Below are 111,331 nucleotides of genomic sequence, written 5' to 3' on the forward strand. Positions count from 1 at the left end.
AAGCGGACACGCTTTTCGTCCGCTTGACACCCCTTCTCCCATGTGGCCCGCTCTTGGTGCGGCTCGTGACGGGACCCCACCGCCAACGCACCCAGCAACGCAACAGGTAGCCGCCCGAAGCAACAGGCGTGCCATCAACCCGCGCACGGCGCCACCCCCCGATCAGATTGCCGGGGGTCTGGGGGCAGAGCCCCCAGGGGAAGCACGCAACGCCAGGTCGCCGCCCGCAAGGCGACCACCCGCCAGGTCGCGGCACACAAAGGTGACCACCCCTCCACCCCCACCCCGGCCCACCCCCAGGTAAGCCCCCCGTAACCCCCAACCGGGGAACACCCCCACCCCAAAAATGGTTGGATCCACACGTGAGGCACTTCGACCTGGTCATCATCGGCACCGGCTCCGGCAACAGCATCCCGACGGAAGCCATGGCAGGCTGGCAGATCGCCATCCTGGAAAAGGGCACCTTCGGCGGCACCTGCCTCAACGTGGGCTGCATCCCCACCAAGATGTTCGTCCACACCGCGGACCAGGCCGCAGCCCCGGCCAACGCGAAGAAACTGGGCGTGGACGCCACCCTCGACGCAGTCCACTGGCCAGAGATCCGGGACCGGATCTTCAACAGGATCGACCCGATCGCCGAGGGCGGCCGCAACTGGCGCGCCAACGAGAACGCGAACGTGACGGTCTACGAGGGCACCGCGCACTTCATCGACGCGCACACGATCGACACCGGCACCGGCGAGACCATCACCGCCGACCGGATCGTCGTGGCCGCGGGCAGCCGTCCGACCGTCCCGGACATCGCGGACCTGGACACCACGGGTTTCCACACCAGCGACACCGTCATGCGCCTCGACGAACTGCCCGAGAGCCTGATCATCGTCGGCAGCGGCTTCATCGCCTCGGAGTTCGCGCACGTCTTCAGCAGCTTCGGCGTCGAGGTCACCGTGATCGCCCGGTCGAACCTCCTCCTCCGGCACGAGGACCTGGAGATCGCCCAGCGCTTCACCGAGGTCGCCAAGGGCAAGTGGAACGTCCTGCTCAACCGCAAGACCACCCGCGCCGAGAAGACCGCGACCGGTGTGAAGCTCCACCTGGAAGGCCCCAACGGCGAGGAAACCGTTGAGGCGCAACAGCTCCTCATCGCAACGGGCAGGCAGCCCAACAGCGACCTGCTGCAGGTCCAGAACGCCGGCCTCGACCAGCACCCGGACGGTCGCGTCAAGGTCGACGAGTACCAGCGCACGAGCCAGCCGCACATCTACGCCCTGGGCGACATCAGCTCGGACTACCAGCTCAAGCACGTCGCCAACCACGAGTCCAAGGTCGTCCAGCACAACCTGCTGAACCCCGACGACCAGATCAAGAGCGACCACCGGTTCGTGCCGGCCGCCGTCTTCTCCAGCCCGCAGATCGCGAGCGTCGGCCTGACCGAGGAACAGGCCAAGGAGAAGGGCATCCGCTACGTCACCGCCAGCCAGGCCTACGCCTCCATCGCGTACGGCTGGGCCATGGAGGACACGACCGGCTTCGCGAAGCTGATCGCGGACCCGGCCACCGGTCAGCTCCTCGGCGCGCACATCATCGGCCCGCAGGCCTCGTCGGTGATCCAGCCGCTGATCCAGGCGATGAGCTTCGGACTGGACGCCAAGTCCATGGCGCGTGGCCAGTACTGGATCCACCCGGCGATGCCCGAACTGGTCGAGAACGCGCTCCTGAACCTGCCGCTGGACTGAAGAGCCCGGAAAGACAGGGACTTCCGCCGCTGCCCAAAAGCAGCGGCACCAACGACGATGCAGCGATGACAGACAAGGTCCTCGTCGCCCACACGTCGAAAATCGCCGCCACGGACGAAATAGCCGAGATCATCGGCACCGAACTCGCGGGTTGCGGGCTGAGAGTCACCGTGCTCCCGGTCGCCGCGGCCGAATCGCTCTACGGGTTCGGTGCCGTGATCCTGGGTGACGCGGCAGCCCGTGACGCGCACCGGTTCGTGAAGCGGCACAGGGTTTCCCTCAAGCACACGCCGATCTGGTTGTTCCACCGCGGCACGCCACCCGTGCCGAACGACGTCACGCGCATGGTCCGCAGGCTGGGTGCCGGCGCGCCGATCAGCTTCGGCGGCGGGGCACCGGACTGGGACCGCGCCCAGGCCTGGGCCCGCTACCTCGCCGACCAGCTCGCGGTGTTGCACCGCGGTTTCGTCTCCAACTAGGGCCTGTGTCGAAGTCTGGTTCGATGAGAGTCGCGCTTGAGGTGGTTTCTGGTGGTGCGGCCGGACGGCCCGCATACCGGTGTTGTACGTGGGTCGTCCGGCCGTGCCGCCAGGGGCCGCCTCGGGCCCGGCTGTCGCGGATCAGACTTCGACACAGGCCCTAGCTAGGCCTGCTGGATGCGGACGGTGTTGCCGGCGGGATCGCGGAACACGCAGTCCCGCACGCCCCACGGCTGGACGGCCGGCTCCTGCACGACGTCCGCGCCACCGGCCTGAAGCTTCTCGAACGCGCCTTCGAGATCCGGCGTGGCCAGGTTGATGAACGCGTACGACCCGTTCTCGATCATCTCGGCGATCGCAGTGCGCTGACCGTCCGTGAGCCCGTCAGCCATGGCAGGCGGTTCCAGGACCACGGCAGGGCCTCCACCGGCAGGCGCGACGGTGATCCAGCGCATCGTGCCCTGACCGACGTCGGCGCGGACCTCCCAGCCGAGCAGGTCGCGGTAGAACGCGAGCGAAGCGTCGGGGTCGGTGTGCGGCAGGAACGTGGCGTGAATGGTGATGTCCATGCCGGCAACGCTAGGACCAGCACGAACGCGAAGCTTCTCGATTCCTGACCGACTGGCCGGGACAGGGCCTAGACGTAGCGGGGACGCCCGGCGATCATGCCGAGCACGGTCAGCGCGGCCAGCAACACGAGTTGCAGCGTCAGCGACGTGGTCCACGTCCCGGTGGCCTCGCGCAGCACGCCGAACGCGAACGGCCCGGAGGCCGCGATCAGGTAGCCGATGCTCTGCGCCATCGCCGACAGCCGGGCGGTGTCCGAAGTGGACTTGGTGCGCAGCGACATCATCAGCAGCGCCAGCGGGAACATGCCCATGCCGAACCCGATCAGCACCACCCAGAGGCCGGGTGCGGCCGCAGGCGCCACCAGTACGCCCAAGATCCCGGCGAACGACAGCACGCCCAACGCCAGGACCATCGGCGCCTGACTGGAGAACCGGGCGGCGATCGGCGGCACGAACAGGCTCACCGGAACGCTCAGCAGCATCGAGACCGCGAGCAGCATGCCGGCGGTGTTCCGCTCGACGCCGGAGTCGACGAGCATCGCGGGCAGCCAGCCCATGACGGTGTAGGCGAACAACGACTGCAGCCCGAAGAACACGGTGATCACCCACGCCAGCGGGCTGCGCAGCAACGACCGCTTCTCCACCGGCGCGACCGAGCGCACCACGGTCGACGCGGCCCCGTGCCGCGCACCGGCGAACCACACGACCAGAGCACCGGCCGACAGCAGCGCCCACGCGCCGACGGCCAGGCGCCACGAGCCGAGCCAGTCCTCCAGCCGAGGCGTCAACGCGGCGGCCAGCGCCGCACCCGCGGCGAGCGTTCCCGTGTACACGCCGGTGAGCAGGCCCACCTTGTCCGGGAAGGACGCCTTCACCACCACCGGGATCAGCACGTTGGACACCGCGATGCCCCCGCACGCGATGAAGGTGCCGCCCAGCACGACCCACGGACCGTCGATCACGCGCAGCACCAGGCCGAGCGTGAGCACCCCCAGTGAAAGTCCGATCGCGCGAGCCATGCCGAGGCGGCGACCCAGCCAGGGGGCCGCGAACGCCGCGAAGCCGAAACAAAGCGCCGGAACGGCCGTCAGCGCACTGGTCCATGCGGCCGAAACCCCAAGGGCGGCGCGGACATCACCGAGGACCGAGGCCAGACTGGTCACCGCAGGGCGGAGATTCGCGGCAGCGAGGGCGACCCCGATCGCGAGCAACGTGGACCCGACCAGCGGAACGTGACGATTCATGACGACCGTCACCCTGCGACCTGGATCGGTGGCAGTCTGTGCGGCAAGAGTCGTCTGCTTCATCGTCACGCGCACCACTATCGCAGACGTAGGATGTTCGGATGAAAGGATGACGCTGTGCCGTTGGCCACTACCCGACGGGCGGGCCTCGTCGACCAGGTGATCGAGCAGATGCGCGGCGCGATCACGACTGGTGAATGGCCCGTCGGGCAGCGCATCCCGCCCGAACCCGAGCTGGTCACCGCGCTCGGGGTGGGGCGGAACACGGTCAGAGAGGCCGTGCGCGCCCTCTCCCACGCCGGACTGCTGGAGGTGCGGCAGGGCGACGGCACGTTCGTCCGCGCGACCAGCGAGATCTCCGGCGCGGTCCGCCGCATGTGCGGGACCGAACTGAAGGAAGTGCTCCAGGTCCGCCGCACCCTCGAGATGGAGGGCGCGCGCCTGGCCGCGAAGCACCGCACGGACGCCGAACTGGCGCGCCTCACCGAGTTGCTGCACAAGCGCGACGCGGCGATGGAGAGCGAGCAGTGGGCCGAGGTGATCGAGCACGACACCGCGTTCCACGTGCTGCTCGTGCAGTGCTCGCACAACACGCTTCTAGCCGAGCTCTACCAGGGCTTGACCGAGGCGGTCAAAGCTTCGGTGGCGGCTTCTGTCGACACCAGCCAGCCCGGCCAGGACCAGGTGTCGCACACCGGGCTGCTGCACGCGGTCCGGGACGGTGACCAGGAGAAGGCGGCGATCGAGGCGGGCGGGTTCTTCGAGGAGCTGATCGAGAAGTTCTGCTAATCGCGGACAAGGGCTGTCCGCATGAGCTCATAGCGTGGGGGCCATGGAGATCACGCCGTTCCGCATCGAGATCCCGCAGGCGGAGATCGACGACCTCCGCTCCCGCCTGGCCGGCACGCGCTGGCCGGAGGAGGACCTGCCGGGCGTCGGCTGGTCCTACGGCATCCCGCTGAGCTATCTGCGCCCGCTGGCCGAGTACTGGCGCGACGGGTTCGACTGGCGCGCGCAGGAGGAGCGGCTCAACTCCTACCCCCAGTTCACGACCGAGATCAGCGGGCAGCGCATCCACTTCCTGCACGTCCGCTCGAAGAACCCGGACGCGACACCGCTGCTGCTCGTCCACGGCTGGCCCGGCTCGTTCGTCGAGTTCCTCAACGTGATCGAGCCGCTGTCCGAGGACTTCCACCTCGTCATCCCGTCGATCCCCGGCTTCGGCTTCTCCGGCCCGGTCCGCAAGCCCGGCTGGAACGTCCTGCGCGTCTCGTGGGCGTTCGCGAAGCTGATGGAGGGCCTGGGCTACGACCGCTACGGCACGCAGGGCGGCGACTGGGGTTCGGGCATCGCGCAGGAGATCGGCCGGGTGTTCCCCGAGCAGGTCATCGGCGTGCACGTGAACATGTTGCAGACCTTCCGGCCGCAGGGCGTCAACGACCTGTCGGACGAAGAGCTGCGCGCACTGGAATCGCTCGACCACTACCAGAAGGAACTCTCCGGCTACATGCACCTGCAGCGCAGCCGGCCGCGCACGCTGTCGTACGCGCTGACGGACTCGGCCGTCGGGCAGCTCGCGTGGATCGCGGAGAAGTTCCACGACTGGACGGACAACGAGGGCGTGCCCGAGGACGCGGTGGACCGCGACCAGATGCTGACCAACGTGTCCGTCTACTGGTTCACCGGCACGGCGGGTTCCTCGGCGGCGCTGTACAAGGAGCAGTCGGCGTCCTGGGGTCAGCAACAGCCTTCGACGGTGCCGACGGGCGTCGCGATCTTCCCGCACGACCTGAGCCTGCCGGTGCGGTCTCTGGCGGAGAAGATGATCCCGTCGATCGTGCACTGGACCGAGTTCGACCGCGGCGGTCACTTCGCCGCGATGGAGGAGCCGGACCTGCTGGTCCAAGACATCAGGAAGTTCTTCGAATCACTGTGAGCACAACACTTTCGAACCGCACCCTCAACCGGACCCTCCTGGCGCGGCAGCTGCTCCTGGAGCGGACGTCCATGCCGATCGTCGAGGCCGTCGAACACCTCGGCGGCCTTCAGGCCCAGGCGCCGATCCCGCCGTACCTCGCGCTGTGGACGCGGCTCAAGCCGTACGAGGTCGACGCGCTGAGCAAGCTCATCATCGACCGTTCGCTGGTGCGGATGACGTTGTGGCGCGGCACTTTGCACCTGATCTCGGCCGAAGACGTGTACCTGATGCGCACGGCGTTGCAGCCGGAGCTCAACAAGTGGGCGAAGATCGTGATGCCGCCCGCCACCCGCGTCGAGATCGACCTGGACAAGCTGGCGCGGATCACCCGCGAGTACATCGACGCCGAACCGCGCACGGTCGCGGAGATCGGCGCGCACCTGGAGGAGCACTTCCCCGAGGCCAAGGCGCGCGAGATGTCCACGCAGGCGCAGATGCTGGTGCCCATGATCCAGGTGCCGCCGCGCGGGATCTGGGGCGTGGGCGGCGTTCCGCAGAACGTCGCGATGGCGTCGTGGCTCGGGCGCGAACTTCCCGAGCGGGCCGCGGTGCCGGAGCTGATCAAGCGGTACCTGCGGGCGTTCGGTCCGGCGACGCTCGCGGACATGCAGGCCTGGTCGCGGTTGATCGGGCTCAAGGCGCACGCGGCGGACCTCGACCTCGTGGAGTACAGGAACGAGGAAGGCAAGGTGCTGCTGGACGTGCCGGACGGCGTGATCGTGTCCGAGGACGTGCCGGCACCCGCACGGCTGCTGCCCGCGTTCGACAACGTGTTGCTGGGGCACGCGGACCGCAAGCGGATCATGAGCGAGGACGCGCGGTCGCGCTGGGGCGCGGTGCGCAACGGCGTGTTCCCGCCGACGTTCCTGGTGGACGGGTTCCTGCGCGGCACCTGGAACGTGGTGGAGAACAAGGACGCGGCGACGCTGACGATCGAGCCGTACTTCAGAACCACCAAGAAGGACATGGCCGGGGTGATCCGCGAGGCCAAGGCGGTGCTCAAGGTGATGGCGCCCAAGAAGCCGCACGTGATCGTCGCTCCTTAGAGGGCCATCTGCTTGATGACTTCGAGAGTCGCGGTGATGGCGGGCCTGCGCGAGGCCTGCGTCCGCCACACCGCGTACAGCCGCCGGGTGGGCGTGGGTCGCAACGGCACGGCCTTGACGCTGTCCGGCACCTCTCCCCTGCCCAGCCGCGGGATCAGGGCCACCCCGATCCCCTTGGCCAGCAACGCGATCTGCGTCCGGTACTCGCTGATCCGGTACGCCACCACCGGTTCGATGCCGGCGCCGTGGAACGTCCGCTCCAGCCAGTCGAAGCAGATCGACCCTTCCGTCTGGCAGATCCACCGCTCTCCGGCGAGGTCGACGGGTTCGAGGAACTCCCTGCGCGACAACGGGTTCGTGACCGGGATCAGCACCTCCGCGACGTCGTTGACGATGAACGCGCGCGACAGCGACTCCGGCACCGGGAGTGGCGTGTTCGCCCAGTCGTGCACGATCGCCAGGTCGAGCTCGCCGCGTGCGACGGCCTCGGTGGCATACGGCGGGTCGATCTCCGTGAGCCGCACGTCCAGGGCCGGGTGCTGCTCGGCCAGGCTCACCAGGACGTCGGGCAGCAGGCCGCGCGAGGCCGTGGCGAAGGCGCCGATGCACAGGCGGCCGATCGCGGCACCTCGCTGTTCCTCCAGCGCGACCTCGGCCTCCTCGACGAGCTTGAGGACCTCGGCGGCGGTGTCGGCGAGCAGGCGGGCGGCGTCGGTGAGGCGGACGCCGCGGCCACTGCGTTCCAGCAGCGTGGTGCGGGTCTCGCGTTCGAGCTTGGCGATCTGCTGCGACACCGCGGACGGCGTGTAGCCGAGCACGTCGGCCGCCGCGCCGACCGTGCCGTGCACGGCGATGGCGTGCAGAGCCTTCAGCCTTCCCAGATCGAGCATGTAGTGATGCTAAACCCAAGACCTTAGCAATCGGAACTAGTGCTAAATAGTTGTCGAGCGCAAGCTTGGGGCATGAGTCCCCGTCACGTCCTGCTCGCTGTGCTGGTCGCCGCCATCTGGGGCTTCAACTTCGTCGTGCTCAAGGTCGGCCTGGACGAGTTCCCGCCGATCCTGTTCTCGGCGCTGCGGTTCCTCGCGGCGGCGGTGCCCGCGGTCTTCTTCATCGGCCGGCCGTCGGTGGCGTGGCGCTGGGTCATCTCGGTCGGGCTGGTGCTGGGCGTCGCGAAGTTCAGCTTCCTGTTCATCGGCCTCCAGGCGGGCATGCCGGCGGGGCTGTCGAGCCTGGTGCTGCAGAGCCAGGTCATCTTCACGGCGGTGTTCGCGGCGGTCGTGCTGCGCGAACGGCCGAAGCCCGTGCAGATCACCGGCATCGCCCTGGCCCTCGCCGGGATCGGGGTGATCGCGTGGGACTACGGCCTCTCGTCGCCGCTGCTGGGGTTCGCGCTGCTCATCGCGGCGGCGGCCTGCTGGGGCGTGTCGAACGTCCTGATGCGGTACGCGCGGCCGGCGGACACGTTGCGGTTCATGGTGTGGGTGAGTGCCGTCGCGGTGCTTCCGCTGTTCGCCCTGTCGGCGCTGACCGAGGACATGAGCGCGCTCGGCCGCCTCGACTGGGCCGGTGCGGGCGCGGTCGGGTACGTCGCGTGGATCTCGACGTTGCTCGGGTTCGGCATCTGGGGATTCCTGCTGCGCCAGTACGAGTCGTCCGTCGTGGCGCCGTTCTCGTTGCTGGTGCCGGTGTTCGGGATGTTCTCGGCGTGGGCGTTCCTCGGCGAGAACCTGAGCGGGCCGCAGGCCGTCGCCGGTGGCCTGGTGCTGGTCGGGCTGGCTATTCCGCAGCTGATGGGGCGCCGGGCGGCACGAACGGCAGTCCTGCCGGAGCCCCTCGTTCCAGCAGGTCGATGACGGCCTTGGTGTCGAGGTGATCGGCGACCAGGTCGCCCAGCAGGTCCAGCTGGGCCTCGCGGGCGGCCTGGAAGCTCACCTCGCCCGGTTCGAAGTCGCGGCCCGCGCGGTCGGCCGCCCAGCGCAGGAACCGGCGGCGGAACGCGTCGTTCTCCAGCAGGCCGTGCCAGTGGGTGCCGAGCACTCGGTCGGTCTGGGCACCTTCGTCACCGATGAGCGGGTTCTCGCCGCTGCGGACGACCTGGCCGTGGTGGATCTCGTAGCCGGTGACGGGCTCGTCCCACGCGGTGCCCGACGGCGTGGCGAGCGTCTTGCGCGGCTGGAAGCGGATGTCGACGTCGAGCAGGCCGAGGCCGTCGACCGTGCCGCGTCCCGATTCGACCTCGTCCTCGATGCGCCTGGACAACATCTGGAACCCGCCGCAGATGCCGAGCACCGGGCCGTCGAAGCGCTGGATCGCCTGCGCCAGGCCGGTTTCCCGCAGCCAGGCGAGGTCGGAGACGGTCGCCTTCGATCCGGGCAGCACGACCAGGTCGGCGTCGGCCAGCCGGGACGGCTCCGTCACGAACCGCACCGAGACGCCGGGCTCGCAGGCCAGCGCCTCGACGTCGGTGGCGTTCGACACGCGCGGCAACCGGATCACGGCGACCCGCAGCCAGTCGCGCTTCGGCGGCGACGGCCTGCCGATCACGCCGTCGGCGTTGTAGGACAACGAGTCCTCGGCGTCGAGCCAGAGCTCTTCGCTCCACGGCAGCACACCGAGCACCGGCCGGCCGGTGAGCTGCTTCAGCTGCCTCAGGCCCGGTTCGAGCAGGCGCGGGTCGCCGCGGAACTTGTTGACGACGAAGCCGGAGATCAACGCCTGGTCCGCGGCGTCCAGCACCGCGACCGTGCCGAAGAGGTGCGCGAACACACCGCCGCGGTCGATGTCGCCGACGACGAGCACCGGCAGGTTCGCGTTGACGGCCAGGCCCATGTTCGCGATGTCGTTGGCGCGCAGGTTGATCTCGGCCGGCGAGCCCGCGCCCTCGCAGATCACGACCTCGTGGTCCCGCCTCAGGTCGTCCAAAGTGGACAGCACGGTGCCGAGCAGCTGCTGCTTGCGGTCGCGGTAGCTCAGCGCGGAGACCTCGCCGACCGCCTGGCCGAGCACGACGACCTGGGACGTGCGGTCGCTGCCGGGCTTGAGCAGCACCGGGTTGAACCTGACGCTGGGCTCCTTGAACGCCGCCCGCGCCTGCACGGCCTGGGCGCGCCCGATCTCCCCGCCGTCGAGTGTGACGAACGAGTTGTTCGACATGTTCTGCGCCTTGAACGGCACGACGTCGACGCCCTGGCGTGCCAGAAAGCGGCACAGACCGGCCACCAGGACGCTCTTGCCCGCGTCGGAGGTCGTCCCACAGATCAACATCGCGCCCCGCATGGACGCCAATGCTGCCATCATCACCCCCATGCTCACCGTCGTGCTCATGCACAGCCCGTTCCTCGGCCCGTCGAGCATGCGCCCGCTCGCCGACGAACTGGCCTCCGACGGGGTGGCGGTCCTGCTGGTCGACCTGCAGATGAGGATCAACGAGGCGCCCGTGCACCAGCGGCTGATCGGCGCGTTCGCCGACGCCCTGGAGGACGCCGGCGTCGGCGGCCCGCTGGTGCTGGTGGGCCACAGCGGCGCGGGCCCGTTGCTGCCGTGCTTCGCCGACGCCCTCGAAATGGACGTGGCGGGCCTGGTGTTCCTCGACTCGGACCTGCCGACGCCGGGCAGGTCGTGGCGCGAGACCGTCGACCCGGCCCTCGTGGACAAGGTCAAGGCGTCGGTGCGGGACGGCAAGCTGCCGCGCTGGGACCGCTGGTTCGACTCGGACCCGCTGAAGCTCGTGCCCGCCGGCCTGCGCGAGGAGATGCGCGACGAGGCACCCGAGGTGCCGTGGGACTTCCTGAAGGAGCAGCGCCCGAGCGTCGAGTGGTCCGGGGCGTGCGGGTACGTGCTGCTGTCCCCGGTCTACGAGGACGCCGCGGTCAAAGCCGCCGAACTCGGCTGGCCCGTGGAGCGCCTCGAGTCGCACCACCTGGCGGCCGCGACGTCGCCGTCGGCTGTCGCGGCCGCGCTGAAGTCCGTCATCAGCAGACTGTGAGGATCTCCGAGCCGGTCTCGGTCACGACGATCGTGTGCTCGAACTGAGCGGTCCAGCTCTTGTCCTTCGTGGTGACGGTCCAGCCGTCGTCCCACATCTCGCCCTCGTAGTTCCCGAGCGTGATCATCGGCTCGATCGTGAACGTCATGCCGGGCTCCAGCACCGTCTTCACCGACGGCTCGTCGTAGTGCAGGACCACGAGCCCGCTGTGGAACGTGCGGCCGATGCCGTGGCCGGTGAAGTCGCGCACGACGCCGTAGCCGAACCGGTTCGCGTACGCCTCGATGACCCGGCCGACGACGTTGAGCTCACGGCCGGGCTTCACGGCCTTGATGGCGCGCATGGTCGCCTCGTGCGTGCGCTCGACGAGGAGCTTGGCCTCCTCGGAGACGTTGCCCGCGAGGAAGGTGGCGTTCGTGTCGCCGTGCACGCCACCGATGAACGCGGTGACGTCGATGTTCACGATGTCGCCGTCCTCGACGACGGTGCTGTCCGGGATGCCGTGGCAGATGACCTCGTTGAGCGAGGTGCAGCACGACTTCGGGAAGCCGCGGTAGCCCAGCGTCGACGGGTACGCGCCGTTGTCGCACAGGAACTCGTGCGCCACCGCGTCGATCTCGTCCGTCGTCACGCCGGGCACGACGACCTTGCCGGCCTCCTGCAGCGCCTGGGCGGCGAGGCGCCCGGCGATCCGCATGGCTTCGATGATCTCCGGCGTCTGCACCCACGGGTCGGTGCCGCGCGTCGGCGCGGGCTTGCCCACGTACTCGGGACGCACGATGCGCGAGGGGACCTGACGCCGCGGAGATTGCACACCGGGTTGCAGCGGAGCACGAACAGACATGCTCTCCAGATTAGCCTTGTGCTCGTCGCACGCCCTGAACCTGGTCCTCCGCCCTCGGCTCGGGCAGCCTGGGCACCGGCAGCAGGACACCTGCCCGGATCAGGCGTTCACGCGTCGTCAGGTCCTTGGTCTTGCTCATCACGGCACCGCCTTGAGGAAACTCGCCGCCACCTCCACGGCTGGTGTCGAGGTTTCCCCGCTGAGCACCAGGGTCGCGAACGCGAGATCGCCCCGGTAGCCCATGAACCACCCGTGTGAGTGCACGCCGTCACCGAACTGCGCCGTACCAGTCTTGCCCCGCACGTCTCCGTACGGCTTGAGTTGCGGTGCAGTGCCCGATTCGACGACCTCGCGCATCATGGCGCGCACCGGGTCCAGTGCGGCCACGGGCGGCGCGGCGGGCTGTTTGTCCGCTTTGGTCTCCTTGCCCCGCACCAGCTGCGGCACCGGCACCGAGCCCTTGACGATCGACGCCGAGACGAGCGCCATGCCGAAGGGCGAGGCCAGCACCTTGCCCTGGCCGAACGCGTCCTCGGCCCGTTCCACGACGTCGGTCGCGGGAGGCACGGACCCGGTGATCGTGGTGAGGCCCGCGATGTCGAAGTCGACGCCCAGGCCCAGCGACAGCGCGGCGCCCGGCAGCAGGTCCGGCGGCATGTCGACGGCGAGTTGCGCGAACGAGGTGTTGCAGGAGAACGCGAACGCCGAGCGCAGCGGGATCGTGCCCTTGTCGAACTCGCCTGAGTTCGGCACGATCCGCCGGCCGTCGATGGTGGTCTTGCCGGGGCACGGCACCGGGGTGTCGGCGGTGACCTTGCCGGACTGGATCGCGGCCAGCGCCGAGACCGCCTTCATCGTGGAGCCGGGCGGGAAGCGGCCGGTCAGCGCGAGCGCGCCCTGGGCGTCGGCCGGGTCGTTCTGCGCGACGGCCAGGATGTCGCCGGTGGACGGCTGGATGGCCACCAGGATCGTGGGCTGCTTGAGCGGCTCGACGGCGTCCTCGGCAGCGGCCTGGACGGCCCGCGACAACGCGATGTTCACGGCCTTGGCGGGCTCGGGGGCCTTCGAGTGCAGTTCCTCGACCTCGGTGCCCTGCGCGTCGACCGTGCTGACGCGGAACCCCGCGTTGCCGGCGATGTCGTTCTCGACGAGCTTGCGCACCGCGGGCAGCACCTGCGAGCCGAAGTTGCGGCTCGGCGCCAGCAACGACGTCTGCGAGCTGAACCGCACGCCGGGCAGTTCGTAGATCTTCGGCTTCACCGACTGGTAGTCCGCGTCCCGCAGCGCCGCCACCTGGTAGGCCTGGCCCTCCGGGGTCTTGCCCACGCCGTCGGTGATCGTCTGCTGGGTGATGGCCTTGTCGAGCGGGTTCAGCGCGTCGGCGAGGGACTTCGAGACGGCCGCGACGTCGCCGGCCTCCTTGCCGACGAGCAGCACCGAGACGACGCGTTCGGGGGCGAGCAACGGCGTGCCGTCGCGGTCGAGCACCGGCGCCGGGTCCGGCGTGAGCTCGGTGAGCTTGATCGTCTGCTGCGGTGCGAGCTTCGGATGCGCCACCGACGACGCCCAGTGCACCTTCCACGTGTCGCCGTCCTGGCGCACCTCGAACTTGGTCGGGTACGTCCAGTGGCGGTTCTTGCCGAGGTTCCAGTCGAGCGTGACGGACGCTTCGGACGCCAGCTCGCCGTTCTTGCGGATCTGGTCGACCTTGCTGCTCAGGCCCTCCGGCTTGAGCGCTCCCCTGAACTTCTCGAGCGTGTCCTTGGCGTCGTCCGGGTCGTCCGTCATCCCGGCGGCACCCTGCACGTCACCGGACGCGAGCTTCGCCAGGAAGTCGTTGGTGATCTCCGGTGCTCCTGGTTCGGATTCGAACAGCCCACAGCCGCTCACCGTCAGCAGGACCACCGTGATCGTCGCGAGAAGGCGCACTTGCGCGAGTATGCCCGTTCAGAAGAGGACAGTGGCGTACTGCCCGACTTGTTCGAACCCGATTCGCCGGTAGGCGGCCTGCGCCACGTGGTTGTAGCCGTTGACGTAGAGGCTCGCGGTCCTGTTGAGAACCCTGGTCAGCCGGTCGGCCACCGCCGCCGTGCCCGCGGTGCCGATGCCCTCGCCCCGGCGGTCCGGGCGCACCCAGACGCCCTGGATCTGGCCGACCTTGCTGGACATGGCGCCGATCTCGGCCTTGAAGACCACCTCGCCGTGCTCGAACCTGGCGAAGGCCCTGCCCGCGGCGATCAGCTCGGACACCCGTGCCCGGTAGCCCGCGCCGCCGTCCTCGGCGCACGGGTCGATGCCCACCTCTTCGATGAACATCGAGATGGCGGCGGGCAGGTAGCGGTTCAGCTCGCTCGGGCGGACCTGGCGGACCTGCGGGTCCGGGGTGATCTTCGGCGTCGTCGAGATGGCCATCAGCGGCTGGTCCCCGCGGACCTCCCTCGCCGGGCCCCAGTCGGGCTGCAGCTCGTCCCAGAGGGTCAGGACCTGCTCGGCCGGGCCGACGAGGCTGGAGCACATGCGGCCCCGGCGCCGGGCGCGGTCGGCGAACATGCGCATGGCCGTCGCACCGCCCTTGAGCGGGATCAGGTTCGGGCCGGAGAAGCAGAGACCCTCCACCTTGCCCCTGATCGGCTTGGAGTCGGAGCCCCACATCTCGCCGCCCAGACGCCACGGGTCGAGGCCCGCCACTTCCACCCGTGCCGCGACCATGCACGCCGCCACGGGGTCGTCGTCGAAGACCCCGCGCACGTCGGTCAGGTCGCGCTCGTCGAGAACGCGAGCTCCGGCAAGCCTCAGCACGTCACCTAGCGTGCCAGATTCGGCGTGTCCGTGACATCAGCCAACAGTGCCTACTGTCAGTGACCGCAGGCACTTTTCACACGCACGCGGGGCCCTTTCGTACTCTCATGCAGTACGAAAGGGCCCCGCGTGGCGTTCTCAGCCGACGGTGACGGCCGGGGTGCCGCCCTCGACCGGTTCCATCTCCTCGGCGAGGCGCATGGCCTCTTCGATGAGGGTCTCCACGATCGCGTGCTCGGGCACGGTCTTGATGACCTTGCCCTTGACGAAGATCTGGCCCTTGCCGTTGCCGGAGGCGACACCCAGGTCGGCCTCGCGGGCCTCACCGGGGCCGTTCACGACGCAGCCCATGACCGCGACGCGCAGCGGCACCTCCATGCCCTCCAGGCCGGCCGTGACCTGCTCGGCGAGCGTGTACACGTCCACCTGGGCGCGACCGCACGACGGGCAGGACACGATCTCCAGCTTGCGCGGGCGCAGGTTGAGCGACTGGAGGATCTGGTGGCCGACCTTGATCTCCTCGACCGGCGGGGCGGACAGCGACACCCGGATGGTGTCGCCGATGCCCTGGCGCAGGAGCGCGCCGAACGCCACGGCCGACTTGATGGTGCCCTGGAAGGCGGGGCCGGCCTCCGTGACGCCCAGGTGCAGCGGGTAGTCGCACTGCTCGGCCAGCAGTTCGTACGCGCGCACCATGACCACGGGGTCGTTGTGCTTGACGGAGATCTTGATGTCGTGGAAGTCGTGCTCCGCGAAGAGGGACGCCTCCCACATCGCCGACTCGGCCAGTGCCTCGGGCGTGGCCTTGCCGTACTTCTTGAGCAGGCGGGGGTCGAGCGAACCGGCGTTGACGCCGATCCGGATCGGGGTGCCGTGGTCCTTGGCGGCGGCCGCGATCTCCTTGACCTGGTCGTCGAACTTGCGGATGTTGCCCGGGTTGACCCGGACCGCGGCACAACCGGCCTCGATGGCGGCGAAGACGTACTTCGGCTGGAAGTGGATGTCGGCGATCACCGGGATCTGGGACTTCCTGGCGATCGCGGGCAGGGCGTCGGCGTCGTCCTGCGACGGGCAGGCGACGCGCACGATGTCACAGCCGGACGCCGTCAGCTCCGCGATCTGCTGCAGAGTCGCGTTGACGTCGGACGTCAACGTGGTCGTCATCGACTGGACGGAGACGGGGAACTCGCTGCCGACACCGACGTTGCCGACCATCAGCTGCCGGGTCTTGCGGCGTTCCGACAGCACCGGCGGCGGCAGTGCCGGCATTCCGAGCATCACGCCGTCACTCATGGGTTGTGCACCTTTCCGTGGATCACTTATTGCAACCTGATCGGGTTGACGATGTCGGCGGTCACGGTCAGCAGCGTGATGGCGCCGCCGATGAAGATGACCACGTAGGTGAGCGGCAACAGGCGCATGTAGTTGACCGGGGCGCCGGCGGGCTTCCCGCGCAGCTTCCTCACCCAGTCTCGCACCCGTTCGTAGAGGTTGACGGCGATGTGACCACCGTCAAGCGGGAGCAACGGCAGGAGGTTGAACACACCGACGAAGAAGTTCAGGCCCGCCAGCATAAGGATGAAGAACGCCCACAAACCGCGTTCGGCGGCGTCACCACCCAGTCGTGACGCACCCACCACCGAGATGGGCGTGTCGAGGTCTCGCTCTCCGCCACCGATGGCCTTGACCACGGCCGGGATGCGCTCCGGGAAGCGCATGAGGCCCTTCCAGGTGTTCACGAACATGTCGCCGGTGAACGCGATGGAGGCCGGGACCGCGGCGAGCGGGCTGTACTCGAAGTTCTGCTGCCAGGTGACGCCGATGGCGCCGACCTCCTTGACCTCACGGCCGCCCTTGCCGTCCGTCACCTCGCGGGTGACCTTCGGCACGTTCACCGTGAGCGCGACCTCCTTGCCGTCGCGCAGGACCTTGAACTCGGTCGGCCCGCTCAGTTCGCGGGTGACCGTGAGCATCTCGGACCAGGTCGAGATGGGCTTGCCGGCGATGGCGGTGACCTCGTCGCCGGGCTGCAGGCCCGCGTCCTTGGCCGGGGCCGGGGCGCCGGGCTGGCACGGCGCGGTGAGGCCGACGGTGTGGTTCTGCACGCACGGCGTGATCTCGGCGAGGACCGGCTGGTCCTTGTTGTTCGGCAGGCCCAGCGTCATCGCGAGGATCAGCAGGATGAAGAAGCCGAGGATGAAGTGCGTGATCGAGCCGGCGGACAGCACGACGACGCGCTTCCACACCTTCTGGTTGTAGAAGGCGCGCTTGCGGTCGTCCGGGTGCACGTCGTCCAGCGCCGTCATGCCCGTGATCTCGCAGAAGCCGCCCGCCGGGATCGCCTTCAGGCCGTACTCGGTCTCGCCCTTGCGGAACGAGAAGAGCTTCGGGCCGAAACCGATGAAGTAGCGGGTGACCTTCATGCCGTAGAACTTCGCCGTCAGCAGGTGCCCGAACTCGTGCAACGCGATGGAGACCGCGATGCCGAACGCGAACAGCAGCACCCCGAGGATGTTGATGAATGTGTTCACGGAAAGCTCAGTTCCTTCCAACCAGCTCGCGAGCACGTGCGCGTGCCCAGTCCTCGGCGGCCAGGACCTCCGCGACGTCCGCGGGGTCCTTCTGCCAGTCGTTCGCCTCGCCGAGAACCTGGCCGATGGTGTCCACGATCGACAGGAACGACGTGTGGCCGGCGACGAAGGAGGCGAGTGCCTCCTCGTTCGCGGCGTTGTAGATCGCAGGTAGGCAACCGCCCGCGGTGCCTGCCTGCCGCGCGAGCTCGACCGCCGGGAAGGTGACGCTGTCCAGGGGTTCGAACGTCCACGAGGTGGCGGTGTCAAAGGTACAGGCGGACGCCGCACCGGCGACGCGCTCGGGCCAGGACAACCCCAGCGAGATCGGCAGCCGCATGTCCGGAGGCGACGCCTGCGCGAGCGTCGAGCCGTCCGTGAAGGTGACCATGGAGTGGATGATGGACTGAGGGTGCACCACGACGTCGACGCGGTCGTAGGGGACCCCGAACAGCAGGTGCGCCTCGATCAGCTCCAGGCCCTTGTTGACCAGGTTCGCCGAGTTGATCGTGACGACCTGGCCCATCGACCACGTCGGGTGCGCCATCGCCTGCGCCACGGTGACGGCCTCGAGCTCCTTGCGGCTCCTGCCGCGGAACGGCCCGCCGGACGCGGTGAGCACCAGCTTGTGCACCTCGTTCGCGGTGCCACCGCGCAGGCACTGCGCGAGTGCCGAGTGCTCGGAGTCGACCGGCACGATCTGGTCGGGCTTCGCCGCCTTCAGCACGAGCGGCCCGCCCGCGATGAGCGACTCCTTGTTCGCGAGGGCCAGCGTCGCCCCCGTCTCGAGCGCCTTGAGCGACGGCTCCAGCCCCCTGGACCCGTCCATGCCGTTGAGGACGACGTCCGCGGGAGCCGCCTCGATCAGGTCGACCATGCTGGTCAGCGTCCGGACGCCCGGCACTTCGGCGCCGTTCGCGACGGCGACCGTCTTCACGTCGAACTCCGCTGCCTGTTCTGCCAGCAGGTCGAGCTGACGTCCACCCGCGCCGAGACCGACGACCTGGAAGCGGTCGCGGTTGCGCCGGATGACGTCGAGCGCCTGGGTGCCGACGGAGCCGGTCGAGCCCAGGATCAGGACAGTGCGTGGAGTACTCATCGCCCCTCATTGTTCCGGAGAGTGCCTGAGAGCACGGCACAGCCCGCTACTTTGATAACGGAGTGGTCTTGAAGGTGTGAAGTCGCCGGATCGGGGGCATTCCATCGGCGTCAAGTCGTTGGAAGGAGACTCTCCGTGGGCATCCTCGGATGGATCGTGCTCGGTCTGCTGGCAGGCGCCATCGCCAAGGCAATCATGCCTGGTAACGACCCCGGTGGCTTCATCATCACGATGCTGCTCGGTATCGTTGGTGCGATTCTCGGCGGATTCATCGGATCTGCGGTGTTCGGGACCGACCTGGGCTCGTTCTTCGATCTCCGGACCTGGCTGCTGGCCATCGTCGGATCGCTGATCCTGCTGGGCATCTACCGCCTGGTGACGGGCAAGCGCAGTCACGCTTAGCCGCAACAGACGTTTGAGGCCGTTCGGGTGACGCCCATCGGGTTCGCCGCACGGCACGCACAAACCCCGCGCCTCCTCAGGGAGGCGCGGGGTTTGTGCTTTTTGGTCGCTGCTTCTGCAGACTTGCGGACCAGGGTCAGGTCGCTATGCCTGCGTCCCGGGCCAGCAGGGCTGCCTGCACTCGGTTCGTCAGGCCCAGCTTGGCCAGCAAGCGCGAGACGTAGGTCTTCACCGTCGCCTCGGACATGTGCAGCTTGGCGCCCACGTCGGCGTTCGACATGCCCTGTCCCAGCAGCGCCAGCACTTCCACCTCGCGGTCGGTCAGGCCCTCTACCGCCTTCTGCGCCTCCTGGCGCTTCGGCTGGCCCGACGTCGCCACCATGCCGACCACGCGGGACGTGACCATCGGCGACAGATACGCCTCGCCGTTGTTCACCGCCCGCACGGCCCTCAGCAGCTCCTCGGGTGCGGAGTCCTTCAGCAGGAAGCCGGCCGCACCGTCGGACAGCGCGCGCACGATGTTGTCGTCCTCGCCGAACGTCGTCAGCATCACGACGCGGACCGACGGCGCCACCACCCGTAGTTCCTTCGCGCACGCCAGGCCGTCCATGCGCGGCATGCGGATGTCGAGCACGGCCACGTCCACCCGGCGCTCGCGCACGATCTGCAGGGCCTCGCGGCCGTCGCCTGCCTCCGCCACGAGCTCGATGTCGTCGGCGGTGCCGAGAATGGCCTTGATGCCGGCGCGCATGAGCGGCTCGTCGTCGGCGATGAGCACCCGGATCATTGACCTGTCCTCTGAACGTGGATCTTCTTCTCGACCAGCTTGCCGTCCCGGAAGCAGAAACGCACCACCCGGGTGCCTTTCGCGAGGTACGACTGCTCGTCGGTGATGTGGTAGACGCAGCGTGCGCCCGGTGGTTCGGGGCCGGCCTGGGACTTGCGCTCACCGTCGGCGACCAGGGGTTCGTCGCCGGCCGGGAGCAACGCGCGCACGTCGGCCTCCGCCTGCCCCTCCTGGATCCTGTCGAGGTTCTCCTGCGACACGACGTCCGTGACGGGCTGCGCGCCGAGGTAGGTGAAGCCGCCGATGATGATCGCCAGCACCAGCGACGCCCCCGCTATCGAGCCGACGCCCGCCCACTTGCGGATGCCGCGCGGGGATTCGGTCTCGTCCTGCTCGTCCTCCGGCTCGTCCGGGAGCGGCGTCTCCTCGTACGGCAGCACGGCGGCGATGCGGAACCCTCCGGAGGGCAACGCGCCGACGTGCAGGATGCCGCCGGCCACGCGCACGCGTTCGGTGAGCCCGATCAGGCCCACGCCCGGCGCCTGGACCGGTGACCCGTTGCGCGACGGGTTGTTGCGCACCTCGACGACCAGCGCGTCCGGCTCGTACTTCACCGTCACCTGCACTGCGGCGCCCGGCGCGTGCTTGGCGGCGTTGGTCAGGCCCTCCTGGGCCACGCGATAGGCCGCGTGAGAGACGCGGGACGGCAACGGGTGTGCTTGCCCGCCGCGCACCAGACTGACCAGAACACCGGCCTTGCGCGCGTCGCTCACCAACGAGTCGATGGACTCCGCGGTCCGTGTCGCGGGGTCGTCGTCGGGACCGTCCTCCGCGCGCAGCACGCCGATGATCGCCCGCAGCTCCCCCATGCCGGTCAACGCCGCCGAGCGCAGCACCCCGATGGCCTCGCGCTGCTTGTCCCCCAGCGACGGGTCCAGCGCCAGCGCGCCGGCGTGCACGGAGATCAGCGACAGCCGGTGGCCGAGGCTGTCGTGCATGTCCTGGGCGATGCGGCTGCGTTCGCGGAGGCGGACCTGCCGCGACAGCATTCTGTGCTCGACGCGCATGCGCGCCTCGCGGTCCTGCATGGCCTGCACCAGCGCCTCGCGTTGCGCCAGGTAGCGGCCGACGAGGAACGGCAGCGCCACGCCCACGCCGAAGATCGTGACCAGGATCAGCATGCCGTAGACGGGTTCGATGTCGAGGGGCCGCTCGACCCAGTCCCACCACAGCACCACGACGACGAACGTCATCGCGGTCGACACGACGGCCTTGACCCACGACTCGATCCGGCGGCCCGCCGTGTAGCTCAGCACGACCATCATGGCGGGGCCGAAGAACGGGATCGCCGCACCCACGATCATGACCGTGGCCGGCAGCAGGTGCCGCAACGGCAGCATCACCACGTAGACGGCGAAGTAGGCGACGAGCGTCCAGCCCGACGCCTTCGTCTCCGCCCACGGCCCCGGCCACAGGTCCAGCAGCAGCACGCCGACCATGACGAGCAGGTCGCCGACGAGCCGCACCGGGGTCAGCGCCCGAAGCCGGGCCAGGGTGTCGGCGCGGAACGCCTCGGCCCTGGTCCGCACAGCAGTAATCACGATTTCAACCTACGAGACGTCCCATGTCCGCGCGGCACGCTGGAGTATCGGATTCCCGCGACGAAAGTTGACGCCGCGCTCGACCCAGGTCGCTTGGAACCCCTTCGACGACGTTCGAAGGGCCCGTTCCACCCATGATCGTCTCGGCATACTCCGCCTCCTGCACATCAATCTCAGGGGGAAACATGAGAAAAGCGTTGTGTGTGCTGTTCGCCGCCGCTTTGGCGCTGATGTCGTTGCTGGGGACGGCGACAGCGGCGACGCCGGTCGAGATCAACCTGGGCGTTCCCGCCGAGGTGGGTGCGCCGGCGCAGCCGGACGTCTCGGCCCAGGCCCTGTCGTGCGGCAGCGGCAACATGTGCGCGTGGCCGGTCAGCGACGGCAGCAGCAGCCGCTGCAGCTGGGGCAGCGCCGACCCCGACTGGCAGGGCGGGGACGTCCGGTGCTCGTGGTCGGGCACCCGTGCGGTGCGGGCGGCCGAGAACGCCGGTGCCAGCACCTCCTACACCAGGGTGTGCCTGTACCCCGGCGCGAACTACTCCGGGAGCACCGCCTACTACATCCCGCGAGGCGTGGAAGCACCGAACTTCCCGAACGTGCTGATCCGCTCCCACAAGTGGGTCACCGGAAACACCTGCTGGTGACCGGCTGACGACTGAGGGCCATCCGGCGGTGTCCGCAGTGGACGCTGTCGCGGTGGCCCTCAGCCTCGTTCTGCCGCGAGCACTCGCAGTCCCAGCGGGGTGATCAGGTGCCGGGCGAAGTTGTCCTCGCGCTCGGTGGCGATGAGCCCCGCCTCGCGCAGCACACCGGTGTGGTGGCTCACGGTCGCGGGGGCCACGCCCACCAGCTTCGCCAGCCTGGTGGTGGTGTTCCCGCCGACCACCGACCGCAGAATCGACGCCCTCGTGGCACCCAGCAGTGCGGTCACCTGGTCACCGCCCGCGCGCCCGCCGGCCACGAGGCGGGACTCGGTCCGGATCGGACACACCAGCACCGGACCCGCCGGTGCGACCAGGTGGCGCAGGGCGAAGTAGCAGGGGATCACCGTGAGACCCCGCCCGCCGAGGTGCAGGTCGCGGTCGTCCGGATGGTCGACGGACAGCACGGGCGGATGCCACCTGGTCGCGGCCCCGAGCGTGCTCAGCAGTGCTTCCGGGCCGCCGTGCAGGTACTGGTGGATCCTCGCTGCCGCATCGGTGCACAGGCCGTCCTCGATGACCGGCAGGTGCGGCTCGATCAGGCACCGGTGGTAGACGCGCAAAGCCTGGCGCAGCGCGGCGGTGGCGAGGTCGTCCGGCCGGTGCGGGGCAGCCATCAGCACGGTGTGCAGCGCCATCCGCAGATCCGGGTCGCGTGCGGCGAGCTCGCGCACATGTCGGCGCCACGGTCCGAAAGACAGGTCCCCTTCCCCCTGTCGCAGGATCTGGGCGCTGCTGACGGTCTCCCACATCAGGTCGGTCTCGAGTTTCAACCCCGTGTGCGCGATGTCCCGATCGGTGAAGTGGATGCGCAGCTGCGGCACGTCTTCCTCCCCCAAGGAATGCCGTTGGCCCTCACCGGAGAAGTCACCCGCAGGCGGGCGGAGATACAGCCCTGACTTGAAGTTAGGCCAGCCGCGTGACGGATCCCGCCCTGCGCGCCCGCCAGGACGCGACCACCACACCGATGATCAACAGCAGCGCCGTCGCCGCCACCATCAGCGTCGACAACGCCACGATCTCCGGCGAGATACCGCGCTTCGACGCCTGCGCGTAGACGAACACCGGCAGCGTCGTCGACCCGACGCCGGTCAGGTACGACGAGATCACCACGTCGTCGAACGACAGCAGGAACGCGAACGCGGCACCGGCCACCACGGCGGGCGCCACCAGCGGCAGCGTCACGGTCCGGAACGCGACGAACGGCGACGCCCCGAGATCGGCCGCGGCCTCCTCCATCCGGGCGTCCATTCCGGACACCCGCGACCGCACCACCACGACCACGAAGCTCAGCGAGAACGCCACGTGCGCGAACAGCAGCGCCCCGAACCCCAGGGGCACACCGGCGAGCTTCACGAAGAACCCCAGCATCGCGACACCCATGACGACCTCGGGCACCACGAGAGGCAGCGACAGCAACACGGTCCACAGCCCGCGCCCGGGAAACGCGCGCCGCAGCCCGAACGCGGCCAACGTCCCGATCACCGTCGAGATCGCCGCCGACGCCGACGCCAGTTGCAACGTCAGCTGCAGCGAAGCGAACACGCGCGTGTCATCGGCCAGTTCCGCGTACCACTGCAGCGAGAACCCGCTGATCCGCGACAACGACCGCGACGAGTTGAACGACGCGATGGCGAGCCACGCGATCGGTGCGTACAAGAACAGGAAGACCAGCGCCACCACAGCGCCGAGCGCCCACGGACGACGGTTCACAGCACGTCCTCCCCACGCCGCCCGCGCACCACGAGCACGAACACCACCAGCACGAGCAACAACACCGCCATCGCCGAACCCAGCGGCCAGTTGTTGCCACCGCGGAACTGGTCGTCGATCACCGAGCCGAACGTCGACTGCTCCACCCCGCCGAGCAGCTTCGGCGTCACGAAGTCACCGGCCGCGGGCACCAGCACCAGCAACGACCCGGCCAGCACACCACTCATGACGCCCGGCAGCACCACGCGGAAGAACGTCGACACCCGCCCGTGCCCGAGGTCGTACGACGCCTCCATCAACCGCACGTCGAACCGCTCGCACGCCACGTACAGCGGCAACACCATGAACGGCAAAAAGCCGTACGTCAGACCGAGGACCACCGCTCCGTGCGTGAGCAGGAACCCACCGTCCCGGTCCAGCCCGACCCACCCGAGCACCGTGTTCACGAGCCCCTCGCCGTCCAGGAGCGCCTTCCACGCGTAGATCCGCGCGAGATAGCTCGACCAGAACGGGATCAGCACCGCCGCGAGCAGCGCCGTCCGGTAGCGCCCGCCGTAGCGCGCGATGAACCACGCCAGCGGGAACCCGAGCAGCAGGCACGCGGCGGTGGTCGCGCCGGCGTACAGCAGGGTCCGGCCGAAGATCGGCAGGAACGCCGGGTCCAGGGCCGTCCGGTAGGCCTGGACCGTCCACGGCAGCACCGCGCGGGCGACACCCGTGTGCCGCGTCGCGAAGCTGAACTCGACGACCACGACGAGGGGCGCGATCAGGAAGAACCCCAGCCAGAGGCCGGTCGGGGCGAGGAGGGCGTTGGCCTTCAGCCAGCGTCGGAGCACGGGAGCACATCCTGCCATGCGAACATTCATGTACCGTTGTGAACATGAGTGTTCACCTGCTGCAGACGGCGACGTCCGTGCTGCTCAAGGACCCGACCGCGTCCCTGGGCGACGTCGCGCGGGCCGCCGGTGTCGGCAGGACCACACTCCACAAGCGCTTCCCGACCCGCACGGCGCTGGTCCGCGCCGTCGCGAGCGACGCGCTCGACCTGATCGACTCGGTGGCGTGCCAGGTGGACTACGGCAGCGACGACGCGATCGAGGACCTCATCACCCGCCTGGTCGCGCTCGGCCCGCGGGTGGAGTTCCTGCTCCGCTTCCCCGGCCTGGAGCGCGACGAGGAGCTGAGGACCCGCATCGAGGCGATGGACCAGCCCGTGCTCGACCTGATCACCCGGCTGCAGGGCACCAAGCTGCGCCGTGACCTGCCCGCGTGGTGGATCCTGCACACCCTCTACGCCGGGCTCTTCAACGCCTGGGAAGCGATCAGCTACGGCCGTCTCGCGCCGTTGGACGCTCCCCGGTTCGTGCTCACCACGGTGTTCGAGGGGGTAGCGAATGTTGGAACAGCTGACCGGCCATGAAGACCCGCATCCGATCTACGAGCGGCTACGCGCGCAAGGGCCGTTGACGCACGACGGCGGCATGTGGCTGACCACGAGTCACCCGCTGGCCAGCAAGATCCTGCGCGACCGGCGGTTCGGCGTCAGGTTCGCCGACGGCAGCTATCCGAGCAACGCGAGCCTGCTGCCCGAGTCGTTCCTGGAACTCGACCCGCCGGACCACACGCGGCTGCGCCGGATCGCCACGCCGGCGTTCAGCCCGAAGAAGATCGACGAGTACCGGGCGCGCGTCGAGAAGGTCGCCGACTCGCTGCTGGACCGCGACGAGTTCGACCTGATCGCGGACTTCGCGGCGCCGTTGCCGATCTCGGTGATCAGCGACCTGCTCGGCATCCCCGACTCCGACACCGCGGAGTTCGCCGACTACGGCGCGCTCGTCGCCGCGTCGTTCGACTCCGGGGTGACGCAGGAGATGGCCGACGCCAACGACAAGGTGCTCGCGCTGTTCGACCGGCTCATCGCGCAACGCCGCCGCACGCCCGGTGACGACGTGATCAGCTCGCTGGTCGCCGCCGAGGCCGAGCAGAAGCTCACGGCGCAGGAGATGCTCGGCACGCTGGTGTTGCTGCTGGTCGCGGGCTTCGAGACCACGGTGAACCTGATCGGCAACGGCACCCGAGCGCTGCTCGACCACCCCTCGCAGTGGAAGCTCTTCAAGGCCAATCCGGACCTCGCGCCGTCCGTGGTCGAGGAGACGCTGCGGTGGGCGCCGCCGGTGCAGCTGACCAGCCGGATCGCGCACGAGCAGGTCGACCGGATCGGCAAGGACGAGATGGTGACGCTGCTGATCGGCGCCGCGAACCGCGATCCCGAGGTCTACCCGGAGGCGCACAAGTTCGACGTGATGCGCGTGCACAAGCCGGAGCACCTGGCGTTCTCCAGCGGCATCCACTACTGCCTGGGCGCGACGCTCGCGCGCATGGAGGGCGACGTGGCGTTCCGCGCGCTGGCCCGCCGGATGCCCGAGCTGAGGCAGACCGGCCCGGTGACGTTCCGCGACTCGGTGGTGATCCGCGGGATGAGGTCGTTCCCGGTCAGCCGGTCTTGACCTTCGTCCAGGCGTCCGCGTAGAGCGCTTCGGCGTCGCCGCCCAGGTCCTTGGTGAACGGGAGCTTCGCCAGCTGGTCGTCCGGCGGGTAGACCACCGGGTCGTTCAGCAGTTCCTCGTCGATCAACGGCTTCGCGGCGGCGTTGGGGCTGCCGTACCGGACGGCGTTGGACAGCGCCGCGCCCGCCTCCGCGCCCAGGACGTAGTCGATGAACCGGTGCGCGTTGGCGGCGTGCGGCGCGTCCTTCGGGATGACGAGCAGGTCCACGTAGGACAGTCCGCCCTCCACGGGGATGGCGTACCCGATGTCGTCGTTGGTGGCGCGCGCCTGGAACGCGTCGCCGGAGTACGACTGCGCGAGCCGCACCTGGCCCGAGGTCAGCGGTTCGATCACGTCGGAGGTGATCTGGCCGAGCTTCTTCTTCAACGACAGCAGGAAGTTCGCCGCGTCGTCGATCTGCCGCGCGTCGGTGGTGTTCGGGTCGTGGCCGAGCTTCAGCAGCCCGATCGCCATGCCGTCGCGGGCCTCGTCGAGGATCGAGCTGCGGCCCTGCGCGTCCGGCAGGTCGTAGGCGTCGAAGCCGGTGACCTCACCACCGATCTGCGACTTCGAGTACGCCAGCCCCGTGGTGCCCCAGGCCCACGGCACGGAGTACCGGTTGCCGGGGTCGTACTCGGCCTCCACGAACCGCTGTTCCAGGTTGCGCAGGTTCGGGATGGCGTCGTGGTCCAGCGGTTGCAGCAGGCCGGACCGCAGGAACCGGCGCAGGAAGTTGTCCGACGGCACCACCAGGTCGTAGCCCGCCTGGCCGGACGCGATCTTGGCTTCCATCTCGTCGTTGGTCGAGAAGTTGTCGTACGTGACCTCGATGCCGCTCACTGACGTGAAGCCCGGCAACGTTTCCGGCGCGATGTAGTCGGTCCAGTTGTAGAAGTTGAGCTTCGGCTCGTCGGCCAGGTTCACGGCCTTGCCGGCGCTCGTGCCCCCGGAGTCGGTCGGCGCCGGGCCGACCGCGCAGGCGGCGAGCGCGAAGAACGCCATCGAGCCCAGCATCGTGCGCCGGGTCACCCGCGGGCTGTCGACGTCCCACAGCCGGGCGATCCGGACCTGCTCAGCCATCGTCCGGCTCCAGCAGCACGGTGAACTCGGGGTCCCAGGCCATCCGCACGGACTGGCCGGGCGCGCCCGCGTCGTCGATGCGCTGGGCGTTCTGCACGAACGCCGTGAGCACGCCCGCGGGGGTGCCGACCACGAACTGCGTGGACACGCCCGTGTAGACGACGTCCTGAACGACGCCCTGCAGCACGCACCAGCCGGCGGGCGGCTCGGCGGACTCGTTGAACAGGTGCACCTTCTCCGGGCGCACGGTCGCGGCGACCTTGCGGCCGTGGCTGACGCCGCCGGAGAACTTGGCGCGCAGGTTCGTGGCGCCGGGAGCCGTCAGCGACACCAGGCCACCGTCCACACCGGACACCTCGGCGTCGAGGATGTTGGACGTGCCGATGAACCCGGCGACGAACCTGGTCGCGGGCCGTTCGTAGACGTCCTCGGGATACCCGACCTGCTCGATCCTGCCCGCGTTCATCACGGCGATGCGGTGCGACAGGACCAGCGCCTCTTCCTGGTCGTGCGTGACGTAGAGGAACGTCGTGCCGACCTCGCGCTGAATGCGCATCAGCTCGATCTGCAGTTCCTTGCGGAGCTTGGCGTCGAGCGCGCCGAGCGGTTCGTCGAGCAGCAGCAACCGCGGACCGGCGGCGAGCGCACGGGCGATGGCCACGCGCTGCTGCTGGCCACCGGAGAGTTGCGTGGGCCTGCGCTTGGCGAACTGCGACAGCCGCACCAGTTCGAGGTGCTCGCCGACGCGCTTCTTCAGCTCGTCGCCGCGGATCTTCTTGCGCTTGAGGCCGTACGCCACGTTGTCCCACACCGACATGTGCGGGAACAGCGCGTACGACTGGAAGACGGTGTTGACGTCCCTCCGGTGGGGAGGGACGCCCACCATGTCGTTGCCGTCGAGCTCGATGCGGCCCTCGTCGGGGTCGACGAACCCGGCGATCATGCGCAGGACCGTGGTCTTGCCGCAGCCGGACGGGCCGAGCACCGAGAAGAACTCGCCCTCGTGGACGTCGAGCGAGATGCCGTCGACCGCCACCTGGTCGGAGAAGCGCTTGCGCACACCGTGGAGACCGATCTCGACGGGGGCGAACGTGTCCGGGGTGGAGCCCTCGGCGGGAGAGAAGCCGGTCAAGTCGCGGCGCCTTCGCAAGATCGAACGGGTAGGCCTCGAAGAGCCTAGACCCGTGCGACCTCGCTCGTCAGTCGTGCGCGCGCGACCTCACACCTCCGTGCTCACCGTCATGTGCGACGATGGCCTCGTAATCCGGATGAGCAGTGGAGGAAACCGTGGCTACGTCCTCGGAACTGGACAAGCGTCCTGCCGTCGACCCTCACGAGGAGCCGTCGCACGAGTGGGGCTGGCACGGCACGTTCCCCAAGGGCACCCGCATCGCGGGCTGGCTCTCGGCGATCTTCTGCTTCCTGATGCTGATCGGCAACCACCACGGCAAGACCGAGGACATCTTCCTCGTCGTCACCGGGGTCTCGATCATCGCCTTCCTGCTGTGGGACGCCGCGCGCAGCAAGAGGCCGTGGCGCCGCTAGAGCGTCTCCAGCACGATCTTGCCCTGGGTGCGGCCCGTCCCGCCCAGGGCATGTGCTTTTCCGGCCTCTGCCAGGGGGAACGTCGCGTCGACGTGCACCCTGAGTTCGCCCGACTCGACCAGCGCCGCGATCGCCTCCAGGCCCGCGCGGTCGGGTTCGACCAGGATCGGGCTGGTCCTGATGTCGTCGCGCAGGGGCCTGTCCACTCCGGACGGCACGCCGACGAACAACCCGCCCGGCCGCACCGCCGCCGGTGACGCCCCACCCACCAGGTCGACGAACAGGTCGACGTCGGTGCCTTCGTAGTCGCCCTTGGTGTAGTCGATCACCTCATCGGCACCGAGGTCCTTCAGGAACGCGTGCTTGGGCTCGCGCGCGGTGCCGATGACGTACGCGCCGTGGGCCTTCGCGATCTGGACCGCGAGGTGGCCGACGCCGCCCGCCGCGGCCGTGATCAGCACCTTCTGGCCCTTCCGCAGGTCCGCGGTGTCGATCAGGATCTGGTGGGCGGTGAGCGCGGCGAGCGGCAGCGCGGCCGCCTCGACGTGGGTGAGGCTCTTCGGCTTCTTCGCGAAGTGACGGGACGGGGCCGTGACGTACTCGGCGTACGCGCCCGCGGCGCGCGGGAACCACGGCATGCCGTAGACCTCGTCGCCGGCCTTGAGGGTCGTGACGCCGAAGCCGGCCTCCTCGACCACGCCGGAGACGTCCCAGCCGTTGATGAACGGGAACGTCTGCATCCCGGCCATGCCGCTGCCCGCGCTGGTCTTCCAGTCGACCGGGTTGACGCCGGCCGCGTGCACCCTGACCAGCACCTCCGTCGGAAGTGGTGCGGGCTTGGGGACATCGGTGAGGGTGAGGGGGCCGCCGAACTCGTTCTGGATGATCGCTCGCATGCTGTCAAGCATGGGAGAGCAGGTCTCCGTTAGCAATTAGGCACTATTTTGTGCACTAGGTACCTGGTAGAAACTAGTCGTGATCAGGGACGTTTACCTCAAGATGTGTCCGTGCCGCGACCTGCTGGACATGGTCGCGTCGAAGTGGACGGCGCTGGTGATCGGCGACCTGGAGGACGGACCCAAGCGGTTCGGTGAGCTCAAGCGCCGGCTGGAGGGCGTCAGCCAGAAGATGCTCACGCAGACGTTGCGCACGTTGGAGCGCGACGGGCTCATCACGCGCACGGTCTATCCCTCGGTGCCGTTGCGCGTCGAGTACGAGCTGACCGAACTCGGCCGCAGCGTCACCGAGCCGCTGGCCGCGTTGCGGACGTGGGCGCAGAAGAACTACGAGACCGTCGCCGAGGCGCGCGAGACGTTCGACAGCGCCGCACCCGTCGGCCTGGAGCCCGCTGTCACCCGGTGACGACCCAGCCGTACGACCACTCCGGCTGGTAGCCCTCGCACTTCGAGTCGAGCGAGTCGAAGTGCGTGCCTTGGTAGATGCAGCGGTAGAGCTGCATGGCGGGGACGTCGGCCGGCTTGTCGTTGAAGACGTATCCGAGGTTGCCGAGCTTGTCCTGCCCCTCGCAGTCCGGCCACGGCGACGTCATGTGGTCCCCCGAGTTCTTCACGCGGCAGGCGACCAGCAGTTTCGTGCCCGGTTCCTGGTTGACCAGGAGCTTGCCGAGCCCTCCGGTGTTCTCGGCGGTGAAGCCGGCGGGAGGCCCGAAGGCCGACGTGCCGGTGAAGTGGAAGGGCGTGCCCTGCTTGATGTGCCGGACGAGCGCGACCGTCTGCCTCGGCGGCTTCGGCTGCGTCGTCGGCTGCGAGGGCTGAGCCTGCGCCTGGCTCGGCTTCGGCGTGCTCGAAGGTGCCGAACTGGACGCCTGGCTGCTGCTCGGCGCGGCGGAACTGCTGTTCGTCGCCTGGCTGGACGGCGGGGCCGTGGTCGTCACCGCGGCGATGTTCTGCTGCGCGACGGCAACCCCTTGGTGGCCCTGTGGTTTGAGGACGAACACCGCGGCGAGCGCGATCACCACGAGCACGGCCGCGGCGCCGGCGAACAGTCCGATCTTCTTGCGGGACCGGGGTTTGTCCTCCCAGTCCGCATGCGTCGGCGTGTTCGGCGTGACGTAGCCGGTGACGGGTTCGATCACGACGGTCTGCTCGGACGGCGACAGCGGCTTGACCACCGTGGTGGCACCGCTGAGCCGCTCCCGCAGCTGCGCCGCCGTGAGCCGGCGCGTGTCGTCCTGGCTGAGCAGCGCCATGATCGTGTCGGCGAGCGGCCCCCTGGTGCGCTGGAGGACCGGCTCCTCGTACATGATCGCGTGCATCGTGGCCGCGGTCGTGTCGCGCTGGAACGGCGAACGACCCTCGACGGCGTGGAACATGGTGGCGCCCAACGCCCACAGGTCACTCGCCGGTGACGGCTGCTTGCCCGCGAACAGCTCCGGCGCCATGTACCCGGGCGAGCCCATGATGCCGCCGGTCGCCGTCAGCCCCGGGTCGTCCATCGCGCGGGCGATGCCGAAGTCGGCGAGCTTCACGCGTCCATCCGGCAGCACCATGATGTTGCTGGGCTTGACGTCCCGATGCACGATGCCCGCCGCGTGCGCCGCCTCCAGCGCGTTGAGCGTCTGCAGGCCGATGTTCGCGACCTCGTCCTCGGTGAGGCTTCTGCGCGTCATGACCTCGGAGAGCGTGGGTGCCTCGACGAGTTCCATGACCAGGTACGTCACACCGTGCTCGACGATGACGTCGTAGATGCCGACGACGTTCGGGCTGTTCAGGCGGCCTGCCGTACGGGCTTCCCGCAACACCCGCTCGGTCTCGGTGGTCCGCAGCTCCTTGAGCGCGACCTGCCGTCCGATGACCCTGTCCTCGGCGAGCCAGACGACCCCCATGCCACCCAGGCCGAGCTCTTTGAGCATCGCGTATCTGCCCGCGACAAGCCTCGCGTTCTCCCCCACGAGGCCGCATGGTAGCCGCTCTGATCGCCTCGGACGTGTGCCAGCCGATCGGTCGCATCACCGGCAACCCGTTCCTGTCGGTGAAGGGCTCGGTGCGCGGCTTCGTGTTCGCCGTGGCGACCGGTGTGCTGACCGAGGTGAAGCCCTAGACGCACACCCAGCAGTAGAGCTGTTCGCCGCTCCTTACCGCCTCTGCGGCCAGGTCCTTGAGCTCGTCCAGCGCACAGGCCAGGTCGGCGGGGTCGTACCCGTCCAGCTCTTCGGTCCTCGACCAGACCGCGGCGACGGCGATCGGCTCGTCCATGCCGGCGAGCCCGTCCCTGAGACCGTCGGTGACACTGAGGACCAGCGGCCCACCGTCACTCTCCCGCGCCACGTCGTGACCCCAACGCGGGTCCGCGACCACCTCCGTGTAGGGACGACCGGTGAGCAACTCCTCCAGCGTGCCCATCACCACGAGGGGATCGAGCCACTTGGCCTCGACCGTCCTGAACAGACCGGTGGGCCCGTCGTCGATCACGGCGGCCGCGACCGCGTCGGACGGCGCGACGAAGTAGTCGTAGATCATTCCCATGGCCGAGAGCGTCCCAGAACTCCTGCCCGCCGTCAGGATCTCGAGCTGACCCTGTGCTCGTCGCAGTACACGACGTGCAGCCAGTTCCAGTGCCGGTCCTTGGCGGTGACCTCAGCGCAGCAATGCGTGCTCGGAGCCTCGTGCATGTGCCTGGGACAGTCTTCGACGAGCTGCCGGAACGCCTGCCCACCGGCCTGGAACGTCGGCCTGCTGCCGACGACGAACACGGTGCTGCCCACGATCTCGCCGCTCAACATCTCGCGGTCCCAGCGGGGCGCGGGCCGTTCCTCCGGCAACCCCCGGCAGACAACGGTGTGCGGCCGTCCGGCCCGGAGCCTGGCGCGCACGTCCGTCCACTTCGACAGCCGGAACCCAAGACTGTGGTGCAACAGCACGAGGTCCAGCGCAGGCCCGTCGGCGCTACGGCACTCGCAGTCGCTCTGCCGCAACGGCAGGTACACCAACGTGCGCGGCGACCGCATCGCGAACGCCCAGGCCATGGTGATGTCGAGCGCCGACGACTTGGTCACGCACGCCTCAACGCCCATGTACCCCTCGTACAACGGCGCATGGCGCAACGGCCGGGCCGGCCGCACCACCCGGTACTCGTCCCGCCCCAGCCTCACCGTGCTGACGATCGTGCGCCAGCGTTCCCCCTCGAGTTTCATCGTGGAGGACGGTAAAGCCTGGTCAGCGGTTCGAGCTACCGATTTCAGCCCTCGGCGGCGAGCTGACCGCAGGCGGCGGCGATCTCCTGCCCGCGCGTGTCCCGCACGGTGCACTCGACACCCTGCTCGCGAACCCGCCGCACGAACTCCCGCTCCACCGGCTTCGGCGAGGCGTCCCACTTGCTGCCCGGCGTCGGGTTCAGCGGGATCAGGTTCACGTGCACGAGCTGCCCGAGGTGCTTGCGCAGCTTCTTGCCGAGCAGGTCGGCGCGCCAGCCCTGGTCGTTGATGTCGCGGATCAGCGCGTACTCGATGCTGACGCGGCGGCCGGTCTTGTCCGCGTAGCCGCGCGCCGCCTCCAGCACCTCGGCGACGTTCCACTTCGTGTTGACCGGCACCAGCGTGTCGCGCAGCTCGTCGTCCGGCGTGTGCAGCGACACGGCGAGGCGGACCTGAAGGTTCTCCTCGGTCAGCTTCTTGATCGCGGGCACGAGACCGACCGTCGACACCGTCACGTGGCGCTGCGAGATGCCCAGGCCGTCCGGCGCCGGGTCGCAGATGCGGTGGACGGCCTCGAGGATGCGCTTGTAGTTCGCGAGCGGCTCGCCCATGCCCATGAAGACGATGTTCGAGAGCCGGCCGGGGCCGCCGGGCAGGTCGCCGTCACGCATGGCGGCGGCACCCATCCGCACCTGGTCCACGATCTCCGCGGTCGACAGGTTGCGCTGCAGGCCACCCTGGCCGGTCGCGCAGAACGGGCACGCCATGCCGCAGCCGGCCTGCGACGAGATGCACAGCGTCGCGCGGTCCGGGTAGCGCATGAGAACGGACTCGATGAGCGTGCCGTCGTGTGCGCGTAGCAGCGTCTTCGACGTGGTGCCTTCGTCGGCAGTGACCTTGCGCACGACCGTGAACAACGGCGGCATCAGGTCTGCCACCAGCTTGTCGCGCGTGGTCGCCGGGATGTCCGTCATCTCGGCCGGGTCGACGGTCAGGCGGCTGAAGTAGTGGTTCGACAGCTGCTTGGCCCGGAACGGCTTCTCACCAAGCGCGGCAACGGCTTCCGCACGTTGGGCGGGCGAGAGGTCGACCAGGTGGCGCGGCGGCAGGCCGCGCTTGGGCGCGTCGAAGACAAGGGGAAGCGAGGTCATAGCACATCTAGTGTCCCACGAACTTCACCAACACAAGACCGTTGCATCGCGATAGGTTCCGATATATCGTTAGCGACATGATGATGAAACCACACCACAGAGATCACCACCACAGGCACCGCCACGGACCCTTCGGAGGCGGCGGCAGGGGCGGCCGCCAGAGGCGCGGCAACGTCCGGGCGGCGGTTCTGTCCTTGCTGGCAGAACGGCCGATGCACGGCTACGAGATCATCCAGGAGATCGCCAGGCGCACCGGCGGCGCGTGGAGCCCGAGCCCCGGCTCGGTCTACCCGACGCTGCAGATGCTCGCCGACGAAGGCCTCGTCTCCGCACTGGAAGAAGGAGGCAAGAAGCTGTTCACCCTCACCGAACACGGCAGGACGGAGCACACGGCCCCGCCCTGGCGCGACATCGAGATCCAGCTCGACCCGGTAGACGGCGAACTGCGCACATCGGTCCGGCTGCTGGGCGCGGCGATGGAGCAGATCTCCCACGCGGGCACGCCCGAGCAGAAGACCCGCGCGGCCGAGCTCTACAACGAACTGCGGCGCAAGCTGTACGCCATCCTCGCCGAGGAGTGACCTACCACCGCTCGTGCACGTGCGGCCGGATCAGCTCGTCGTACACCGCGGCGACGGCCTTGCCGTCCACCGGCTCGAGCTGCGCCGCCTGCGCGTTCGCCCGCGCCTGCTCCACGTTGCGGGCACCGGGAATCACCACCGTGACGCCGGACTGGTCCACGATCCACCGGAGCGCGAACTGCGCCATCGTGGCACCCTCCGGCACCAGCGGCCGGAGCCGCTCGACAGCCTCCAGGCCGACCTCGTAAGGCACCCCGGAGAAGGTCTCGCCCACGTCGAAGGCCTCACCGTTGCGGTTGTAGTTGCGGTGGTCGTCCGCACCGAAAGTCGTCGCCTTGTCGTACTTCCCGGTCAACAACCCGGACGCGAGCGGCACCCGCGCGATGATCGCGACCCCGGCCTCGGCCGCCTTGGGCAGCACCTCTTCGAGAGGCTTGAGCCGGAACGCGTTCAGGATGATCTGCACGCTGGCCACGTGCGGACGCCGGATGGCCTCCAGCGCCTCCTCGACCTTCTCCACGGACACGCCGTAAGCGGCAATCCGCTGCTGCTCGACCATCTCGTCCAAGGTGTCGTACACCTCGTCACGGCTGTAGACCGCGGTAGGCGGACAGTGCAGCTGCACGAGGTCCAACGTGTCGACACCCAGATTGCGGCGGCTCCGGTCGTTCCACGCGAGGAAGTTCTCCCGCGAGTACCCCTCAGCGACCTGTGCCGGCAGCCGCCGCCCCATCTTCGTGGCGACGAAGATCCCGTCGTCCTTGCGCTCCTTCAGAAACCGCCCGACGAGCGTCTCACTGCGACCGTCGCCGTACACGTCAGCGGTGTCGAAGAAGTCGACCCCCGTGTCGGCCGCGGCGTGCAGCAACGCGAGAGCGTCGCTCTCGTCCACCTCGCCCCAGTCGGCGCCGAGCTGCCAGCAACCCAGCCCGACGACGCCGACCTGGCGGTTCAACCTGCCTGCGTTTCGCTTCTCCACGAACCCGAGCCTAGTCCGCGGCGACGTGCCACCACTCCCGGCGAGATGGGTTTCCCCGTACCGGATCACCTGTTCGAACGCCGATCGTGCGTGTGCGTGTGCGTGTGCGTGGCTTCAGCGCGGGTCCCGTCGAGATCCCGCGCCGGAGCAGTCCCGAGGCTGGAGAAGGACGCCGCGATCTCCTTCCGCTGAAAGCCATTCCTCGGATTCGTGCAATTCGATGAGGGCACGAACGGAATTCCGGGCCTTTGGATCCGCGGCTTGAACCGCAGTATCGAAGGCCCGCACAGCGACCGATCCGGATCGGACAAGGATCAGCAGCACGTTGCCGCTGTTGTCCCGCGGCAGTGCAACCAGGTCCTTGGCCGCCGCGGCCACTCCTGCTCCGAAGTCAGCCTGCGGGAATCTCGCCAAAGCCCCGTAGACAGCCTGATGGGCACCGTAGTCCTCCTCCGCGGTCAGCGAAGCGACGAGAGCCGCCACTCCAGCGATGCCCTCACCTCCGGTGACCCCGTCGGCCAGTTCGACATAGCGGTTCCATCGCCGCTCCGCCTCCTCCTGAGCAACGTCGTCACCGTCTTGCACGAGTTCGCCGCACTCGACGATTTCCAGCTTCGAATCAGGCAACACGTGGGCTTCCGTTCGTTTACTCGGTCAGGGCATCCCGTCGGCGAGCTTCTGCGCCCTGGCTCTGACCGCCCGGTTCGAGCTCATGCTCGCCCACATCTCGGAGATGGCTACCTGGTATTCCACACGCACTGACGTACCGACCACCTCGACGGTCGTCCCGTCATCGGTTCGAAGGTCGTCACCGGCCATCAAGTCCTCGGCGATCGTTCAGCGGCTCTTGTGACCGTCCACGATCCAGAACTCGTGCCCGCCGGTCGCTGCCAGCGCATCGGTCCTGTCCCCTACCGCCCCGTCGGTGTCGATCGTGATCGTCACTCGTGTACACCACAAGCAGACGGCACAGGACGGGCCGTTCGCAGGCTGGACGAAGCTGGCCGACTCCCGGACCGGGAACGCGTGGCCGACGGATACCGAGCCGTCGATGGTCGCGCTGAGCACGGGCAAAGTCGTGGTGATGTACCGCAGTGCCGACGAGGTGACTTTCACCTTCGAGTCAGCACCTGCCTCCGCGGGCGTGGCAGCCCGGTCGGCCTCGACCAGCAGCGGTAACGGGTTCGTCGGCGGTCCCTCACCGAAGCCACAGCACTGAAACGAACGGCGGGAAGGCTTCGCGGAGGCTTCCCGCCGCATCAGACGATCAACCCGGTCGGCTTGTGCCGGACGTGCAACCGGTAGCCGACCGGGAAACTCAGTCCGTTCACGGACGCGATCGCCCGTTCGGCCACCTTCGCGGAGAACTCGATGCGCAACACCGCTTCCAGGTCCTCGCGCTTCTCGAAACGCCATTCCGCGGTCACCCGGCGAAGCGAGAACCCGTTGTCCGCGAAGAACTTCTCGACCACGGCCGGGTCGTAGCGCGGTTCGTCGGCGCACAGCCATGGCCCGTACGGAGCGGCCGAGCCGTCCAGGTCGACGATCGCGATCGCGCCGCCCGGCCGCAGCACGCGGTCCGCCTCGCGCAGTCCCGGTTCGCAGCCCGGTCCGAAGAAGTACGCCGTTCGGGCGTGCACCAGGTCGGCCGAAGCGTCGTCGAGCGGGAGCCCTTGTGCCGGACCGGAAACGACGCGGGCGTTCGGCAGTGAGGCCACGCGGTGCTTGGCGCGCACGACCAAGGGCGGGTGGGGTTCGACGCCCGTGACGGACTTCGCCGCCTGCGCGAAAAGCGGCAGGTGGAAGCCGTCGCCGCAGCCGACGTCCACGACGTCCCGGTCAGCGAACGGACACTCTTCGCTCAACGCTGCCCAGATCGCGCCGTGGACGTCCTGCGCGCGGTTCTCCACCTCGTACACGTCGGGCCAGTGCCAGATGTTCGGACTGGGCACGACGTCTGCTGGACGCACCGCGTTCCACGCCGCCCGCACGAATCCCCTCACGCGGACACTGTAGGACCTCCATTTGCCTGTGACCGTACGAATTCGTCCAATCACGGCGTAGCGTGTTGGCATCTCTTTCCCCTGCAGGAGGCGGCAGTGTCGATCGCGCCCAACACGCCCCAGCTCGCGCCGTTGCTGTCCGGAAGTCCGTGCTGGGTCGAGAGAACCGTCGACGACCTCAAGGGCGCGATCGAGTTCTACACCGGCCTGTTCGGCTGGCACTACGCCGACGACGACGGCTACACGGTGGCGATGGTGGACGGCGTCCCCGTCGCCGGGTTACCGCAGGGTGATCCGGACGCGTGGCGGTTATACCTGGTCACACCCCATGCGCGGGCTACCGCGGAGAAGGCTTTCCACCTCGGCGGGTCGGTGCTGCGCAACCCCGAGGACGCCGCCGACCACACGCAGAGCACGGTGATCGCCGACCCGACCGGCGCCGTCGTCGGGTTCCGGCACGTGCCACCGGACTGGCGGTTCGGCACGGGCGGGCACGGCGCCTACGCGTGGGCCGAGCTGAACACCCGTGACGGCGCGGCGGCCGACGAGTTCTTCGGCGAGCTGTGCCACTACGACATCACGCAGATCGGCGACGGGCACCGGCTGGACTACGCGTCATGGTCCGTCGAGGGCACCGAGGTGATCGGCCGCCAGAAGATGGGGCGCGAGTTCCCGTACGGGGAGCGCTCCCACTGGATGGTGTACTTCAACGCCGCGCCCGAGATCGGCACCGACTCGGTGGCGTACCGGGTGCTGGAGCTCGGCGGCCGGGTGACCGTCGAGCCCTATGACACCCCGTTCGGACGCATCACCGTCGTCGAGGACCACGCGGGAATGGCCTTCTCCGTGATCGACCCGTCCCGCCAGATCGAAGCCGAGCCGCGCACCGGGATCGACGACCCGTTCGACGACTAGCCCGGGAACGTGGGGGGCATCAGTCCCGGCGCCAGCGGGGTGTACTTCAGACAGGTCGGCACCTGACCGACGGGATACTGGCCCATGGCGAGGCCCTCCATCAGGCCGTCGCCTCCGGCGATCATGCCGATCGCCAGCACGGCGTTCGGCATGATGGCGTCGGGAACGGTCGCGATCAGACGCCTACCGCGACGAGGTCTACGTCTTCGGCGACGGCCGCGACGTCGAGGTCTTCGGCGTGGGCGGTGGCTGCAAGGAAGCCCGCGCCGAAATCACCGGGCAGTCCGCGGACGTCGTCCAGATCACGCTGGTCACGATCACCAAGCAGCCTCCGGGCACCCTGTGCAGCCAGGAGGTCCGTCAGGTGCCACTGGCGGTCCGCCTGGACGCGCCTCTCGGGAACCGTCGCCTGGTGCTCGAAGCCCGCGAGGAAACCGGCTGATACGTGGATTTCCAGCCCGTTGACGATGTACGGCCCGTAGACCTGCCGTATGGCGATCGCGTACTGCGTGTGTACGACGTGGGTACAGGCCTCCGCCGCCGCTGATGTAGCGCACATCGCCGACTCGCTCGGCATCTCGGAGTTCGCGGTCGCCGGACACTCCGGCGGCGCACCACACGCCCTCGCGTGCGCCGCCCTGTTGCCCGACCGCGTCACCGCCGTCGTGGCCGGCGCGTCGTTGGCACCCTTCGACGCGACCGGCCTCGCCCTTGCTGGCGTCGAAGGTGGCGAACGACGTCATCACGCGGACGAACGTGTCCGCGGTGAGGTCCGGGACCAACTGCGGTTCGGTGCATCTGCGCGCGAAGAACCGGGTGATCGCGCCGACGTCGGCGCGGTAGATCCGCTCGAACGCCGCCAGTACCTCGTGGTCTCTCACAACCACTACTTGCGGCGTTGCGCGGAAAACGTCACAGGGGCGGTGGCACGAAGAGGTGCAGCAGCAGCCAGGAGGCGACCGCGGACGGAAGGAGCGAGTCCATCCGGTCCATCAGGCCGCCGTGGCCGGGCAGCAGCGTGCCCATGTCCTTGATGCCGAGGTCGCGCTTGATCAGCGACTCGACCAGGTCGCCCGCGGTGGCCGTGACGACGAGCGCGATGCCGAACAACGCGCCCTGCCACCACTGGCCGTCGAGCAGCATCGTCACCGTGAGCGCGCCGCCGACCGCGCCCGCGGTCAGCGAACCGGCGAAGCCCTCCCAGGACTTCTTCGGGCTGATCGTCGGCGCCATCGGGTGCTTGCCGAGGAAGACACCGGCCGCGTAGCCGCCGACGTCCGACAGCACGACACCGATGATGAACGCGAACGCACGACCCGCGCCGTCCTCGGGAACGACGAGCATGGCCGCGAACGCCGCGAACAACGGGATGTACGCGATGGTGAACACCGAGGCGCTCAGATCGCGCAGGTAACCGTCGGAACCGCCGCGGAACCGCCAGATCATGCACACCAGGGCGGTGACCACGAACGCGGTCATCATGCCGGAGCGTTCGAGCGGCCACGACAGCCAGATGATCGCCTGGCCGCCGATCAGCGCCGGCCACAGGGCGATGTTGATGCCGGCCTTCTTGAACGCGTTCGCGATCTCCCACGTCGACACCGCCGCGGCTGCCGCGACGATGCCGATGAAGGTCTCCTTGACGGTCAGCAGCGACACGATGATCATGGCGCCGAGCCCCGCACCGACCAGGATCGCCGCCCGCAGGTCACGTCCCGCGCGCGACGGTTTCGACGTGGGCACGTCCGCGGGACCGCCTGCCACCTGTGCTCCCATCACAACCTCCGCCCGGCCAGGGCCATCACGCCTGCCGCGACTCGGCCGGGCGAACCTTCAGGGAAATCAGACTTCGAGAAGCTCGGCTTCCTTGTGCTTCACGAGCTCTTCGACCTGCGACACGTAGCGGTGGGTCAGAGCTTCGAGCTCCTTCTCACCACGGGCGCCGTCGTCCTCGCCGACCTCGCCGTCCTTGACGAGCCGGTCGATCTCTTCCTTCGCCTTGCGACGGACACCGCGAAGGGAGACCTTGGCGTCCTCGCCCTTCTGCTTGGCGACCTTCACCATGTCCCGGCGGCGCTCCTCGGAGAGCTGCGGGATGACGATGCGGATGATCGAACCGTCGTTGCTCGGGTTGACGCCCAGGTCGGAGTCCCGGATCGCCTTCTCGATGGCGTTCAGCTGGCCCGCGTCGTACGGCTTCACGACAGCCATCCGCGCCTCGGGGACCGTGATGCTGGCCATCTGGTTCAGCGGCGTCATGGAGCCGTAGTAGTCGATGTGGATGCGGTTGAACATCGAGGGAGTCGCACGACCGGTTCGGACGGAGGAGAGGTTCTCCTTCGCGACCGAAACCGCCTTTTCCATCTTCTCCTCGGCGTCGAGGAGGGTCTCGTCGATCACGACTGCTCCTTGCTCTGCGTTTTCGTGCCCAATTCCCGGTCCTGGAGAGATCCCACCAGGTCTAGAAGGCCGGGCGGCCACCGGGGGTGCTGACCAGGGTTCCGATCTTCTCACCACGCACCGCGCGCGCGATGTTCCCCTCGGTGAGGAGGTTGAAGACGAGGATCGGCATGTTGTTGTCCATGCAGAGGCTGAACGCAGTGGCGTCGGCGACGTTGAGACCGCGCTCCAGCACCTCGCGATGGGTGATGTTGTCGAACATCAGCGCGTCCGGGTCGATCTTGGGGTCGGCCGTGTAGACGCCGTCGACGGCCTTGGCCATCAGGACGATCTCGCAGCCGATCTCCAGCGCGCGCTGGGCGGCCGTGGTGTCCGTGGAGAAGTACGGCAGGCCGGCGCCACCGCCGAAGATCACGACGCGCTTCTTCTCGAGGTGGCGCATCGCGCGGCGCGGGATGTAGGACTCGGCGACCTGCGTCATCTGGATGGAGGTCTGCACGCGCGTGTCGATGCCGTGCTCGCGCTCGAGGAAGTCCTGCAGCGCCAGGCAGTTCATGACCGTGCCGAGCATGCCCATGTAGTCGGCGCGCGACCGGTCCATGCCGCGCTGCTGGAGCTCGGACCCCCGGAAGAAGTTGCCACCACCGATCACGACGGCCACCTGCACGCCGGACTTGTGGATGGCCGCGATCTGCCGGGCGACTGTCTGGACCACGTCGGGATCAACACCGACGCCACCACCGCCGAACATCTCGCCACCGAGCTTGAGCATCACCCGGCTGTAGCCGTGGCTACCTTCTTCGCTCACAGGTCCTCTCCTTTGGCCCCGGGGAACTTCTGTAGACACGCCAAGGGCGGGGTCGCTGGTACCCGCAACCCCGCCCTCGTGCGAATCAGCTCTGGCCGACCTCGAACCGAGCGAAACGGGTAACCGTCACGCCGGCCTCGTCCAGGAGAGCCTTGACCGTCTTCTTGCTGTCCGTCACGGAAGCCTGCTCGGTGAGCACGACGTCCTTGAAGAAGCCGTTGACGCGACCCTCGACGATCTTGGGGAGCGCGCCCTCGGGCTTGCCCTCCTCGCGAGCGGTCTCCTCGGCGATGCGACGCTCGTTGGCGACGAGCTCCTCGGGGACCTCGTCACGCGTGACGAACTTCGGGCGCATCGCGGCGATCTGCATCGCCGCACCCTTCGCGACCTCGGCGTTGTCACCGGTGTACTCGACCAGGACGCCCACGGCGGGCGGCAGGTCGGCAGCGCGCTTGTGCAGGTAGACCGAGACGGTGCCGTCGAAGTCGACGGCCTTGGCCAGCTCGAGCTTCTCGCCGATCTTGGCGGAGAACTCCTGGACCAGCGCGTCCACGGTCTTGCCGTCGACCTCGACGGCCTTGAGGGCCTCGACGTCGGCGACCTTGTTCGCCTTGGCGAGCGCGACGATGTCGTCGGCCAGGGCGATGAAGTCGGCGTTCTTGGCCACGAAGTCGGTCTCGCAGCGCAGCTCGATCATCGCGCCGTCCTTGACGGCGACGAGGCCGTTGGACGTGGTGCGCTCGGCGCGCTTGCCGACGTCCTTGGCGCCCTTGATGCGCAGGATCTCGACGGCCTTGTCGAAGTCGCCGTCAGCCTCGTCCAGCGCCTTCTTGCAGTCCATCATGCCGGCGGCGGTCAGCTCGCGGAGCTTCTTGACGTCCGCGGTGGTGTAGTTCGCCATCGTTTTCCTTCTGCGATGTACGCGCTTAGGTCACGAGGTGCCCGCTTGTCGCGGGCACCTCGTGGGGGAAATCAGGACTGGACGGGCTGCTCGGCCGGAGCCTCGGCCGGGGCCTCAGTCGCGACGGCGGCGTTGGTGGTGAGGAGCTCCTGCTCCCACTCCGCCAGCGGCTCGTCGCCCGCGACCTCGGGCTTGTCCTGGCCGTCGGCGGCGTCGCGACGGGCGCCGGAACGCTGCATGAGACCGGCGGCGGCGGCCTCGGCCACGACCTTGGTCAGCAGTGCGGCGGAACGGATCGCGTCGTCGTTACCCGGAATCGGGTAGTCGACCTCGTCCGGGTCGCAGTTGGTGTCGAGGATCGCGACGATCGGGATGTTCAGCTTGCGAGCCTCACCGACCGCGATGTGCTCCTTCTTGGTGTCCACGATCCACACGGCGCTGGGCACCTTGGACATGTCGCGGATACCGCCGAGCGTGCGCTCCAGCTTGTCCTTCTCGCGGTTCATCATCAGGATTTCCTTCTTGGTGAAACCCTGGAAACCGCCGGTCTGCTCCATCGACTCGAGCTCCTTGAGGCGCTGAAGCCTCTTGTGGACCGTCGAGAAGTTGGTGAGCATGCCGCCCAGCCAGCGCTGGTTCACGTAGGGCATGCCGACGCGGAGCGCCTCGTTGGCGATGGCCTCCTGCGCCTGCTTCTTCGTGCCGATGAACAGGATCGACCCGCCGTGCGCGACCGTCTCCTTGACGAACTCGAAAGCCCGGTCGATGTAGGTCAGCGTCTGCTGCAGGTCGATGATGTAGATGCCGTTGCGCTCGGTGAAGATGTAACGCTTCATCTTCGGGTTCCAGCGCCGGGTCTGATGCCCGAAGTGCACGCCGCTGTCAAGCAGCTGCCTCATGGTTACGACGGCCATGGCCGGTTCGCACCTCATCTGTCGGACGCGCGAGGTCTCGCCTTTGCGCGTCGGTTCGGTTGACGCTTCCGGCCGGGAGGCCTTCAGCCCTGGTGCCATTGCCGCCGTTCGCACCCGCGGAGCATCTCTGCACCGTCAGGACCGTCGAACGTCGTGACTCGACCCTGCTGGGATCAGCCGGTCGGATCTGCGTTGGCACGCGAAGTCGTCCCGCGCACAGACGGGACGCGCCCAAAAGTCTACTCCCCATCCCCGACAAACTTCGAATCGCCCCCACCTCGCCGGGCGTAGTTGTCCACAACCGGCGAGTTGTCCACAGTTTCCGCATACCCGCTGGTCCCCGAGGGTCCCTCTGGCCGACCGTTGACCCATGCCCCTCCTCCCCGCCGCCCTGCTGCTCACCACCCTCCTGAGCCCACCCGCCAGCCGCTTCAGCTGGCCTCTGCCCCCACCACACCCGGTGGTGCGCGCCTTCGAGGCCCCCGCCACCCCGTTCGGCCCAGGTCACCGGGGCGCCGACCTGTCCGCGCCGGCCGGCACCCCGGTGCTCGCCGCGGGCGACGCCACTGTCGTCTTCGCAGGTGCGGTAGCCGCCAGGACCCTCGTGTCGCTCCAGCACCGCAACGGCCTGCGCACCACCTACGAACCGATCGCTCCCTCCGTCACCGCGGGCCGCCCCGTTCGCCGGGGAGAGGTCATCGGCCACCTGCAGGCGGGCCACTGCCCGTCCCCGTGCCTGCACTGGGGCGCCCGCCGGGGCGACGCCTACCTGGACCCGCTCCGACTGGTCAGCTCAGGCCGCGTACGCCTGCTACCGCTGGCGGCGCCTACCTAGCCGCCCACTCAGTCCCACGCCGCGCATCACCCCGCGCGGCGTCTCCAACGGGCGCTTCCCCGCCACTTCCCAGGCGGCAGGACAGCGGCGCACCCCGACACCCGCCGCAGCGCCCGTCAGGCGCCGGGAGGCGGCCACCCGCTCACTCAGGCCGCCTCCCGGCCCGTCTGCCTCACGTCAACCACCCGCAGCGCCGCTACCGCATCCCACGAGGGTCGCTGCGCCACTGCGCAAGCTTGGCTTCTCCGGCTCGGTCGGCTCCCCCGGCTCGGTCGGCTCCCCCGGCTCGGTCCGAGCTTCGACCACAACCGCAGCTGGCAACGCCTCCCCAGGCCCGCCCGCTGCAGCCCAGGACGACATCTCGTCAACCCAGACCGCAGCGCGGCTCACCGTCCCGGCGCCGCTCAGGACGCCTTCGTCGCCGACCTCACCACGGCACGAAGCCGTCAGCGCTGGCCGCACGGCCACCCCCGCAAGGACGACTCGCACGCGATCACCACGACGAATCCGTCCGCCTGACCCTGTCCGCCTGACCCTGTCCATCGGAGGCGGTCCACCTGAGGCGGTCCACCGTCCTGGCCGTCAACACCACGCCATGCCGTCCGCAACGATCGTCACGGCACCACCAGGGCATGCCCGAAGTCCTCGCCCACCCGGTCGCGGAGCGATCACCCGCCGATCCAGGCGGTATCCAGCCGCCCGATTGCCTGCACGCATGTCCGCCGGCTACCCGATTGCCGCTGTGACCGTTGGCCTGGCCGGGCGAACGCGGACCGGCTGATCGCGAAATGCCGTGCCTTGTGGCGCAGGCCGTCGCCGACACGCGACGGCGGACTCCATCGGGTCCGGTGTCAGCGCGGTGCTCGGCGGCTGGTGCGGCGCTCGTCCGCCTCGCGGCTCGGGCGTTCTGGCGGATGCCCGAGTGGGCACGGGGTGTGCTTGGAGTGGATCCAAGGCCACCCGTTCGAGTGAATTAGGCCTGGCAGCGGGCAGAAAGGAGGTGTGAAGCGGCTTTTTGGGGCTTGTAAAGCTTCTCGGTACGGGCGTTCGGCAGCCCGGCACTCGCCAGGCTGCTGAAGGATCGAGGTGCGGTCAGGCCTCGGACTGCTCGTTGAGCTTCGTGCGCAGGCGCAGGACTGCGCGGGTGTGCAGCTGGCAGACCCTGGACTCGGTCACTCCGAGCACCTTGCCGATCTCGGCGAGGGTCAGGTTCTCGAAGTAGTAGAGCGTCACGACCACGCGGTCGCGTTCTGCCAGCTGGGCGATCGCGTCGGCCAGCTGACGGCGGCCGTCCTGGTCGACGAGGCTCGCCACCGGGTCTTCCGCGGCGTCGTCGGGCAGCGACTCCGCCAGGGAGGAGCCGCCCTTGTTCGGGGCGATCAGCTCGTCGAGAGCGACGACGCTGGTGAGTTGCAGCTGGCCGTAGAGCTCGCGGAGTTCGGCCAGACCGATCTTGAGCTCTGCGGCGAGCTCGCGGTCGGTGGGCGTGCGCTGCAGCTTGGCGCCGAGGCGTTCGAGGGCTCGTTCGACGTCGCGGGCCCGGCTGCGGACCGAGCGCGGCACCCAGTCCTGCGAGCGCAGGTCGTCGAGGATCGCGCCGCGAATGCGCTGCATGGCGTAGGTCTCGAACTTGAGGCCGCGTTCCGGCTCGAACTTCTCGATCGCGTCGACCAGGCCGAAGATGCCGGACTGGATCAGGTCGGCCACGTCCACGTGTGCGGGCAGGCCCGTGCCGACGCGGCCGGCGACGTACTTGACCAGCGGCGCGTAGTGCAGCACCAGGCGGTCGCGCTGGCTCTGCTCGCGGGACTCGCCGTAGCTGCGCCACAGGGCGACGATGCCGGCTTCGACGTCGTCACCGGACCGCACGTCCGTGCGCGTCACCGCAGTCGGAACGGCCGCGGGCGTGCCGTTGACATGCGTGTCGGCACCGGGCTCGGGGGTCGCCTCGGTGCGTGGCGCGCCGTTCTGACGGTGCCCGTTGCTCGCCTGCTTCGACGCTGGTGCGGGCAGGACGGGTTCAGGGGGCACGGTCGCCGTACGCGATCCTCCCCCTGCGGCGTCAGGAACGGGGGTGGGTTCGGTCATGGATCGCCTTCAGCCGTTCGACAGTGACGTGTGTGTAAAGCTGAGTCGTTGCGAGCGTAGCGTGACCAAGCAGTTCTTGGACGGTGCGCAGGTCCGCTCCTCCTTCCAGCAAATGGGTCGCAGCGGAGTGGCGCAACCCGTGCGGCCCGATGTCCGGTGCATCCGGTACCACGGCGACGACCTCGTGCACCAGAGTTCGGACGGCCCGCTGGTTCAGCCGGCCGCCGCGGGCGCCGAGGAACAACGCCGGCGGCGAATCCGGTGCTACCAGGGCATTTCGGCCCTCGTTCACCCATCGCCGCACCGCACGCTCGGCAGGCACGCCGAACGGAACGCTGCGCTCGCGACCACCTTTGCCCAGAACTCGAATCACCCTTAGGGAGTAGTCCACGTCGTCGAGATCAAGACCACAGAGTTCGGCCACGCGGATACCTGTGGCGTACAGCAACTCCACCACGGCCTGATCACGCAGCGCAACCGGATCACCTTGGGACGCGCCAGAGGATACGGCCCTCATCGCGTCCTTGGCCTGGTCTTCACGCAACACCGACGGCAGCGTCCGGTGCGGCCGCGGAGCAGCGAGCCGAGGCCCCGGATCCGATGCCAAATGCCCTGCTCGGTGCGCCCACGCGGTGAACGCGCGCGAAGCGGCTGCGCGCCGCGCAAGTGTCGTGCGGCTCGCACCTGTGGCGTGTTGCGCGGCAAGCCATGACCGCAGATTCGTGAGGTCGATGCGCCCAAGATCTGCGTTTTCCGGGATATTCCCCGCGACATGTCCGAGCAACGCCACCGCGTCACCGACGTAAGCGCGCACCGTGTGCGGCGACAGGTCGCGCTCCAACATCAGGTGCCGTTCGTACTGCCGCAACACGCCTTCCACGTTCGCCGGCAGTTTTTCGCGCAGGCGAACGAGGTCGACACGACGTGTCCGACCATGCGGCGGCGGGGACATAGGCCAAGACGCTGCGCCAGTCGGGGCGTTTGGTCAAGTATCGCCACACCCTCGCGCCATATGGGAGCGCTCTCATGATCGGCGTGACGATAACGTTTCAACTCCCTGTGACGACCACGGGTGCAGCGGCACCTGCAGATCACCTTTCGGAGTAGCGACAGCGGCCAGCGCCACCGATCTGAACTCACAGAAGCCCTGAACAGGCCAAACGCCACCTGCGCCAACCTGGCGACGGCTCACCAAACCGCTGACAACTCCCTTCTCCGAAGACAAAGCCGCAGGTCAGGCGCAGCTCACTATCCACAGTGGACGAACGTCACCCCAGCTCCAGCTTCTGCCAGCCCTGATCCACCTGCATTGCGAGCCCGGCGAGTTCCAGTTCGGGCAGCAACGCCCGCACCCGGTCCAACGGCACCCCGGACTCGACCGACACGGCCTCGTCGCTGACGCCGTTGCGCTTCCCGAGGGCCTCGTACACCCTCATCGCCTCTCCCTGAGGTGCCCCGAGGTCGCTTTCCTTCTGAGCGGGCCGAGTGGCGAGGTCGTCACCGAACCGCCCCACCGACTCGACGATCTCCGCCACCGAACTCACTGACTCCGCGTGCCCGTCCCGCAACAACTCGTGACAACCGACCGAACTCGCCGACGTCACCGGTCCCGGCACGACCATCAACGGCCGACCCAGCGCGAGCGTGATCGCCGCCGTGTTCTTGGCCCCGCTGCGCCGCCCGGCCTCCACGACCACGGTGCCACCGCCCAACGCGGCGATGAGCCGGTTGCGCGTGAGAAACCGATGCCGCGCAGGCGTCACGCCGGGCGGGTACTCGCTGACGATCAACCCTTCGCGCGCGACCCTGCCGAGCAATCCCTGATGGCCACCGGGATAGGCGATGTCCGCACCACACGCCAGCACCGCGATCGTCACCCCGCCGGCCCCGAGCGAACCGCGATGAGCAGCACCGTCGATCCCGTACGCAGCCCCGGAGACAACGGTCATCCCCGCCAACGCCAGCCCGTAGGCGAACTCGCCGGCAACGTGCTCGCCGTACCCGCTGGCGGCCCGAGACCCGACCACGGCAACGGCCTTGTCCACCACGTCGGCCAGGAAGTGCGGCCCCCGCACCCACAGCGCGAGCGGCTCACCTCCACACCGCCGGGCAGCCACGTTCTCCAGCGCGAGGAACGGCCACCGAGGCCACTCCTCGTCCTCAGGAATGACCAGCCGCCCGCCACGCCGGGCGATGAGGTCGAGGTCAGCATGGGCGTGTTCCTCGGCCCGGCGCGCCGACGTCTGACTGGCCACCGAAGGCGAAACTTCGCCGGCCCTCACCCGCTCCGCGGCCTCAACGGGCCCGACGTCGGCGACCAGCGTGGCGAGTGCCGCCGGATAGGGCTCCGCGACACGAGACAGGTAGGCCCTGGCCAGGCGCACGGCATCGGTGGCCGGCGCGGTCTGTGGTGCCGTCACCGGAACCACCACCAGGGCAGCCAGCGCTGCCAGGGCTCAGGACGCCACGGATTCGGTGGGCTGGCTCCTGATGTGCGCCTTCGGACCGTGCATTGCAGCAACAGCGCTGGCACCGCGGCCGCCGCGGTGGTGATGGAGGTCGCGGCAGGAACGAGGTGTGGGGTCATGGTCGAGCTCCTTGTTCGGCGGAGTTCATGAGGTTCGAGGGGCATGAGAAAGGGACGGGTGGTGAGCGGGTCGCCCGCTGGGGAAAGGACGGGCGACCCGCCCGGACCGGACACGAGCCGAGGCTCGGAGCTCGTGTCCGGTGGGTTCGGGCGCCTGGGTTGGGACAGGCGCCCGAACGTTTCGGTGGGGTGGGTGCCGGGCGAGGAGCGGGAGTGGGGCTCCGCGCCCGGCGGCATGGGAAAGGCCGGGTTCGGATGGCTCGCGCCGGGTTCGGCCTGGGACGGCGGGAGCGGGAGCGTGGCAGGTCTGGCGAGAACGGAGACGTTGGGGAGGAGACGGCGACGAGAACGGAAATGCGGGTAGGGGGGCTACTGGGCGCCGGTCAGGTGAGCGGGTGCTCGCAGGGACGAGCACCCGCTCGACTGGGGCCGGCCGCGGAGTCGGGGCGTTGAAGCTCCGCGACCGGCGGATCGGGGCGGGGCTCTGAAGCTCCGCGTCTCGTGGTGGTGTGCGACAGCAGGGGTCGTGGGCCTGGGCTCTGGCCTGGTGTTTGGGCTTCGGAGGCCAGGACTCCAAGCAGCAGCGCCGGGAGCGACGGCTGCGGGGTACCAGAGAGGGGTGCGGCCGCGTTGAGGCTGCGGGGCGCGTTGGAGGACCAGGCCGGGGGCGGTCAGGGGGCTCGGCGTTCTCGGAAGTGGAGGGCTGCGGCTACGTGGTCCTGGGTTGGGCGGTCGGCCTCTGCCAGGTCGGCGAGGGTCCAGGCGACTCGTAGGCAGCGGTCGGCTCCTCGGCCCGTCAGGGCGCCTAGGGCCAGGGCTCGGTCCAGTAGGGCCGTTGTTGGCCTTGGGAGTGCGAACTCTTTTCGTAGGGCTGGGCCTGGTACCAGGGCGTTCGCCGGCCAGGTGTGGCCGTGGGCCGACCAGCGGGTGGCGGCTCTTGTCCTGGCTTTCAGGACTCTGGCTCTTACTACCGCTGTTGGTTCTGGTGGGGTGGCGTCTGCGTTCGCCATGGCTGTTGTCGCTCTCATGCGGACCCTCAGGTCCACGCGGTCGAGCAGTGGGCCGGAGAGGCGGGACCGGTAGCGGCGGCGGACTGTCGAGGTGCAGATGCAGTCCGTTTCCTTCGGTGGGGCGCAGGGGCACGGGTTGGTGGCGAGGATCAGCTGGAAGCGGGCCGGATAGCGGGCTATGCCGTCTCGGCGTGGAATGCGGACCTCGCCCTCTTCCAGGGCCGTGCGGAGGGCGTCGATGGTCTTCTGGCCGAACTCGCAGGCCTCGTCCAGGAACAGGACGCCCTTGTGGGCGCGGGAGGCGGCGCCTGGCTTCGCCATGCCGCTGCCGCCGCCTATCAAGGCCGCTATCGACGTCGTGTGGTGGACGTTGACGAACGGCGGGCTGGCCACGAGGGGGTAGTCGGAGGAGAGGACGCCCGCAACCGAGTGGACGGCTGTCACCGCCAGCGACTCCTGGCGCGTCAGCGGCGGGAGGAGGCCCGGGAGGCGTTCGGCCAGCATCGTCTTGCCGGTGCCCGGCGGGCCTGTCAGCAGGAGGTGGTGGGCGCCTGCCGCGGCCACCTCCAGGGCCCAGCGGGCCTCTGGCTGACCCACGACGTCGGCCAGGTCCGGGACGGCCGGGAGCGGTGGGGCGGCCGGCTGCGGTGGCGGGTGCAGTGGCACGGGCTCCTTGCGGAGCCACGCCAGGACCTCGGCGAGGGTCTGGGCGCCGTGGAGGTCGATGCCGTCGACCAGGGCCGCCTCCGGCAGGGCGTCCACCGGGACGATCGCTGTCGTTAGGCCTGCGCGGCGGGCCGCGAGCAGGGCGGGCAGCGTGCCGCGGACCGCGCGGACCCGGCCGTCCAGGGCCAGTTCGCCCAGCAGGACGGTGGTGCCCAGGCGCTCGCACGGGATCGAGCCGGCTGCGGCGAGGGTGGCGCAGGCGATGGCGAGGTCGTAGCTGCTGCCGCCCTTGGGCAGGTTCGCCGGGGACAGGCCCAGGACGATGCGCTGCTTCGGCCACTCCTCCTCGCTGTTGCGGACGGCGGCCTTCACCCGCTCCTTCGACTCGTGCAGGGACGCGTCGGGCAATCCGAGGAGGTGGGTGCGGGGCTGGCCCACGCCCACGTCGGCCTCGATCTCGACCGCGATGCCGTCGACGCCGTGGAGGGCGACGGACCAGGCCTGCGCCAAGCCCATCTCAGGCTCCCCGCAGGTGCTGCAGGCGCGGCTCGCCGGAGGAAGGCCAGGTGACCGAGATCAGGTCGATGCGGACGGTGCACCAGCCGACGCCGTGCGACGCGAGCCAGCGCAACGCCGTGCGGCGCAGGCGGGAGAGCTTGCGTTGGTCGACGGCCTCGTCCGGGCGGCCCCAGGCCGGACCGGACCTCGTCTTGACCTCGCAGACGACCAGGCGGTCGCCCTCCACGGCCACGACGTCGAGCTCACCGTCGCGGCACGTCCAGTTCCGCGACAGGACGACCAGGCCCTGCCCCTCCAGGTACCTGCACGCCAGATCCTCGCCCTGGCGCCCCATCTCCTGCTGCCTGGTCTCGACCAGTGCCTGTGCCACCACTGCCCTCGCCTCCCTGCGGGTCGTTGGACACGACCTTGCAGGGCGGGACGGGGTGGGCGGCCGGGCCGCGGGGAATCTGTGGACAACTCGGCGGCTGTGGACAAGTCAGCCGTTGTAGATCTTGAACCGACGGAATCGTCGGTGGGGTGTGCTAGGAGCGTGGCCCGAAACGCCGCCGTGAGATTTCGCGGCCGCACGGGCTCATCGCGGTACCGCGGACGACACCGCCAACGTTTCGGGTCACTCCTCTTTCAGCTGGGGAAAGGGCCGCTCTCCGGCAGCCGGAGATCCGGCTTGTCCAGCTCCTCCACGTTCACGTCCTTGAACGTGATGACACGAACGTTCTTGACGAACCTTGCAGGGCGGTACATGTCCCACACCCATGCATCCGACATGCGCACCTCGAAGTACACCTCGCCGTCGGCGTTGCGCACCTGCACGTCCACCGAGTTGGCCAGGTAGAAACGCCGTTCGGTCTCCACGACGAACGAGAACTGGCTGACTATGTCGCGGTACTCCTTGTACAGCGACAGCTCCATCTCGGTCTCGTACTTCTCGAGATCCTCTGCACTCATTACGCCTCCGCGCGGGTCATCTGCTCCGCGCCCTCACTCGTCGCGAGCTCCCCGGCGTCAGCCGGGGTTGCATCATTCTGGACCACGGCCTGCGCGGTTGTGCCGCGCGCCACCCTGTGCGGCGCGGCGAGACCGTGCTTGGCAGCTGCCGCTGCCACATTTACATACGACCAGCGATGCTCCGCACACGGCCCGTGTTCCATCAACGCCGCCGTGTGGTCGGGCGTGCAGTAGCCCTTGTGCACGTTGAAACCGTACTCGGGATGACGATCATGCAGATCCGCCATGATCCGGTCCCGCGTGACCTTGGCCAGCACCGATGCCGCTGCCACGCACGCCGCGGCCTGGTCCCCCTTGAGCACCGCGACGCTCGGCGCAGGCATTCCCGGCACCTTGAAGCCGTCCGTCAGCACGTATCCGGGATGCGTCTCCAGCTGCGCCACAGCACGCCGCATGCCCTCGATGTTCATGACGTGAATGCCCAGCCAGTCGATGTCGGCGGGCGGAACCACCACGACCGAGTGATCGAGCGCACGCTTGAGCACCAGGTCGTACATCCGATCGCGGGCCGCCGCCGTCATCAGCTTCGAGTCGGTCAGCCCTTCGAACCGCGCAGCATCACCCGGTCGGAGGACACACGCGGCGATCACCAACGGGCCGGCGCACGGCCCACGGCCCGCCTCGTCCACGCCGGCGACGGGACCGAGGCCCCGGCGCTCCAGCGTGCTCTGCAACGCCCAGTTCCCCGCGGAGCCCCGCACCACCGCGCGGGGCGGCATCAGCATGGTCATCGGCGGAATCGGTCTCGCACTCGACGCCCGAGCAGCAGAAGCGGCCACGCGCCGACGATACCGAGCCCCAGCGGCACGTTCTCCTGCCAGCCCGGCGCGCCCATCGAAACGACCTGCGGGTTGTGGTCGGACACCCCGCCCCACCTCGACGGAGGCAGCACGATCACGCGCGCCTTGCCGATCACGTCGCCCACCGGCACGAGCCCGTTGAGCCCGCCCTGGCCCTGGCAGCGCGAGTCGCACGAGTGGTTGCGGTTGTCGCCGAGCACGAACAGCATCCCGTCCGGGATCTTGAGCTCCTCGAACGACTCCTGCTCGGCCGGCGTGCCCTCGTCGAAGTGCTTGTACGGCTCGTCGAGCGGCTTGCCGTCCACCGTCACGCGGTTCTGCTCGTCGCAGCACTTCACGGTCTGCCCGCCGACGGCGATCACGCGCTTGACGAAGTCCTCCTCGTTCGCCGACGGCAGTCCGACCAGCGAGCCGAGCCACGCCAGGCCCTCCGAGATCGGGTTGCCCGGCTCGGCGGAGACGAAGTCGTTCTGCCACGACGGCGGCCCGCGGAACACGATCACGTCGCCCGGCGCCGGATCGGTGAAGCGGAAGGTGACCTTGTCGACGAGCACCCGGTCGCCGTAGCAGTCGGTGCACCCGTGCAGCGTCGTCTCCATCGACTCGGACGGGATCATGTAGACGCGGCCGAGGAAGATCTGGATGCCGATCGCGAGGCCGAACGCGACCAGGATGAGGACAGGCAGTTCCTTCCAGAAGTTGCCCTTTTTCTTCTGCTTCGCGGGCTTGTCCGAAGCGTCCGAACCGGGCTCGTCGGCGGGAGGGTTCTGCTCTGGAGCGTCGTCGACCACGAGATCAGCCTAGGGGCTGGGGGTTGTGATCCGACACAACACTCCACCGATCTTTCGGGAAAACGACGTACCGGGCCTTCCCGATGACGTTCTCGACCGGCACGGTGCCCGCTACGCCCCCGCCGCCCTGTTTGCGCGAGTCGGTGGAGTTCATCCGGTTGTCCCCCATCACGAACAACCGTCCATCCGGTACGCGGATCGGCGCGAACGGCTCGTGGTCGGCGGGCGAAGTACCGGCCTGCCAATGCACGTACGGCTCGTCGAGCGGTTTGCCGTCCACAACGACACGGTGCTGCTCGTCGCAGCACATCACGGTCTGGCCGGGCAACGCGATCACGCGCTTCACGAAGTCGCGCTCGTTCGCCGGGGCGATGCCCAGCAGCGAACCGATGTTCTGCACGAAACCCGCGACGGGGTTGGTCGAGCGGGTGCCGCGGAAGTCGGCCGACGTCCACGCCTCGGGGCCGCGGAACACGACCACCTCGCCCGGCTCGATGTCGCTGAAGCCGTAGGTGAGCTTGTCGACCAGGACGCGGTCGTTCTCGCAGCCGGTGCAGCCGTGCAGCGTGTTCTCCATCGACGCCGAGGGGATCACGTAGACCCGCGCCACGAACGCCTGGATCAGCACCGTCAGCACGACGGCCGTCACGACGACGTAGAGGATTTCTCTCCAGACAGGAGTACGCCCCCGCTCCGGTTCATCCGGAGCGGAGGCGTCCTCGAAGTCTTCTGGGCTCGAAGCCACCGATCAGGAGACCGGACGGGCCTCGCGCTTCTCCTTGATCTTGGCAGCCTTGCCGCGCAGGTCGCGCAGGTAGTACAGCTTGGCGCGACGCACGTCACCGCGGGTGACGACCTCGACCTCGGCGATGTTCGGGGAGTGCAGCGGGAACGTGCGCTCGACACCGACACCGAACGAGACCTTGCGGACGGTGAAGGTCTCGCGGATGCCGCCGTTCTGACGACGGATCACGACGCCCTGGAACACCTGGACGCGCTCGCGCGAGCCCTCGATGACGCGGACGTGAACCTTCAGCGTGTCACCGGCGCGGAAGGCCGGGATGTCAGTGCGCAGCGACTGGGCGTCAAGCGCGTCCAGGATGTTCATCGGTGGTTCCTCACGTGTTTTGAACTCCCCAGAGCATGCTCCATGGCTGTGCACGACATGATGGGGGTCGGCTTGTGTGCGCACGCCGGTATCACACCGGCTTCGGCAACTGTTCCAGTGTGCCAGACCAGGCACTCCGGAATGAAATCGGGCTAGTCCCCACCCTCGCGCAGGCGCGCGAGCAGGGCTCGGTCGTGCTTGTCGAACGCGTCCGCCGGCAACGATTCCAGCAGGTCGGGACGCCTTTCAAAGGTCCTGGCGAGTGACTGGTCACGGCGCCAGCGGTTGATCAGCCTGTGGTTGCCGGAACGCAGCACGTCCGGCACCGCCAGGTCGCGCCACACCTCGGGCCGCGTGTAGCTCGGCCCTTCGAGCAGCCCGTCCTGGAACGAGTCCTCGGCGTGCGACTTCGGGTTGCCGAGCACCCCGGGCAGCAACCGCGCGACCGCTTCCACGATCGCGAGCACCGCCACCTCACCACCGACCAGCACGTAGTCACCGATGGACACCTCATCGACGCGGACGCGCCGTGCGGCGTCATCGACCACACGCTGGTCAATGCCCTCGTAGCGACCGCACGCGAACACGAGGTGCGACTCGTTCGCGTACTCGTGCGCGACCGCCTGCGTGAACGGACGCCCGGCCGGCGTCGGCACGACGAGACGCGTCTCGTCCGTGCACACGTCGTCCAGGGCGGGACCCCAGATGTCGGCCTTCATGACCATGCCGGGCCCACCGCCGTACGGGCTGTCGTCGACAGCCTTGTGCACGTCCTGGGTCCAGTCGCGGAGGTCGTGCACGCCGACGCTGATCAGGCCCTTGTCGATCGCCTTCCCGAGCAACGCCGCGCGCAGCGGCGCGAGGTACTCGGGGAAGATCGTGACGACGTCAATCTGCATCGAGCAGGCCCTCTGGCGGATCGATCACGACACGACCGCCGCGCACGTCCACGGTGGGCACGATCTCGCGCACGAACGGGATGAGCGCCTCCCCCTGGTCACGGATGACCACGAGCAGCTCACCGCCGGGACCGTGCAGGATCTCCTTCACCGTGCCGATCTTCGTACCGTCGACGAGTTCGGCCGCGAGCCCTTCGAGCTCGTGGTCGTAGAACTCGTCCGGGTCGTCGATCGGCGGCAGGTCGTCGGTGCTGCCCAGCAGCAACGTGCCGCGCAACGACTCCGCGACGTCCCGTGTCACGACTTCCTCGAAACGCACGAGCAGCCGCCCGGCATGAGGCCGGGCGGCTGACACGGTGAGGCTTCGGGACGTGCCGTCACGCAGCTTCGCCTGGAGCGTGGCTCCTAGCGCGAACCGCATTTCGGGTGAATCAGTGCGCACGTCAACGGAAAGTTCACCGGTGATCCCGTGCGCCTTGGCCACGCGGCCGACGACGACGTCCATTTGCCCTTTGCAGCTTCGTTCAGCGGTCGGTGTCGACGACGTCGACCCGCACACCACGACCGCCGATACCGGCCATCACGGTGCGCAGAGCCGTCGCGGTGCGACCGCCACGACCGATCACCTTGCCGAGGTCGTCCGGGTGGACGTGGACCTCGAGGGTGCGGCCGCGGCGGGTCGTGACGAGGTTCACCCGGACTTCCTCCGGGTGGTCGACGATGCCGCGAACGAGGTGTTCGAGGGCGTCAGCCAACAAACTCACGCCTCGTCCTTGGGCGCCTCGGCCTCAGCCTTGGGGGCGTCGTCGGCCTTCTTGGCCTTCTTCGCCTTCGGCGTGGTGGCGTCGGTCATCGGCTCCGAGTTCGCGGCGGCCAGAGCGGCGGCGAACAGGTCGGCCTTCGACGTCTTCGGCTCCTTGACCTTCAGGGTGCCCTCGGCGCCCGGCAGGCCCTTGAACTTCTGCCAGTCACCGGTGATCTCGAGGATCCGCTGGACCGACTCGGTCGGCTGCGCGCCGACACCCAGCCAGTACTGCGCACGCTCGGAGTCGACCGCGATGAACGACGGCTCGTCCTTCGGGTGGTACTTGCCGATCGTCTCGATGGCCTTGCCGTCGCGACGGGTGCGCGCGTCGGCGACCACGATGCGGTAGTACGGCTGGCGGATCTTGCCGAGACGCTGAAGCTTGATCTTGACGGCCATTGGCCTGGTACTCCTCGAACTCTGTGTTGGTGGTTCGCACAGTCGTGGCCCGGGCAGAGGGGCCGGCCACGACGGACAGCGGGCAATTGTGCCAGATGGGGACCGGCGGATCCGAATCGGGTCCTACACGAACGGTGTCACGGTGCCGAGCGCTTCCCGAACCGCACGCGCGTGCGCGACCGCTCCGGGCGTGTCGCCGTGCACGCACAACGACTCCGCCTGCGTCTTGAGGACGGTGCCGTCGACCGCGACGAGTTCGCCCTCGAGCAGCCGGGTGGCCCGTTCGACGATCTGCGCGGTGTCGGTGAGCAGGGCGTCCGGCCGGCCGCGCGGGACCAGCGTGCCTTCCGGCGTGTAGCCGCGGTCGGCGAACGCCTCCTGGACGGGCCTCAAGCCCGCTAGCGAGGCCCTCTCCAGCAACTGGGAGCCGGGCAGGCCGAGGATCGGCAGGTCCTTGAACGCCTTGGTGCCGTTCACGACCGCCTCGGCCTGCTTCTCGTGGTGCACCGTGGCGTTGTAGAGCGCGCCGTGCGGCTTCACGTACACGACCTCAGTGCCTGCTGCTCGTGCGCACGCATCGAGCGCGCCGATCTGGTAGAGCACCTCGTCCGCGAGCTCGGTCGGGTCGGCGTCGATGAACCGCCGGCCGAACCCGGCCAGGTCGCGGTAGCTCACCTGGGCGCCGATCTTCACGCCGTTCTTCGCGGCTTCCTCGCAGACCTTGCGCATCGTGGACGGATCACCGGCGTGGAAGCCGCACGCGACGTTCGCGCTGGTGATGACGCCCAGCAGCGCGGCGTCGTCGCCGAGCTTCCAGATGCCGAAGCCCTCGCCGAGGTCGCTGTTCAGGTCCATCAGAGGACACCGACCGACAGGAGCAGGAGGGACAGTCCGGGCAGGAAGTTGTTCAGCACGTGCGCCACCATGCTCGCCCCGAGGCTGCGGGTGATCAGGCGGGCGACGCCGATGGGGATGGCGATCACGAGGAGCAGCCAGGTGCGCTGCGGTTCGAGGTGGCTGAGCGCGAAGATCACCGTGGTCAGCACGAACGCGGCCCACCTGCTCCAGCCCTGCCGCTCGACCGCGCCCCAGAGCAGCCCGCGGAAGATGATCTCCTCGCAGATCGGGCCGATGAAGCTCATGTAGAGGAACATCGTGATGGCGGCGGCCAGCGGCAGGTTCGCGTTGCTGAAGAGCTCGCCGATGGCGCTCGTGGCGTTGTCCTTGCCGACGATCTTCGCCCACACGGTGGCGGCGGCGTAGGTGAAGACCAGGCCGATGACGCCGATCTTGAGACCGAAGACGACGTCCGCCTTGGTCAGGCTCAGCCGCAGGTCGATGACGGGACCGTTGCCGCGCACGTACGTGATCAGGATGGCGACCGCGGCCGCGAGCATGATCGGCACCAGCGAGCCGACCAGCACGAGCGACGTCGAGGTCTCCAGCGTCGCGCCGAAGCTGGCCCCCACGGCCGTGATGAACACGGCGCTCAGGATGAAAACCGCTTCCACCAGCAGGAACGCGCCGAATCCCCAGCGCTGGCCGACCCTCTCGGGCTCCGGGTTGCGGCTGATGTCCCGCACGCTCTCGATGAAGCCGCGCTTCGGCTTCAGGGATTCCGGCTCACTCACGCTCTGCAATTTAGTCACACCGCGGCTACCAGCGGTGGAACAGCGGGCAATGCCACCCTCATGATCAGCCACCTCGCGATCGACGCCGCCGGCCCCAGAATGCGAGGCTACTGTGCGGCACCGGCGGAAACCCGGCCGAGCATCTGGTCAAAAGATGGTCAGATCGGGTCCCCGCCGGGTGTCCTACTCCTGGTGGATGGATCGGCGTACAAAGGCTGGGACTAAACCCCCTGCGGCCGACGTGACCTGCTGATCAACGGCGCAGGGTCGTCTCCTCGGTCATGTGCGAGAGCTTGGCCGGGTTGCGCACCGCGTACAGACCGCTGATCAACCCGTCCTCCACCCGCACCGCGAGCACCGTGTCGAGTTCGCCGCCGAACCGCACGACCAACGCAGGACAACCGTTGACCTGGGCCGGCTCCATCGTCCAGCCGGTCACCTTCAGCAGGCCGCCGAGCAGCATCCGCGCGACCTTCGAGGACCCCGTCACGGGGCGGGGGACGGCCTGCTTCACGCCGCCGCCGTCGCCGAGGAACACGACGTCCGGCGCGAGGAGGTCGAGCAGGGCCTGGAGGTCTCCCGTCTCGGTGGCGCGCTGGAACGCGGCCAGGGCCTCGCGGGACGCCGCCTGCGTCACGACCTCGCGCGGACGGCGGGCGGCGACGTGGGAACGGGCGCGGTGGGCGATCTGGCGGACCGCGGCCGGGTTCTTGCCGAGCGCCGTCGCGATCTCGTCGTAGTCCACGTCGAAGACCTCGCGCAGGACGAAGACCGCCCGTTCGGTCGGGGTGAGGGTTTCGAGGACCAGCATCATCGCCATCGACACGCTGTCGGCGAGCTCGACGTCCTCGGCTACGTCCGGGGCGGTGAGCAACGGCTCCGGGAGCCAGGAGCCCACATAGGACTCCTTGCGGCGGCCCAAGGTGCGCAGGCGGCCGAGGGCCTGGCGGGTGACGATCCGGACCAGGTAGGCGCGGTGGTTCTCCACGCTGCCGTGGTCGACGCCCGCCCAGCGCAGCCACGTCTCCTGCAGCACGTCCTCCGCGTCGGCGGCGGAGCCGAGCATCTCGTAGGCGATCGTGAAGAGCAGGTTGCGGTGGCTGACGAACGCGTCGGTGGCGGCATCCATGGTCACAAGACACCAGCCGGCCGGGCGTTGTGACAGTGGGCCGGATCACAGTCACACGGAACGGGTCGCCGGCATCTCGTGGTCGTCAAGCAAGTCCACGAGGGAGGAAAGATCATGGAACCGCGCTTCAACCTCTTCGGCACCGAGACCGGCAGCAAGATCGCGAAGCGGTTCGCGGGCCTCGGGCAGGCCGTGCACCAGACGTCGCTGCCCGCCACCACGGCGGAACTGGTCAGCCTGCGGGCGAGCCAGCTGAACGGCTGCGGCTTCTGCCTCGACATGCACGTCAAGGAGGCCATCGCGGCCGGCGAGGACCCGCTGCGGCTGCACCTGGTCGCCGGCTGGCGCGAGACCACGGTGTTCACCGAGGCCGAGCAGGCCGCGCTGGCGTTCACCGAGGAGGGCACCGTGCTCACGCGGGAGGGCGTGAGCGACGAGACCTGGGACAACGTGCGCAAGCACTTCGACGACGAGCAGGTCGCGGCGCTGGTCTGCCTGCTCGGGCTGATCAACGCCGCCAACCGGATGGCCGTCATCACGCGCCAGAAGGGCGGCTCGTACCAGGTGGGCGCGCTGGCCCAGCACGCCTAGTGGATGCGGCCCCGGAGCATGACCATGCGTGGCGACCGGAGAGTCTCCAGGTTCTCCCGCGGGTCCTCGTCGTAGACGACGATGTCCGCGGCCGCGCCCTCGGTCAGCGACGGGAAGCCGAGCCACTCGCGGGCACCCCACGACGCGGCGCCGATGGCGTCCACAGCGCTCATCCCCACGCCGTGCAGCGCGACGATCTCGTCGACGATGCGGCCGTGCCGGATGCCACCGCCCGCGTCGGTGCCCGCGTAGACCGGGACACCCGCCTCGATCGCGGACGCCACCGTGGTCGAGACGCGGGCGTGCAAATCACGCATGTGGTTCGCGTACTTCGGGTACTTGCCGGCCTTCTCCGCAATGCCGGGGAACGTCTCGATGTTGATCAGCGTGGGCACCAGCGCGGTGCCGCGCGCGGCCATCAGCGCGATCGTGTCGTCGGTCAGGCCGGTGCCGTGCTCGATGCAGTCGATGCCCGCGTTGATCAGGCCCGGCAGCGCGTCCTCGCCGAAGACGTGGGCCGTGACCTTCGCACCGGCGTCGTGGGCGACCTTGATGGCCTGGGCCAGCTCGTCGTCCGTCCAGAGTGGAGCGAGGTCGCCCTCGCCGCGGTCGATCCAGTCGCCGACGAGCTTGACCCAGCCGTCGCCGTACGCGGCCTGCTCGGCGACCGCCGTCGCCAGGTCGGACTCGACCTCCACGCTGATGTGCGGGATGTAGCGCTTCGGCCGGGAGATGTGCTTGCCCGCGCGGATGATCCGCGGCAGGTCCAGGCGCTCCTGCAACGGCGTCGTGTCGATCGGTGAGCCGCAGTCGCGGATCAGCAACGTGCCGGCGTCGCGGTCGGTGATCGCCTGCTCGACGGCCTCGGGCAGTTCGACACCGCCCTGCGGGCCCAGGCCGACGTGGCAGTGCGCGTCGACCAGGCCCGGCACGAGGAACCCGCCGTCGACGACGGTCTGCGCGCCCGGCACCGGCCGGGTGCGGACCCGGCCGTTGACGACCCACAGGTCTCGCGGCTCGCCGTCCGGGAGGACGACGCCGCGCAGGTGCATGGTCACTTCTTCTTGTCGTCCCCGTCGAACTTGAACTTCGACGGGTCGAAACCGGGCGGGAGCTCGTTCATGCTGCCGCCGAGCTTCGACAGGTCGGGCATCCCGCCGGGCGGCATGCCGGGGAAGCCGCCGGGCAGGCCGCCGGGCAGCATCCCCGGGAAGCCGCCCTTGACCTTGGGAGGCGTCGGGCCGCGTCCGCCCTTGCCCTTCTTCCCCTTCTTGCCCTTGCGGGTCTTGCTGCCGCCACCGCCGCCGAAACCCATCCGGCCGGCCATCGACGCCATCATCTTGCGGGCCTCGAAGAAGCGGTTGACCAGGTCGTTGACGTCGCTGACCTTGACGCCCGAGCCGTTCGCGATGCGCAGCCGGCGGGACCCGTTGATGATCTTGGGGTCGTCGCGCTCGGCCGGGGTCATGCCGCGGATGATCGCCTGGATGCGGTCGAGGTGCTTCTCGTCCAGCATGCCGAGCTGGTCCTTCATCTGACCGGCGCCGGGCAGCATGCCGAGCAGGTTCGCGATGGGGCCCATCTTGCGGATCGCGAGCATCTGCTCGAGGAAGTCCTCCAGCGTCAACTGGCCGGAGTGCAGCTTCGCCGCGGCCTTCTCGGCCTGGTCCTGGTCGAAGTGCTGCTCGGCCTGCTCGATCAGGGTGAGGACGTCACCCATGCCGAGGATGCGCGACGCCATCCGGTCCGGGTGGAAGACGTCGAAGTCCTCGAGCTTCTCACCGTTGGACGCGAAGAGGATCGGCTGGCCGGTGACCTCGCGGACCGACAGCGCGGCACCACCGCGGGCGTCGCCGTCGAGCTTGGTGAGCACGACACCGGTGAAACCGACACCGTCGCGGAACGCCGTGGCGGTGTTGATCGCGTCCTGACCGACCATCGCGTCGACCACGAACAGGATCTCGTCCGGGTTCACCGCGGCCCGGATGTCGATGGCCTGCTGCATCATCTCTTCGTCGACACCGAGCCGGCCGGCCGTGTCGACGAGGACGATGTCGTGCTGCCTGGCCTTGGCCTCCTCGATGCCGCGGCGCGAGACCTCGACGGGGTTGCCCACGCCGTTGCCGGGCTCGGGGGCGAAGACGGGCACGCCCGCGCGCTCACCGACGACCTGGAGCTGCGTCACCGCGTTCGGGCGCTGCAGGTCGGCGGCGACGAGCAGCGGGGTGTGGCCCTGGCCCTTCAGCCACTTGGCCAGCTTCCCTGCGAGCGTCGTCTTACCGGCACCCTGCAGACCCGCCAGCATGATCACCGAGGGCGGGTTCTTCGCGAGGTTCAGCCTGCGGGTCTCGCCGCCGAGGACGTTGACGAGCTCCTCGTTGACGATCTTCACGACCTGCTGCGCCGGGTTCAGCGCCTGGTGGACCTCGGCGCCCTTGGCGCGCTCCTTCACCTTCGCGATGAAGTTGCGCACAACGGGCAGCGCGACGTCGGCCTCGAGCAGGGCGACCCTGATCTCGCGGGCGGTCGCGTCGATGTCGGCGTCGCTGAGCCGGCCCTTGCCGCGAAGGCCCTGGAGAACCGTGGTCAGCCGGTCGGAAAGCGTGGAGAACACGTCGTCCAGACTAGCTAACCGAACGTTCACCCGATCCCGTGGCTCGCCAGGGCCCGCAGGAGCACCGGCTCGCGGCGGCCGACCGGAGCAGTGGAGATCTGCGCGAACCGCAGGCCCGCCGCCACCGCTGCTCCATCCGCGACCGGGTCGTCACCGACGTACAGGCACTCGGACGGCTCCACGTCCAGGCGAACGCAGGCGGCGTCGAACGCGCGGGCGGACGGCTTCGACACGCCGAGCTCGTAGGACAACGCGAAGGCGTCCACGGACAGCGACTCGCGCGCGAACACCCGCCGGATGTCCCACGAGATGTTGCTCAGCACCCCGACCTTCAGGGGCCGCGCGGCCTCCAGCGCGGCGGCGGTGTCGGCGTAGGGCAGCCAGAACGCCGGGTTGTGCAGGCGCTGGAACAGCGCGTCGTCGAAGCTCAGCCCGGCGAGGCGGAACAGGATCCAGTGGGCCGACCGGTTCGCCAGCGCGGTCAGGTCGCGGGCGTCCCACACCGCGCGCTCGGCGGCGTTCATCCGCGCCACGTACGGCGCCGGTGCGCGCAGCACCGAGAGGTGCGGCGGCGAGAGCCATCGGTAGGCAGGGCGCCCGAAGAGGGTGCCCGCGAAGTCGAACAGGACGGCCTTGATCACGACACCATGATGCGCAGACCACCCGAGGTCCCCGCACGGGTGAGGAGCGTCACGCTGCTGAATCCGAACGGCACCCAGCCCGCCTCGAACTGCGCGCGCATGGACGAGCCACGGCGGACGTGGCGTTCGAACGCGTGGGTGCGCACGACGCGCTTGCGGGCGATCTGGCCGTCAAGGGCCTGGGCCGCCGAGGCGTCCAGCCACAGGAAGTGTCGGGAACGTCCCGACAGCACGCCGGCGAGCACCAGCATGAACCGCGTGCCGGGCCGGGTGGACGGCTCGTGCACCACCAGCAGGCCCGTGCAGAACAGTGCCGCCCAGAAGACGCGCATCCGGTGTGTGAGGTGCACGAACACGCGCCAGTACTTGTACGGCAGCGGTACGCGCGGCTCCAGCCACGCGCGCACTTGGTCGGAGTCGAGCACGGTGACCGGCTCGTCCGCGTCGAGGCGGGTGAGCAGGGTCGTCTTGCCCGCGCCGGGGATTCCGGCGAGGACTACCAGCGAGCGCGGCTGCACTCGGACGACTGCGATCTGCGTGTTCAACACGGCGGTCATGTCCTAGAAGACGTCTCGACCATCCCTCTCGTTCAGTTTGGTCCCGTTTCCGCCGAAATGCACGGGGTTCTGGTGCCGGATCTCGGCGAGGTAGGTGCCGGTGACGTCCAGGAACCTGTCTCGTTGCCGGACGAGGGAATCGGCGGTGGTGCGGGTGCCCGGTACCTCCCCCGGCGCCGTCACCGCGCACCACCACCTCTCCCAGTCCGGGAAGCGATCCACCCCTCGAGGACGCTTTCCGGACACCACGAACATTGCCCGGTATCAGCGGCCCGCAGGAGCGTGAGCACCCGGAGAGGTTGTGCGTAGAGCTACTCAACCTCTACCTGGCGGCGTCGAGCACCGCCCGTTCGATCCGGCGCCGGTCGAGGTCCGCGCCCGCGATGCTGAACGAGTCGACGACCGTCGCTCCCAGTGTGGACACACGCGCCCACTGCACGTCGGCGCCGCACTGCTCCAGCGCCCCGGCCACGTGGTGCAGCAGGCCGATCCGGTCGGCGGCACGCAGTTCCAGCACCACCGCGCCGGTCGCCTCGTCGTCGAACCACAGCACCTTCGCGGGCGGCGGGTCGAGCGGCGGGCCGCCGTAGTCGCGTTCCTTCGCGGTGAGCTTGTCGGCCAGCGACAACGACCCCTCGATCGCCCTGGAGAGCTGTTCGCGCAACAGGGTGGCGTCGGGCAGCGAGCCGAACCGCGGCGACACCGTGAACGCGTCGACCGTCGCACCGCCGTGCCCGCGCAACGTCGCCGCGTGGACCTCCAGCGAGTTCAACGCGAGCACACCGGCGGCTTTGGACAGCAGGCCCGGCCGGTCCGGCGCGATCACCGTCACGACCGCCACGTGGTCCTGCTTCTCCAGCAGCACGTCCGGTTTTCCCGACGCCGCAACGCGTTCCGCCATCGCCACGTGCCCGGGGTCGAGCGGTTCCGGCTTGGGCAGCGCCTCCCCCGCCATCGCCTTGCGGCAACGGGAGACCAGGTCGGCCATCAGCGCGGCCTTCCAGTCCGTCCACACCCCCGGCCCGGTCGCGATGGAGTCCGACTCCGCCAGCGCGTGCAGCAGCTCCAGCAGGATCGGGTCGCCGCCGAGGGTTTCCACCACCCGGTGCACGGTCGCCTCGTCCTCGACGTCACGGCGGGTCGCGGTGTGCGGCAGCAACAGGTGGTGCCGCACCATCGCGGACAACGTCTCGACGTCCTGCGGCCACAGCCCGATGCGCTCCCCGATCTGGGTCGCCAGCGCGGCCCCGACCTCGGAGTGGTCCTGCTGCCGCCCCTTGCCGATGTCGTGGATCAACGCGCCCAGCAACAACAGGTCGGGCCTCGCCACCGTCGTCGCCAGCCGTGCCGCGTGGGCGACCGTCTGCACGAGATGCCGGTCGACCGTCCACATGTGCGCGGCGTCGCGCGGCGGCAGGTCGCGCACCGCACCCCACTCGGGGAACAGCCGGCCCCACAACCCCGTGCGGTCCAACGCCTCCACGACGTCCACGAGTCCGCTTCCGCTGCCCAGCAACGCCAGCAGCTCCTCGCGGGCCTCGCGCGGCCACGGCTGGCGCAACTCCGGCGCCGAGTCCGCGAGTCGCGCCAGCGTTCCAGCCGCGATCGGGTGCTTGCTGCGAGCCGCCGCCGTCGCGACTCGCAACAACAACGCCGGATCACGGCTGGGAATCGCGTCACGAGCGAGCGAGACCTCAGAACCGTGCAGCACAACGCCTTCGTCCAGCGGCCTGCGCGGTGGCTGACCGCGCAGGAACGCCCCCAGCCCGCGTTTCGGCGCGGCGGCACGAGCGGCCCGCATGGCCACGTCGAACGCGTACACGACCGTGCGTGCGGCAGAAGAAAGTGAACGGGCCAAAGCGAACCGGTCCGCCAGCCCCAGGGCGGAGGCCACCTCGTCGCCGTCCTGCGCCCGCAGCACATCACGAGGCTTCCGCGCCACCCGGCGAAGTTCGGTGCGCACGTCCAGCAGCAACCGGCGCGCCTCGTCGACGTCCGCGGACGGCCGGTCGACCAGCTGCGCGAGCGACAGCGCGTCCAGGAGCGTGAGGTCCCGCAGTCCCCCGCGGCCGTGCTTCAGGTCGGGTTCGACGCGGTGCGCGATCTCGCCGCCGCGCGCCCAGCGCTTCTGCGACGACTCGGCCATCTCGTCCAGCCGGTTGCGGACGTTGCCGCGCCACGCCTGCTTCGCGCCTTCGGCGAGCTTCTGGGTGATCTCGGGATCACCCGCGATGTGCCGGATGTCCAGCAGCCCCAGCGCGGTTCTCAGGTCACCGGCGGCGACCCTCAGAGCTTCCCCCACGGTGCGCACCGAGTGGTCGAGCCCGATGCCGGAGTTCCACAGTGGATACCAGAGCTTCTCGGCGATCTCGTCGACGTTCTTGACGCCGTTGTGCACCAGGACCAGATCCAGGTCGGAGTAGGGCACGAGCTCACGCCGCCCCAGCCCGCCGACCGCCACGAGCGCGATACCCGGTCCGGATACCCCCGCTCCCCCCGCATGTTTGGTCAGCCAGAACTCGTGCAGGTCCACGAGTGCCTCGCGCAGCGGTTCGGCGGCCAAGCGACGACGACCTGGCACGAGCAGCCTCTCGCGGGCTCGCACCAGGTCGTCAGCCGTGACGACGGCCGTTTCGTTGTTCTCCACGGGCCGTCTCCTATGTTGTTAGAGCGCGTCCGATCCACGTTCGCCCGTGCGCACACGGACGACGGTTTCGACCGGAGTCACCCACACCTTGCCGTCGCCGATCTTGCCGGTGCGGGCGGCCTCGACCACCGCTTCCAGCACCTTCTCGACGGCGGTGTCGTCGATGACGACCTCAATCTTGATCTTGGGCACGAAGTCCACCGAGTACTCCGCACCGCGGTAGACCTCGGTGTGGCCCTTCTGGCGCCCGTAGCCCTGCACTTCACTGACCGTCATGCCCAGCACCCCGAGCTGTTCGAGGGCGCCCTTCACGTCGTCCAGGGTGAACGGCTTGATGATCGCGGTGACCAGCTTCATTTCTTGTTGCTCCCCTCGAGAACCGCGGTCGCGCCCGCGGCCACGCTCGGCTTGCCGGTACCCCGCGCACTGGTGAGGCTGCCGTACTCGTAGGCGCGCTCAGCGTGCTCAGCCTCGTCGATGCTGGCGACCTCGGCCTCCTCCGACGCGCGGAACCCGACGGTGAACTTCACCAGGTAACCGAGCGCGAGGCTCAGCACGAACGAGTACCCGAGCACCGCGAGCGCACCGACCGCCTGACGCCAGAGCTGGTCGACGCCACCGCCGTAGAACAGACCGTTGATCTTGGCCGGGGCCGCCTCGCTGGCGAACAGACCGATCAGGATCGTGCCGGACAGACCACCGACGAGGTGCACGCCGACGACGTCGAGCGAGTCGTCGAAGCCGAAGCGGTACTTGAGCGACACCGCCAGGGCGCAGAGGACACCGGTGATCGCGCCGATCGCGATGGCGCCGACCGGGGTGACCGCGGAACAGGCCGGGGTGATGGCGACCAGACCGGCGATGACACCCGACGCGGCACCGAGCGTGGTGGCCTTGCCGTCACGGATGCGCTCGGTCAGCAGCCAGCCGAGCATCGCGGCGCAGGTGGCGACGAGGGTGTTGATGAAGGTGACACCGGCGGTGCCGTTCGCGCCCAGGGCCGAACCGGCGTTGAACCCGAACCAGCCGAACCACAGCAGACCGGCACCGAGCACGACCAGCGGCAGGCTGTGCGGCTTCATCGGCTCCTTGGGCCAGCCGACGCGCTTGCCGAGCACGATCGCGAGAGCCAGACCCGCGGCACCGGCGTTGATGTGCACCGCAGTACCACCGGCGAAGTCGATCGCGAGGAGCTTGTTGGCGATCCAGCCACCGGGGTCGACGACGTTGCCGGCCTCGTCCTTGCCGTCGAAGTCGAACACCCAGTGCGCGACCGGGAAGTACACGATCGTCGCCCACAGGCCGGCGAACAGCAGCCACGGGCCGAAGCGGGCACGGTCGGCGATCGCACCGGAGATCAGCGCGACCGTGATGATCGCGAACATCGCCTGGAACGCGACGAACACGGTGCTCGGGAGCTTGCCGACCAGCGAGTCGGCGGCGAGCAGCCCGTCGAGGCCGAAGAACTCGAACGGCTTGCCCAGCAGGCCTCCGCCGAGGTCCGCGCCGAATGCCGTCGAGTACCCGAACAGCACCCAGAGGACACCGACCACGGCCATGGCGCCCAGGCTCATCATCATCATGTTGAGCACGCTCTTCGAACGGACCATGCCTCCGTAGAAGAAGGCAAGGCCCGGCGTCATCAGCAGCACCAATGCGGCGCTGGTGAGCACCCAGGCGGTGTCCCCTGTATCCACTTCGACCTCCACTGCACGTCGGTTGCAGGGAGCATCGAGATGTCCTGTTTCACGCACTTACGCGCAACGTTTCGCGGAGGTGAACTGTGGGGCCGACGTTGTTACGTCCGCGTTTCGCGCCGTTCACGGACTCGATTCGGCCACCTCACGGCGGCGAAGTGGTCACGAGAAGTAGCGCCCGGCTCCTTCTTTCCGGGGACGCGGGCCTCGTCGATCGAAGTCGCTCGTGACACCACGATGCCCCCGGCACGAACACCGGGGGCGTCGCGACTGACGAGCGCTAGCGGACCGAGAACGGGCCCGCCGGGATCCGCGGCTTCGCGGACATGATCGACGCCTCGGCCGGCGGCTCGACGGCGGCACACGAGGTGCCGTTGCGCGGGAGCTTCAGCGAGACCAGGTACTCGTTGTTGATCTTCAGCGTGCACTCGCTGCGGTCGTAGACGCCGTGGCCCCAGCCTTCGTAGGTGACGAAGACCGTGGTGTCACGGGACTGCTTGTGCGCGTTGACCGCCCACTCGTAGACCGTCGCCGGGTCGTACCTGGCGTTGGTCAGCAGGATCTTCGGAGCATTCTTGATCTTCAGCGGGTGCTGCGGGTTCGCGGCCTTCGGGAACCCGACGCAGGCCATCATGGCGCCGTGCCCGATGGACGAACCGCGAGTGTTCGGCGCGACCCGGTTCTCCATGGCGTTGAGCGCCTGGTACTCGCCCCACGAGCCGACGCGCAGGTTGTAGTCGTTGCAGAAGATGCCCGCGAACGGGTTCTCGAACGTCTCACCCTCCGCGAACGCCTTGCGGTCCACCGGTGCACCCTGGACGAGCGAGGCGATGTAGTCGGCGAACTGCTTGAAGGCAGGGCCGTAACCCATGCCCACGATGCTGCCACCGAGGTTCTCCGCCGTGATCACACGGCCGGTCTCGTCCTTCAACTCACCGCGGTCGGCCTTGGCGAGCAGGTCCTTCCAGATCGCCCGCAGGTCCTTGCCGTAGAACGGCGACGACGGCGTCCGGTCGCTCCACTTGACCCACTCGTTGAACATGTCGTTCGCGCCACGCGCCTCGGTCTCGAGGAACTTCCACGTGCCGACGCTGTGGTCCATGTTCGAGTCGATGATCATGGCGCGGATGTTGCGGCCGTACTGCTCCGCGTAGTGCTGACCCATGATCGTGCCGTACGAGATGCCGTAGAAGTTGATCTTCTTTTCGCCCAGCGCCCGGCGGATGGAGTCGATGTCGTGCGCGACGTCCTTCGTCGAGGCGTGATCGAAGATCGGCCCGGACACCTCGCGGCAGTCCGCGCGCAGCTCCTTGTTGAACGCGACCAGCTGGTCGAACTCGGCCTTGGTCTTCGGGTACTCGGACGGCTGCCGCTGCAGCACCTCCGCCGAGCACTTGATCGGCTGGCTGCGCGCGACACCACGCGGGTCGAACCCGATGATGTCGAACTTGTCCGAGATCTCCTTGCTGAAGTACTGGTCCGCGAACATCGAGAAGTCGACGCCCGAACCGCCCGGCCCACCGGGGTTGATCACCATCGCGCCGATCCGCTGGGACGGGTCACTCGCCTTGCGGCGGGACACGGCCAGCTGGAACTTCTCACCGTTCGGCTTGGCGTAGTCGATCGGCAGCTCGAGGAAGCCGCAGTCGACCGTCGGCACCTCCGCACACGGCTTCCAGTCGACCGCGCGGACCTCGTACTCCGGCTGCCCTTCCGGAGCCGCGACAGCGACCTGACTCGCACCTAGAACCAATGCAGAACTGGCGATCGCGGCACCAAAGGCGCGCACCATCGGTTGCATGGAATTCCTCCCTGGATCCCCGAACTTGCGGGAGGAACGCTTCCACCGATCGTGTGACGCAAACAACCAACCTGGGTAGGGACCCGAATCAGACCGTGGTTGGACAACCACCGTCAGTTAGTCGTTTTGGCCCACACTTCCCGCAGGTGGGTTAGGCCGTCACTCGTAGGGGTGCCGAGGATTCGGAGGCGTGCCATTCCGCCGTCCGGATAGATGTCCAGCCGCACAGCCGTCGCCTCGGTCGCGGCCACGACGAACCGGTGCCGCGTGTCGGGCTGCAACCGGGTGCGCGCGAGCAGGTCGAACCACGCGTCGGGGTCCTTGCGCTCGTCGCAGCCGCGGACGGACGCCCAGCCCGGCGCGTTGCCCTTGAAGTGGCTGGTGTCGAGTTCGACGAGCTGCACGACGCCGGGGGCGGCGAGCCGGAGCGACACCCAGTCGTTGCCGTCGTCACGGCGGCGCGCGGTCTCCCAGCCCTCCCCCATGACCGTGGCCTGACCAGGGGCGATGAGGTTGTTGGGCGAGCTGTAGAACATGTTGCTGCAGCCGGTGACGACAGCGCCGTTCTCCAGCGCGGCGAGGTCGATGCCACCCACGAGCAGACGCGGGTCGGCGAGCGGTTCGCCGTGCACGCGCAACCGAGCCACACCGCCGTCCGGGTCGATGGTCAGCCGTACGTGCGTGACGCGGCGTCCTTCGGTGACGTCGAAGAAGTGCTTCTCGTCCCCCTTCAGCGCGGTGCGTTCGACGAGCGGGAACCACTCGGTGATCTCGTCGGCCGACGGGTAGCCGTCGACCTGCGCGCCCTCGACCCAGCAGAACGGCGGGTAGTTGCCCTTGAAGAACGCCGTGTCGACGACGATCCCGCGCACGACGCCGGGCATGCCGAGCCGGACCACCGCCTGGTCCACGCCGGCCTCACGACGGCGGCGGGTCTCCCAGCCGTCGTACACCTGGCCTTTGTGACCGAAGGTGTAGGTCTGGTAGACCGGCTCGGCGGGCTTGATCAGGTTCTCCCGCTCGGCGAACAGCTCGTCGTTCGCCCACACCACACCACCACCGACCGCGCGCGAGGCGAGATCGGGCAGCCGGGTCCACTCGGTCATGCTTCTCCTCTGCGTAGCAACTTGCCCTGTGCCTCGCTGATCTCCTTGCCGCGCAACCAGGTCTGGCGCACGACCCCGTGCAGCTCACGGCCGTGGTACGGCGTGACCGGGTTGCGGTGGTGGAGCTTGTTCCTGTCCACCACGAAGGTCTCGTCCGGCGCGAACACCACGAGGTCCGCGTCCTTGCCGGCCTCGATGGCGCCCTTGGTCTCCAGCCCGACCTGACGCGCCGGGTGCGTCGCCATCCAGCGGACGACGTCGGTGAGGTTGAAGCCGCGCTCCCGTGCGCCCGTCCACACCGCGGGCAGACCGAGCTGCAGCGACGCGATGCCGCCCCACGCCGTCGCGAAGTCGCCCTCCTTCAGCTCCACCGTGCTCGGCGAGTGGTCGCTGACGACCAGGTCGATCACCCCGTCGCGCAGGCCCTGCCACAACGCCTCGCGGTTCTCCGCCTCACGGATCGGCGGACAGCACTTGAACTCCGTCTGCCCGTCGTGGATCTCCTCGGCGGTGAAGGTCAGGTAGTGCGGGCACGTCTCGGCGGTGATCCGCAGGCTCTCGCGCTTGGCGGCCCCCAGGATCGAGAGCGCGTCCGACGACGAGAGGTGCAGGATGTGCGTCCGTGCGCCGGTCCTGCGGGTCAACGCCACGACGTCGCTGATCGCCTTGTTCTCGGCCTCGCGCGGCCGTGAGGCCAGGAAGCCCGCGTAGTCCGGCTCGGAGTCACGAACCGTGTGCGCGTCTTCGGCGTGCACGATCGTCAACGCGTCGAGCGTGGCCAGCTGCCTGAGTGCCACTTCGAGTTCGTCGGTCGTGACGGCCGGGAACTCGTCCACGCCGGAGTGCAGCAGGAAGCACTTGAAGCCGAAGACACCGGCCTCGTGCAACGGCTTCAGGTCCGCGAGGTTGCCGGGAACGATGCCGCCCCAGAACCCGACGTCCACCGAGACGTTCGCCGCGGCCTTGCGCTTGACCTCCAGCGCCGCCACCTCGACCGTCGGCGGGATGCTGTTGAGCGGCATGTCGATGATCGTCGTGACGCCTCCGGAAGCGGCGGCCCGCGTGGCGGTCTCGAAGCCCTCCCACTCGCTGCGGCCGGGGTCGTTGACGTGCACGTGGGTGTCGACCAGCCCCGGCAGCAGCACCTCGTCGTCCGCGAGGTGCACCACGTTGGGCGAGTCGATCCGGGGCTCGACCGCGACGATCCGGCCGTCGACGACACCGACGTCGCACGCGATCTCGCCCTGCGGGGTCACGACCCTGCGGGCGCGGAAGACCAGGTCCATGGCACTCACTCTGACACCCAGTCGCGGGCGATGCGACCGCCGAGAACGCCCAGCAGTGCATCGGCCTGGGCCATGCACCGCGCGACGTCCGGTTCGACGTCCAGCAGCGCGTAGGCGGCCTTCAGCCCCAGATCGCCGGGCTCGACCGAGCACTGGCCCGCCACCGCGACCACCGGCACGGCACCCGAGGCCCTGACCACCCCGTACGGCGCCTTGCCGTGCCGGGTCTGCTCGTCGAGCGAACCCTCGCCCGTGATCACCAGCGACGCGCCGGCGACGGCCTCGGCGAACCCGGCCAGTTCCAGCACGACCTCGATGCCCGGCCGGAACCGCGCACCCAGCACCGCGAGAGCGGCGAACCCGATCCCGCCCGCCGCACCCGCGCCGGGCAGTGACGCGTGCTCCGGTCCGATGCGCTGGGCGAACTCGGAGAGCCGCGCTTCGAGGATCTCCACCTGTTCGGGTGAGGCTCCCTTCTGCGGCCCGTAGACCGCCGCCGCGCCGGAGGGACCGAGCAGCGGGTTGTCGACGTCCGAGGCCAGCACCAGGTCGACGCCCTCGAACGACGCCTTGCCCAACGCCTCCAGCATCCCCGCGCCACCGTCCGTGCACGCGCTGCCGCCCAGCCCGAGCACGATCGTGGTGCAGCCGACGTCCAGAGCGGCTTTCAGCAGCTCACCGACGCCGTGGCTGGTGGCGTCGAGCGGCGCGGGCCGCTCCAGCAACGTCAGCCCGGCCGCCGGGGCCACCTCGACCACGGCGGTCGTGCCCCTGACCGCGAACGACGCGGGCACCGGCTTGCCCACCGGCCCGGTGACCCAGCGCCCGACCCTCACGAACCCGGCGGCGACGGCGGCGTCGACGGTGCCGTCGCCGCCGTCGGCCACCGGGAGGAGGCGCACGTCCACGTTCGGGACCGCCTCCCGCAGGCCGCGCGCGACGGCGGCAGCGACCTGCGGGGCGGTGAGCGATCCCTTGAACTTGTCCGGCGCGACGATCACCCGTGTCACGGCAGCGGCTCGAATTCCTTCATCGCGGCGATCGACGTGCCGTTCGCGGTGTTGCCCTCGCGCTCGATCATGATCTCCACGAGCACCGGCCGCGACGTGCGGTCGGCCTCCTTGCGCGCCCACTCCAGCGAGGCGCGGATCTCGCTCGGATCGGCGACCCGGACACCGGAGCAGCCGTAGGCCTCCATGATCTTCACGTTGTCCGAGCCGCTCGTGTCGTAGTGGATGTCGACCTCGTACTTCATGTCGTAGCCACCGTGGTCCTCGGCCATCCTGATCAGGCCGAGGTACTCGTTGTTCAGCATGATCAGCACGAACGGCACGTCGTACTGGGCGCCGACAGCGAGTTCCTCCACGAGGAACTGGAACGAGTAGTCGCCGACGATGCCGACGACCTCGGCATCGCGCCCAGGGGAGTTCTTCAGCGCCTTCTTCACACCGATCGCCGCCGGGATCTCCCAGCCGAGCGGGCCCGCCTGACCGCAGACCTGGTAGTGCCGCGGCTTGTGCGCCTTCTGGTGCTGGCCGGACCAGATCTGGTAGAGCCCGATGGCCGTGACGAAGTACGTGTCCGGGCCGTAGAACTCGTTGATCTCCTTGAAGACCCGCGGTGCCTTGACCGGCACGGTGTCGAAGTCCTCGCGCCGCAGCAACGTCCGCTTGAGCTCCTGGCACCGCTCGACCCACTCACCAGCCGCACGTGGACCACGCGCTTTCGCCTTTTCCAGCAACGCCTGCAGGAACAGCTTGGTGTCGGCCACGATCCCGAGGTCCGGCCCGAAGACCTTGCCGATCTGCGTCGGCTCGACGTCGACGTGGATGAACTTGCGGTCGCCTCGGTAGGTCGCGAGGTCACCGGTGTGCCGGTCGCCGAACCGCGCGCCCAGCGCCAGCACCAGGTCCGACTCCAGGAACGACGCGTTGCCGTAGCGCTGCGAGGTCTGGATGCCGGTCATGCCCGCGTAGAGCGGGTGGTCCTCGTCGACCGCGCCCTTGCCCATCAGCGTGGCCTGGATCGGGATCTGCAGGAACTCAGCCAGGTCCAGCAGCTCGGCGGACGCCTCGCCGAGGATGACACCGCCACCGGCGAGCAGCAGTGGCCGTTCGGCGGCCAGCAGCATCTCCAGCGCGCGCTCGACCCGTGCGTCGGACGGCACGCTTTTCGGCACCGGCAACGGTTCGTCGATCGTGGAGTCCCACTCGATCTCCTGCTTCTGCACGTCGATCGGCAGGTCGATCAGGACCGGGCCGGGCCGGCCGGAGCGGGCGATCCGGAACGCCTCGCGGAAGATCCACGGCATCTGCGCGGCTTCCTTGACCTGCACCGCCCACTTCGTGACGGGAGCGGCGATCGAGACGATGTCGACGGCCTGGAACGCCTCCTGGTGCAGCTTCGACACCGCGGCCTGGCCGGTGATGCACAGGATCGGCACGGAGTCGGCCTGCGCGGTGTAGAGGCCGGTGATCATGTTCGTGCCGGCCGGGCCCGAGGTGCCGATGGCGACACCGACGTTGCCGGTCGTGCGCGACCAGCCGTCGGCCATGTGCGTCGCGCCCTCCTCGTGCCGGACGATGAGGTGCTCGATCGAGCCGTCCTGCTCCATCGCCTTGTAAAGCGGGAGGATCGCGGCGCCGGGGCAGCCGAACACGGTGTCGATGCCCTCGGACTTGAGGACCTCGACGACCGCCTGCATGACTGGGATCTTCGGCATGTTCTACGACCTTCCCGCGAAGTTCTCGATGACCTTGAGCAGCGCGGAGTGGTCGAGCGACCCGTAACCCTGCGCGCGTGCCGCCGCGACGAGCGCGGCGATCTGGTTGGTGACCGGCAGCGCGACGTCGGCGGCGCGTGCCGCGTCCAGTGCGATGCCCATGTCCTTGTGGTGCAGGTCGATCCGGAAGCCCGGCTGGAACTCGCGCGCGATCATGGACTCGCGCTTGAGGTCGAGGATCCGGTTCGCGGCGAGACCGCCCGCGAGCACGTCCAGGCCCGCCTTCGGGTCGACGCCGGACGCCTCCAGCAGCACGATCGACTCCGCCACGAGGGCGTAGATGCCGCCCACCATCAGCTGGTTCGCGGCCTTCACGACCTGGCCGGCGCCGTGCGGTCCGACGTGGACGATCGTCTTGCCGACGACCTCCAGGAACGGCCTGGCGGCGGCGAAGTCGGCCTCGTCGCCACCGACCATGATGCTCAGGGACGCCTGGACCGCACCGGTCTGGCCGCCGCTGACCGGCGCGTCGAGCACGCGGACGTGCGACAGCTTCTTCGCGATCTCGATCGACGTGGACGGCCGGATCGTGCTCATGTCGATCAGCAGCGTGCCGTCGTCGAACGCGACCTCGTCGATCACGGCCTCGACCTGCGGGTGGTTCGGCAGCATCGTAATGACGACCTCGGCGCCGCTCACGGCCTCCTGCGCGCTCGAAGCGGCCTTGCCACCGTCGGCGACGAGCTTGTCGAGCGAGGCCGGGCTGAGGTCGAAGCCCGTCACGTCGTGCCCGGCGGCTACGAGGTGGGCCGCCATCGGGCTGCCCATGATGCCGAGTCCGATGAATCCGATCCTGGTCATGCGTTGTTCCTCCAGTCGAAGGAGCCGGTGACGGGCTTGTACTCGGCGCCGACGAAGCCCGTGTAGCCGTTGGCGCGGAGCTTCGCGAGATGCCCGAAGAGGTCTAGTTCGCCGGTGCCGGGCTCACCGCGTCCGGGAGCGTCGGCGATCTGCACGTGACCGATGCGGTCGACGTGGTCGGCGAGGAGGTCGAGGTCGTCGCCGTTCGTGGCGAGGTGGTAGAGGTCCGCGAGCAGCTTCACGTTGCCGCGGTCGATCTCGTCGATGAGCTCGAACGCCTGGTGGGCGGTCTTGATCGGGTACTTCGGCGCGCCGCTCAGCGGTTCGATCACGAGCTGCGCGCCTGCCTCGGCCGCGACGTCGGCGGCGAAGCGGTAGTTGGAGACGGTCTGCGCGGTGGTCTCGAAGTTGCCGTGCAGCGCGTTGAGCGTGCGGCAGCCGAGGCGGGCCGCGATGGCCGCGGTGATCTCGACGTTCGTCCGGAACTCCGTCTCGCGGCCGGGCCAGCTCGCGAGGCCGCGGTCTCCCGCCGGCATGTCGCCCGCGTAGAGGTTGAGGCCCACGAGGCGCACCTGCGCGTCGACGATGGCGCCTTCGAACGCCTCGATCTCCCGCGTCTCGGGTACGGCGTCCGCGAACGGCCACCAGATCTCGACCGCGTCGAACCCGGCGGCGCGTGCCGCGGCCGGACGCTCCAGCAGCGGCAGCTCCGTGAAGAGCATGGACAGGTTTGCGTCGAACATCGTGGATCGTTCCTTCCCACCCCGAGAGTATTCCACTCTGCGGAAGTTGGATTTCGCTCTATGGAGACACTAGACATCTCGCTCGACCCAGGTCAAGAATGTGGAAGTTAGATTCCGCGATACAGAAACTTGGAGAGCCGTGGACAGCTTCAACAGCGCCCCGGAGGCCGAACTGCGCCCCCTGCTCACCGAGTGCCTCGCGGTACCCCGCTGGATCGACGCGGTGGTGGCGGGCAGGCCCTACGCGTCGGTGGATGCACTCCTCGCGGCTTCTTCGGTTGCCGCACAAGGACTTTCCGACGAGGAGGTGCTCGGCGCCATCGCCGGGCACCCGCGCATCGGCGAACGGCAGAAGGCAGGTGGGGTGTCGGCGAAGTGGTCGCGGTCCGAACAGTCCGGTGTGGACGCCTCGCAGGCTGATCGCCTGGCGGCCGCCAACGCCGCGTACGAGGATCGGTTCGGGCACATCTACCTGGTGTGCGCGACCGGCCTGAGCGGTGCGGAGATGCTCGACAACCTTTCCTCGCGGATGGACAACCCGCCGGATGTCGAGCTCCGCGTCGTCAACGACGAACTCGCGAAGATCGCCGCATTGCGGCTGCAGAAGCTGATCGGGAGCTGAACATGGCCATCGTCCTGGGCCCCAACCAGTACGGGAAGGCGGAGAACCGCCTCGTCACGGTGTCGCGCAACGGTTCCGTGCACACGATCAAAGACCTGACCGTCAGCACCTCGCTGCGCGGAGACCTCGCGGACACGCACCTCACCGGCGACAACGCCAAGGTGCTCGCGACCGACACGCAGAAGAACACCGTCTACGCCTTCGCGAAGCAGGCCCCGGTCGGTGAGATCGAGGACTTCGCGCTGCGGCTGGGCCGGCACTTCGTCGGCTCGCAGGAACCGATCACGGGCGCCCGCATCCTGATCGACGAGCACTCGTGGGACCGCATCGACGGCCACGACCACTCGTTCGTCCAGGGCTCGAACGAGAAGCGCACCACCGCCGTGACGATCGACGGCTCCCGGGCGTGGGTCGTGTCGGGCGTGCGCGACATGGTGGTGCTCAAGTCGACGGGATCGGAGTTCCACGGCTACCCGAAGGACCCGTACACGACGCTGAAGGAGACCAACGACCGCATCCTGGCGACGTCGGTGACGGCCCGGTGGCGCTACATCGGCACCGACGTCGACTGGGCGAAGTCGTTCGCCGAGATCCGGTCGATCATGCTGAAGACGTTCGCGGACAAGCATTCCCTGTCGTTGCAGCAGACGCTGTACGCGATGGGCGAAGCCGTGCTGAACGCCCGCTCCGAGGTCGCCGAGGTACGGCTCTCCATGCCGAACAAGCACCACTTCCTGGTGGACCTGAGCGCGTTCGGCCTGGAGAACGACAACGAGGTCTTCTACGCCGCGGACCGCCCGTACGGGCTCATCGAGGGCTCGATCCTGCGGGACGACGCCCCCGAGGCTGGTCTTGCCTGGAGTACTTTGCCAGCCTTCTGAACACCACCGGGTTGAGCAGGCTCGCCGGTGAGGCGACCATGTGCACGACCCGGACGAAGCGGCTGAACAGGTCGGGGTCGTGCACGATCCCGACCTGCCACTTCTTAAGGTACCAGCCGAGCAGCCCACCGCGCCTGGGCCCCACCCAGCTGCGGTCGGCGTTGCTGGACATCGCCCACGACCCCTTCGAGGTCTTCGCGATCTTCCGCTGGAACGCCCGGCAGCCCTTGGCGCTGAAGTCCCGGTGCTGCCGGAACAGCAGCGCCTCCATCGCCGCCACGGTGATCCCCTGCCCGTACACGGGGTTGAACGCGCACACCGCGTCTCCCACCGCCACCAGTCCGCCCGGCCAGTTCTCCACGGCCTCGAAAGCGTTGCGGCGACTGGCCGTGCGGGCGAACAGGTAGACGGGCGTGAGCGGTTCGGCGTCGGCGAGCATCTCCGAGATCGGTACCCGCAACGAGTCCAGGAACTCCTGGTAGCCGTCGAGGTCGCGCGGCGGGTGATCACCGATGGCACCCTGCGCGGTGACCATGAGCCGGTCGCCCTCGACCCGCATCGCCGCGACGCCCCGCGGGAGGTCCGGCGCGGACAGGCTTTCCGCGTACACCACCGGGAAGTCCTCCGGCGCGGTGTAGATCCGGGTCGCGTACCCCGTGCCGGAGTCGACCACCTCGGGTTCCGGCGTGGTGATCCCCGCGGTCGCGAGCCAGACCGGCAGCTTCGACGACCTGCCGGTCGCGTCCACGACCAGGTCGGCGTCGACCCTGCCGTCGCGGGTGAGCACGCCGTCGACGACGCCGTCGCGGAAGGACAGGCCGGTGACGTGCACGCCGTCCACGATCTCGGCGGTGACCCGCCGCCGGATGCAGGTCTCCAGCAGTGGGCGGCTCAACGACAGCAGCGGCAGGCCCAGGGGCGTCTTGGCGAGCCAGCCGAGCGGGTTGAGGATCCGCATGTCCCCCGCGTCGGCGAGCACGGCCCCCTCCGCCACGAGCTCGTCGCGCAGTCCGGGGAACAGCTCCTCCAGGAGTTCGCCGCCCCGCACCAGCAGTCCGTGCGTGTGCCTGCCCTGCGGCACTCCGGCCCGGTACTCGGGCTCCTCCGACAGCTCGTCCCGCTCCAGGACCACCACCTCGTCGCACGTCTCGGTCAGCACCCGAGCGGCGAGCAAGCCGGCGATTCCCCCACCCATCACCACGGCCTTCATGCGGCCATTCAACCAGCGATCAGCTGAGGGTCAGCGGTTCTCGCTCGTGCGCAACGACATCTGCTGATCACGCCACGAGTGGAACAGGTCGGCCTCGCAGTACCAGTCGACGCCGGCCGGCCGTTCGCCGGAGACCATGAACTCGATCAGCAACTGCCGGAACAGGTCGAGCGGAACTCCGACGCCGGGCGGGAAGTCCGTGTACTTCTCGTTGACGTACGGCGCTTCCGGCGACCCCTTCGGCCAGCCCATGAAGGTGTTGTCGACGTAGTACATGTAGCCCCACCCGCCGCGCACGGCGAGCACCACGTTGTGGTCCGGTTCGCCGTCGGCGGTGAGGTGGCGGCCGAAGTGGTCGAGCGATCCGTCGTTGCACTCGGGCCTGTCGAGCAGCCGGATCAGCGTGTCCACATCCGCCTCGCACGCGACGACCTGGTACTTGTGTTCGGCCGTCTCGAGGTCGGGTAGGCCGGTCCAGAGGCCCGCACGCATGCTCATGCGAGCCACCTTGCACCCATTACCCGCACTATTCGACACCCATTGACAGAACCACACGAACGGGTGATGACCCGGTCAGCTCGAACGGGTGGCGAGGCCCCGCAGCGCCGACTCGTCCAGGCCCGTCGCGGCCTGCACCTCCGCCGGGTCGAGCGCACCGCAGTCCACCGCTCGGAGGAAGAACGACGACAGCGCCTGAGCGGTCGCCGGCTCGTCCAGAACGCCTCCCGAGACGTTCTGCACGTAGGCCTTCAGCCGTGCCGCGTCCGCCTCCAGGCCCTCCCGGTAGAAGGCGTAGACGGCCGCGTAGCGCGTCACCAGCTGAGCCGGGTGCAGGTCCCAGCCCTGGTAGAAACCGTGCTCCAGCGACCGTCGCGTCAGCCGGTAGTGGGTGTCCCAGCCGTGCTTCTTCTGATCACCGACGGGAAGCACGTTGGTGGAGCCGTCCGACAGCCGGACACCCGTGCCGGCCGCGGAAACCTGCATCACGTGCCGCGCGAAGTCGCACGCGCCGTGGGCGAGGTGCTGCTGCGCCGCGGACAGCCCGCAGCCCGCCGTGTAGTCGTAGGTGCCGAAGTGCAGACCCGTCACGCGACCGCGCCCGGCCTCGATGAACTGCGGGATGGCCAACCGGCCGGAGGAATCCACAACGGACTGCGTCGTCTCGACCTGGATCTCGAACTTCAGATCGCCGCCGAAGAGGTCGAGCACGTCACCGAAGACCTCGACCTGGTCGACCGACGTCACCTTCGGAAAGGTGATGACGAAACCCGGCGGGACCTCGTCCAGTGCCGTCAGGAAGATGTCCAGCGTGCGCAGGCCGCGCTCGCGCAGTTCGGCCGTGTCGAAAGACTTGATGCGCAGCCCGAACGACGGCGGCGCCGTGCCGTCGGCGATCCAGCGCGACAGGAGGTTCGCCGTGCTCTCGGCGTCCATGTCCTCGACGTCGTCCTCGGGCGCGCCGTAGCCGTCCTCGAAGTCGATCCGCAGGTCCTCGACCGGCTCGCGGCGGAGCTTGGCCTCGACGCGTTCCAGCACGCCCTCGGGCAGTTCCGGGAGCAGTTCCGGTTCGATCGACTCCAGCGCCTCGCGGCCCCAGTCGGCGACCGTGGTCCCGATGATGCGACCGGCGGGCACGTAACACGTGTGCACGGGCTGACGGCCCACCGGCCAGCTGCGTTCCACAGTGGACAGCCGCGCGGTCACCCGTGCGACGTCCTCAGGAGACAGCGATGTCTCGTACATCAGATGCGCTCGTACGCCGGCAGCGTCAGGAAGTCCACGAAGTCCTCGGACAACGCGACCTGCTCGAACAGCTCGACGGCCGCCGCGACGTGCGGCCCTTCCAGCTCATCGCCCACTCGCGCCAGCACTTCGCGCACGGCGTCGGCCGTGACCTCCGTGCCGTCGTCGAGCACGACCTTGTTGTTGATCCACTGCCAGATCTGCGACCTGCTGATCTCCGCGGTGGCCGCGTCCTCCATCAGGTTGTGGATCGCCGCAGCGCCGTTGCCGCCCAGCCAGGACGCGATGTACCGCACGCCGACGTCGACGGCGGCCTCGAGCCCCGCACGCGTCGCCGCACCGCCCGCCGACTTGAAGTCGAGCAACTGCTCCGCCGTGACGCTGACCTCCGGACGCTGCTTGTCGATCTGGTTCGGCCGGTCACCCAGCACCCCGTCGAAGATCTCGCGGCAAATCGGCACGAGGTCAGGATGCGCCACCCAAGACCCGTCGAAACCATCGTTCGCCTCGCGCGTCTTGTCCTCGCGAACCTTGCGCAGCGCGTTCTCGGTGACCTCGGGATCACGCCGGTTCGGGATGAACGCGGCCATGCCACCCATGGCGAACGCCCCGCGCTTGTGACACGTCTTCACCAGAAGCTCGGTGTACGCGCGCATGAACGGCGCCGTCATCGTGACGCTGTTGCGGTCCGGCAGCACGTAGTCCGCACCCGCGTCGCGGAAGTACTTGATGACGCTGAAGAGGTAGTCCCACCGACCGGCGTTGAGCCCCGACGCGTGGTCCCGCAGTTCGTAGAGGATCTCCTCCATCTCGAACGCGGCGGGAATCGTCTCGATGAGCACAGTCGCCCTGATGGTGCCGTGCGGCACGCCCTTGAGCTTCTGCGCCGTCGTGAAAACGTCGTTCCACAGCCGCGCCTCGAGGTGCGACTCCATCTTCGGCAGGTAGTAGTACGGCTTGCCGAGCTCGGCGTTGTGGAAGAAGTGCAGGCCGAAGTCCACGAGCGCGCCAACGGCGTTCTTCCCGCCGAACTGCAGGTTCCGCTCGTCGAGGTGCCACCCGCGCGGCCGCACGACGATCGCCGGGTACGGCCCACCCTTGAGCTTGTACTCCTTGCCCTCCGGCGAGGTGAACTCGATCGTCTCCCGCGCCGCCTCGTACAGGTTCACCTGCCCCTGCACGACGTTGTCCCAATGCGGCGTGTTCGCGTCCTCCAGGTCCGCAAGCCACACCTTGGCACCGGAGTTGAGCGCGTTGATGGTCATCTTGCGCTCGGTGGGCCCGGTGATCTCAACGCGCCGATCGCGCAGCGCTTCAGGCGCTTCGGCAACCTGCCACTCCCCGTCACGCACGTGCTGCGTCTCGGGAAGGAACCCGAGGGGCCGGCGCTCCTTGCGAAGGGCGAGCAACTCGTCCCTGCGGGCGGCGTGCGCCTCATGCAGCTTCGCGACGAACTCAAGAGCCTCTTCGGACAGGACCTGCACCTGGATCCACCTCTCTCGGTTTTGCTGTGTGGACTATAGTTTTTGCATTGCGGAACTGCAACGAGAGGAGCCGCACCGTGTCCACAGGTGGCGTGCAGTCCCTGCAAAGAGCCTTCGACCTGCTAGAACGCCTAGCAGACGCAGGCGGCGAAGCCTCACTCTCAGAGCTGGCAGCAACATCGGGCCTACCCCTGCCCACGATCCACCGCCTGATCCGCACCCTTGTCACGCTGGGCTATGTCCGCCAGAACAGCAACCGCCGCTACACCCTCGGCTCCCGCCTGATCCGCCTGGGCGAAACCGCCTCCCGCCAGTACGGCACGTGGGCAAGGCCGCTGCTCTCCCAGCTGGTCGACTCGGTGGAGGAAACGGCAAACCTGGCCGTCCTGGACGGCGACGAGGTCGTCTACGTGGCGCAGGTGCCGTCGAAGCACTCGATGCGCATGTTCACAGAGGTGGGCCGCCGCCTGCTGCCACACGGCACCGGCGTGGGCAAGGCAATGCTCTCGCAACTCCCCCGAGCAGACGTTCGCGCACTGCTGGAACGCACCGGCCTACCCGCGTACACGTCGAACACGATCACAGACGCGTCCGAACTCCTGGACTCGCTCGACGAGATCTCGGAGCGCGGGTACGCGCTGGACGAGTCAGAGCAGGAACTAGGCGTGCGATGCATCGCCGTGCCGGTGGTAGGCGGACCGACGCTGGCCGCAGTGTCGGTATCTGGCCCGGAAGGACGCCTCACGAAGGAGGCTGTCTCACGAATCCTGCCGGAGGTACTGGCAGTCGCGAAGCGACTGGCAGACCAAGCCGCAACAGCCTGACCACCTGCTACTCGACGTACGCGGGGACCTTTCGTACTGCATGAGAGTACGAAAGGTCCCCGCGTACGACAGAAAGCAGCTGTCAGCCGAGTAGGGCGTCCACGAAGGCGCCCGGCTCGAACGGAGCCAAGTGGTCAGCCCCTTCCCCAAGCCCAACCAGCTTCACCGGCACCCCGAGCTCCCGCTGAACCTGAAAAACAATCCCACCCTTGGCAGTGCCGTCCAGCTTGGTGAGCACAATCCCGGTGATGTCCACCTGCTCGGCGAACACCCGAGCCTGAGTCAACCCGTTCTGCCCAGTAGTCGCATCCAGAACCAGCAGAACCTCATCCACCACAGCCTGCTTCTCCACAACGCGCTTGACCTTGCCAAGCTCGTCCATCAGGCCCTTCTTGGTGTGCAACCGCCCAGCGGTGTCGATCAGCACCGTGTCGACCCCGGTGTCCATACCGCGCTTGACAGACTCGAACGCGACAGACGCGGGGTCCCCACCCTCAGGCCCGCGCACGGTCTCAGCCCCGACCCGCTTGCCCCAGGTCTCCAACTGATCGGCAGCAGCAGCGCGGAACGTGTCAGCGGCACCCAGCAGAACCGTGCGCCCGTCAGCCACAAGAACGCGCGCGAGCTTGCCGGTGGTGGTGGTCTTGCCGACACCGTTGACCCCGACGACGAGCAGCACAGCGGGCTTGCCGGCGTGCGGCAGGGCCTTGAGCGAACGGTCCATCTTCGGCCCGAGGGCGTCGACCAGCACCCCGCGCAGCAACGCCTGCGCCTCGGCCTCGGTCCGCACCCCGGTCCCGGCGATCTTCGAGCGCAACGTGTCGACGATCTCGCTCGTCGTGGCCGCGCCCAGGTCGGCGATCAGCAGCGTGTCCTCGACGTCCTGCCACGAGTCCTCGTCGAGGTCTCCAGCGCCCAGGAGCCCCAGCAACGAGGTGCCGAACGCGTTGCGCGACTTGGAGAGCTTGCCGCGCAGACGTTCCAGGCGACCGGCCGTGGGCTCGATCTCCTCGACCTCGGAGGCCTCTTCCGGCAGGTCGACCTCGACGAAGCCGCGCTTCGCCGAGTCGCGCGGCACGGAGGCGTCGTCGCCGACGCCCGGCTGGCCGTCGACCTCGGTCCGGTCGGCCACCGGGTGCTCGACGGGCACGGGCACCTGAGGCACCGGGACCTGAGGCACGGGGGCCTGAGGCACGGCCACCGCCTCGGCGGTGGTGGCTTCGGGGGCCGCCGGGGCCAGCGAGATCCCGGATGATGCCTGGTATCCGCCAGGCCTCGGCGCCTCCTCCTTCTGGGTCAGGCTGATGCGACGGCGACGCGTCAGCACCACACCGGTCACCAGCGCGGCGATCAACACGACCGCCACGACGACGAGGATCAGGACAAGGGAGGACGTCGACACGCGACCATGGTTTCACAGACCCTCATGTGACCTGTCAACCATGTGTTGCTCAATTAGGCGAAGATTTCACCAAAGCTCTTGCGTCCCGCCACACTGTGGAATAGACCACACGTCGTGAGGGTGATCGGACTGATTTCCGGCACGTCGATGGACGGCATAGACGTCGCCGTCGCCGACCTGTCGATCAACGGTGACGTCGTCGAGCTCGTGCCGGTGCAGTGCGCCGAGCACCCCTTCCCGAAGGACCTGCTGGAGAAACCACGGGACCTCGCTGAAGTGTGCGCCTTCGACACGTCGCTCGGGCAGGCTTTCGGCGAAGTCGCCGCCGGATATCTGCCGGCGGACCTGATCTCCTCGCTCGGGCAGACCGTGCACCACGAGGTGCAGGACGGCGACTGCCTCGGCACCCTGCAGCTCGGCCAGCCCGCCTGGATCGCCGAACGCACCGGTGTGCCCGTCGTCGCCGACCTCCGGGTCCGCGACGTGGCCGCGGGAGGCCAGGGCGCGCCTCTGGCGTCGACGCTCGACGCGCTGTGGCTCGCCGGCATGGTCGAGAACGCGCCTGCGATCGCACTGAACATCGGCGGCATCGCGAACATCACCGTCGTGCGGCCCGGAAGCCAGCCCATCGCCTACGACACCGGGCCCGGCAACGCGCTGATGGACGCCGTGATGGAGGTGCTCTCCAACGGCGAACGGCGCCAGGACACCAACGGCGAGTTCGCGAGGAGGGGCACCGTCCGCGAGGACGTCCTCAAGAAGCTCCTCACCGACCCGTACTACGCGAAGCCGTGGCCGAAGTCGACCGGCAAGGAGCACTTCAACGCCGAGTACCTCCAGGGCTTCCCGACGGTCCAGGCCGAGGACATGCTCCGCACGCTCGCCGAACTCACCGCGCGCACCATCGCGGACGCCTGCCGCGCGCACGACGCGAGCACTGTCGTCGCGTCGGGCGGCGGAATGCGCAACCCGGTGCTGGTCGAAGCCCTGACCAAGGCGCTCGACCCCATCCCGTTGAAGATCAGCGACTCGCTGGGCCTGCCGCGCGACGGCAAGGAGGCCTACCTCGCCGCGCTGCTCGGATTCCTGACGTGGCACGGGGTCGCGGGCAACACGCCGTCCGCGACCGGCGCGTCCGGGCCGCGGCTGCTCGGCAGCATCACGCCCGGAGACGGGCCGCTGCGACTGCCAGAACCCGTCACCGGTCCAGTGACCAAGCTGAATGTGGGGGATCCGAAGTGCGTGGACTAGATCTCGCGATCATCGTCCTGTTCCTCGTCGGAATGCCGTTGCTCGGCATGTGGATCGGCGGCAGGCAGAAGTCGTCCACCGACTACTTCGTCAGCGAGAAACGCATCTCGTGGTGGGTCGTCTGCCTCTCGGTCGTGTCCGCGGAGACGTCGACGCTCACGGTGCTGAGCGTGCCGGTGATCGCGTACATGGCGACGCCCGCGCAGGGCGGCATGACGTACCTGACGCTCGCGCTCGGCTACATCGTCGGCCGCATCATCGTCAGCTTCGTGCTGCTGCCGCGCTACATCGCCGGTGACCTCGTGACGGCGTACGCGTTCCTGGGCAAGCGCTACGGCAACGGCATGCGCGCCACGGCGTCCGTGACGTTCCTGTTCACCCGCCTGCTCGCGGACGGCATCCGGCTCTTCGCGACGGCCATCCCGATCAAGCTGGTGCTCAGCCAGTACGGCATCAACGCGAACTACTGGACGATCATCCTGGCGCTCGGCGTCGCGATGGTGTTCTACAGCTTCTTCGGCGGCGTGCGCGCGGTCGTGTGGGTCGACGCCATCCAGATGCTCTGGTACGTCCTCGGCGGGCTCGTGGTGATCTGGTGGCTGTCCGGTCAGCTGCCCGACGGCTGGTTCTCCAAGGCCGTCGACGTCGACAAGTTCCAGATCTTCGACTTCACGTCGTCACCGCTGACGGGCGCGTACCCGTTCATCGCCGCGTTCTTCGGCGGTGCGCTGCTGTCGATGGCCTCGCACGGCGCGGACCAGCTGATCGTGCAGCGGCTCATGTCCACCAAGGACGTGAAGTCCGCCCAGAAGGCGCTGATCGCCTCCGGTTTCGTGGTGTTCCTGCAGTTCGCGTTCTTCCTGTTCATCGGCGTGATGCTGTGGGCGTTCTACAACGGCGTGGACCCGGTCAAGGACCTGAAGCTCGGCAACAAGGACGAGCTCTTCGGGTACTTCATCGTCAACTCGCTGCCGTCGGGCCTGTCCGGCTTCGTGATCGCCGGCATCCTCGCCGCCGCGCTGTCGTCGTCGCTGGGCGCCTTGGCCTCCAGCACGGTCACCGACGTCTACGAACGCATCCGCAAGACCCCGATGACCGACGAGGAACGCCTGCGCCACGGCCGGCTCTGGACCCTCGGGTGGGCGGGTCTGCTGATCGTCTGCGCGGGCCTGTTCGCTTCCTCGAACAAGACCACGGCGGACCCGATCGTGGTGCAGGCGCTCGGCATCGCCGGCTACACCTACGGCGCGCTGCTCGGGGCCTTCCTCCTCGGCCTGATCTTCAAGCGCGTCACGCAGGCGGACGCGATCATCGCGTTCGTGTCGACGGTGCTGGTCGTCGGTTTCGTGATTCTCGGGGTCAAGTTCGCCGGTAGCACGCCGACGATCTACTTCGGGAAGGCGACGGCCGACCTGAAGTCCCTGACCGGCTGGTGGAACACGCCCCTGGGGGTGGCGGTCACCTTGCTCGTGGGTGGGTTGCTGTCATTGAGGCACTCACGCGGTGTGGCGGTACGAGACGAGCTCGATGTGAAGGCGGAATCCTAGGCGGGCGAACATGTTCTGCGACGACTCGTTGCCCGCGTAGATGGACGCGGCGGCCTGCGGCCGCGCGCCGTGTTCCGCCGCGAGCTTCCACAGCAGTTCGGTGACGAGGGCGGCGCCCACGCCCTGACCGCGGACGTCGGGCTCGACGGCCACGAAGTCGACGTAGTACTCCTCGGGCTGGGCTTTGCCCGCGGCGTACCCGAGCACGCGTTGGCCGTCCATGGCGACGACGACCGTGCGTTTCGCCGGATCGGATTCGACGAGTTGTTTGCCGGACAGGTACGTGTGCGGAAAACATCGTTCGTGCAGGACCGCGACGGCCTCGTGCACGAACCGGTCTGTCGGGAGGACGCGCATCTCACGTTCGCTGGGACACTTGGCGTCCCTGAGCAGCAACGTGCGCAGATCCCCGTTGTCGAGGACGTGGATGGCACTCGCCTTGCCGGCGCTGAAGGCGTGCCGTTCGGCGAACGCCGCCAACCGCCGGTGGGCGGTGTGCCCGTAGAGCTCGAGGTCGGTGATGCCGGTGAGGAGCTCGGTGGCGCGCCGGAACATCGCGTCGGCGGTCTGGTCCCAGATGCGGCTGCCCGCGGGGTGGTTGACCGGTACGTCGACGAACGGTCCGTGCAGCCACGCGCGGCCGAGCTCGGCATCGATCTCCACGCTGAGCATGCCGGTGATGTTGTCGTCGGCGTCGACGGCCACCACCGTGCAGTCCGCCCAGCTGGGCTCGAACTCGCCGAGCTCCGCGCGGAGCTCTTCGACTGTCTCACCGAGGTACCCGATGTGGTGCGCCTTGTCGGCCTGAAGCCGGACCAGCAGCGCCATCGTGGCGCCGAGGTCGCCAGGTTCGGCGAAACGGATGTCGTACATAGGAGGAATGGTCACTCGCACGGCCGTTCGAAGCGAGGGAGTTTTCAGCGGTTCCAGGTCACGAACGCGTTGCTCTGTAAAATCGCGCGGATGCCGTCCGTCGGAGAACTCGAAGAGCTGACCGCCAGGGACACTCAGGCGCAGGCCAGGGCCCACGCGGGCGACTTCAGGGGAGCGGCCGCGCAGTTCAGGGCGCTCGTGCGGGACTACACCCGGACGGCGGGCGCGGACGACCCCCGGACCCTCACCGTCCGGCTGAATCTCGCGCGGGTGCTGGGCACGGCGAAGCAGTTCGGCAAGGCGGTCGAGGTGTGCGAGCCCCTGCTGCGCGACCAGGTCCGGGTGCTGGGTGCCGATCACGACGACGTCCTGGAGACCCGGCAGCTGCTGGCCAGCCTGCGTTATTCGGCCGGTGACGCCGCGGGTGCGGCCGAGGACCTGGAGCAGCTGCTCACGGCGCTGTCGCGGGTGCTCATGCCCACGCACGACCGGATCAGCAAGGTCAAGCGCGACATCGCTTTCTTGAAGCGCGGTACATGACGCACGAGACATCACTCACACCGGCGGGCTCCGCGGCGCTGGTATGCCGTGTTAACAACACCCACGTCACAGGTGCGACACGCAGATTCGGGCTTGCAGGGCAGGTGAGGGTGGGGGACTCTTCTACAGTGAGTGAGGAAACGATCCAACTCGATCTCAACGAATCCGGGGTGGCCGTCGACCTGCCCTTGCCGCCGAACAACCGGGACGGTGTCCAGGGTGTTCCGTATCGGCCGGTCGAATTCCGAGACGATGATCTTCCGTCAGCTCTGGAACGCGCTGCCGCCTGGTTGCGGCAGACCCAGGACTGGCTGGGCGAACCCGTGGACGTGATCGCAGTGCATCTCGACTACGACGACACCCATGGCAACCCGTACTACGACCTCAAGCTGCTGTGCAACGACGAGGATCTGGCGGGCGTGCCAAAGATCATGCGAGAACACGAAGGGGCCGCTACCGGTCAGTAGCCGTCAACGGCTACCGTTCGGAAGTATGTCGGATCGCGTATATCCCCCGGTGATCGCCGCAGCGAAGCTCATGTTCAAGGTGCTCGATCTGCGGCTCACCGTCGAGGGGGCGCACCACGTTCCCCGCACGGGTGGGGCGGTGCTGGCGTCGAACCACGTCAGCTACCTCGACTTCATCTTCGCGGGCTATGGCGCGCATCCCTCGGGGCGCCTCACGCGATTCATGGCGAAGCACGAGATCTTCGCCAACAAGATCGCAGGCCCGCTCATGCGCGGCATGCACCACATCCCCGTCGACCGGAGCGCGGGCCAGGCCTCCTACCAGCAGGCCCTGTCCGCGCTCCGCACCGGCGAGGTCGTCGGGATCTTCCCCGAGGCCACGATCAGCCGATCGTTCACGGTCAAGGACATCAAGTCCGGCGCGAACCGCCTGGCGCACGAGGCCGGCGTGCCGATCATCCCCGTCGCGCTGTGGGGCACCCAGCGCCTGTGGACCAAGGGCCGTCCCAAGGACCTGACCCAGCGGCACATCCCCGTCACCATCCTCATCGGCGAGCCGTTCGAGCCCTCCCCCGGCGACTCCGGCGACGACGTGCTGCGCAAGCGGATGCAGGACCTGCTGGACACCGCGCAGGCCTCCTACCCGAACGAGCCCGGTACCTGGTGGACGCCGGCGCACCTCGGCGGCACCGCGCCCACTCCGGAACAGGCCGCCAGGCTGGACTCCCGCGGCGCCTGAGCGACCACTGCCCTGACTCGGGCGAACGCTGCCTGACCTGGCGATACAAGGTTTCCACAAGGTCCGTCGGGCAGAGTTGCGCTGCGCACCTGGAGTGGTGAGGTGGGAACCGGGGGATCTCACCCCTTCAGGCGCCGGGCTGCGTCCGCACGGCGCTCTCCTCGTTCAGAGGAAGGTCGCCGCGCCGGCGCAGCTCGCGCAGAGGCCGCGGCCGGGGCTGGTTCAAGCCCCCCAGGCACCGCTTCGGCCGCCCTCTCAGGCCTCTGCCTCCGCCGGTTCGGGCGAGGGTTCCACGGCCTCAGCGGGCTCCACGGGCTGCGCGGCGGGTGCCGCCGCACGCGCGGGCTCGTCGCCGGTCGTGCGCAGCCGCTGCGAGATCACCTGCGAGATGCCGTCACCGCGCATCGAGACGCCGTACAGCGCGTCCGCGATCTCCATGGTCGGCTTCTGGTGCGTGATGATCAGCAGCTGCGACTTCTCCCGCAGCTGCTCGAACAGGCTGATCAGCCGGTGCAGGTTCGTGTCGTCCAGCGCGGCCTCGACCTCGTCCATCACGTAGAACGGTGAGGGGCGGGCGCGGAAGATCGCGACCAGCATCGCGACCGCTGCCAGCGACTTCTCGCCACCGGAGAGCAGCGACAGGCGCTTGACCTTCTTGCCGGGCGGGCGGGCCTCCAGCTCGATGCCGGTCGTCAGCATGTCGCCGGGCTCGGTCAGCACCAGGCGGCCCTCGCCACCGGGGAACAGGACCTTGAAGACGATCTCGAACTCGCGCGCCACGTCCTCGTAGGCCAGCGAGAAGACCTCGAGGATCTTGTCGTCGACCTCCTTCACGACCGTGAGCAGGTCGCGGCGGGTGTCCTTGATGTCCTCGAGCTGCGTGGAGAGGAACTTGTAGCGCTCCTCCAGCGCGGCGAACTCCTCCAGCGCGAGCGGGTTCACCTTGCCCAGCAACGACATGTCGCGCTCGGCGCGCTTGGCGCGGCGGATCTGGGTGTCGCGGTCGTACGGCATCGGCTGCGGCTCGGAGACCTGCTCGCCGCGTTCCTTGGCGGCCTGGTACTCGGCCATCTCGGCGGCCGACGCGGGCACCATGACGTCGGGGCCGTACTCGTTGGTCAGGTCTTCGAGACCGATGCCGAAATCCTCGGCGATCTTGGTCTCCAGCTGCTCGATGCGCATGCGCTGCTCGGCGCGCAGGACCTCGTCGCGGTGCACGGCGTCGACGAGCTTCTCCAGCTCACCGGACATCTCGCGCACCAGGTTGCGCACCTGGGTCAGCAGGAGTTCGTGCTGCGAACGGCGTTCCTGGGCCTGGTCGCGCTCACGGGCGGCACGGGCCAGCGAGATCTCGATGCGTTCCAGCGCCTGCTCGCCGGCGCGGACGACGGCCTTCGCGACCACGGCGCCACGGGCGCGGTGCTGGGTGGCGCGGGCGTGGCGTTCGCGGGCTTCGCGCTCGGCGCGGGCGGCCCGGCGCAGACCCTCTGCCTTGCCCTGCAACGCCCGTGCGCGCTCTTCCGCGGTGCGCTGCACCAGGCGTGCGTCCATCTCGGCCTGGCGGGCCTGAGCGAGCTCCGCGGCCAGCGCGTCGCGCTGGTCGGTGTCCGGCTCGTCGTCGAGGGTCTGCTCCTCCTCGGCCATCAGCAGCCGCTCTTCGAGCTCGGCGAGCTTCATCAGGGCCTCTTCGCGCGACCGCTCGACCTTGGCACGTTGCTCGGAGATCCGGTTGACCTCGGCCTCCGCGGACCGCACTGCCGTGGCCATCCGGTTCAGCCGCTCGCCGGAGCGGGCCTGCCGGACCTTGGCCTCCTGCATGGCCTCCTTGACCGCGTCGAGCACCTTGCGGCGGGCCTGCTGCTCGGCACGAGCGCCTTCGAGCGCGGCCGAGGCGTGCTCCAGTGCCCGTTCCGCGGTCGCGAGCTGTTCCTGCGCCTCGTCGACGGCGGCCTGCACCTCGATGACGCTCTGGCCCTGGGCACCCGAACCACCGACGGCCCAGTCCGTGCCGAAGAGGTCGCCCTCGCGGGTCACCGCGCGGCCGTGGAACCCGGCCGCGGTGTCCAGGTCTTCCACCACGGCAAGACGATCCAGGGCGCGAGCCAGCGCCGGGCGCAACGCCTCGGGCGCGTGCACGACGTCGATCGCCCACCGCGCGCCGTGCGGCAGGGGGCCCCACTGCGAGGTGTCCACAGTGGCCCCGTGCGAGCCGATCAGCACGCCCGCGCGGCCGCCGTCCTTCTCCTTCAACAGCTTCAGGGCCGCGAGCGCGCCGGCGCCGGACGACACCGCGACGGCGTCGGCGATCGGGCCGAGCGCGGCGGCCAGCGCGACCTCGTAGCCGGGTTCGACGGTCAGCAGCGCGGCGACGGAACCCAGCAGGCCCGGCACGTCCGACGCGAGCAGCGCGCCCGCACCGTCCTTGCGCGTGAGGCCCAGCGAGAGAGCGTCGACGCGAGCGCGCCACGACGCGATGTCGCGTTCCGCGGTGCGTTCGGCCTTGACCAGCTCCTCGACGCGCTGCCGTGCCGCGTCGTTGGCCTGCACGGCCTGGCGGTGGCGTTCGTCGAGGCCGTGGTCGTCCTCGTCCTCGGTGCCGGTGATCTCGCGTGCCTCGGCCAGTTCCATCGACGCGTACTCGACGCGTTCGGACGCCTCGGACAGCGTGACGGACAGGCGTTCGATCTCCTCGGCGGTCGCGCTCGTCTTGCTGCGCAACGCTTCCACCTGACCGGACAGGCGGGCGAGACCTTCGCGGCGGTCGGCGATCGCGCGGACGGCGGCGATGTGCGCCTTCTCCGCCTGCGAGACCATGCGCTCCAGCTCGGCGCGCGTCTCGACGGCCTCGGCCAGCGCGATGCGGGCCTCGGTCACGCCTTCCTGGAGCTCCAGCTCCATCTCGGCGGTCTCCTCGGCCTCGCGGTCGAGGTCGTCCGGGTCACGTCCCCTGCTGGGCGCGTCCACGTCGGCGGACAGGTGGCGCGCGCGTTCGGCGGCGAGCCTGACCGTGCCGCGGAGGCGTTCCTCCAAAGCGGACAGCCGGTACCAGGTGTCCTGTGCGGCCTGCAGCTTCGGCGAGTCGGCGGCGACCCGCTCCTCCAGCTCGTTCTGCTGGTACTGCGCCGCCTGCAACGACTTCTCGACCTCGGCGCGACGCGCGCGGGCCTTCGCCTCGTCGTGCTCCTCCTGCGCGATGGCCTCGCGCTGGGTCACCAGGTCGTCGGCGAGCAGGCGGAGTTTGCTGTCCCGCAGCTCGGACTGCACGACCTGCGCGCGGCGGGCGATCTCGGCCTGCTTGCCGAGCGGCTTGAGCTGGCGGCGCAGTTCCGCGGTGAGGTCGGTGAGGCGCGTCAGGTTCGCCTGCATCGCCTCCAGCTTGCGCAGCGCCTTCTCCTTGCGCTTGCGGTGCTTCAGGACGCCGGCGGCCTCTTCGATGAACGCGCGCCGTTCCTCCGGTTTGGACTCGAGGATCGCGGCGAGCTGGCCCTGACCGACGATCACGTGCATCTCGCGGCCGATGCCGGAGTCCGACAGCAACTCCTGGATGTCCATCAGGCGGCACGAGTTGCCGTTGATCTCGTACTCGGTGGCGCCCTCGCGGAACATGCGGCGGGTGATCGACACCTCGGTGTACTCGATCGGCAGCATGCCGTCGGCGTTGTCGATCGTCAGCGTCACCTCGGCGCGGCCGAGCGGCGCGCGGCCGGACGTGCCGGCGAAGATGACGTCCTCCATCTTGCCGCCGCGCAGGTCCTTGGCACCCTGCGTGCCCATCACCCAGCGCAGCGCGTCGAGCACGTTGGACTTGCCGGACCCGTTGGGGCCGACCACACAGGTGATGCCGGGCTCGAAGCGCAGCGTGGTAGCCGAGGCGAAGGACTTGAAGCCCTTCAGCGTCAGGCTCTTGAGATGCACGCGGGGCAGACTACCCAAGCGCTTGCGGGTGGTGCGGGAGGCGTGGGTTGACCTGCGTTTCTAAGGACGGAGAGTGACCAGGAGTCCTTTTTCGTCCGAGACCTCCATGCGTTCGATCTGGTCGACCCGGAACGACGTGGAACCGGGAATCCGCTCGTCAGGTGCATGATCGGAACCCCACCAGCCGCCGACCTCGCGCTGGCCCTGCCGGTCGAACACGATGACCTTGCAGCGCGCACCCGGCCTGACCTCGCCGAGCTTGAACCACATCTCGGTGCCCCAGGTCTTCGACACCATCGCGACCTCGCCGTTCACGCCGCTGGCAGCGTCCTTGGCCGCCCAGGTCGGCGTCGGCGGCCGACTGCTCGAAGTGGGCGCCGCGGAGGGCTGCGCCGGTGTCTGCCGCAGGAAGAAACTGCCTCCGGCCAGCGCCAGCAGCACCAGGACGGCCGCGCAGGCGATCAACACGCGGCGCTGGTCGTGCTTCGGCTTCGGCGGACAGGCGGGGATCTCGTCGAGGTTCTCGACGTCCTCCTGGGTCAGGCGGCTGAGCAGCCCCGGCAGCGGGGCCAGCCGCAGCATCTCGGCCTGACAGCAGTCGCAGCCGCCGAGATGACGTTCGAACGCGGCTCGTTCCTTGAGGTCGAGCGAGCCGAAGAGGTAGGCGCCGACGTCGACGGTGTGCTGGCAGCTCACGCCCCGGTCACCCCTCTCTCCTCCAGTGCGTCGCGCAGCGCCCGCAGTGCGTAGAAACAGCGCGACTTGACGGTGCCCGGCGGGATGCCGAGCGTCTTGGCTGCCTCCGCGGCGGTGCGGCGGCGGTAGTACAGCTCGATGACGACCGTCCGGTGCTCGGGCGTGAGCGCCCGCAGCGCCGACGCGATCTGCCACGTCTGCAGCACGTGCTCGACCTGGTCGCTGACCGGCGGGAGGTCCACCGGTTCGAGCGGCACCTCGGTCGCGCGAGCGTTGCGGCGGCGGTAACCGGAGATCACCAGGTTCTTGGCGACCGTGTAGAGCCACGGTGCCGCGTCGTCCGGTTTCAGGTCCTCGTGGTTGCGCCACGCGCGGAGCAGGGTCTCCTGCACGACGTCCTCTGCCTGCTGGTAGTCGCCGTCGACCAGCCGCAGCACGTAGTGCAGCAGCGGGCCTCTCCAGCGGTCGTACAGCTGGATGAGGACGTCTTCTGAGGAGTCCACGATCTCCTACTACGCCGGTTCTCGGGGAACGGTTCAGCGCTCGACGAACCCGGTGAGGTCGCCCCTGGCATCAGACCACTGCTCACCCACAGATTCGACGTGTCCGGGGGTTTCACCCGAACGGAGAGCTTTCAGCAGTTGTTCACACTTCTCGCGCGGACCCTCGGCAACGACCTCGACCCGGCCGTCCGGCCTGTTCGAAGCACTCCCGACCAGGCCCAGTTCTAGCGCCCTGGCTCGCGTCCACCAGCGGAAACCAACACCCTGAACCCGTCCACGCACCCACGCGTTTAGCCGCACGTCCACCTCCGAATGGTTGCGTAGTCACGCCAGGTGACTGAAGACGCACCCTGGGGTTGTCACCCATTAGTGGTACGGTCCCGACCCGTGAGTGCCCGCAGCCTCTTACTCGGCCTGCTGATCGGTGCAACCGGTATCGGCGGCCTCGCCGTCACCGGCACCTCTCCTCTCGGCATCAGCTTCACCAACGCCGCACAGCAGGAGACCACCGACGCAGCGAACCAGTTCGGAACGGGCAACACCGCCGCACCCAACGGCACCAGACCGCAGTCCGACGGCGGTGACGCCGACACCGGCGCCCCCGCGCCCCAGACGTCCTCCTCGGTGCCCGCCACCTCGGCGACGACCGAGACGCCTTCTTCCACGCCTTCGACGCCGGCGGCCCCGTCCACCACGACGCCACCCCCCGAGGCGCCGAAGCCGCCCGCCCAGCCGAAGCCGCCCACCGGTCAGACGCCGGAGCAGGCCGTGCTCGCGCTCGTGAACGACGCCCGTGCCGCAGCAGGGTGCAAGGCCCTCGTGATCGACGACCGCATCACGACCGCCGCGCAGGCCCACAGCACGGACATGGCGACCAAGAAGTACTTCTCGCACACCTCGCAGGACGGCAGGACGTTCGACGTCCGCATGCGCGAGGCCGGCTACCCGAAGCCGGGCGGCGAGAACATCGCGATGGGCTACCCCAACGCCGCCGCCGTCGTCGACGGCTGGATGAAGTCCACCGGCCACCGCGAGAACATCGAGAACTGCAGCTTCACCACGATGGGCGTGGGCCTGGACACCCGCGGCAACTACTGGACCCAGAACTTCGGCCGCTGACCGTTTCGAGCAGGGGAAACTTCGTGTACGAGAGCCCGGAACCGGACTCGCGCTCGCGCTTGCACCGAGGTGCACCGCAGATCGTCCTAGCCGCCTCAGGCGTCGTGCTGGCGACCGTCTTCGCCGCCGTCGCCTCCCTCGCCGCGGGTTCGGACACCGCGAACGAGTCCCCGGCGACCCAGCCGCCGCGCAAGGAGGCCGTGCGCGACGCCCTGAGCATCGTGCCGACCTCCGCCCCGTCCACGACCGTCGAGCAGACGTCGTCGGCAGCCGTGACCACCACCTCGGCGACCACCACGACGACGAAGAAGCAGACGCGCGTCACGACCATCACGCGCGCCGACGGCACCACGACGACGGTCACGACCGACGACCCGCCGCCGGTGGTCACGTCGAACACCACGACGACCACCAAGCCGGCGGACACGACCACGACGACAGTCGTCACCACCACGACGACGGACCCGGTGACAACGACGACGACCCCTTAGGGTTACGCCAGTCACCGCCCTGTAACGCAGAGCTACACGAAGGTGTGGCTCTGCTGAGGCTTTGGTGTGTTTCCGCCGATAACTCGAACACAGTCCATCCGACCGGGTTTCCCCCGAGGAGCGAGTGGTGTTCGAGGAAGATCATCCGCAGTCGCCGACCGAGCAGGCCCAGCCGAAGAAGCGCATGGGCACGGCAGTGATGCTGGCTGCGGGCGGCGTGGTCGTGGCGACGCTGTTCGCCACCGTGGCGTCCATGCTGGCCGCATCCGGCCGTGAAGCAGCCCCGGAACGCACGTCGGCAGACGTCGTGCAGACCATCACGAGCGTCGCGCCGGACGGCAGCACCAGCACCGTCGTGGTCACCGTGTCCTCCGGCGCGCCGAAGCCGGCGTCCGCCCCGGACCGCAAGCAGGCCGCACGCCCGCAGGACCAGCCGAAAGCGGGCACGCCGGACCAGCCGCAGCTGACGACCGACCCGGCCCGGCCGACGCAGACCGAGACGCAGAGCACGCCGCCGTCCGAGACGGAACCGCCGTCGTCGACTCCGTCGTCGTCGGAGTCGCCCACCACGCCGCCGTCGTCCTCGTCGTCGAGCACCGGCACGCCGGACCCGAAGCCCTAGTCCGGCATGGTCCTGAGCGTCGCGGCGGCGGTCCGCCGAATCCGCTTGGTCCGGCCGCCGCGGGCAAGGGCCGTCAGCAAGTCGTGCGAGGGTATCGCCGCCAGCCGGAGCTGCAGCCAGTCCGACCACACCGCGAAGTCGGCTTCCGTCGGCGCCAGGCCCACCGCCCGCCGGAGCACCCCGATCTCGCGGCTCCGGCGCCGCACGTACTCGTCGCGAGGCGCCAGCTCCAGCCACCGTGCGTGGTCATCGACCCGTTCGAGCACCCTCAGCAGCACGGACGTCCGCAATGCGGCGTCCGGCTCGTGCGCCAGTGCCCCGTGCAACAGGTCCAACGAGCCGAATGCGGCCTGGTAGAGCTCCCACCGGCCGTGCTCGGACGCGGGATCGACGGCGCAACCGGTCTCCCGCGTCAACGCGGCAAGAGCTCGCCCAAACAGCTCTGATTCAGTCACAGCTCGAACCGGTATCCCATGCCCGGCTCGGTCAGCAGGTGCCGCGGCCGAGCGGGCTCCGGCTCCAGCTTCCGCCGCAGCTGGGCCAGGTACACCCGCAGGTAGTGCGTCTCCTTCTCGTACGCGGGCCCCCACACGTCCCGCAGCAGCTGCTTCTGCGCGACGAGCTTGCCCGCGTTGCGCGCCAGCACCTCCAGCAGGCCCCACTCGGTCGGCGTGAGGTGCACCTCGGCGCCGTTCTTGAGCACGCGCTTCGCGGCCAGGTCGACGGTGAACGAGGCGGTCTGCACGATCGGCTCGTCCTCGGGGCCGGCCGCGGCCGAGCGGCGGACGGCGGCCCTGAGCCGGGCGAGCAGTTCGTCCATGCCGAACGGTTTCGTCACGTAGTCGTCGGCGCCGGCGTCCAGGGCGTCCACCTTGTCGGCCGAGTCGGTGCGGGCGGACAGGACGATGATCGGCAGGGTGGTCCAGCCGCGCAGGCCCGCGATGACGTCGGTGCCGTCCATGTCGGGGAGACCGAGATCCAGGACCACCACGTCCGGCTTGCCGTCCGCCGCCAGACGGAGGGCCGTGGCGCCGTCGGGGGCCGTGAGGACCTCGTAGCCCCTGGCCGAGAGGTTGATCCGCAGGGCGCGCACGATCTGCGGCTCGTCGTCGACCACCAGTACTTTCGTCACGCGACCCTCTCCTCGGCGGGGAGTGAGATCACCACGGTGAGGCCGCCACCGGGTGTGTCCTCCATGGTGATCGTGCCTCCCATGGCCTCGGTGAAGCCCTTCGCCACGCTCAGACCGAGACCAACGCCACCCGGCGTGCGGTCGCCGAGGCGCTGGAACGGGGCGAAGACCTGGTCCGCGGTGCCGCTGGGCAGGCCGCGGCCGTGATCGACGACGCGCAGTTCCACCTCGGAGCCGTGGGCGGACGCGCGCAACGCCACGGCGCCGGCGTAGCGCATGGCGTTGCCGACGACGTTCGCGATCACGCGTTCGAGCAGGCCCACGTCGGCGCGCACAGGTGGCAGCGACTCGGGTACGTCGACCTCGATGTCGCCGGTCTGGCCGACGAGTGCTCGCGCGACGGCCTCGTAGTAGTCGACGGCGCGGAACTGCGGCTCCACGGCGCCGGTGGCGAGGCGGGAGGAGTCGAGCAGGTTGTCGACGAGGCCGGTCAGGCGGTCCGCCGACTCCTCGACCGCCTCCAGCAGTTCGGCGGTGTCGGTGTCCGACAGCGTCAGCTCCGGGTCGCGCAACGAGCCGACGGACGCCTTGATGGAGGTCAGCGGCGTGCGGAGGTCGTGGCCGACGGCTGAGAGCAGCGCGGTGCGCAGTTCGGTGCGGGAGGCCTGGCGCTGGGCTTCGAGGGCCTGCTCGGCCATGCGCTGCTGCCTGAGCGCGAGCAACGCCTGGCCCGCGGCCGCTTCCAGGACTCGACGGTCGGACGCGGGCAGCGAACGGCCGCGCAACGCGAGGTGCACGTCCGGGGTCACGGCGATGTCGACGTCCGCGTCGTCGGGCTCGTCGCACGGGCCGATGCCGACGCACGCGACGCGGTCCCAAGAGCCGTCGACGCGTTCCAGCAGCGCGACGGACGTGAGGCCGAAGTTCTCCTTCACCTTCTCCAACAGCCGTGCGAGTGGCTGCGGATTCGTCAGCACGGTGCGCGCGTACGACGCGAGGAGCGTGGCCTCGGTTCGAGCGCGCGCTGCCTGGGTCGCACGGCGCGCGGCGTGGTCCACCACCAACGCCGTGGAGACGCCCACGATGATCATCGCGAAGAAGGTGAGCACGTTCTGCTGCGCGTCGATGGTGAACGTGTAGAAGGGCTCGGTGAAGAAGAAGTTCAGCAGCAACGCGTTGATCAGCGCTGCGGTGATCGCGGGGCCGAGCCCGCCCACGATCGCCACGACGAGCGTGACCAGCAGGTAGCCGATGACGTTCGTGGAGAAGTTCAGGCCGCCGCGCAACGACGCCCCGGCCGCCGTGACCAGTGCGGGACCGGCGACCGCGAGGAACCAGCCCCACGCGAGCCGGCTCGGCCTCAACGGACTGCCGGTGAACCGGGCGCGCCAGCCGCTGGTCGTCGCCGGATGCGTGACCATGTGGACGTCGATCGCGCCGGACTCCTGCACGACCGTGGAGCCGATACCCGCCGAGAACACGCGCGCGAACCGCGAACGGCGCGAGGTGCCGACCACGAGCTGTGTGGCGTTGACGCCGCGTGAGAACTCCAGCAACGCCGTTGGCACGTCATCACCGACAACGGTGTGGAACGTGGCACCGACGTCCTCGGCGAGCTTGCGGTACTTCTGCAGGGTGTGCGGATCAGCGCCTGCGAGGCCATCGCCGCGAAGCACGTGCACGACGAGGAGGTCGCCACCCGCACGCGTGGCGATGCGACGCGCGCGACGGATGAGCGTCTCGCTTTCCGTGCCACCGGTGATGGCGACGACCACGCGCTCGCGCGTCTCCCACGTGTCGGTGATCTGCTGTTCGGCCCGGTAGCGCAGCAACGCGACGTCGACCTGGTCGGCGACCCAGAGCAACGCGAGCTCGCGCAACGCCGTGAGGTTTCCGACGCGGAAGTAGTTGCCGAGGGCGGCGTCGATCTTGTTCGCCGCGTAGACGTCGCCGTGGGCGAGCCTGCGGCGCAGAGCCTCCGGCGTGAGGTCGACGAGCTGAATCTGGTTCGCTTTGCGCACGACCTCGTCCGGCACGGTTTCCTTCTGCGGTACGCCCGTTATGCGGTGGACGACGTCGTTCAGGGATTCCAGGTGCTGGATGTTGACCGTGGACAGCACATCAATCCCGGCTTCGAGGAGTTCCTCGACGTCCTGCCACCGTTTCGCGTTACGGGATCCGGGCGCGTTCGTGTGAGCCAGCTCGTCGACGACGGCGACCTGCGGCGCGCGGGCCAGCACGGCGTCGACGTCCATCTCGGTGAGTTCGACACCGCGGTGCGCGGAGAGCCTGCGCGGGACGGTTTCCAGGCCTTCGGCCAGCTCAGCGGTCTTCTCGCGGCCGTGGGTCTCGACGAATCCGATGACCACGTCCGTGCCGCGTTCCCGCCGGCGGTGCGCCTCACCGAGCATGGCGAACGTCTTGCCGACACCGGGAGCGGCGCCGAGGTGGATGCGGAGCTCGCCACGTCTGGTTTTCGGACTCACCGGACCAGTCTGCCCTGGCCGGAGGGGGACCGTTCGGGGGTACGCGCTGCACCAGACGGCCACACGAGTGCGCCTTCCCACAGTTCTGACAGCAGATCTGTCTCGTTGAATCGTGCTTCAGCCCGGCGCCCGTTCGAGTGAGCTTCGCTGCGCTTTTTACGCTGTTTACCAGCACATTTAAGTGTGTCGGACGCACGCCGTGACACCCCGCGTCACCACAACGGCCGAATGGGTTATCGGCAGTTGGCGGATAGCGCGCGGAGCGTGAATGAGGGAAAGTGCCATGGTTCGTGTCCGAATTCGGACAATCACATGCGCGCGGAGAAACGATGCCCACCACCGTCACCAACCACGAGGCACTTCAACTCGTGGTGGCCGTGCACCGGCTGGTGCGAAGTCTTCGGCAGGCCGCTCCGGCCCGTCGTTTGCAACCCACCCAGTTATTGGTGCTGTCAGAACTGAGCGCCCACGGCCCGATGCGGATCGGCGAGATCGCCGTGCGCGCGCTGTGTTCTCAGCCGACCGCTACAACCGTCGTGACCAGCTTGGAGTCCACCGGCCTCGTCCGAAGAGAGCCTGACGCGGCCGACGGCAGAGCGACGATAGTCGTGCTCACCGAAGTCGGCCGCGAGACGATCCTGTCGCTCGCTCACGGCGAAGCCGAACTATTGAGTGAAAGAATGACCGAACTTTCGCCAGAAGACAGAGAACACCTGCGCTCGGCCATGCCGGTTTTGCGCCACCTGGCTGATCCACAGCAGAACAAGTAGGAGCGGGACCCCCCGACGGGTCCCGCTCCTACGATTACTTGCTGGGTGACACGGAAGTAGGTGACACCGAGCTCGGAGTCGCGCTTCCAGAACTGGGCGGTGCCGTGCTCGACGTTGATGACGGAGCGGTCACGGTCGGTTCCACTGTGTAACAGCGACCGTTTTCGTAGCCGACCTTCGGCCGCGGATAGCGGTTAGCGGGAATGACCGGCTCAGGGCCGTTATCGGGCGCATAGCAGCCGGTGTAGCCCTCTCGCGCGTTGATCGGCGTGCCGTCCTGGTCGTACAACAGCACGTTCGTGAGCAGCTTGCCGTTCTCGTCGTACACGTAGATGTTCTCGTACGTCTCGAGGACAGGCCCCGAGTACGAGGACCGCGACGCGTTGTACCCGAGCTGCCCCGCCGTCACGTCGATCACCTGGAACAGCAGCCCCACCGCCAGCGCCGAGGCCGGCAGGCTGAACCACAGCCAACGCCGGTCGACCTTGGCGCGCGGCCCGGCGAACACCGACACCACCGCGACGGCGGCGATCGCGAGGAACCCGAGGATGTCGCGGCCGGCGAGCAGCACGGCACCAAGACCGAGCAGCCCGGCCCGCACCAGCCACCACGCGGGCTGCAACGACTTGAGATAGGTGATCGCCCGCTCGGCCGGCGTGCCCGCCTCGGGCGTCAGCCACTTCTTGAGCCTGATCGTCTCCGGCAGGTTCATGATCTCCTGCTGCACGGGCCCGCGGTCGTTCACGAGAGCCAGGCTCAACACGAGGATCACCGCGGGCAGCAGCAGAACCGCCGGTTCCCGCAACGCCGCCGCCCCCGCGAGCAACGTGACGCCGGTGCCCGCCGCCAGCCCCCAGGCCGCGACCCGCGGCCGGGTCAGCAACTGGTTCTTGGTCGTGACCGGCAACCGCTCGGTCCGCGCCGGGTACCCGGCGGCCTGCCGGAGCTCCTGCGCGTACTGCTCGGGCGGCCCGAGCCGCTGCTCCAGGGTCTCGTTCTCACCGAGCTCGGACGACAGCTCGGCGATGTGCGCCTCGACGTCCTCCATGATCTCGGCGACCTCGTTGGGCGGCAGGTCGTCGAGGGCGGCGCGCATTCCGGTCAGGTAGTACTCGACACCGAGCGCTTGGGTGTTCATGCTGCGACCTCCTCGAGCAGGCCGTCCAGCGTGCTGGCGAACGACCTCCACGTCTCCCTCGACTCAGCCAGGCGCGCCCGCCCGGTCTCGTTGATGCTGTAGTACTTGCGGTGCGGCCCCTCTTCACTGGGCACCACGTACGAGGTCAGCATCCCGGCGTTGTAGAGCCGCCGCAGCGTCCCGTACACCGACGCGTCGCCCACCTCGTCCAATCCCCCGGCGCGCAGTCTGCGCACCACGTCGTACCCGTACCCGTCGTCCTTGCGCAGAACCGCAAGCACGGCCAGGTCCAGCACCCCTTTGAGCAGTTGACTGGTGTCCATGGCCCCTCCCACCCGCTGTTGCGTTGTGGACAGTACTACGCAGTGCGCAGTACTGTCCATTCCGCAAATGAGAAGGCCTCCCAGGTGAGAACCGGGGAGGCCGTGTCAGGCGGAAATCAGCTCTTGCAGCCGGACCCACCCGTCGGCTCGCCGAACTTCACCGCGCCGAGCGTGATCTTGACCTTGACGTCGGGCCTGCTGCCCGCCTGCGCCGACTGGCTCACCACGACCCAGTTCCGGTCGGCCACCTGCTGCCTGCCCCGCCCGGTCGCGTCCTCGGAACCGAGGAGGTAGAAGCCCGCCGCCTGCAAGGTGTCCTGCGCCTTCTGCAGGTCGAGGCACACCACGTTCGGCACGACCCCCTTGGCCGGAGGCTCCTGGCCGGCGGAGGTGTCGGTCGGCTTGCGCACCTTCAGCAACACCCGCGTCCCGCTCGGCGCCTCGGCCTCCGCTTCGGGCAACTGGGAGACGACCACCCAGTTCGTCCCCTCGAGGATCTGCCGTCCCTGGCCTGTCCTGTCCTCCTCCGCCACCTCGAATCCCTGCTGCTTCAGCAAGTCCCGTGCCTCGGCGAGCCGCATCTCCACGACCTTCGGCACCTTCTGCCTGCTCTGTGCAGAGGACGCGGGGGTGGCGGTGGTCGTTGCTCGCGCACCGGTGGGATCGCTCGGTTCCCCACCGGCACAACCGGTGAGAACGACGGCGAGAAGGGCGATGGCGATCTTCATGCGGGGGCCTCCGCTCATCGGTTCTCCACCACCGTGACCTGAAATCCCAGCGCGCGCAGCATTCCCGTGAGCATGGTTTTGGTGTTCTCCGCGGCCCGCTCGCGCAGCCCCGACTTGTCGGCCGCCTCGGCGATCCGCTTCTCGGCCGCGAGGTAGAACTCCTGCTGGCTCTTGGTGTCGAGGACCGAGCCCAGCCGGTCGAGCAGGCCGCGCTTCTGGTCGAAGACGTAGCTGCGCTCGTTGTTCAGGTTCGGCTTGTCCAGCACGGGTTCGGGGATCCGCACCTCGACGGTCTTCCGGTCGGGCGACATGACCAGCATCTCGTCCACGAGGCCGCCGAAGTCGACGTAGGCGTTGACGGTGCCCGCTCCGACGAAGAGCGTGCGTTCACCGGAGAGGAAGTCGGGCAGCCACGGCGCGTCCTTCTCGATGTCGACGACGACCTCGTAGTCGCCGGTCGCCGCGTGGTACTGGCTGAGGTTGCGGAGTTCCTTCAGCACAGCGGGATGGCTGCGGTCGATGGTCTCCGTGCGGAACGGCGAGAAGCTCGTCAGCGTGCCGGTCAGCTGCAGCACCGCAGCCAGCACGAGGAGAACCGCCACCGCGACCAGACTCGGCTTCAGCCACCGCAATTTGACCAAGGGCATTTGTGTCGCCACCAGCTTTCCATTACACGCCAAGGAGAATCGCCACGCGGTTCACTCACGTGTCATGTCGCACGGCATGCCCTCGGCGCTACCGCCGCTCGTCGTGGGCGGCAGCTGCATCAACTAGCGGCGGCGGCGCAGTGCCGTCAGAACCGACGGCGCGGACTGGGCGCACAACGAGATCCAGCGCGTCCTGGACAGGACGGCCTGGCGCTCGCGCGGTCGGTCAGAACCGGGGGCGCGGCTGGCAGCGCGGGCAGGAGTACGAGGACCTGTTCATGAAGGGCTCGCGCACGATCGCGGCACCGCACCGCTTGCACGGCCGGTTCTCCTGGCCGTACGCGCTCAGTGACCGGTCGAAGTAGCCGGACTGCCCGTTGACGTTGACGTAGAGAGCGTCGAACGACGTCCCGCCCTGGCCGAGCGCCTCACGCATCACGTCGGTGGCGTGGTCCAGCAGCTCGGCGGCCTTGGGTTTCGTGAGCTTGTCCGTCATGCGGGTGCCGTGCAGCTTCGCGCGCCACAGGGCCTCGTCGGCGTAGATGTTGCCGATGCCGGACACGAGGGTCTGGTCCAGCAGGGCACGCTTGATCTCCGTGTGACGCAGGCGCAACGCGCGCACGGCAGCATCACGGGAGAACAAAGGGTCCATGGGGTCGCGAGCGATGTGCGCGACCGAGTCGGGAACCAGGGTGCCGTCGACCTCGACCAGCTCGGCCAGCGCGAGGCCGCCGAAGGTGCGTTGGTCGACGAAACGAAGCTCTGGTCCGCCGTCGTCGAACCGAAAACGGACGCGCAGATGCTTCTCGTCGGGGGCCGACGAGGGCTGGACGAGCATTTGGCCGCTCATGCCCAGGTGAGCGAGCATGGCGGCCTTGTCAGCCAGTTCCACCCAGAGGTACTTGCCGCGGCGCCTGGCAGCGGCCATTGGCTGGCCTGCCAGGCGCGCGCAGAAGTCCGCGGAGCCCATGTCGTGCCGGCGGATGGCGCGTGGGTGCATCACCTCTACCGAGGAGATGACCCGGCCGGCGACGTGGGCTTCGAGGCCGAGGCGTACTACCTCGACCTCTGGGAGCTCGGGCACGTCAGGCTTCGGACTTGCCCTCGTCGACGGGCTGTGCGTCGATCACGGCGGCCTGCGGCTTGGTGGGCTTGAGCACCCATACCCCCGCGCGGCTCGTGTCCCTGACCAGCACAAGTCCCTGGATTCCTCCGCTGCGGGAGGTGTTCACCGGGCCGCGAGCGGTGCGCGTGCGGCGGTTCGTGCGGTTCCTGGTCGCATACATTGCGGTCTCAGTCTTCCTCGGTTGGGGAGATCCCTGGCGTCACCGAGGCGCCATTCTGTCCGTTCTTGGCCTTGGCCGACTCCTGCTCGGCCTTGGCCCGTTCCGACAGAACATGATAAGCCGCTTCGGCGGCTTTCTGCTCGGCTTCCTTCTTGGTGCGCCCATCACCCTTGCCGTAAGGCTGGCCACCGACGAGCACCGTTGCGGTGAACTCCTTGCGGTGGTCCGGCCCCTGGTCGTCCACGCGGTACTCCGGGACGCCGAGGCTGGCTTGAGCGGTGAGCTCCTGCAGGCTTGTCTTCCAGTCCAGTCCAGCACCCAAAAGCGGAGCTTTGGCCAAGAGCGGATCGAACAGCCGGTGAACGAACGTTCGTGCGGTATCGATACCGAACTGCAGGTACACCGCACCGATGACGGCTTCGAGGCCGTCAGCGAGAATGCTTGCCTTGTCCCTGCCGCCGGTCAGCTCTTCACCACGACCGAGCAACAGGTGTGCACCGAGCCCACCGTCACCGAGATCACGCGCCACGCCGGCCAGTGCGTGCATGTTGACCACGCTGGCACGGAGCTTCGCGAGCTGACCTTCGGGAAGGTCGGGATGGGTGCGGTAGAGGTGGTCGGTGACGACCAGCCCCAACACCGCGTCTCCCAAGAACTCGAGACGCTCGTTCGGCGGCAAGCCGCCGTTCTCGTACGCGTAAGACCGGTGGGTGAGCGACAGCACGAGCAGCTCGGCGTCCAGGTGGACGCCGAGCGCTTCGAGCAGGTCCGCGCGGTCCGCTTGCGGTGCGCGCGGCGGCTTTCCCCCCACTACGTCGCCGAGGAGATCAGGCCGGCTGAGCGACCTGGCGGCCAGCGTACTGACCACAGGCCGGGCAGGCGACGTGCTGCGGCTTCGGCTGGCGGCAAGCCTTGTTGGAGCACGCCACCAGGTGCACGGCAGACGTCTTCCACTGGGAACGACGCGCACGGGTGTTCGAACGCGACATCTTCCGCTTCGGGACGGCCACGACTACTTCTCCTCCGAGTTGTCATCGCTGAACCGCTCTTGCAACGCGGCCCAACGAGGGTCAATCGTCTCATGCCCGTGGTCGGGCCCGAGCTCCGCCCACCTGCCACCACACTCGGGGCAAAGCCCCTTGCAGTCCGGCTCGCAGAGCGGTGCCTGCGGCAGCGCGAGAACGATGGCGTCCCGCACCACAGGCTCGAGGTCGATCAGATCGTTGACGATCCGGCTGACCTCGTCTTCATCAGTGGTCTCGTCCGTGGCGCTGTCCGGCCACGCGTAAAGCTCCGTGATCCGGACTTCAACCTCATCGGTGAGCGGCTCGAGACACCTCGAGCACTCACCCTCGACCTTGGCGAACGCTGTCCCCGACACGAGCAGGCCCTCCACGACCGATTCGATCAGGAGGTCCAGCTCAACTTCCCCGCCCTCGGGCACCGCGATCACCCCGAGCAGCCCCACACCTTCGCCGGGAACCGACCTCACGAGGGGTCGGCTCAGTCCGGCGCGACGGCCGATGTCCCTGGTGTCGATGACCCAGGGACCGGATGCTGTGGGACGCGTGGACGCGTGACGATGCTCAGTCATGATTTCGGGTTTTGCTGACGGGGACCTACCACGTCCAGCCGGTCCAGGGTACGGGACGACGCCCCCGCGCGTGAAATCCGCAGGTGGTCGCACCTGTCCGACGTAGTGCGAATCACACGTTCAGTCGACCCCGGACCGGGCTGGTTCGTCAGGAACCGTAGTCGAACGGCGCCGCGGCACCCGCGACGGCCGGCCCGCGCAGGTGCGAACGGCCCTTGCCGACCGACCTGAGCGTGTGTGCGAGGAGGTCCTCGAAGTCCGCGAGCTTGCTGTCCACGTACGCGTCGCACTCCGACCGCAGCCGGATGGACTCGTTCTGGGCGGCGTCGAGCAGGCGTGCCGCCTCGGCGTGCGCAGCCCGGACGACCTCCTGCTCGTTGACGAGCCTGGCCTGCTCGGCGCGGCCGTCCTCGGTGGCGCGCTCGTAGTTGGCGCGGCCCGCCTGGATCATGCGCTCGGCCTCGGCGTGCGAGCGGCCCACCAGGTCGTCGTACTCCTGACGGCCGGCGGCCACGGTCCGTTCGGCCTGGTCCTCCGCCTCGGCGATCATCCGCTCGGCACGGGCGCGGGCGTCGGACAGCATCGCCTCTGCCTCGGCCTGCGCCTCGGCGAGCATGCGGTCCGCGTCGGCGCGTGCCTTGGACACGCCGGTCTCGGCCTCGTGCTTGGCCTTGCCGACGACCTCGTCACGGTGGTCCAGCACGTCCTGCGCGTCGTCGAGCTCCGCGGGGATCGCGTCGCGCACGTCGTCGAGCAGTTCGAGCACATCGCCGCGCGGCACGACGCAACCCGAGGTCATCGGAACTCCGCGCGCTTCCTCGACGATCGTGACGAGCTCGTCGAGTGCCTCGAACACCCGGTACACGTCTCACTCCCTAACCCCTGTGACTCCCACCCACAAGTGTGCCCTGCCGATCTCTTCGGGAGAGGGAGATCGGCAGGGCGTGTCAGGATTTGCCCACATCCGGCCAGGGAGAAACGTGAAGATCACAATCAGGCGGGCGGTGGCCGCCGATGTCCACCCGATCGTGGCAATGCTGGCCGACGACCTTCTCGGCGCGCAGCGGGAGAAGCCGGGCGATCCGGCCTACCTGAAGGCGTTCGAGGTGATCGACTCCGACCCGCACCAGCACCTGGCCGTGGCCGAGGCAGGCGGCGAGGTCGTGGGCACGCTGCAGCTGACGTTCACGGCGGGCCTGTCGCGCCTGGGCATGACCCGCGCGACCGTGGAGGCCGTGCGGGTGCGTTCCGACCAGCGCGGCAACGGCCTGGGCGAGCGCCTGGTCAGGTGGGCGATCGACGAGGCGCGCGCACGCGGTTGCGGCATGGTGCAGCTGACGACGGACGCGTCACGCGTGGACGCGCACCGGTTCTACGAGCGGCTCGGGTTCACCGCGTCGCACGTGGGGATGAAGCTCGTCCTGGACTAGCGGGTCTCGGCGAGGCGCTGCTGCAGGCGCTGCTCGATGGACGCGGGCAGCAGCGTCGAGACGTCGCCACCGTACGTCGCGACTTCCTTGACCAGCGAGGACGCCAGGTAGGAGTACTGCGGGCTGGCCTGCATGAACAGCGTGTCGACGCCGGTGAGCTGGTGGTTCATCTGCGCCATCTGCAGCTCGTAGTCGTAGTCGCTGACCGCGCGCAGGCCCTTCACGATGGCCTTGATGTCGTTCTCGCGGCAGTAGTCGACCAACAGGCCGTGCCAGGAGTCCACGCGCACGTTGTCCCACTGCGACGTGACCTCGCGCAGCATCTCCTGCCGCTCCTCGACGTCGAACAAGGTTCGCTTGTTCTTGTTGATGAGCACGGCGACGACAACCTCTTCGAAGAGGTGCGCGGCTCTCCCGATGATGTCCAGGTGACCGTTGGTTACCGGGTCGTAGGAGCCGGGGTACACGGCACGCGTCATGAGCCGGACGTTAGCACCCGATCGGACGCCTCCAGGCGTGTCCGTGGTTCTCGTCACCCATCAGCACGCACCTGGGCCCAATGCACGGCAGTGTCCCCATAACGCTTGGCACGCAAGGATTCCACCTCTTCAGGCCACTCTGGTTCGCCACTTCGCGAAGCACGTTCCACGATCAAGATGGCGTCCGCAGTGAGCCTCGGCACGATCCTGCGGAGCACCTTGGCGAGCTCGTCGTCCCCCACCGCGTACGGCGGATCGGCGAACACGACGTCGAACTTCTCCCCTTCGCCCACCACATACGCCTCAGCCGCACGGTTGACGATGGTCGTGTTCGCGAACCCAAGCTCCCTGGCATTGCCTTTGAGCACGTCAGCAGCCCTCTTGTCGGACTCGACGAACGTGGCGTGCGCCGCACCCCGGCTCAACGCCTCGAAGCCAAGAGCCCCAGACCCGGCATACAGGTCGAGCACCTGCGCCCCGTCGAGGTCGACCAACGACTCCAGGGAGCTGAACAGCGCCTCCCGAACCCGCTCGGACGTGGGCCGCGTGCCCTTGGGCGGAACCTTGAGCCTGCGACCTCCCGCGGTCCCGGCAACAATTCGTGTCACCGCCCCATCGTCCCAGGTGCATCCTGTCCGCATGACCCGCCACCGCGACTCGGGCGCCTGCCTGTGCGACCTGGCCACCGCCCCGGTCCTGCTGACATGCCCGTCCTGCGGCGCCAGGGCCGTGGCGACCTCAGGCCGCCTGACGTGCACGACGTGCGCGCACGTCCGTCCCTACAAACGCACGTGGTGCTGGGAGACGTCACACTTCGTCCCAGACCTGTGGCTCCGAACACCGTGCGCAGGCCACACGCTGTGGGCGCTGAACACCGCGCACCTGGACCTACTGGAGTCGTACGTAGGCGCAACGCTCCGCGAAGACCCGCTGCCCTCCTCAGTCAGGAGGATGACGATCCTCGCGAAGCTGCCAGCGTGGCTGAAGTCGGCAAAGCACCGCGACGAGGTACAGCGAGCAGTCCGCCGCCTACGCACCAGGGCAGGCGCAAACGCGGCCTGACCACACGCGAAGCCGAAGGCGAGCCGTCCTTCCACAAGGCAAAGGCGGTGGGGGAAGCACGCAACGCAAGCTCGCCGCACGCAAGGCGACCACCCACAACAGCCGCGTCAGGCGAGCGCCTGCCACCACCCGTCGACCTCACCAGGCGAATCAACATCAACCCGCTCCCCAGGCCGAGGCACGGCAAGCGCCACCCCACCAGCCTTGGCCTCCCGCCAAATCCGGTCGATCGGCTCCCCCCAAGGGTGGAACC

At 68.8% G+C, this 111,331-nt stretch carries 122 protein-coding genes and 2 pseudogenes (1 of these 124 cut by a window edge); 32 read left to right on the plus strand and 92 right to left on the minus strand.

The genetic code is table 11. The features are described from left to right. Positions 1-362 precede the first annotated feature (362 nt). Together AB0M48_RS32775 and AB0M48_RS32780 are read left to right on the plus strand one after the other, a co-directional pair. Positions 363-1,736, plus strand: coding sequence for a mycothione reductase (locus tag AB0M48_RS32775; protein WP_363849348.1), 1,374 nt, complete (start codon positions 363-365; stop codon positions 1,734-1,736). Positions 1,737-1,801: 65 nt separating this feature from the next. Beyond that, a complete protein-coding gene (locus AB0M48_RS32780; protein ID WP_363849350.1) occupies positions 1,802-2,215 on the plus strand; it encodes a hypothetical protein in 414 nt (137 codons plus the stop codon). Between the two features lie 164 nt (positions 2,216-2,379). Here AB0M48_RS32780 and AB0M48_RS32785 read toward each other — a convergent pair whose 3' ends face one another. Beyond that, positions 2,380-2,784 carry a VOC family protein gene (locus tag AB0M48_RS32785; protein WP_363849352.1) on the minus strand — a complete coding sequence of 135 codons (405 nt, stop codon included), beginning with the start codon at positions 2,782-2,784 and terminating at the stop codon, positions 2,380-2,382. Between the two features lie 68 nt (positions 2,785-2,852). Beyond that, the gene (locus tag AB0M48_RS32790) at positions 2,853-4,028 is read right to left on the minus strand and encodes an MFS transporter (RefSeq protein ID WP_363849353.1); all 1,176 of its coding nucleotides are present in this window, start codon (positions 4,026-4,028) and stop codon (positions 2,853-2,855) included. Positions 4,029-4,145: 117 nt separating this feature from the next. Here AB0M48_RS32790 and AB0M48_RS32795 point away from each other — a divergent pair, with 117 nt between their 5' ends. From AB0M48_RS32795 to AB0M48_RS32805, 3 genes are read left to right on the plus strand one after another with little or no spacing between them, the layout of a single operon-like run. After that, positions 4,146-4,817 carry a FadR/GntR family transcriptional regulator gene (locus AB0M48_RS32795; protein ID WP_319982393.1) on the plus strand — a complete coding sequence of 224 codons (672 nt, stop codon included), beginning with the start codon at positions 4,146-4,148 and terminating at the stop codon, positions 4,815-4,817. Positions 4,818-4,860: 43 nt separating this feature from the next. Further along, positions 4,861-5,964: an epoxide hydrolase family protein gene (locus AB0M48_RS32800; protein ID WP_363849355.1), complete on the plus strand. Its 1,104-nt coding sequence runs from the start codon at positions 4,861-4,863 to the stop codon at positions 5,962-5,964. Next, a complete protein-coding gene (locus AB0M48_RS32805; RefSeq protein WP_363849357.1) occupies positions 5,961-7,052 on the plus strand; it encodes a winged helix DNA-binding domain-containing protein in 1,092 nt (363 codons plus the stop codon). Before AB0M48_RS32800 ends, AB0M48_RS32805 begins: the two co-directional genes overlap by 4 nt. On the opposite strand, the gene AB0M48_RS32810 is transcribed toward AB0M48_RS32805, so the two are convergent. Next, positions 7,049-7,942, minus strand: a complete 894-nt coding sequence (locus AB0M48_RS32810) for a LysR family transcriptional regulator (protein ID WP_363849359.1) — start codon at positions 7,940-7,942, stop codon at positions 7,049-7,051. The genes AB0M48_RS32805 and AB0M48_RS32810 overlap by 4 nt on opposite strands. 72 nt (positions 7,943-8,014) lie before the next feature. On the opposite strand from AB0M48_RS32810, the gene AB0M48_RS32815 reads away from it, so the two are divergent. Then, entirely contained in the window at positions 8,015-8,908 is an 894-nt protein-coding gene (locus AB0M48_RS32815) for an EamA family transporter (RefSeq protein ID WP_363849361.1), read from the plus strand. On the opposite strand, the gene AB0M48_RS32820 is transcribed toward AB0M48_RS32815, so the two are convergent. Continuing rightward, the gene (locus tag AB0M48_RS32820) at positions 8,832-10,331 is read right to left on the minus strand and encodes a cobyric acid synthase (RefSeq protein WP_363849620.1); all 1,500 of its coding nucleotides are present in this window, start codon (positions 10,329-10,331) and stop codon (positions 8,832-8,834) included. The two genes, AB0M48_RS32815 and AB0M48_RS32820, sit on opposite strands and share 77 nt — an antisense overlap. 28 nt (positions 10,332-10,359) lie before the next feature. On the opposite strand from AB0M48_RS32820, the gene AB0M48_RS32825 reads away from it, so the two are divergent. Continuing rightward, positions 10,360-11,040: a hypothetical protein gene (locus tag AB0M48_RS32825; RefSeq protein ID WP_363849363.1), complete on the plus strand. Its 681-nt coding sequence runs from the start codon at positions 10,360-10,362 to the stop codon at positions 11,038-11,040. On the opposite strand, the gene map is transcribed toward AB0M48_RS32825, so the two are convergent. The 7 genes from map to dxr all read right to left on the minus strand — a co-directional run bounded on the left by map (position 11,027) and on the right by dxr (position 18,352). After that, positions 11,027-11,884 (minus strand): type I methionyl aminopeptidase, encoded by an 858-nt coding sequence (gene map / locus AB0M48_RS32830; RefSeq protein ID WP_266042880.1) that lies wholly within the window; start codon positions 11,882-11,884, stop codon positions 11,027-11,029. The two genes, AB0M48_RS32825 and map, sit on opposite strands and share 14 nt — an antisense overlap. 10 nt (positions 11,885-11,894) lie before the next feature. After that, positions 11,895-12,023, minus strand: a complete 129-nt coding sequence (locus AB0M48_RS32835; protein WP_363849365.1) for a hypothetical protein — start codon at positions 12,021-12,023, stop codon at positions 11,895-11,897. Next, positions 12,023-13,813, minus strand: coding sequence for a penicillin-binding transpeptidase domain-containing protein (locus AB0M48_RS32840; protein ID WP_363849367.1), 1,791 nt, complete (start codon positions 13,811-13,813; stop codon positions 12,023-12,025). The genes AB0M48_RS32835 and AB0M48_RS32840 overlap by 1 nt, the downstream gene beginning before the upstream one ends. 18 nt (positions 13,814-13,831) lie before the next feature. Next, on the minus strand, positions 13,832-14,683 hold the full coding sequence (locus AB0M48_RS32845) for a GNAT family N-acetyltransferase (RefSeq protein WP_363849369.1): 852 nt from the start codon (positions 14,681-14,683) through the stop codon (positions 13,832-13,834). Positions 14,684-14,821: 138 nt separating this feature from the next. Further along, positions 14,822-15,952, minus strand: coding sequence for a flavodoxin-dependent (E)-4-hydroxy-3-methylbut-2-enyl-diphosphate synthase (gene ispG, locus AB0M48_RS32850; RefSeq protein WP_036016096.1), 1,131 nt, complete (start codon positions 15,950-15,952; stop codon positions 14,822-14,824). Positions 15,953-16,002: 50 nt separating this feature from the next. Beyond that, positions 16,003-17,214: a site-2 protease family protein gene (locus AB0M48_RS32855; protein WP_363849371.1), complete on the minus strand. Its 1,212-nt coding sequence runs from the start codon at positions 17,212-17,214 to the stop codon at positions 16,003-16,005. Between the two features lie 7 nt (positions 17,215-17,221). Beyond that, on the minus strand, positions 17,222-18,352 hold the full coding sequence (dxr, locus tag AB0M48_RS32860) for a 1-deoxy-D-xylulose-5-phosphate reductoisomerase (protein WP_363849373.1): 1,131 nt from the start codon (positions 18,350-18,352) through the stop codon (positions 17,222-17,224). Positions 18,353-18,487: 135 nt separating this feature from the next. Here dxr and AB0M48_RS32865 point away from each other — a divergent pair, with 135 nt between their 5' ends. After that, entirely contained in the window at positions 18,488-18,754 is a 267-nt protein-coding gene (locus AB0M48_RS32865; RefSeq protein WP_090013716.1) for a GlsB/YeaQ/YmgE family stress response membrane protein, read from the plus strand. 136 nt (positions 18,755-18,890) lie between these two features. Here AB0M48_RS32865 and AB0M48_RS32870 read toward each other — a convergent pair whose 3' ends face one another. Next, the gene (locus tag AB0M48_RS32870) at positions 18,891-19,541 is read right to left on the minus strand and encodes a response regulator transcription factor (protein WP_030479625.1); all 651 of its coding nucleotides are present in this window, start codon (positions 19,539-19,541) and stop codon (positions 18,891-18,893) included. Continuing rightward, the gene (locus AB0M48_RS32875; protein WP_363849375.1) at positions 19,538-21,142 is read right to left on the minus strand and encodes a histidine kinase; all 1,605 of its coding nucleotides are present in this window, start codon (positions 21,140-21,142) and stop codon (positions 19,538-19,540) included. The genes AB0M48_RS32870 and AB0M48_RS32875 overlap by 4 nt, the downstream gene beginning before the upstream one ends. A gap of 185 nt (positions 21,143-21,327) precedes the next feature. Between AB0M48_RS32875 and AB0M48_RS32880 the strand changes: the two genes are divergently transcribed. Beyond that, positions 21,328-21,786, plus strand: a complete 459-nt coding sequence (locus AB0M48_RS32880) for a hypothetical protein (protein ID WP_363849377.1) — start codon at positions 21,328-21,330, stop codon at positions 21,784-21,786. Positions 21,787-21,845: 59 nt separating this feature from the next. Here the strand turns inward: AB0M48_RS32880 and AB0M48_RS32885 are convergent, their stop codons facing one another. From AB0M48_RS32885 to AB0M48_RS32895, 3 genes are all read right to left on the minus strand, one after another. After that, the gene (locus AB0M48_RS32885; RefSeq protein ID WP_363849379.1) at positions 21,846-22,667 is read right to left on the minus strand and encodes a helix-turn-helix domain-containing protein; all 822 of its coding nucleotides are present in this window, start codon (positions 22,665-22,667) and stop codon (positions 21,846-21,848) included. 82 nt (positions 22,668-22,749) lie between these two features. Beyond that, positions 22,750-23,556 carry an ABC transporter permease gene (locus AB0M48_RS32890; protein ID WP_363849381.1) on the minus strand — a complete coding sequence of 269 codons (807 nt, stop codon included), beginning with the start codon at positions 23,554-23,556 and terminating at the stop codon, positions 22,750-22,752. Next, positions 23,553-24,392 (minus strand): ABC transporter permease, encoded by an 840-nt coding sequence (locus AB0M48_RS32895; protein WP_319982410.1) that lies wholly within the window; start codon positions 24,390-24,392, stop codon positions 23,553-23,555. Before AB0M48_RS32895 ends, AB0M48_RS32890 begins: the two co-directional genes overlap by 4 nt. Positions 24,393-24,436: 44 nt before the next feature. Here AB0M48_RS32895 and AB0M48_RS32900 point away from each other — a divergent pair, with 44 nt between their 5' ends. Continuing rightward, complete coding sequence (locus AB0M48_RS32900; protein WP_363849383.1) at positions 24,437-24,976, plus strand: TetR/AcrR family transcriptional regulator; 540 nt, start codon at positions 24,437-24,439, stop codon at positions 24,974-24,976. Next, complete coding sequence (locus tag AB0M48_RS32905; RefSeq protein WP_363849384.1) at positions 24,951-26,063, plus strand: cytochrome P450; 1,113 nt, start codon at positions 24,951-24,953, stop codon at positions 26,061-26,063. Before AB0M48_RS32900 ends, AB0M48_RS32905 begins: the two co-directional genes overlap by 26 nt. Here AB0M48_RS32905 and AB0M48_RS32910 read toward each other — a convergent pair. Together AB0M48_RS32910 and AB0M48_RS32915 are read right to left on the minus strand one after the other, a co-directional pair. Further along, positions 26,050-27,183, minus strand: a complete 1,134-nt coding sequence (locus AB0M48_RS32910) for a spermidine/putrescine ABC transporter substrate-binding protein (RefSeq protein ID WP_363849386.1) — start codon at positions 27,181-27,183, stop codon at positions 26,050-26,052. The two genes, AB0M48_RS32905 and AB0M48_RS32910, sit on opposite strands and share 14 nt — an antisense overlap. After that, the gene (locus tag AB0M48_RS32915; RefSeq protein ID WP_363849388.1) at positions 27,176-28,315 is read right to left on the minus strand and encodes an ABC transporter ATP-binding protein; all 1,140 of its coding nucleotides are present in this window, start codon (positions 28,313-28,315) and stop codon (positions 27,176-27,178) included. The genes AB0M48_RS32910 and AB0M48_RS32915 overlap by 8 nt, the downstream gene beginning before the upstream one ends. A 155-nt stretch (positions 28,316-28,470) precedes the next feature. Here AB0M48_RS32915 and AB0M48_RS32920 point away from each other — a divergent pair, with 155 nt between their 5' ends. After that, positions 28,471-28,728, plus strand: a complete 258-nt coding sequence (locus AB0M48_RS32920; protein ID WP_363849389.1) for a DUF2631 domain-containing protein — start codon at positions 28,471-28,473, stop codon at positions 28,726-28,728. Here the strand turns inward: AB0M48_RS32920 and AB0M48_RS32925 are convergent. Beyond that, the gene (locus AB0M48_RS32925; RefSeq protein WP_363849391.1) at positions 28,725-29,624 is read right to left on the minus strand and encodes an NADP-dependent oxidoreductase; all 900 of its coding nucleotides are present in this window, start codon (positions 29,622-29,624) and stop codon (positions 28,725-28,727) included. The genes AB0M48_RS32920 and AB0M48_RS32925 overlap by 4 nt on opposite strands. 103 nt (positions 29,625-29,727) lie before the next feature. Here AB0M48_RS32925 and AB0M48_RS32930 point away from each other — a divergent pair, with 103 nt between their 5' ends. Continuing rightward, positions 29,728-30,090, plus strand: coding sequence for a helix-turn-helix domain-containing protein (locus AB0M48_RS32930; RefSeq protein ID WP_363849622.1), 363 nt, complete (start codon positions 29,728-29,730; stop codon positions 30,088-30,090). Here the strand turns inward: AB0M48_RS32930 and AB0M48_RS32935 are convergent. Further along, positions 30,080-31,639 carry a serine/threonine-protein kinase gene (locus tag AB0M48_RS32935; RefSeq protein WP_363849393.1) on the minus strand — a complete coding sequence of 520 codons (1,560 nt, stop codon included), beginning with the start codon at positions 31,637-31,639 and terminating at the stop codon, positions 30,080-30,082. The two genes, AB0M48_RS32930 and AB0M48_RS32935, sit on opposite strands and share 11 nt — an antisense overlap. Before the next feature lie 8 nt (positions 31,640-31,647). Between AB0M48_RS32935 and AB0M48_RS32940 the strand changes: the two genes are divergently transcribed. Then, complete coding sequence (locus AB0M48_RS32940; RefSeq protein ID WP_363849395.1) at positions 31,648-31,788, plus strand: hypothetical protein; 141 nt, start codon at positions 31,648-31,650, stop codon at positions 31,786-31,788. Here the strand turns inward: AB0M48_RS32940 and AB0M48_RS32945 are convergent. Genes AB0M48_RS32945 through rlmN form a run of 3 tightly spaced genes read right to left on the minus strand, consistent with a single transcriptional unit; the run spans position 31,785 to position 34,032 of the window. Continuing rightward, positions 31,785-32,213, minus strand: a complete 429-nt coding sequence (locus AB0M48_RS32945) for a hypothetical protein (RefSeq protein ID WP_363849397.1) — start codon at positions 32,211-32,213, stop codon at positions 31,785-31,787. The two genes, AB0M48_RS32940 and AB0M48_RS32945, sit on opposite strands and share 4 nt — an antisense overlap. Positions 32,214-32,245: 32 nt before the next feature. Continuing rightward, a complete protein-coding gene (locus AB0M48_RS32950; protein WP_363849399.1) occupies positions 32,246-32,881 on the minus strand; it encodes a hypothetical protein in 636 nt (211 codons plus the stop codon). A gap of 44 nt (positions 32,882-32,925) precedes the next feature. After that, positions 32,926-34,032, minus strand: coding sequence for a 23S rRNA (adenine(2503)-C(2))-methyltransferase RlmN (rlmN, locus tag AB0M48_RS32955; RefSeq protein WP_363849400.1), 1,107 nt, complete (start codon positions 34,030-34,032; stop codon positions 32,926-32,928). Between the two features lie 194 nt (positions 34,033-34,226). On the opposite strand from rlmN, the gene AB0M48_RS32960 reads away from it, so the two are divergent. Further along, positions 34,227-34,613 carry a PadR family transcriptional regulator gene (locus tag AB0M48_RS32960; protein WP_319982420.1) on the plus strand — a complete coding sequence of 129 codons (387 nt, stop codon included), beginning with the start codon at positions 34,227-34,229 and terminating at the stop codon, positions 34,611-34,613. Position 34,614: 1 nt separating this feature from the next. Here AB0M48_RS32960 and AB0M48_RS32965 read toward each other — a convergent pair whose 3' ends face one another. The 4 genes from AB0M48_RS32965 to AB0M48_RS32980 form a co-directional block, all read right to left on the minus strand. Further along, on the minus strand, positions 34,615-35,592 hold the full coding sequence (locus AB0M48_RS32965) for an aldo/keto reductase (RefSeq protein ID WP_319982421.1): 978 nt from the start codon (positions 35,590-35,592) through the stop codon (positions 34,615-34,617). A gap of 114 nt (positions 35,593-35,706) precedes the next feature. Next, positions 35,707-36,222: a hypothetical protein gene (locus AB0M48_RS32970; protein WP_363849403.1), complete on the minus strand. Its 516-nt coding sequence runs from the start codon at positions 36,220-36,222 to the stop codon at positions 35,707-35,709. A gap of 207 nt (positions 36,223-36,429) precedes the next feature. Continuing rightward, on the minus strand, positions 36,430-36,708 hold the full coding sequence (locus AB0M48_RS32975) for a hypothetical protein (protein ID WP_363849404.1): 279 nt from the start codon (positions 36,706-36,708) through the stop codon (positions 36,430-36,432). A 143-nt stretch (positions 36,709-36,851) separates the two neighbouring features. Next, positions 36,852-37,595 (minus strand): class I SAM-dependent methyltransferase, encoded by a 744-nt coding sequence (locus AB0M48_RS32980; protein WP_363849405.1) that lies wholly within the window; start codon positions 37,593-37,595, stop codon positions 36,852-36,854. 96 nt (positions 37,596-37,691) lie between these two features. Between AB0M48_RS32980 and AB0M48_RS32985 the strand changes: the two genes are divergently transcribed. Further along, complete coding sequence (locus AB0M48_RS32985) at positions 37,692-38,510, plus strand: VOC family protein (protein WP_363849406.1); 819 nt, start codon at positions 37,692-37,694, stop codon at positions 38,508-38,510. Here the strand turns inward: AB0M48_RS32985 and AB0M48_RS32990 are convergent. Together AB0M48_RS32990 and AB0M48_RS32995 are read right to left on the minus strand one after the other, a co-directional pair. Continuing rightward, a complete protein-coding gene (locus AB0M48_RS32990; protein WP_363849408.1) occupies positions 38,507-38,662 on the minus strand; it encodes a hypothetical protein in 156 nt (51 codons plus the stop codon). The genes AB0M48_RS32985 and AB0M48_RS32990 overlap by 4 nt on opposite strands. A gap of 23 nt (positions 38,663-38,685) precedes the next feature. Next, positions 38,686-39,087: a hypothetical protein gene (locus AB0M48_RS32995; protein ID WP_363849634.1), complete on the minus strand. Its 402-nt coding sequence runs from the start codon at positions 39,085-39,087 to the stop codon at positions 38,686-38,688. Here AB0M48_RS32995 and AB0M48_RS33000 point away from each other — a divergent pair. Next, a pseudogene (locus AB0M48_RS33000) lies at positions 39,044-39,217 on the plus strand (alpha/beta fold hydrolase); the annotation flags it as partial. The gene AB0M48_RS32995 and the pseudogene AB0M48_RS33000 overlap by 44 nt on opposite strands. A gap of 205 nt (positions 39,218-39,422) precedes the next feature. On the opposite strand, the gene AB0M48_RS33005 reads toward AB0M48_RS33000, so the two are convergent. The 5 genes from AB0M48_RS33005 to rpsB all read right to left on the minus strand — a co-directional run bounded on the left by AB0M48_RS33005 (position 39,423) and on the right by rpsB (position 43,533). Then, the gene (locus tag AB0M48_RS33005; RefSeq protein WP_363849409.1) at positions 39,423-40,286 is read right to left on the minus strand and encodes a phosphatidate cytidylyltransferase; all 864 of its coding nucleotides are present in this window, start codon (positions 40,284-40,286) and stop codon (positions 39,423-39,425) included. Positions 40,287-40,352: 66 nt separating this feature from the next. Then, positions 40,353-40,910 (minus strand): ribosome recycling factor, encoded by a 558-nt coding sequence (gene frr, locus AB0M48_RS33010; protein ID WP_363849411.1) that lies wholly within the window; start codon positions 40,908-40,910, stop codon positions 40,353-40,355. 61 nt (positions 40,911-40,971) lie between these two features. Further along, a complete protein-coding gene (pyrH, locus tag AB0M48_RS33015) occupies positions 40,972-41,718 on the minus strand; it encodes a UMP kinase (RefSeq protein WP_266042912.1) in 747 nt (248 codons plus the stop codon). 85 nt (positions 41,719-41,803) lie between these two features. Then, on the minus strand, positions 41,804-42,619 hold the full coding sequence (tsf, locus tag AB0M48_RS33020) for a translation elongation factor Ts (protein ID WP_363849412.1): 816 nt from the start codon (positions 42,617-42,619) through the stop codon (positions 41,804-41,806). Positions 42,620-42,690: 71 nt separating this feature from the next. Beyond that, positions 42,691-43,533 (minus strand): 30S ribosomal protein S2, encoded by an 843-nt coding sequence (gene rpsB, locus AB0M48_RS33025; protein WP_319982432.1) that lies wholly within the window; start codon positions 43,531-43,533, stop codon positions 42,691-42,693. Between the two features lie 370 nt (positions 43,534-43,903). On the opposite strand from rpsB, the gene AB0M48_RS33030 reads away from it, so the two are divergent. Continuing rightward, positions 43,904-44,368, plus strand: coding sequence for a M23 family metallopeptidase (locus tag AB0M48_RS33030; RefSeq protein ID WP_363849415.1), 465 nt, complete (start codon positions 43,904-43,906; stop codon positions 44,366-44,368). 1,092 nt (positions 44,369-45,460) lie between these two features. Here the strand turns inward: AB0M48_RS33030 and AB0M48_RS33035 are convergent. From AB0M48_RS33035 to AB0M48_RS33115, 17 genes and pseudogenes are all read right to left on the minus strand, one after another. Continuing rightward, complete coding sequence (locus tag AB0M48_RS33035) at positions 45,461-46,456, minus strand: FliA/WhiG family RNA polymerase sigma factor (protein WP_319982434.1); 996 nt, start codon at positions 46,454-46,456, stop codon at positions 45,461-45,463. Beyond that, positions 46,431-47,408 carry a tyrosine recombinase XerC gene (locus AB0M48_RS33040; protein WP_363849417.1) on the minus strand — a complete coding sequence of 326 codons (978 nt, stop codon included), beginning with the start codon at positions 47,406-47,408 and terminating at the stop codon, positions 46,431-46,433. Before AB0M48_RS33040 ends, AB0M48_RS33035 begins: the two co-directional genes overlap by 26 nt. A 316-nt stretch (positions 47,409-47,724) precedes the next feature. Continuing rightward, a complete protein-coding gene (gene dprA / locus AB0M48_RS33045; protein ID WP_363849419.1) occupies positions 47,725-48,876 on the minus strand; it encodes a DNA-processing protein DprA in 1,152 nt (383 codons plus the stop codon). Between the two features lie 838 nt (positions 48,877-49,714). After that, a complete protein-coding gene (locus AB0M48_RS33050) occupies positions 49,715-51,235 on the minus strand; it encodes a YifB family Mg chelatase-like AAA ATPase (RefSeq protein WP_363849420.1) in 1,521 nt (506 codons plus the stop codon). Position 51,236: 1 nt separating this feature from the next. Further along, positions 51,237-51,608: a YraN family protein gene (locus tag AB0M48_RS33055; protein WP_363849422.1), complete on the minus strand. Its 372-nt coding sequence runs from the start codon at positions 51,606-51,608 to the stop codon at positions 51,237-51,239. Positions 51,609-51,862: 254 nt separating this feature from the next. After that, positions 51,863-52,186, minus strand: coding sequence for a DUF2469 domain-containing protein (locus tag AB0M48_RS33060; RefSeq protein WP_030479657.1), 324 nt, complete (start codon positions 52,184-52,186; stop codon positions 51,863-51,865). Next, on the minus strand, positions 52,186-52,977 hold the full coding sequence (locus AB0M48_RS33065; protein ID WP_363849424.1) for a ribonuclease HII: 792 nt from the start codon (positions 52,975-52,977) through the stop codon (positions 52,186-52,188). The genes AB0M48_RS33060 and AB0M48_RS33065 overlap by 1 nt, the downstream gene beginning before the upstream one ends. Continuing rightward, complete coding sequence (gene lepB / locus AB0M48_RS33070) at positions 52,974-53,837, minus strand: signal peptidase I (protein ID WP_363849425.1); 864 nt, start codon at positions 53,835-53,837, stop codon at positions 52,974-52,976. Before lepB (AB0M48_RS33070) ends, AB0M48_RS33065 begins: the two co-directional genes overlap by 4 nt. Positions 53,838-53,853: 16 nt before the next feature. Further along, a pseudogene (lepB, locus tag AB0M48_RS33075) lies at positions 53,854-54,582 on the minus strand (signal peptidase I); the annotation flags it as partial. Between the two features lie 3 nt (positions 54,583-54,585). Then, positions 54,586-54,945 carry a 50S ribosomal protein L19 gene (rplS, locus tag AB0M48_RS33080; protein WP_363849426.1) on the minus strand — a complete coding sequence of 120 codons (360 nt, stop codon included), beginning with the start codon at positions 54,943-54,945 and terminating at the stop codon, positions 54,586-54,588. Positions 54,946-55,097: 152 nt separating this feature from the next. Continuing rightward, the gene (trmD, locus tag AB0M48_RS33085) at positions 55,098-55,844 is read right to left on the minus strand and encodes a tRNA (guanosine(37)-N1)-methyltransferase TrmD (RefSeq protein WP_363849428.1); all 747 of its coding nucleotides are present in this window, start codon (positions 55,842-55,844) and stop codon (positions 55,098-55,100) included. Next, complete coding sequence (rimM, locus tag AB0M48_RS33090; protein WP_363849430.1) at positions 55,834-56,349, minus strand: ribosome maturation factor RimM; 516 nt, start codon at positions 56,347-56,349, stop codon at positions 55,834-55,836. The genes trmD and rimM overlap by 11 nt, the downstream gene beginning before the upstream one ends. Before the next feature lie 19 nt (positions 56,350-56,368). Continuing rightward, a complete protein-coding gene (locus tag AB0M48_RS33095) occupies positions 56,369-56,608 on the minus strand; it encodes an RNA-binding protein (protein WP_090066400.1) in 240 nt (79 codons plus the stop codon). Next, the gene (rpsP, locus tag AB0M48_RS33100) at positions 56,605-57,048 is read right to left on the minus strand and encodes a 30S ribosomal protein S16 (RefSeq protein ID WP_319982443.1); all 444 of its coding nucleotides are present in this window, start codon (positions 57,046-57,048) and stop codon (positions 56,605-56,607) included. The genes AB0M48_RS33095 and rpsP overlap by 4 nt, the downstream gene beginning before the upstream one ends. A gap of 123 nt (positions 57,049-57,171) precedes the next feature. Beyond that, positions 57,172-57,903, minus strand: coding sequence for a 5-oxoprolinase subunit PxpA (locus AB0M48_RS33105; RefSeq protein WP_363849432.1), 732 nt, complete (start codon positions 57,901-57,903; stop codon positions 57,172-57,174). Further along, on the minus strand, positions 57,903-58,679 hold the full coding sequence (locus AB0M48_RS33110) for a type II CAAX endopeptidase family protein (protein ID WP_363849433.1): 777 nt from the start codon (positions 58,677-58,679) through the stop codon (positions 57,903-57,905). The genes AB0M48_RS33105 and AB0M48_RS33110 overlap by 1 nt, the downstream gene beginning before the upstream one ends. A 253-nt stretch (positions 58,680-58,932) precedes the next feature. Then, a complete protein-coding gene (locus AB0M48_RS33115; protein ID WP_363849435.1) occupies positions 58,933-59,808 on the minus strand; it encodes an RNA polymerase sigma-70 factor in 876 nt (291 codons plus the stop codon). Between the two features lie 114 nt (positions 59,809-59,922). Here AB0M48_RS33115 and AB0M48_RS33120 point away from each other — a divergent pair, with 114 nt between their 5' ends. Next, positions 59,923-60,399 (plus strand): carboxymuconolactone decarboxylase family protein, encoded by a 477-nt coding sequence (locus tag AB0M48_RS33120; RefSeq protein WP_090066755.1) that lies wholly within the window; start codon positions 59,923-59,925, stop codon positions 60,397-60,399. On the opposite strand, the gene AB0M48_RS33125 is transcribed toward AB0M48_RS33120, so the two are convergent. The 15 genes from AB0M48_RS33125 to AB0M48_RS33195 form a co-directional block, all read right to left on the minus strand. Next, positions 60,396-61,451 carry an amidohydrolase family protein gene (locus tag AB0M48_RS33125; RefSeq protein ID WP_363849437.1) on the minus strand — a complete coding sequence of 352 codons (1,056 nt, stop codon included), beginning with the start codon at positions 61,449-61,451 and terminating at the stop codon, positions 60,396-60,398. The two genes, AB0M48_RS33120 and AB0M48_RS33125, sit on opposite strands and share 4 nt — an antisense overlap. A gap of 2 nt (positions 61,452-61,453) precedes the next feature. After that, on the minus strand, positions 61,454-63,013 hold the full coding sequence (ffh, locus tag AB0M48_RS33130) for a signal recognition particle protein (protein ID WP_363849439.1): 1,560 nt from the start codon (positions 63,011-63,013) through the stop codon (positions 61,454-61,456). 26 nt (positions 63,014-63,039) lie between these two features. Continuing rightward, a complete protein-coding gene (locus AB0M48_RS33135) occupies positions 63,040-63,654 on the minus strand; it encodes an HAD-IA family hydrolase (protein ID WP_363849440.1) in 615 nt (204 codons plus the stop codon). Then, positions 63,651-64,211: an AAA family ATPase gene (locus AB0M48_RS33140; RefSeq protein ID WP_363849441.1), complete on the minus strand. Its 561-nt coding sequence runs from the start codon at positions 64,209-64,211 to the stop codon at positions 63,651-63,653. The genes AB0M48_RS33135 and AB0M48_RS33140 overlap by 4 nt, the downstream gene beginning before the upstream one ends. Positions 64,212-64,214: 3 nt before the next feature. Then, positions 64,215-64,433, minus strand: a complete 219-nt coding sequence (locus AB0M48_RS33145) for a hypothetical protein (RefSeq protein ID WP_363849442.1) — start codon at positions 64,431-64,433, stop codon at positions 64,215-64,217. A gap of 100 nt (positions 64,434-64,533) precedes the next feature. Then, the gene (locus AB0M48_RS33150; RefSeq protein WP_363849444.1) at positions 64,534-66,858 is read right to left on the minus strand and encodes a [protein-PII] uridylyltransferase; all 2,325 of its coding nucleotides are present in this window, start codon (positions 66,856-66,858) and stop codon (positions 64,534-64,536) included. 18 nt (positions 66,859-66,876) lie between these two features. Continuing rightward, on the minus strand, positions 66,877-67,215 hold the full coding sequence (locus AB0M48_RS33155) for a P-II family nitrogen regulator (RefSeq protein WP_030479675.1): 339 nt from the start codon (positions 67,213-67,215) through the stop codon (positions 66,877-66,879). Further along, entirely contained in the window at positions 67,212-68,555 is a 1,344-nt protein-coding gene (locus AB0M48_RS33160; protein ID WP_363849445.1) for an ammonium transporter, read from the minus strand. The genes AB0M48_RS33155 and AB0M48_RS33160 overlap by 4 nt, the downstream gene beginning before the upstream one ends. A 280-nt stretch (positions 68,556-68,835) precedes the next feature. Beyond that, a complete protein-coding gene (locus tag AB0M48_RS33165) occupies positions 68,836-70,356 on the minus strand; it encodes an alpha/beta hydrolase (protein WP_363849446.1) in 1,521 nt (506 codons plus the stop codon). Between the two features lie 113 nt (positions 70,357-70,469). Next, positions 70,470-71,462: an allantoicase gene (gene alc / locus AB0M48_RS33170; protein WP_363849447.1), complete on the minus strand. Its 993-nt coding sequence runs from the start codon at positions 71,460-71,462 to the stop codon at positions 70,470-70,472. Beyond that, positions 71,459-72,748, minus strand: coding sequence for an allantoinase AllB (gene allB / locus AB0M48_RS33175; protein ID WP_363849448.1), 1,290 nt, complete (start codon positions 72,746-72,748; stop codon positions 71,459-71,461). Before allB ends, alc begins: the two co-directional genes overlap by 4 nt. A 5-nt stretch (positions 72,749-72,753) precedes the next feature. Continuing rightward, positions 72,754-73,758: a glycerate kinase gene (locus tag AB0M48_RS33180; RefSeq protein ID WP_363849449.1), complete on the minus strand. Its 1,005-nt coding sequence runs from the start codon at positions 73,756-73,758 to the stop codon at positions 72,754-72,756. Beyond that, positions 73,755-75,470 carry a glyoxylate carboligase gene (gene gcl / locus AB0M48_RS33185; RefSeq protein WP_363849450.1) on the minus strand — a complete coding sequence of 572 codons (1,716 nt, stop codon included), beginning with the start codon at positions 75,468-75,470 and terminating at the stop codon, positions 73,755-73,757. Before gcl ends, AB0M48_RS33180 begins: the two co-directional genes overlap by 4 nt. 3 nt (positions 75,471-75,473) lie before the next feature. Beyond that, positions 75,474-76,331: an NAD(P)-binding domain-containing protein gene (locus AB0M48_RS33190; protein WP_363849451.1), complete on the minus strand. Its 858-nt coding sequence runs from the start codon at positions 76,329-76,331 to the stop codon at positions 75,474-75,476. Continuing rightward, the gene (locus tag AB0M48_RS33195; protein ID WP_363849452.1) at positions 76,328-77,074 is read right to left on the minus strand and encodes a TIM barrel protein; all 747 of its coding nucleotides are present in this window, start codon (positions 77,072-77,074) and stop codon (positions 76,328-76,330) included. The genes AB0M48_RS33190 and AB0M48_RS33195 overlap by 4 nt, the downstream gene beginning before the upstream one ends. A gap of 100 nt (positions 77,075-77,174) precedes the next feature. On the opposite strand from AB0M48_RS33195, the gene uraD reads away from it, so the two are divergent. Continuing rightward, positions 77,175-77,696, plus strand: a complete 522-nt coding sequence (gene uraD, locus AB0M48_RS33200) for a 2-oxo-4-hydroxy-4-carboxy-5-ureidoimidazoline decarboxylase (protein WP_363849454.1) — start codon at positions 77,175-77,177, stop codon at positions 77,694-77,696. 2 nt (positions 77,697-77,698) lie between these two features. Continuing rightward, a complete protein-coding gene (gene pucL / locus AB0M48_RS33205) occupies positions 77,699-78,577 on the plus strand; it encodes a factor-independent urate hydroxylase (protein ID WP_363849456.1) in 879 nt (292 codons plus the stop codon). On the opposite strand, the gene AB0M48_RS33210 is transcribed toward pucL, so the two are convergent. The 4 genes from AB0M48_RS33210 to aceB all read right to left on the minus strand — a co-directional run bounded on the left by AB0M48_RS33210 (position 78,504) and on the right by aceB (position 83,014). Continuing rightward, the gene (locus tag AB0M48_RS33210) at positions 78,504-79,787 is read right to left on the minus strand and encodes a hypothetical protein (RefSeq protein ID WP_363849458.1); all 1,284 of its coding nucleotides are present in this window, start codon (positions 79,785-79,787) and stop codon (positions 78,504-78,506) included. The two genes, pucL and AB0M48_RS33210, sit on opposite strands and share 74 nt — an antisense overlap. A 30-nt stretch (positions 79,788-79,817) precedes the next feature. After that, the gene (locus AB0M48_RS33215; RefSeq protein WP_363849460.1) at positions 79,818-80,285 is read right to left on the minus strand and encodes an Imm1 family immunity protein; all 468 of its coding nucleotides are present in this window, start codon (positions 80,283-80,285) and stop codon (positions 79,818-79,820) included. Positions 80,286-80,360: 75 nt separating this feature from the next. Then, positions 80,361-81,530: an aldolase gene (locus tag AB0M48_RS33220; protein WP_363849462.1), complete on the minus strand. Its 1,170-nt coding sequence runs from the start codon at positions 81,528-81,530 to the stop codon at positions 80,361-80,363. Further along, entirely contained in the window at positions 81,530-83,014 is a 1,485-nt protein-coding gene (gene aceB, locus AB0M48_RS33225; protein ID WP_363849464.1) for a malate synthase A, read from the minus strand. The genes AB0M48_RS33220 and aceB overlap by 1 nt, the downstream gene beginning before the upstream one ends. A gap of 77 nt (positions 83,015-83,091) precedes the next feature. Between aceB and AB0M48_RS33230 the strand changes: the two genes are divergently transcribed. Next, entirely contained in the window at positions 83,092-83,838 is a 747-nt protein-coding gene (locus AB0M48_RS33230) for an IclR family transcriptional regulator (protein WP_363849466.1), read from the plus strand. An 82-nt stretch (positions 83,839-83,920) separates the two neighbouring features. On the opposite strand, the gene ftsY is transcribed toward AB0M48_RS33230, so the two are convergent. Further along, a complete protein-coding gene (ftsY, locus tag AB0M48_RS33235) occupies positions 83,921-85,240 on the minus strand; it encodes a signal recognition particle-docking protein FtsY (RefSeq protein WP_363849468.1) in 1,320 nt (439 codons plus the stop codon). 120 nt (positions 85,241-85,360) lie between these two features. Between ftsY and AB0M48_RS33240 the strand changes: the two genes are divergently transcribed. Further along, positions 85,361-86,491 carry an anhydro-N-acetylmuramic acid kinase gene (locus tag AB0M48_RS33240; RefSeq protein ID WP_363849624.1) on the plus strand — a complete coding sequence of 377 codons (1,131 nt, stop codon included), beginning with the start codon at positions 85,361-85,363 and terminating at the stop codon, positions 86,489-86,491. Beyond that, positions 86,479-88,038 carry a sodium:solute symporter gene (locus AB0M48_RS33245; protein ID WP_363849470.1) on the plus strand — a complete coding sequence of 520 codons (1,560 nt, stop codon included), beginning with the start codon at positions 86,479-86,481 and terminating at the stop codon, positions 88,036-88,038. The genes AB0M48_RS33240 and AB0M48_RS33245 overlap by 13 nt, the downstream gene beginning before the upstream one ends. Here AB0M48_RS33245 and AB0M48_RS33250 read toward each other — a convergent pair. Beyond that, positions 87,988-88,911, minus strand: coding sequence for a GNAT family N-acetyltransferase (locus AB0M48_RS33250; protein ID WP_363849472.1), 924 nt, complete (start codon positions 88,909-88,911; stop codon positions 87,988-87,990). The genes AB0M48_RS33245 and AB0M48_RS33250 overlap by 51 nt on opposite strands. 90 nt (positions 88,912-89,001) lie before the next feature. Between AB0M48_RS33250 and AB0M48_RS33255 the strand changes: the two genes are divergently transcribed. The 3 genes from AB0M48_RS33255 to AB0M48_RS33265 all read left to right on the plus strand — a co-directional run bounded on the left by AB0M48_RS33255 (position 89,002) and on the right by AB0M48_RS33265 (position 90,657). Next, positions 89,002-89,451, plus strand: a complete 450-nt coding sequence (locus AB0M48_RS33255; RefSeq protein WP_363849474.1) for a tetratricopeptide repeat protein — start codon at positions 89,002-89,004, stop codon at positions 89,449-89,451. A 128-nt stretch (positions 89,452-89,579) separates the two neighbouring features. Beyond that, entirely contained in the window at positions 89,580-89,918 is a 339-nt protein-coding gene (locus AB0M48_RS33260; protein ID WP_030479697.1) for a hypothetical protein, read from the plus strand. 25 nt (positions 89,919-89,943) lie between these two features. Next, on the plus strand, positions 89,944-90,657 hold the full coding sequence (locus tag AB0M48_RS33265; protein WP_319982472.1) for a lysophospholipid acyltransferase family protein: 714 nt from the start codon (positions 89,944-89,946) through the stop codon (positions 90,655-90,657). Positions 90,658-90,912: 255 nt separating this feature from the next. On the opposite strand, the gene smc is transcribed toward AB0M48_RS33265, so the two are convergent. Genes smc through AB0M48_RS33285 form a run of 4 tightly spaced genes read right to left on the minus strand, consistent with a single transcriptional unit; the run spans position 90,913 to position 96,077 of the window. Beyond that, positions 90,913-94,572: a chromosome segregation protein SMC gene (gene smc / locus AB0M48_RS33270; RefSeq protein ID WP_363849476.1), complete on the minus strand. Its 3,660-nt coding sequence runs from the start codon at positions 94,570-94,572 to the stop codon at positions 90,913-90,915. Positions 94,573-94,632: 60 nt separating this feature from the next. After that, the gene (locus tag AB0M48_RS33275) at positions 94,633-95,268 is read right to left on the minus strand and encodes a zf-HC2 domain-containing protein (protein ID WP_363849477.1); all 636 of its coding nucleotides are present in this window, start codon (positions 95,266-95,268) and stop codon (positions 94,633-94,635) included. Further along, entirely contained in the window at positions 95,265-95,771 is a 507-nt protein-coding gene (locus AB0M48_RS33280; RefSeq protein ID WP_363849479.1) for a sigma-70 family RNA polymerase sigma factor, read from the minus strand. Before AB0M48_RS33280 ends, AB0M48_RS33275 begins: the two co-directional genes overlap by 4 nt. A gap of 33 nt (positions 95,772-95,804) precedes the next feature. After that, positions 95,805-96,077, minus strand: a complete 273-nt coding sequence (locus AB0M48_RS33285; RefSeq protein WP_363849481.1) for an acylphosphatase — start codon at positions 96,075-96,077, stop codon at positions 95,805-95,807. Between the two features lie 81 nt (positions 96,078-96,158). Between AB0M48_RS33285 and AB0M48_RS33290 the strand changes: the two genes are divergently transcribed. The 3 genes from AB0M48_RS33290 (at position 96,159) to AB0M48_RS33300 (ending at position 98,003) form a co-directional block, all read left to right on the plus strand. Further along, on the plus strand, positions 96,159-96,890 hold the full coding sequence (locus AB0M48_RS33290; RefSeq protein ID WP_363849483.1) for a CAP domain-containing protein: 732 nt from the start codon (positions 96,159-96,161) through the stop codon (positions 96,888-96,890). A gap of 23 nt (positions 96,891-96,913) precedes the next feature. Continuing rightward, positions 96,914-97,381, plus strand: a complete 468-nt coding sequence (locus tag AB0M48_RS33295; RefSeq protein WP_363849484.1) for a hypothetical protein — start codon at positions 96,914-96,916, stop codon at positions 97,379-97,381. Positions 97,382-97,508: 127 nt separating this feature from the next. Further along, a complete protein-coding gene (locus AB0M48_RS33300; protein ID WP_363849485.1) occupies positions 97,509-98,003 on the plus strand; it encodes a hypothetical protein in 495 nt (164 codons plus the stop codon). Here AB0M48_RS33300 and AB0M48_RS33305 read toward each other — a convergent pair. From AB0M48_RS33305 to AB0M48_RS33315, 3 genes are read right to left on the minus strand one after another with little or no spacing between them, the layout of a single operon-like run. Then, the gene (locus AB0M48_RS33305) at positions 98,000-98,419 is read right to left on the minus strand and encodes a hypothetical protein (RefSeq protein ID WP_363849487.1); all 420 of its coding nucleotides are present in this window, start codon (positions 98,417-98,419) and stop codon (positions 98,000-98,002) included. The genes AB0M48_RS33300 and AB0M48_RS33305 overlap by 4 nt on opposite strands. A 35-nt stretch (positions 98,420-98,454) precedes the next feature. Continuing rightward, on the minus strand, positions 98,455-99,135 hold the full coding sequence (locus AB0M48_RS33310; protein WP_363849489.1) for a response regulator: 681 nt from the start codon (positions 99,133-99,135) through the stop codon (positions 98,455-98,457). Beyond that, on the minus strand, positions 99,132-101,621 hold the full coding sequence (locus AB0M48_RS33315) for a sensor histidine kinase KdpD (RefSeq protein WP_363849490.1): 2,490 nt from the start codon (positions 101,619-101,621) through the stop codon (positions 99,132-99,134). The genes AB0M48_RS33310 and AB0M48_RS33315 overlap by 4 nt, the downstream gene beginning before the upstream one ends. A 329-nt stretch (positions 101,622-101,950) precedes the next feature. On the opposite strand from AB0M48_RS33315, the gene AB0M48_RS33320 reads away from it, so the two are divergent. Continuing rightward, entirely contained in the window at positions 101,951-102,391 is a 441-nt protein-coding gene (locus AB0M48_RS33320; RefSeq protein WP_363849492.1) for a MarR family transcriptional regulator, read from the plus strand. A gap of 34 nt (positions 102,392-102,425) precedes the next feature. On the opposite strand, the gene AB0M48_RS33325 is transcribed toward AB0M48_RS33320, so the two are convergent. The 10 genes from AB0M48_RS33325 to AB0M48_RS33370 all read right to left on the minus strand — a co-directional run bounded on the left by AB0M48_RS33325 (position 102,426) and on the right by AB0M48_RS33370 (position 108,972). Beyond that, positions 102,426-103,529: a hypothetical protein gene (locus AB0M48_RS33325; protein WP_363849494.1), complete on the minus strand. Its 1,104-nt coding sequence runs from the start codon at positions 103,527-103,529 to the stop codon at positions 102,426-102,428. Then, a complete protein-coding gene (locus tag AB0M48_RS33330; protein WP_090066438.1) occupies positions 103,526-103,852 on the minus strand; it encodes a PadR family transcriptional regulator in 327 nt (108 codons plus the stop codon). Before AB0M48_RS33330 ends, AB0M48_RS33325 begins: the two co-directional genes overlap by 4 nt. Positions 103,853-103,968: 116 nt before the next feature. Continuing rightward, on the minus strand, positions 103,969-104,598 hold the full coding sequence (locus AB0M48_RS33335) for a PASTA domain-containing protein (protein ID WP_363849496.1): 630 nt from the start codon (positions 104,596-104,598) through the stop codon (positions 103,969-103,971). Continuing rightward, the gene (locus AB0M48_RS33340; RefSeq protein ID WP_363849497.1) at positions 104,595-105,227 is read right to left on the minus strand and encodes a DUF4230 domain-containing protein; all 633 of its coding nucleotides are present in this window, start codon (positions 105,225-105,227) and stop codon (positions 104,595-104,597) included. Before AB0M48_RS33340 ends, AB0M48_RS33335 begins: the two co-directional genes overlap by 4 nt. A gap of 226 nt (positions 105,228-105,453) precedes the next feature. After that, positions 105,454-106,311: a bifunctional DNA-formamidopyrimidine glycosylase/DNA-(apurinic or apyrimidinic site) lyase gene (mutM, locus tag AB0M48_RS33345; protein ID WP_363849499.1), complete on the minus strand. Its 858-nt coding sequence runs from the start codon at positions 106,309-106,311 to the stop codon at positions 105,454-105,456. Position 106,312: 1 nt separating this feature from the next. Continuing rightward, positions 106,313-106,513 carry a hypothetical protein gene (locus AB0M48_RS33350; protein WP_030479711.1) on the minus strand — a complete coding sequence of 67 codons (201 nt, stop codon included), beginning with the start codon at positions 106,511-106,513 and terminating at the stop codon, positions 106,313-106,315. Between the two features lie 7 nt (positions 106,514-106,520). Then, complete coding sequence (gene rnc, locus AB0M48_RS33355; protein WP_319982562.1) at positions 106,521-107,324, minus strand: ribonuclease III; 804 nt, start codon at positions 107,322-107,324, stop codon at positions 106,521-106,523. Positions 107,325-107,340: 16 nt separating this feature from the next. Continuing rightward, complete coding sequence (gene rpmF, locus AB0M48_RS33360; protein WP_030467958.1) at positions 107,341-107,523, minus strand: 50S ribosomal protein L32; 183 nt, start codon at positions 107,521-107,523, stop codon at positions 107,341-107,343. 2 nt (positions 107,524-107,525) lie between these two features. Then, positions 107,526-108,107, minus strand: a complete 582-nt coding sequence (locus tag AB0M48_RS33365; RefSeq protein ID WP_363849500.1) for a DUF177 domain-containing protein — start codon at positions 108,105-108,107, stop codon at positions 107,526-107,528. Between the two features lie 148 nt (positions 108,108-108,255). Next, the gene (locus AB0M48_RS33370) at positions 108,256-108,972 is read right to left on the minus strand and encodes a DivIVA domain-containing protein (RefSeq protein ID WP_363849502.1); all 717 of its coding nucleotides are present in this window, start codon (positions 108,970-108,972) and stop codon (positions 108,256-108,258) included. 121 nt (positions 108,973-109,093) lie between these two features. Between AB0M48_RS33370 and AB0M48_RS33375 the strand changes: the two genes are divergently transcribed. After that, on the plus strand, positions 109,094-109,537 hold the full coding sequence (locus AB0M48_RS33375) for a GNAT family N-acetyltransferase (protein ID WP_363849626.1): 444 nt from the start codon (positions 109,094-109,096) through the stop codon (positions 109,535-109,537). On the opposite strand, the gene coaD is transcribed toward AB0M48_RS33375, so the two are convergent. The 3 genes from coaD to AB0M48_RS33390 all read right to left on the minus strand — a co-directional run. Beyond that, positions 109,534-110,016: a pantetheine-phosphate adenylyltransferase gene (gene coaD, locus AB0M48_RS33380; protein ID WP_363849504.1), complete on the minus strand. Its 483-nt coding sequence runs from the start codon at positions 110,014-110,016 to the stop codon at positions 109,534-109,536. The two genes, AB0M48_RS33375 and coaD, sit on opposite strands and share 4 nt — an antisense overlap. Positions 110,017-110,069: 53 nt before the next feature. Next, entirely contained in the window at positions 110,070-110,624 is a 555-nt protein-coding gene (gene rsmD / locus AB0M48_RS33385) for a 16S rRNA (guanine(966)-N(2))-methyltransferase RsmD (RefSeq protein WP_363849627.1), read from the minus strand. A 561-nt stretch (positions 110,625-111,185) separates the two neighbouring features. Continuing rightward, on the minus strand, positions 111,186-111,331 hold the 3' portion of the coding sequence (locus AB0M48_RS33390; protein ID WP_363849506.1) for an MBL fold metallo-hydrolase. It continues 928 nt past the right edge of the window; 146 of the gene's 1,074 nt are visible here — the last part of the coding sequence; its start codon lies off the right edge, out of view; the stop codon is at positions 111,186-111,188.

This window comes from Lentzea sp. NPDC051208, assembly GCF_040682435.1.
Taxonomy (GTDB): Bacteria; Actinomycetota; Actinomycetes; order Mycobacteriales; family Pseudonocardiaceae; genus Lentzea; species Lentzea kristufekii.

Excerpts from the sequence above, each read along its gene's own strand:
- AB0M48_RS33155 (WP_030479675.1), bottom strand. The coding sequence starts at position 67,215 with ATGAAGCTGGTCACCGCGATCATCAAGCCGTTCACCCTGGACGACGTG.
- gcl (WP_363849450.1), bottom strand. The coding sequence starts at position 75,470 with ATGCCGAAGATCCCAGTCATGCAGGCGGTCGTCGAGGTCCTCAAGTCC.
- ispG (WP_036016096.1), bottom strand. The coding sequence starts at position 15,952 with ATGCCGGCACTGCCGCCGCCGGTGCTGTCGGAACGCCGCAAGACCCGG.
- AB0M48_RS33005 (WP_363849409.1), bottom strand. The coding sequence starts at position 40,286 with ATGGGAGCACAGGTGGCAGGCGGTCCCGCGGACGTGCCCACGTCGAAA.
- AB0M48_RS32815 (WP_363849361.1), top strand. The coding sequence starts at position 8,015 with ATGAGTCCCCGTCACGTCCTGCTCGCTGTGCTGGTCGCCGCCATCTGG.
- AB0M48_RS33035 (WP_319982434.1), bottom strand. The coding sequence starts at position 46,456 with ATGACCGAACCCACCCCCGTTCCTGACGCCGCAGGGGGAGGATCGCGT.
- AB0M48_RS33140 (WP_363849441.1), bottom strand. The coding sequence starts at position 64,211 with ATGACCGCCGTGTTGAACACGCAGATCGCAGTCGTCCGAGTGCAGCCG.
- map (WP_266042880.1), bottom strand. The coding sequence starts at position 11,884 with ATGTCTGTTCGTGCTCCGCTGCAACCCGGTGTGCAATCTCCGCGGCGT.
- AB0M48_RS33040 (WP_363849417.1), bottom strand. The coding sequence starts at position 47,408 with ATGTCCCCGCCGCCGCATGGTCGGACACGTCGTGTCGACCTCGTTCGC.
- AB0M48_RS32785 (WP_363849352.1), bottom strand. The coding sequence starts at position 2,784 with ATGGACATCACCATTCACGCCACGTTCCTGCCGCACACCGACCCCGAC.
- AB0M48_RS32910 (WP_363849386.1), bottom strand. The coding sequence starts at position 27,183 with ATGGCTGAGCAGGTCCGGATCGCCCGGCTGTGGGACGTCGACAGCCCG.
- AB0M48_RS32925 (WP_363849391.1), bottom strand. The coding sequence starts at position 29,624 with ATGCGAGCGATCATCCAGAACGAGTTCGGCGGCCCCCTCACCCTCACC.
- AB0M48_RS33125 (WP_363849437.1), bottom strand. The coding sequence starts at position 61,451 with ATGCACCTGCGCGGCGTCGTCCTCCCGGACGGCGAGCCGCGAGACCTG.
- rimM (WP_363849430.1), bottom strand. The coding sequence starts at position 56,349 with ATGGACGTCGTCGTCGGCCGCGTGGCCAAGGCGCACGGGATCACCGGT.
- coaD (WP_363849504.1), bottom strand. The coding sequence starts at position 110,016 with ATGACGCGTGCCGTGTACCCCGGCTCCTACGACCCGGTAACCAACGGT.
- AB0M48_RS32870 (WP_030479625.1), bottom strand. The coding sequence starts at position 19,541 with ATGATCCGGGTGCTCATCGCCGACGACGAGCCGCTCATGCGCGCCGGC.
- AB0M48_RS33030 (WP_363849415.1), top strand. The coding sequence starts at position 43,904 with ATGCCCCTCCTCCCCGCCGCCCTGCTGCTCACCACCCTCCTGAGCCCA.
- AB0M48_RS33335 (WP_363849496.1), bottom strand. The coding sequence starts at position 104,598 with ATGAGCGGAGGCCCCCGCATGAAGATCGCCATCGCCCTTCTCGCCGTC.
- AB0M48_RS32835 (WP_363849365.1), bottom strand. The coding sequence starts at position 12,023 with ATGAGCAAGACCAAGGACCTGACGACGCGTGAACGCCTGATCCGGGCA.
- AB0M48_RS33250 (WP_363849472.1), bottom strand. The coding sequence starts at position 88,911 with ATGTACGACATCCGTTTCGCCGAACCTGGCGACCTCGGCGCCACGATG.
- AB0M48_RS33320 (WP_363849492.1), top strand. The coding sequence starts at position 101,951 with ATGCCCACCACCGTCACCAACCACGAGGCACTTCAACTCGTGGTGGCC.
- dxr (WP_363849373.1), bottom strand. The coding sequence starts at position 18,352 with ATGAGTACTCCACGCACTGTCCTGATCCTGGGCTCGACCGGCTCCGTC.
- AB0M48_RS32995 (WP_363849634.1), bottom strand. The coding sequence starts at position 39,087 with ATGCCGAGCGAGTCGGCGATGTGCGCTACATCAGCGGCGGCGGAGGCC.
- AB0M48_RS33340 (WP_363849497.1), bottom strand. The coding sequence starts at position 105,227 with ATGCCCTTGGTCAAATTGCGGTGGCTGAAGCCGAGTCTGGTCGCGGTG.
- AB0M48_RS32790 (WP_363849353.1), bottom strand. The coding sequence starts at position 4,028 with ATGAATCGTCACGTTCCGCTGGTCGGGTCCACGTTGCTCGCGATCGGG.
- AB0M48_RS32900 (WP_363849383.1), top strand. The coding sequence starts at position 24,437 with ATGAGTGTTCACCTGCTGCAGACGGCGACGTCCGTGCTGCTCAAGGAC.
- AB0M48_RS33365 (WP_363849500.1), bottom strand. The coding sequence starts at position 108,107 with ATGACTGAGCATCGTCACGCGTCCACGCGTCCCACAGCATCCGGTCCC.
- rpsB (WP_319982432.1), bottom strand. The coding sequence starts at position 43,533 with ATGGCCGTCGTAACCATGAGGCAGCTGCTTGACAGCGGCGTGCACTTC.
- AB0M48_RS33065 (WP_363849424.1), bottom strand. The coding sequence starts at position 52,977 with ATGACCATGCTGATGCCGCCCCGCGCGGTGGTGCGGGGCTCCGCGGGG.
- tsf (WP_363849412.1), bottom strand. The coding sequence starts at position 42,619 with ATGGCGAACTACACCACCGCGGACGTCAAGAAGCTCCGCGAGCTGACC.
- AB0M48_RS32800 (WP_363849355.1), top strand. The coding sequence starts at position 4,861 with ATGGAGATCACGCCGTTCCGCATCGAGATCCCGCAGGCGGAGATCGAC.
- AB0M48_RS32930 (WP_363849622.1), top strand. The coding sequence starts at position 29,728 with ATGTGTCCGTGCCGCGACCTGCTGGACATGGTCGCGTCGAAGTGGACG.
- AB0M48_RS32945 (WP_363849397.1), bottom strand. The coding sequence starts at position 32,213 with ATGGGAATGATCTACGACTACTTCGTCGCGCCGTCCGACGCGGTCGCG.
- AB0M48_RS32880 (WP_363849377.1), top strand. The coding sequence starts at position 21,328 with ATGAGAAAAGCGTTGTGTGTGCTGTTCGCCGCCGCTTTGGCGCTGATG.
- AB0M48_RS33220 (WP_363849462.1), bottom strand. The coding sequence starts at position 81,530 with ATGTACGAGACATCGCTGTCTCCTGAGGACGTCGCACGGGTGACCGCG.
- AB0M48_RS33265 (WP_319982472.1), top strand. The coding sequence starts at position 89,944 with ATGTCGGATCGCGTATATCCCCCGGTGATCGCCGCAGCGAAGCTCATG.
- allB (WP_363849448.1), bottom strand. The coding sequence starts at position 72,748 with ATGGACCTGGTCTTCCGCGCCCGCAGGGTCGTGACCCCGCAGGGCGAG.
- rlmN (WP_363849400.1), bottom strand. The coding sequence starts at position 34,032 with ATGACCTCGCTTCCCCTTGTCTTCGACGCGCCCAAGCGCGGCCTGCCG.
- AB0M48_RS33330 (WP_090066438.1), bottom strand. The coding sequence starts at position 103,852 with ATGGACACCAGTCAACTGCTCAAAGGGGTGCTGGACCTGGCCGTGCTT.
- AB0M48_RS32810 (WP_363849359.1), bottom strand. The coding sequence starts at position 7,942 with ATGCTCGATCTGGGAAGGCTGAAGGCTCTGCACGCCATCGCCGTGCAC.
- AB0M48_RS33325 (WP_363849494.1), bottom strand. The coding sequence starts at position 103,529 with ATGAACACCCAAGCGCTCGGTGTCGAGTACTACCTGACCGGAATGCGC.
- AB0M48_RS33350 (WP_030479711.1), bottom strand. The coding sequence starts at position 106,513 with ATGTATGCGACCAGGAACCGCACGAACCGCCGCACGCGCACCGCTCGC.
- AB0M48_RS33255 (WP_363849474.1), top strand. The coding sequence starts at position 89,002 with ATGCCGTCCGTCGGAGAACTCGAAGAGCTGACCGCCAGGGACACTCAG.
- AB0M48_RS32820 (WP_363849620.1), bottom strand. The coding sequence starts at position 10,331 with ATGCGGGGCGCGATGTTGATCTGTGGGACGACCTCCGACGCGGGCAAG.
- AB0M48_RS32905 (WP_363849384.1), top strand. The coding sequence starts at position 24,951 with ATGTTGGAACAGCTGACCGGCCATGAAGACCCGCATCCGATCTACGAG.
- trmD (WP_363849428.1), bottom strand. The coding sequence starts at position 55,844 with ATGCAGATTGACGTCGTCACGATCTTCCCCGAGTACCTCGCGCCGCTG.
- AB0M48_RS33120 (WP_090066755.1), top strand. The coding sequence starts at position 59,923 with ATGGAACCGCGCTTCAACCTCTTCGGCACCGAGACCGGCAGCAAGATC.
- AB0M48_RS33115 (WP_363849435.1), bottom strand. The coding sequence starts at position 59,808 with ATGGATGCCGCCACCGACGCGTTCGTCAGCCACCGCAACCTGCTCTTC.
- AB0M48_RS33190 (WP_363849451.1), bottom strand. The coding sequence starts at position 76,331 with ATGACCAGGATCGGATTCATCGGACTCGGCATCATGGGCAGCCCGATG.
- AB0M48_RS33105 (WP_363849432.1), bottom strand. The coding sequence starts at position 57,903 with ATGGACCTGAACAGCGACCTCGGCGAGGGCTTCGGCATCTGGAAGCTC.
- AB0M48_RS33050 (WP_363849420.1), bottom strand. The coding sequence starts at position 51,235 with ATGGGCTTGGCGCAGGCCTGGTCCGTCGCCCTCCACGGCGTCGACGGC.
- AB0M48_RS33215 (WP_363849460.1), bottom strand. The coding sequence starts at position 80,285 with ATGAGCATGCGTGCGGGCCTCTGGACCGGCCTACCCGACCTCGAGACG.
- AB0M48_RS33210 (WP_363849458.1), bottom strand. The coding sequence starts at position 79,787 with ATGAAGGCCGTGGTGATGGGTGGGGGAATCGCCGGCTTGCTCGCCGCT.
- AB0M48_RS32825 (WP_363849363.1), top strand. The coding sequence starts at position 10,360 with ATGCTCACCGTCGTGCTCATGCACAGCCCGTTCCTCGGCCCGTCGAGC.
- alc (WP_363849447.1), bottom strand. The coding sequence starts at position 71,462 with ATGACCGAGTGGACCCGGCTGCCCGATCTCGCCTCGCGCGCGGTCGGT.
- AB0M48_RS33165 (WP_363849446.1), bottom strand. The coding sequence starts at position 70,356 with ATGCAACCGATGGTGCGCGCCTTTGGTGCCGCGATCGCCAGTTCTGCA.
- rpsP (WP_319982443.1), bottom strand. The coding sequence starts at position 57,048 with ATGGCCGTCAAGATCAAGCTTCAGCGTCTCGGCAAGATCCGCCAGCCG.
- AB0M48_RS33195 (WP_363849452.1), bottom strand. The coding sequence starts at position 77,074 with ATGTTCGACGCAAACCTGTCCATGCTCTTCACGGAGCTGCCGCTGCTG.
- AB0M48_RS32950 (WP_363849399.1), bottom strand. The coding sequence starts at position 32,881 with ATGAAACTCGAGGGGGAACGCTGGCGCACGATCGTCAGCACGGTGAGG.
- AB0M48_RS33060 (WP_030479657.1), bottom strand. The coding sequence starts at position 52,186 with ATGAGTGCAGAGGATCTCGAGAAGTACGAGACCGAGATGGAGCTGTCG.
- AB0M48_RS32780 (WP_363849350.1), top strand. The coding sequence starts at position 1,802 with ATGACAGACAAGGTCCTCGTCGCCCACACGTCGAAAATCGCCGCCACG.
- AB0M48_RS32940 (WP_363849395.1), top strand. The coding sequence starts at position 31,648 with ATGGTAGCCGCTCTGATCGCCTCGGACGTGTGCCAGCCGATCGGTCGC.
- AB0M48_RS32990 (WP_363849408.1), bottom strand. The coding sequence starts at position 38,662 with ATGCCGAACGCCGTGCTGGCGATCGGCATGATCGCCGGAGGCGACGGC.
- rplS (WP_363849426.1), bottom strand. The coding sequence starts at position 54,945 with ATGAACATCCTGGACGCGCTTGACGCCCAGTCGCTGCGCACTGACATC.
- pucL (WP_363849456.1), top strand. The coding sequence starts at position 77,699 with ATGGCCATCGTCCTGGGCCCCAACCAGTACGGGAAGGCGGAGAACCGC.